Raw genomic sequence first — 115343 nt, 5'->3', positions numbered from 1 at the left:
GAAAATCCAAAATAGCGGTAATGTACTACATCGCCATTATTCCATCCTGTCACGGTCATTCCTTGAGAATTATAGGAAACTGGATTTTGGCTTGTGCCGACAGCTGTTGCAATTACTTTACCAGCAGAATAACTTACACTTCCGTCAGAAGTCAATGCCCATCTTACAAGATCGGTCTGCGCATTCAGTAAAAAATAAGATATTATAAATAATAAAGAAAGGTGTTTTTTTATCATCTCTGTATTAATAAATTTTCGGGATGCAAAATTAAAATTCTATTTTGTGTTATACAATTAACATTTGGTAAGAAATTTGATTCAAACTATCTTGATTTAATTTGATGAATCTAGCAGTTAGCACTAATCAAATACCATCAAAATAGTCTCAAATAATATTTTTTACAATTATTTATTTTCCAAATATTTTGCAATATTATTAATAATAACACAAGAAGAAACTATCCTATCAGTTAGTTTGTATTTAAAAAGAAAAAACTATCCTTTGGGATAGTCTTTGTATGGGCAATGTTGTAGGTATTTATACGGTACTCATTCAGTATTTATATGCTAACTTCTGATTTTCTTGAAAAGATCCTTCCTGTCTTTCAGCTCTAACAAGCTATAAATATTTTTAATATGATATTTTACCGTACTCTCTGTAATGAAAAGTTTTTCTGCAATTTCTTTATTCGACAATCCGTCAATCATCAATTTTAAAAGATCTTTTTGCCTCTCTGTTAGCTTTTTTACATCAATCGGAGACAAATATTGATCTATAGAATCGTCATTATAATCGGGATTATTCTGAGAATAATAATTTAGCTCCCGATTCACCAACTCCAGCTCTTTTTTGATCATGAATTTATCTTTCTTCAGATTCTTGGTTTTCCTGTAAAAAGCAAACACCAAAAATCCAGCTACCATAACCACAACAACAAGTACAACAATAACCCCAAAAAGATCAGACTCCTCATGCTTCAATTGCTCCTTCTCTACGTACGCTTTATCTATCATGTGCATTTCAGCAACTTTGGTCTCCAGATCGTCCATTTTTCTAAGTGTATCCAGCAAAGCCCCAATGGAATAAGCATCATCAAGACGTCCATTCAATTTGTATACCTTCTCCATTTCAGAAGCAGAATAAATCTTATACTTCAGTATATTACAACTTTCCGCAACTTTCATGCTTTCCGCATAAATATTCTCTGCTTTCCTTACATCCTTCTTCAAACCATATAATTCGATCATTTTTCCAAAAACCACAGGTGTATTACAAGTACTAACCCCTTTCATTATTTTCAAAGCCTCATTATACTTTAACTCTGCCTCTTCCAGTTTTTTATCCTTCAGAAATAAAAACCCTTCCTGCATCAGAATATAAGCATCGTCCTCCGGATGAGCATTAATATATTTCTGAGCTGCAATATGAGCCATGGCTTCTTTACATTTATCATATTGATTGAAATCAAAATAAACAAAAGCATATTCATAATCCAGCTTCATCCTCAACAAATTATCTTTCGGCAAAGTCTTTGCGATAGTTTCGGATCGATTGAGATAATCCAGACACATCATATGATCATTGACACTGCGATAGGTTGTGGCAATATAAAAAAGAATGTTAGCTTCTTCTTCCTTCGTCAAATTATCAGAAAGTAAATAATCTGCAAGCTTCTTCTGGGACAGCTTATGATTACCCTCTCTGTTATACCTAATGACCTCCTGTTCTATCCGCTCCAGGTCAAGTCCCTCAGCACCAAGGAATCCACAGAAGAAGAACGTTAAGAATATTAAAACAAAATAATGGACAGATCTATAATTCATTTGTGTAAATCGTGTTTTTTACTTAAAAACGAATTTTTTTAACGCTGGCAAAACCCTTAAAAATTCATCCACAAAAATAACTAATTATTAGTATAATATTCTTATACATATTATATTTTTATAATTTCTAACGTAATTTCAATCAAAAATAATTTAATTTAACAAATGTTTGTTAAAAATTCTTCTTTATAAACAACCTTGACCAAAGCAAAACATTGGGTTTCTTAATAAAACATCAGGTTTTTTATTAATTTTTCCAATTGAATTTTAATGTATATCATCGCTTTTTTTGGCTAAAAAAATTATATTTGTCCTTAAATCTAATTTATAATATAGTTTCATGAGTAAAATTTCGGATAGACTGAATAGACTGAGTTATTCTCAGACTTTCGTGATGAGCAACAAAGCACGCGATATGAAGGCGGCAGGAATCGATGTAATAAGTTTAACCTTGGGAGAACCAGATTTCGATGTCCCACAAAAGATAAAGCAAGCTGCTTTTGATGCTATTAATGAAAATTACAGCCACTATTCTCCTGTCCCTGGATTTTTAGAGCTCAGACAAGCTATTTCTGCAAAACTGAAAAGAGATAACGACCTCGACTATAAACCAACACAGATCTGTGTTTCAAATGGCGCAAAACAATCAATAATCAACGTTCTATTGGCAATTATCAATGATGGAGACGAAGTGATCCTTCCGGCACCTTATTGGGTAAGCTATGATGAGATGGTAAAAGTTGTTGGCGGGACTTCTGTTTTTATTGAAACTTCCATTGAAACTGAATTCAAAATTACAGCTGAGCAATTGGAAAAGGCAATTACACCAAAAACGAAGGCTTTGCTTTACAGCTCTCCCTGCAATCCTTCCGGAAGTTATTATACAAAAGAAGAGTTGGAAGCTATCGCAAACGTGATGGCAAAATATCCCGATATCACGATCATCTCTGATGAGATCTATGAATTCATCAATTATGGGGGAAAACACATTTCAATTGCAAGTTTTCCACAAGTTTATGAACAAACTGCGGTTATCAATGGAATGAGTAAAGCTTTCGCAATGACAGGTTGGAGAATTGGATATTCTGCTTGTCCAGCTTGGTTGGCAAGCGCTTGTGACAAAGTCCAGGGACAAATGACCAGCGGTGCCAACACAGTTGCCCAAAGAGCTTCTATCGCTGCTTTGCAAATGGATCCATCCGAATTGCAATATATGATCACCGAATTCCACAAAAGACGCGATCTGGTCTTCGAATTGATGAAAGACATCAAAGGCTTCAAATGTAATCTTCCAAAAAGTGCATTTTACTTCTTCCCTGATATTTCTTATTACTTAGGAAAAACTTTGAATGGGACTGAGATCAAAAATGCAGACGATTTTGCAATGTTCCTTTTGGAAAATGCCCACGTTGGTTGTGTAGGCGGTGTAAGCTTTGGAAGCCCGGAATGCATCCGTTTCTCTTATGCTGCTTCTGAGACAGAATTGAGAGAAGCAATGAGAAGAATCAAAAATTGTTTAGACCAATTTTGATTCTAATCAATTATAAAATCAAAGCATCACTTTTCAGTGATGTTTTTTTATTTTCAAAAATTTAAGTTTTCTGATTTTGCTCATTTTATTTGTTAATTTATTGTTTGAAATTTGAATAAAATCTTAAGTAATACTCGATTTAAAATAATCATTTGAGGCTTAATACCTTGATATAACACTGTTAATTTCAAGTCTTTTGTTTTGATAGATTTTATAAATCGATTTTTAATATTCAATTCACGAAATCTTTGTAATTTCGCTTCTGTTAATTTTAAACAATTTAAAACTTAAATATTATGTCATTAGTAGGTAAATTATTCCCAAGTGTTGCGATTGATGCAATGAGCGAAATGGGTGACGATCTTAAGATCAATGTGTTTGAAGAAGCTGTAAACAATGCACAGAAAGTAATTTTGTTCTGGTATCCAAAAGATTTCACTTTTGTCTGCCCTACAGAACTGCATGCTTTTCAGGAAGCTTTACCAGAATTTCAAAAAAGAAATACAGTTGTAATTGGTGCATCTTGTGACACCAACGAAGTTCACTTCGCATGGTTGAACACACCAAAAGACAATGGAGGAATCGAAGGTGTAACTTACCCGATCCTTGCAGATACACACAGACAATTGGCAAACATCCTTGGTATTGTAGATCAGGATCTGGATTATGATGAAGAAGGAAATGAAGTTTATACAGGTTCTAATGTAACTTACAGAGCAACATATTTGATAGACGAAACAGGAAAGATCTTCCACGAGTCTGTAAATGATATGCCACTTGGAAGAAATGTGAAAGAATATCTTAGATTGATCGATGCCTATTCTCACGTTCAGAAACATGGAGAAGTTTGTCCTGCAAACTGGGAAGAAGGTAAAGAGGCAATGAACGCCAACAGAACTGGTGTTGCAGAATACTTCAGCAAAAACTAAAATTTTTAATCTAACAATTTAGCAATGTATCAGTGTAACAATTTGTTCAATCAATTGTTACATTGCTACACTGTTACATTATAAAAATTGAAATTATGTACATAGAACTAACAGAAGATAACTTACAACAGATCGTAAGTGAAAATGACAAGGTAGTAGTTCAATATGGCGCAACTTGGTGCGGAAACTGCAGAATCATGAAACCAAAATTCAAGAAATTGGCTTCAGAAAATGATGCAATCCCTTTCTATTATGTTGATGCCGAAAAATTACCGGAAAGCAGAAAACTAGCTACAGTTGACAACTTGCCAACGTTTGCCGTGTTCCAGGGTGGAGCTTTGAAAAATCAGGTTCAGACCAATCAAGCGGAAAGCCTTAACAATCTTTTCAACGATATCAAATAATTGAATTGATATGAAATCGCCATTAATCAAAGTTATAAAAAAGACCAATGAAAATAAGGCGATAACATATGGCAATAAAAAACAATAGAAAAGACATATGAAGTTACCAATCATAAGACAGTTTTATCAAAACCAAACGCCAGAAAATCTAGAAGCAACTTTGGAAGTTTTGGAAAGTTTTTCAGAATTCCGAAATGTTTCTGAAGAAGACCTGAACGTTACCGGGGAACTGATCACAAACATTTGCGGAGCTTTGGAAGTCCACGCAAATGTAAATAACGGAATGAGCGAAAAAGACGCTTTGAATTCCTTCGCTCAAAAAGTAATGGGCTCAATAGACAAATAAACAGTTTATTTTTATTAAAAAGGCTTTGGAAGGAGATTTCTAAAGCCTTTTTTCTTTATTTTTGGATAAATCAAAAACTATGAAAGATTTTATTGCAGCACTTCCAAAAGCTGAATTACATTTACATATCGAGGGAAGTTTTGAACCAGAATTGATGTTCGAAATTGCCCAAAGAAACCAAATCGAGATTCCATATAAAACCATCGATGAAGTCAAGAAAGCTTATCAGTTCTCTTGTCTTCAAGATTTTTTGGACATCTATTATGCCGGAGCCGGCGTTTTGATTCAAGAGAAAGATTTCTATGATCTGGCAATGGCTTACTATCAGAAATGTTATGAAAATAATGTGATCCATACAGAGATAATGTTTGACCCACAAACCCATACGGAAAGAGGAATCGCTTTCGAAACCGTTATTAATGGATTACAAAAGGCAAGATTGGATGCGAAAGAAAAATGGGGAATCAATTCTCTTTTCATCATGAGCTATCTACGACATCTTTCCGAAGAATCAGCTTTTGAAACTTTGAAGCAATCACTTCCGTACAAAGACCTGATAACTTCTGTTGGTCTGGATTCTTCTGAAATGGGAAATCCTCCAGCAAAATTCAAAAATGTATTTGAGGCTTCTGTAAAAGAAGGCTACATTCCAGTGGCTCATGCCGGAGAAGAAGGTCCCGCTGAATACATTTGGGAAGCCATCGATATTCTTAAAGTTGCAAGAATTGACCATGGAAACAGATGTCTGGAAGATGAGAATCTGGTTCAGGAGATTGTGAAAAGAAATCTAGCATTAACAGTTTGCCCACTTTCTAATCTTGAGTTGAGAAATACAGATGTAATGACCAATCATCCATTGAAAAGACTCTTGGACAGAGACATCAAAGCAACGGTCAATTCTGATGACCCAGCCTATTTTGGAGGTTATATGAATGCTAACTTCCAAGCCGTTCAGGAAGCTCTGGATCTTTCTAAGGAAGATATTATCACATTGGTCAAAAACTCTTTCAACTACTCTTTTGCGACTGATGAACAGAAGAAATATTATCTTGAAAAAGTGTATGAAGCGGTTGCTGATTTTAATTAATCACTTTTAAGCGCAATATTTTCATTCCACAGGAATCTCAGTATATTTAATTTAACCTGAATTCGGGATAAGGAATTTATTTAAATAATTGTATATCAAATACAAATGCATTATCAATAGCCTCGGGCTTTAGCCCGATGTAAAGATTGTAATTCAAAACGGCTTCAGCCGAAATTTATGATAAGTTTTAGCTAAAGCTAATCTTCTTTTCAATCTTTAAAATGGGCTAAAGCCCATTTCTATTGATATTATAAAACTTCTCTTATCCCGAATTCAGGTTAATTTATAAGGAATGATAATTAATAAAACTAAACCCTAGCTATTAGAATATGAAACGGATGTTCTTTTTGTTTTTTGCAATAGCATCATTAATGGTTTTTTCTCAAAAGAAAACTAATGATACCGTTAACTGTAGTTTTAGAGAAAATAAAAGCTTAGTTTGTCCAATTTGTAAAAGTGATAAAAAGGTTTTACCTATATTTTATGGATTAACAACAGGAAGATTTATGAAGAAAAATAAAAAGAAATATTATTTCGGGGGTTGTGAACTTACTGGCTGTGACCCTAAATATTATTGTAAAACTGATAATTATAAATTTTAGTATTTTTTTAATTCTTAAGAATCATCAAACTCCTTTTATGATTTTGGAAACCATAATGCTCATAGAGTTTTTTAGCTTTGTCATTGTGATTTTCTATTTCCAGAAGCACAACTTTGTAGTTATTCTCCACCGAATAATCTTTCACAAATTCCAAAGCCTTTTTACCAAGAGATTTCCCTTGATATTCTGGTTTCACAAACAATTCGTCTAAAAATAAAATCTCTCCACCAAACTCAAAGCTAAAATATTTAGTAAGAATAATATAACCAGCAATTTGTTCCTCAAAAACAATTTTGAAGCATTCACCATAATTATCACTATTGATGAATCTCACAAAATTATCAGTCGTTATTTTTTCATCAAACGGATAAAGGTCAATCGCATAGAAATCTTTCATCATTTGACACAACTCCGGAATATCGGAGGTATTTGCCTTTAAAATTTCGTGATTCATTTTTTCTTTTTTTCTCGCCAAAGCCACGGTGCAATCGGATTTTTATCTTGCCAGAGTCCCACTCTATTTTTTCGGGCTTCGTTTTCCAGTTTTGCATAGTCGGCATCTTTGGAATATTTTACATAATGCCAGGCCATTCCTAGCTTCAGCATTTGTTTATTCACATTTTGACCTTTATCGTTTATGACAACTGCGATCAACCGTTTATATCGGTCGTATTTTTCCGCTTTTATCGTAACCATTTTTCCAAAACAAAGATCGGATAAAGCCTTTTTGGCGTTGTTACCAAAAGGTTGGGTTCCTCTTTTCTCAGGAGAATCGATGTGAGCGAGACGGATTTTGATTGGCATTTTCTTGTAAAGAATTTCCATCGTATCGCCGTCCGTTATCCCGATGACTTTAGCAGAAAATGTTTTATGACCGAGGTTTTCTTTTAATTGATTTTGTCCGAAACTGAAAATTGAAAAGAGAATTAATAATAAAAATCTATTCAAAATATTAGATCTCAAATTTTTTCTTCGCCAATTCTTTTCTTACTCGGCTCAGACTCTCTGGTGTGATCCCAAGATACGAAGCAACCATCCATTGCGGCGCGCGCAGCATCAGGTTGGGATATTTTTTAAGAAATTCCAAGTAGCGTTCTTCAGCAGTTGTACTGATCAGTGCATTCACACGATTTTGAAGATTCTTGATATGATTGAACATCAATCTTTGGTTCTTCTCAGCAACTTCTGGATATTCTTTAGCAAGATGTTCAAAAAAACCATCCCTTGTAATAACAATCGTACTCTCTTCAATTGCCTCGATATAAAATCTGGATTTTTCGTTCAGTAACTGGCTGGTCGTATCAGAAATGATCCAACCTTCTGGTGCGAATTGGATCACGTGCTCTTTTCCAGCCTTATCAATAGAATACATTCTCAATAGTCCTTTTTCAACAAAAAAAGTTGAATCAGAAACCTCTCCTTCCCTCAGTATAATTTCATTTTTTTTGACTTCTCTTACTTCATAAAAAGAAGAACAGAATTCAATACTATTAATAGGAACGCCTAATATTTGAGAGAGATGATTACTAAAGTTTTGATGAACCATAATAAAATAACGGAAAAATCTTTAAAAAATTAAATTAAACTGTTTCCAAATCGATGCTCTGATGAGACGCATTGTGAATCACTTTTCCCTTCTCCAGCACAATTAACTGCGGACTTTGATGAGTAACATCAAACCTAGATTCTATTTCATTGGAAATTGGTCGATTGGCTAACAAATCTAAGAAATAATAAGCATAATCTTTGTCAGAATCCTGCATTTGTTTCTCAAAATTCTTTAGTACGGTTTTACTGATGAAACAACGTGTAGAATGTTTGAAAATCAAGACTTTTTGCTGTGAAGATCTCTCAACAGCAGAGTCTAGGTCTTTTTCTGATTCCAATTTTTTCCAAAGACTTCTTCCCTGGTCCTGCTCTTCTTTTTTACCAAATAATTGATTTAAAAATCCCATAAAATCGATTTGAGTAAAATTATGATTTTCCTGTCGAACTAGAAAACAAATATTATTTTTTATTCACCACAAAAGTCATAAAATTACTTTTTTAATCTCTCACAGGTTTCACTAATCTAACTGATGATTGAAATTAAAATAAATTTCAGTGATATTTTCTTTTGTGTGTTTTTGTGGTTTCAAAATTCTATTGATGATGATGAAAAAGATGTCCACCTAAAGCCAATGCAATTCCACAAACAACAAGGATGATCTTTGTCCAATCCATCTTGTGATTCTTATTACTTTCGAAAATAATAACCGATGAGATATGAAGAAAAATTCCGCCAACAACAGCCAAGAAATAAATTTTCAAATTCTCATCAAAATATTTTCCAAGTAACATTCCCAAAGGCGAGGCCAAAGCAAAGACCAAAACAATCAGCCAGAATTTGGTAGAGAAATTTTTGCTGTGAGCCAGGAAACTTCCCAAAACAAATGAAATAGGAATGTTATGGAACAAAATTCCCAAAAGATAAGGTGACAAGGTCTCTTTCTCGTGTGACAAAGGAATTCCTTCTATAAAAGCGTGAACAAAAAGTCCAATGATCAAGGCAACAGGAATGATAGAATGTTCGTCTGAATGATGATGAAGATGTCCGTGTTCAAAGCCTTTTGTAAGACTTTCCAGCAACATCTGGATCAAAACACCCAGAATCACAAAGATCCCGATATTATGATCTTCTGAATGATAAACTTCCGGAAAAACTTCATTTAAGCAAATCGTTATCAGAAAACCGGCACTTAGAATGAGAAGATTTTTTGCGAATTGCTGTTTACTCCCAAAATATTTTCCGAGAAAAACACCAATCAAAACACTTAATATCAGTAGAAGTATGATCATTTTAAAACTTGATTCTTATTTCTTTCTAAACAAATTAATACATCTTTGGGAATTCTTTTCATCAAAATCATTCAGTTGATAATCGCCCCAACGCTTGATTAATTCAAAACCGAATTCTTTTGCAAAGTTCAGGATTTTCTCCGGAGAAGTCAGTTTTACACGCTCAAAAAAATGATGTTTTTTATCATCCGCCTCGAAATCTATTTCTTTCATAATATATTCGCCTTCAATATGTTTTTTGATACTGAAAACGATATTTTCCCTTTCGATAGACATTTGTGGCGTGATCACTTTTCTTACATATTCTGCATTCAGGAAGTCGAGAACAAAATAACCGTCGTCTTTCAAAACCTCGGAAACAGAACGGAAAACACTTTTGTCTTCTTCTTCTGTTTCGAAATATCCAAAGCTTGTGAAAAGATTGAAAACCGCATCGACAGCTTCATTCTCTATCTTATTTCTCATATCGTGAACTCGGAACTTCAACGATTCGGATTCGAATTGTTTATCAAAATTGATACTTTGTTCCGACAAGTCCAAACCGAGAACATCATAACCTAATTTGTTGAGATAAATCGAATGTCTGCCTTTTCCACAGGCCAGATCAATTATTTTGGAGTTTTTTTCTAGTTTCAGAAAATCAGTCAAGAGATTAAGAAAATCCTCGGCTTCCTTGTAATCGTGATTTTTGTAGAGAATATGATAATATGGTGTATCAAACCATTCTTCGAACCATTGCATCTTGCAAAAATAGTGATTTTTGGCTGACCGTTGATAGTTGTTTGTTGATGGTTTTTATAAGTTATGATAATTTCTATCAACTATAAACTAACAACCAATAACTAAAATCCATATTTTTGCGCTATGAATACAGATAATCTGCAAATACAAATCAAAACCTTCTTCGGACTAGAACAGGTTTTGGCTGAGGAAGTTAAGAAATTGGGAGGTAAAAATGTTGAAGCTAAAAACCGTGCGGTAACTTGCGAAGGCGACCTTGGTTTTCTTTATAAACTCAATTATTCCTGCAGAACAGCTCTTAAAATTTTGGTTCCGATAATGGAATTCAAAGCTTTTAACGAGAGTAAATTCTATGACAAACTATTCAAATTTGAGTGGGACCAGTTTTTGGAAAAACATCAGTCTTTCGCAATTGACGCGACTGTAAATTCCGAGAGGTTCAATCATTCTCAGTTTATGACCTTGAAAATGAAAGATGCAATTGTCGATTATTTTCAGGAAAAATATAAAATCAGACCGAGTGTAAATAAGGATAATCCGGACATCAAATTTCATCTTCATATTGACAGAGAATTAGTTTCGATTTCTCTTGACAGCTCCGGTGATGCACTTTTCAAACGTGGTTACAGAAAAGAACAAACGGTTGCACCAATTAACGAAGTTCTTGCAAGTGGAATGCTACAACTCGCCGGTTGGGACGGAAAAGGAAACTTCCTTGACCCCATGTGCGGTTCCGGAACATTATTGATTGAAGCGGCGATGATCGCAATGGATTTACCGGCTCAGACTTTTCGAAGAAATTTTGCTTTTCAGAATTGGAAAAATTATGATTCAGAATTATTCAAAACCATCAAAGAAGTACGCTTGAATCGTGTGAAAGAATTCACTGGGAAAATTGTTGGTTATGATATCAATTACGATGCTTTGGACGCTGCGAGAACTAACATCGAATCGGCTGAAATGGAAGATATCATCGAAGTAAAAAAACAAAACTTCTTCGATTCTGAAAAAGATATGTTTCCATTGTTAATGGTTTTCAATCCGCCTTATGATGAAAGGATTTCTATTAATGACGATGATTTCTACAAAAAGATCGGTGATACTTTCAAACAACATTATCCAAATACTTTAGCTTGGCTGATTTCTGCTGACTTAGATGCGCCTAAGAAAATTGGGCTCAGACCTTCAAGAAAAATCAAGTTATTCAACGGAAAATTGGAAACAAGATTCTTACAATATGAGATGTATGATGGTTCTAAGAAAGGGAAATATATAAATAAAGAAGAATGATCTGGGATTTGATCGAATTATTTTTTGATTTTTTAAGTCTCCTTTCTTCCGATGGAATTGGGAAAAAGGATAATGATAAAGAAGCTAGAAAGCATTTCAAAAGTTTAAAATGACAACAATATCCATCATCATCGCAATCTTCAACAGAAAAGACGAATTATTCGAACTTCTGAATTCACTATCACGTCAAACGGATAAGAATTTTGAAGTGATTGTCGTGGACGATGGTTCTATCATTAAGCTTCTCCCAACGGTTGAATTATTTCAAGAACAATTGGATATTCAGTTTTTCAGAAAAGACAATTCCGGACCCGGACTGAGTCGAAATTACGGAGCCAAACGGGCAAAAAATGATTGGCTTGTTTTTGTAGATTCTGATGTGATCGTAGAGACAGATTACATCGAAAATATCAAAAAAAGTCTCACGGAAAATCCAACAGATGCTTTTGGTGGAGCCGATAAAGCGCATAAAGGTTTCAATCTGATGCAGAAAGCAATCTCCTATTCTATGACCTCGGTTTTTACAACCGGCGGAATCCGTGGAAATAAAAATGCAGTTACGAAATTTCAGCCGAGAAGTTTCAATATGGGTGTCAATAAAGAAATTTTCCTGAAGGTCGGCGGTTTCTCTGAAATGAGAATTGGTGAAGACCCGGATTTATCGATGACGCTTTGGGAAAATGGCTACACCACAAAATTCTATGATAATATCGGTGTTTATCACAAACGAAGAACCGATTTTGGAAAATTCTCAAAACAGGTTTACCAATTCGGTTGTGCGCGACCAATTCTTAATCAAAGACATCCAAAATATGTAAAGCCGACATTTTGGTTTCCAAGCTTATTTTTGCTGGGATATTTGGTAGGAATTATTCATTATTTTGTTTGGGGGAATGGATTGATTCTCGCCTTGTATGGACTTTATACGTTTCTGGTACTCTTCCACGCTTTAATGGTTACGAGAAATATAAGCATTGCCGGAATGGCAATCATTTCTACTTATATCCAGATGTTCTCTTACGGCTACGGTTTTCTGAAGTCTTGGCTTCTTCTTAATATCTTGAAGCAAACCCCAAAAGAAGCATTTCCGAAGCATTTTCATTGATTTAATTAACATTTAATTATTAGTCGTAAAAACAATTGCTTGAAATATTTTTTGTAAATTTTGCTATCATTAAATTTATAATACCATGTCAAAAAATATTGCTGACCAATTTGTCGAAATCCTTGTTAAAACAGGAATAAAACGCATATATGCTGTCACTGGTGACAGCCTTAATTTTTTAAATGATGCTATAAAACGTGAAGGTTCTATCAGATGGATCCATGTAAGACACGAGGAAGTTGGTGCATTTGCGGCAGCTGCAGAGGCAGAGTTGGAAGGTCTTGCTGTTTGTGCAGGAAGTTCCGGTCCTGGTCACGTTCACCTCATCAACGGACTTTATGAAGCCAACAGAGGTAATGTTCCAGTTCTAGCGATTGCATCCACTTGCGAAAGTTCGGAATTTGGAACATCTTATTTTCAGGAAACCAATACGATCAAATTATTTGATGACTGTTCTGTTTATAATCAAATAGCAAATACGCCAGAACAAGCACCCAGAATGTTACAAGCCGCTTTACAACATGCCATTTCTCAAAAAGGCGTGGCAGTTTTAGGAATGCCCGGCGATCTTTTTGAAGCCAGGTCTGTGGAAAATATCAGTTCTGACCTCGTTTTTAAAACCAATCCAAGAATTATTCCCGCAGAAGAAGAGATCAATTGGATCGCTAATCATCTTAATTCAGGAAAAAAAGTGGCGATCTATTGTGGAATTGGCGCTTCCGAGGCTCATGAAGAAGTTATTGCCCTGGCAGAAAAACTGAAAGCGCCGATCGGATATTCTTTCCGGGGGAAGATGGGAATCCAGTACAATAATCCTTACGAAGTTGGGATGACTGGACTCCTAGGCTTACCTTCTGCTTTCAAAGCGATGCACGAGGCTGATATTATTTTATTACTCGGAACCGATTTTCCTTACGTGAAATTTATGCCTGTCGATAAAGTAATCATTCAAATCGATGAGAAACCTGAACGCTTGGGACGAAGAGCACAATTGACAAGAGGTTTTGCCGGAAAAATAAAAGATTCATTGACAAGTCTTTTGCCTCTAATTAAAATTAATGATGACAGACATTTTCTTGATAATCAATTAGAATTCTATCAAAAGGTAAAAAACAACCTTAGATCGTACGTTGACGATAAGGGCAAAGAGAATCATATTTCCCCAGAGTTTGTTGCAGAAACAGTAAATCTGAAGGCCGATAGAGATACGATATTTACAGTAGACACCGGAATGTGCTGCGTTTGGGGAGCAAGATATCTGGAAGCGACTGGCGAGAGAAAACTTCTTGGATCCTTTAGTCACGGAACAATGGCGAATGCTATGCCAATGGCTATTGGGGCACAATTATCCAATCCGGACAAACAAGTTATTGCGCTTTGTGGAGACGGTGGACTGTCTATGTTATTAGGTGATATTGCAACTATTAAACAATATGACCTTCCTATAAAAATAATTGTTTTCAACAACCGCTCTCTCGGAATGGTAAAACTGGAAATGGAAGTGAACGGAATTCCGGACAACGAAACCGATATGGTGAATCCAGATTTTGGATTATTGGCTCATGCTTTCGGAATCAAAGGAATCAATGTAACTGACCCGCAAAAAGTGGAAGAAGCGATTGATGAGGCTTTACAAACTAAAGGTTCTGTCCTCGTGAATATTTTCACAGATCCAAATGCATTGGCAATGCCGCCAAAAGTTGGTTGGGAACAGATGAAAGGAATGGGCATTGCGATGACCAGAATGATGCTGGACGGCAATTTCAAAGAAGTGGCAGATACAATCTCGAGCAACTACAAGCACATCAAAGAAGTATTATAAAGCAAAAAGCTCCATTTTTCTGATCGGGCTTTTGACTTTGCAAAATAAAAAAGCTTCACGTAATGTGAAGCTTTTAGAAAATAATATATATAACCTTAGTTTCGAGAAACTATTTTAGAGAAATCATTCTGCTGAAACTATCGCCATCTTTTTCAACGTTGATGATATAAGTTTCAGGATTTGCAGGATTCAAATCGAAAGTCAAATCGATCGATCCATTTTTTGCAACGTTATTTTTACTGTAATAAGTGTTGTTTGCTGTATCGAAGACAGAAACTTTCACATCGCCGATCACGTTGGACATTTGTAACTTAACTACGTTTTTGTTGATGATGTATTCTGGTTTAGAAATCGCAGAGACAGGAGATTTTTCCATGGTAACATTTTCACCATCAACTACAATTTTATATTTTTCAATTTTAGCCTCAGATTCTGCAACCAGGAAGTAAGTTCCGGAAGCAATTCCGCTCATATTGTAGGATTTCTCAACATTATCATTTTTAAGTGTTTCAGAAAAAATTTCGTTTCTGTCACTATTATAAACGTATAGGGAAACGTTTTTCGCATTCGAAACTTCGAAATGTAAAGTTTTCTGACTAACTTCACCAATAGCTACAGAAAAATCTTTATCCTTAGCCATCATACTTGTAGAGATGAATATACTTGCTACAAGAAAACCAAATTTTAATATACCTTTCATAATAATTTCTTTTTAATTGTTTTACTATGCAAATGTATAATGGATAAGTCTTAAATAATACAATACAATTTTCATTTATATGTGCTATATTAACATTAACTAAATATTAATTAATAAAATAAGGTAATTTAAAACATATTCAATAACTTTGTATTATGAAGCATTACAATCCTGTTCTAGAGTCCGTAAGTCCCGATATCGGTAGCAGTTTTACTTGTTTAAGATATTCTAGGAATGAAAATATCAAGACCAATTTCTGGCATTATCATCCCGAGATTGAATTGATATTTGTCTTTGGAGGTTCGGGCAAGAGGCAGATCGGGAGCAACATTTCTTACTTCACAGACGGTGATTTGATTCTCATCGGAAGCAATCTTCCGCATTGTGGGATGACGAATGAAAATACCAAAAACGAATATGAAGTTGTGATACAGTTTTCAATGGATTTTCTGGGTCCGCAATTTTGGAAAGCACCGGAAATGATACGAATTTCATCATTATTGGAAAAAGCAAAAAGCGGGATTGTCTATGGCGAGCGCGTGAAAAAAGCTTTGAAGTCAAGAATCGATGCTTTGACAGAAGCTTCATCCTTGACCAAATTGATGATCCTGGTTGAGATCCTTGACGAACTTTCTCAAACGCAAGACTATAAAATCATGAATGCTTCAAAATATTACCTGCAGACCCAAAAAGAAGACAATGACCGGATCAGCGTGATTTTCAATTATGTGAAAGACAACTTCAAGGAGCAGATCGCTTTGGAAACGGTTGCAGAATTATCCAATATGACAGTCCCTTCTTTTTGTAGATATTTCAAGAAAATCACGAATAAAACGTTCACTCAATTTGTGAATGAATATAGAATCACACATTCCTTAAAACTTTTGGCAGAACAACCGATGAGTATTACGGAAGTCTGTTTTGACAGTGGATTCAATAATTTTAGTTACTTCAATAAGACCTTTAAAGAATACACAAAAAAAAGCCCTTCCCAGTACAGAAAGGAATTCAGTAATGTGATTGCCTGATACCAATACAAAAGTCTATTGCATATGTTTTTTATCATTCTTCAGAAATTTTTATAAAAAAAACATATCAAAGTATCAAAAATATTCTCTAATTTTAATTCAATATTAATTATTTCTGAATGAAAACACTTTTACTCGTAAGACATTCCAAGAGTGATTGGCCAGAAGATATCGAAGACTTTGATCGTCCTTTGACTGATTTGGGTATAATAAATGCTACAAAAATGGGCAATTATTTAAAAGAAAGATCAGTAGATATCGAGTCATTTATATCGAGTCCTGCGAAACGTGCCCTTCATACTTGTGAATTATTTTCCAAAGTTTTTCAAAGATCCTATTCAACAGATGCAACATTATATAATCCAAGAGAAGCTAATTTCGAAAATTTAATATACGGTTTAGATGATTCCATCAATTCCGTTGCATTATTTTCGCATAATAACGGAATCTCAAATTTTGCAAACTCCCTAACAGACGAGATTGTGAATCTTCCAACATCCGGAGTGGTAGGCTACGAAATAGACTGCGATAGTTGGAGTGATTTCGAAATGGCAAAAAAACGGTTTCTCTTTTTTTATTCTCCGAAAAATTTTAATCAATAATTTCAAATAAAAAAACTCCCAAATATCTGGGAGTTTTGTTTTTATTATTTATTTTTATAATTCTAAAGCTTTCTGATAAGCATTTTCCAGACCATCAATATTTTTTCCTCCTGCTGTTGCGAAGCCCGGATTTCCGCCGCCACCGCCTTGGATTTCTCTAGCCAGATCTTTTACAATCGTTCCGGCCTGATAACTAGAAGCCAAATCATCGGAAACACCAACCGTAATCATTGGTTTTCCGTCATTGTCAGATAGGATGACCGTTACCGAAGTCGGGATCTCTCTTTTTAACTGGAATACAATGTCTTTTACAGAACCTGCGTCAAGAGAAGTTTTCTTCACTAAAAGTTGCTTGTCGCCTTTGTGCTTATAAGCGTTTTTCCAGTCGCCGATTTCACCTTTTGCTTTCTCTTTTTTGAACGCTTCCACTTCAGATTTCAGTGAAGTATTTTCTTCGATTAATTTCTCAATAGATTTTACAATATCTTTTGATTTCAACAGTTGGGAAAGTTCTGTAATCTGTTTTTCAAGATTTTTGAAATATTCAGCAGATTTATCTCCGGAAATTGCTTCGATCCTTCTGATTCCTGCTGCAGCAGAACTTTCGGAAACGATCTTGAAATGACCGATCTCACTGGTATTTTTTACATGGGTTCCACCACAAAGTTCCATTGACGTCCCAAACTGAATCATTCTCACATTGTCGCCGTACTTTTCGCCAAACAGAGCCATCGCTCCTCTATCAAGAGCTTCCTGGATCGGAATGCTTCTGAATTCCTGTAACGCAATACTTTCCTTGATTTTGGCATTCACTTTATCTTCAACCAGCTTCAATTCTTCATCTGTCATTTTACTGAAATGAGAGAAATCGAAACGAAGATAATCGGGACCAACGTAAGAACCTTTTTGCTCCACGTGAGTTCCCAAAACGTCTCTCAAAGCCTCGTGCAACAAATGTGTTACAGAGTGATTGGCTTGGGAATTTTTTCTGTCGGCTGCATTGACTTTAGCATAGAAAATAGCGCCTGCATCTTTCGGAAGTCCATTGATCAAAGAAATAATCAATCCGTTTTCTTTTTTAGTTTCTAAAACTTCAAAGCTTTCGGTTGCATTTTCAAGTGTTCCTTTATCACCTATTTGTCCACCACCTTCCGGATAGAAAGGAGATTCGCTCAACACGACCTGATAAAATTCGCCGTCTTTATTTTCTACTTTTCTGTATCTTGTAATGTAAGTTTCTGACTCGATTTTGTCGTATCCAACAAAGTTTTCCGGCTTTTCTTCCAAAGTTACCCAATCATAAACTTTCTGTGCAGAATCTGCTTTTGAACGTTGTTTTTGTTTATTTAAAGCCTGTTCAAATCCTGTTTCGTCAATAGTTAAACCTTTTTCTTCCGCAATAATCCTTGTTAAATCATCAGGAAAACCGTACGTATCGTACAATTCAAAAACTTCTTCTGTTGGCAATACTTTTTTACCTTCATAAATGGTCTGCTGAATTAATTTTTCAACTCTGATTAATCCTGTCTCAATGGTTCTAAGGAAAGATTCTTCCTCACTTTTAATTACTTCAGTAACCAAAGTTCCCTGTTTCTCCAATTCTGGGAAGAATTTCCCCATCTGTTCCTGAAGAACACCCACCAACTGATAAAGGAAAGGCTCTTTTCTGTCCAAAAATCTGTAAGCATAAGAGATTCCTCTTCTTAAAATTCTTCTGATAACGTAACCAGCTCCCCCGTTGGAAGGTAATTGTCCGTCAGCAATAGCAAAAGAAACAGCTCTGATGTGGTCCACCACTACACGTATTGCGATGTCTTTTTCATCTGTTAAAATTCCTGTATATTTTTTTCCTGAAAGTTCCTCAACTTTAGCAATTAAAGGCGTGAAAACATCTGTATCGTAATTGGATTCTTTCTGTTGTAAAGCCATACAAAGACGTTCAAATCCCATTCCGGTATCGATGTGTTTTGCAGGAAGATTTTCCAGAGTACCGTCTGCTTTTCTGTTGAACTGCATAAAAACAAGATTCCAGATTTCCACAACCTGAGGATGGTCATTATTCACTAATTCAAGTCCGGAAACTTTCGCTTTTTCTTCTTCACTTCTCAGGTCAACATGAATCTCGGAACAAGGTCCGCAAGGTCCGCTTGCGCCCATTTCCCAGAAATTGTCCTTCTTGTTTCCGTTGATGATTCTGTCTTCAGAAATGTATTCTTTCCAGTAGTTGTAAGCTTCGTTGTCCCTTTCCAGATTTTCTTTTTCGTCGCCTTCAAAAATAGTTACGTAAAGATTTTCTTTAGGAATTCCGTAAACTTCCGTCAACAATTCCCAAGCCCACGAGATCGCTTCTTTTTTGAAATAATCACCAAAAGACCAGTTACCCAACATCTCAAACATTGTATGATGATACGTATCACGCCCAACGTCGTCCAGATCATTATGCTTCCCGGAAACTCTCAAACATTTTTGAGTATCGGCAATTCTTGATGCTTTAGGTTCTTTGTATCCTAAAAAATAATCTTTGAACTGCGTCATTCCGGAGTTGGAAAACATCAGCGTCGGGTCATCTTTCAGAACAATTGGCGCAGAAGGAACAATCAAATGTTCTTTGCTTTTGAAAAAATCTAAAAATTGCTGTCTTATCTCTTGTGAAGTCATAATTTAATTTTGCTTGTTTGAAGCTTTTTGTGGTTGGCAAATTTAATGAAATTATGTGATTTTGAGAATGTTTTTCTATGTCTAAAATTGAAATTTATGGCAAATCCGCGGCCGGGATAGTAAGGGCGCGAGTGAAACGAGCGGTCTTGTCAGAAATTTTTAATTTTTGACAAGACGAAACCCCTGAATAGCCCAAGATGTCCGCTCGAAATATATTATTTATAATGTTGAAAAATCCCGAAATCCGAAGGTGTCCAAAGCGCCGCTTTTTGTCCTGCGACTTTCAAACCGTTATTTGCCCAAGTATTGCAAGTGTAAGTGAAATTGTAGCTGCCTTTTGCATCATAAAAAGCATCGTTATTCCCATAAACGGCATCCGTTTTTATCAGAATATATCTTCCGGAAGCATCTTTATCAAATCTATCATCTATGAATTTTATAAGATTCTGATATTGCTTTTCCGTCAGCATCATTTTTTTACAATCATCTCCTACTTTCATTTGTTTGTAATAAGTGCAGTGCATCGCAGAATCGCTTAGCCAAAAAGCAGCTTCGAAAGCCGTTGAAAATTTGAGGTCAGCCCAGGTTGGTGTGTCAAGATAGAAACCTTTATCACCCCAACCGAAAGAGATATAATTGAAATCCGTCTGTTTCCCTCTTATATTTTCGAATGGTAATTTCTCACTCCAATCAACATATTTTGTTTTGACAGGAAGCACCAAATCTGTGTGTACACCATTGGTCAAGATGAACAATTCTATTGTTTTTGGTTCGTTAGTTTTTTCAGCCTTTACAGGAATATAAGGAATCAATAATCCCAAAATGATATACAAAAAAACGACTCCAATAATGAAGCCGGTTATTTTTATGATTATTAGCAGCATTTTTTTCATTCGGTTGTTTTTACGAATCGTAGAGAACAATAAAGATAATAAAATTTTTGAAGCAAAATAGATATGTTAATTTTTTTTAATTTTTCTTGGATTTATGGAAATTTATTTTGAAATTTAATAACGAAAAATCATTAATATATGCCGAAAAAACGCCAATCCAACAAAAGATTAAAAATTAGAGTAAAAGTTGCACCGAAGAGAGTTCAAAAGAGAAAATAACTCGATAAACGGGATTTTATTCTGACAAGAAATCGAGATTCCGTTTTAGTCCTGCAAACTTTGTCCGTTTAACTGCGGATTTTTTGAAAACCGAGGAAAAAACTTCTTGGGTAATGTCTTTCCACTCTTGTTTTGTGAAATTTTTAAGTTGAGAATTCGGCTGAAATTTCTCTTCCAAAGTAGGAGTCGAAAAACGATTCCAAGGACAAACATCCTGGCAGACATCGCATCCGAACATCCAATCGTCCATTTTGTCTTTGAAAAAGTCAGGAATCTGGTCTTTCAGCTCGATGGTTGCATAAGAGATGCACTTGCTTCCGTCGATGATCTTATCAGAAATGATCGCTTGAGTCGGACACGCATCGATACATTTGGTACAGCTTCCGCAATGGTCTGTAACAGGAGAATCTTCGACCAGATCCAAATCACAGATAATCTCAGCCAGAAAATAAAAAGAACCGTATTTTTTGGTGATCAGATTAGAATTTTTCCCAACCCAGCCAATTCCGGATTTCTTAGCCCAAGCCTTTTCCAAAACCGGCGCCGAATCTACAAAAACACGGCATGAGAACTCTCCTATTTCTTCCTGAAGTTCTGCAACCAGCGTTCTCAGTTTTTCTTTGATAACATCATGATAATCTTCTCCGTAAGCATATTTTGCCAATTTGAAATTATCGTTCTGAAGTTTTTCCTCCGGAAAATAATTATAACTCAAAGAAATCACAGATCTAGAACCTTCAACAAGCAATCTCGGGTCAAGACGTTTATCGAAATGGTTTTCCATGTATTTCATCTCGCCGTGATGATTGTTTCTCAACCAATTTTCGAGATGGGAAGCTTCTTCCTCCAAAAAATCTGCCTTTGAAATCCCACACGACTGAAACCCAAATGCAGAAGCTTTGGTTTTGATAAGTTGCGTGTGTCTTTCTTTAGGATTCATAAATATTTTGCGAAATTAAGACATTTAATCAATTTCGTTCAGAATTCATTTCTAAGGCTAAGGATTTTGTATGGAAATTTGAAATTTATATTGTAGTTTTGTTATAATTAAAACAGTAAAAATTTAAATTTATGGCAATAGAAGACGTATTGAGAGCGGGAAATTATCATCTGATCGATGTTCGTGAACCTTTGGAGCTGGAAATGGATGGAAGTATCGCAGAAGCTAACAATATTCCTTTGGGCGATATCGAAGCTCACATCGATGAAATCAGAGCTTTGGATGGAAATGTAATATTCTTCTGCAGATCTGGGAACCGTTCCGGAAAAGCTACAGATTTTTACAGATCTCAAGGATTTGAAAACGTTTACAACGGTGGTGGTTATAATGACCTTAGTCAGACTTTGGAAAATCTTTAAGATTAACTTTATAAAAAAGCAAAAGCGGGAATTGTTCCCGCCTTTTTAGTTTTTACCCCTTGATAGAAGCCACATTACTAAACCGATAACACCGACTACGAGGATAATTCCCCACCACATTCCGGCTTTAAAGATAGTTTCCACTGCTTCGCAGCTTGTTAATAATCCTAACATTAGGAATAATGGAATAATATTGATATATTTTCTCATAATTTATTTATTTGTGCTGAAAATTCAAAACTTAAGCCAAATTGATATTTTTTTGACAAAAATTGAAATTCCGATTTTCTTTTTAAATAAATTATTAAAAAATGAAACCACTGAAATTCAGTGGTCATTGGATCATGCTTTTATCGTTTTCTTAACTTTATTTTTATTCGTCCTTTCTTCTATCTTGTTTACGATATATCCGATAACAAAAGGCGCAATCCAGGTCAATGCCATTCTTAACAATCTTGATTTCATATCTTTAAATTTTTAAGATAATTACAAGAAATGCGCCATTTTGATACTCTCCTATCTTTGACAATAATTACCTTGAAGAAATTTTAAACCTTAATATCACATCAAGTTTAGAACAGAACCAAAACCAATCACTTATCTTTGCCGTAAATTAGTTTTATGTCATTTGAATCGTTGGGATTATCACACAATATTATCCGCTCTGTTAAAAAATTGGGCTACTTAAAACCTTTCCCTATCCAGGAGCAGGCCGTTCCGGTTATTTTGAAGGGCAAAGACCTTATGGGAATTGCACAGACAGGTTCGGGAAAAACGGCTTGTTTTATAATGCCTATTTTAGAAAAACTACAAAACACGGAAGTTAAGAAGGACCGTAACGTACAGGTTTTGATATTGGTTCCTACAAGAGAATTGGCGATACAGATCGATGAAGTTTTCAGAGCATTTACAGATAATCTGAAGCGTGATATCCGTACAATGGCTGTTTATGGCGGTGTTTCTATCAATCCACAGATGAAAGGACTATTCGGTGTGGAAGTTCTTATTGCAACGCCCGGTCGTTTACTGGATCTGATCGACCATAATGCATTGAGCATTTCCGGAATTCAGCATTTGGTGATCGATGAAGCCGATAAAATGTTTCAGTTAGGTTTTGGTGAAGAAATGAATAATCTCTTTGCGATGATGCCCGTTGCAAAACAGACGACTTTATTTTCTGCGACTTTAAATGATAAAGTTACTGAGATGAAAGAACGTCTTTCCATCAATCCTACAATTATTGAGATCAAAAAAGAAGAGGTTGAAATCGATAATATCGAGCAATTGGCCTATCACGTTTCTCCCGAAAACAAAGGTCCGTTTCTAAGATACCTGATCAAAGAAAAGAAAGTTGAAAAAGCATTGATTTTCGTTTCTTCTACAAGGTCTGCAGATAATCTGGTTGAAAAGCTGAAGAAAAATAAAATAAAAGCAGTTGCCATTCACAGCCAGAAATCGCAGGGTGCACGAAGAAATAATCTGGAAGAATTTAAAGTCAACGGGGCACAAATTCTAGTGGCCACAGATCTGATCGGCCGTGGAATCCACATTGGATCCTTGCCCTGTGTCATCAATTACGAATTGCCTCGTTCGCCTTTGGATTACATCCACAGAATAGGAAGAACTGGCCGTGCAGGCGAAAAAGGAACTGCCATTTCGATTTTAACGGATGATGAACTTCAACATTTCCGGGTGATTCAAAAGAAAATGGGCAAAAAAGTGACATTACAAAGAACAGAGGATATTAATTTACATGGTTATTAATTTTCAGATTGATCAGAAGTATAATTTTCACTGGCCAGCTTCAGGCTTTTAGCAATTCTTTGTTTTAATTTTCTAGGGGTCAGAACTTTGATAAACTCTCCCATTCCAAGAATCATTCTCTCTAATTCGAAGTTCAGCTGAACACAGATTTTGAAAGTCGTTCCACTTTCATCTTCCTTGATGATCTCCTGGGAATGATGAAAAGGTTTGGTTTTCACATAAGGTGCATGTTTCTGTGCGATGAAAAAAATTACATTCTGCGGCCGTTGCGTTTCGGAAACTGTTGCGCCAATCACTTCACCAAAATATCTGTCCGCATTGAAATCTTTATCAATATATTCGATTTTATCTTCAATTGTGATTTCCTCCATTCTGTCTAAGGCGAGATTCATGATCTTATTTTTATGCCAACAAATCAAAAACCAACGGTTATTATATTCTTTCAATAATTGTGGATGAACGATGTACTGATTGGATTCTCTGGCTTTGAAACTTTTGTAAAGGATCTTCAGAACCTTTTTGTTCAGAATATTTTCGTAGAGAATATCAATATGTTCAAGACCTTTCAACTGTTCATTTTTATCAAGATGAATGATTGATTTTTGATTGGTCGATTGAATCGAATCTTCCAATTTCTGAATCACTCCATTCATTTCCTTGAACATCGAAAAATCCTTGAATTGTTTCAGAATCTGAACTGCGTTATTCATGGCCTTCAAATCATTTTCATTGACGGAAATATTATGAATACTGTAATCCGGGTCGCTGTAACGATAAAATCTTCTTTCGTAAACTTCAATTGGCGCTTCGTAACCAAACTTCTCACTTCGCATGTTCTGCAAATCCAACTGAATTGTCCTTTTGCTCACAAAAGATTCTTTGCCTTCAAATTCAAATAAAGCTTCGGAACATTCGTCAATCAAATCTTCGAGTGTATATTTTTTATACTTATTCTTCAGACATTTGTCAAGTGTTTTGTAGCGGATTAATGCGTTTTTATTTGATGACATTGTTGTTCGGTTTTAGTTATACACAAAGGCACATTTTGTCATTCCGTAGGAATCTCTACAAAATTCTCATTATTAATCGTTTAGATTCCTTCGGAATGAAAAAGCATATGGAAAGTCTATATATATTATTTTTTTATCAAAGCCTCTCCTTCAAACAAAATTCCATCCCAGCCAAACTCGATAAAGTTTCTGATATTCTGATGATCAACTCCTTCAGGATTTTTTAAAACATCTGTTCTATAAAAATCACCGAATAAAGCTAAAGTCTCATCTTTCGAAAGTTGATTCAATTTCGCAAAACTGAAAACTTTGCAAGAACCATTATTTTGATTAGCTTCATTAACTATATTTCCATTCGTGAATTTCGTTGGCGTGAAATCATAATTGTCATCAATAAAAGCAATCACGTCTTTAAAATCAATTGTTTCCTGAGAATTTTTCAGTTGTTCTAAAATCATTTTAATAAAATTTTATCAAAAATATTTAAAATAATTTTTCTACGCAAAAAGATTGCGTACTTATGTAATTACTTTGCATCAACAATTCGACGCAGTAGCTCAGTTGGTAGAGCAACAACTACTTTTCGCTTTGGGCAAAAAAAGTTCCTAAGCTGTGTGTCACAGGTTCGATTCCTGTCTGCGTCACCAATCGATAAAGAAAGTTCCTATACAATTTCTTTTAAAAATGATACTTTCCATCGATATTAAAGCAAACGAAGTTCCTATATTTGGTAAATTACTTCCCGCTTTTTTTTAACAAAACAATAGGTAAAAGGAGTTCCTATAAATTTCCAAATTACTCCTCACTTATATGTAAAAAATTATGAAAACACTACAATTATTCAATGCAGTTATTGCAAAAGAATCGAATGAAAAAGCATTTGTTTCCGATTTAGGAATCGTAATTGAGCCTAATGCAGTTTGGGCTAAAAACCAAATTTTAAATTTTTATGCTAAAGAAAAATTAAGTTCTGAAGCTCTGAATTCAACATTTCATAAATCGTGGTCAAAAATCAAAAAATCATCTCGGTTCGAATTACTTTTGGATCAGATTAAACATTATTTTTCTACTTATGGAAGTAATTTTCAAGATGAAATGTATATTCCGAATGAAGTGTTGGAAGTGCCTGAAAACAAACTGACATTTAAAATCATTAAAGCTTATTCTAAAGAAGAATTAACGAAAAAAGCCTTAGAATTATTACAATCAGGAATCGCTTTGAAAGAAGAAACAATTGATGATTTGTTATTTGTTTTAACCAAAGAATTAAATTATCAATTTATGGGAGATGAAACCGTTAAAAACAAAGAAGCAGTTGTGAAAATTGCAGATTTGTTTGAAATTTATCCAAAAAACCCAACTGAATTTTTGCGATATATTGTTTTCAAAGCGACTGACTCAACTTTATTAATTAAAAATAACGAAGTGTTAGAAGCTATAAAATCAACAAAATATAATCCTACAAAAGCTTTTGAGACATTCGGATTGGAAAAACTAGCAACTATTTTTAATCGTTTCAAACCTATATTTTTAGCTTTTAAGGACAAAAACCCAACGATAATCAACAAAATAAGCAAATTATCAAAAACACTTCATCAGCCATTGATAAGTAATCCGTTGAATGATGTTACCAATTCTCTCTTATCTGAAAATGAGAAACATTGGTTGGATAACGCTACACCTTTTGCATTGTTCAAAGCACTTTCAGCTTGTTATTCGAGAATGAATGGGCAAAACGCGTTTGTTTATAGAATACGAAATGGAAAGTCTTGGGTGAAAAAAAACAAAAGCAAAGATGAAGTTTGGAGCAATTATTATTTCATTTTAGAATATATGAAAACTCGTTTCAATCTTTCTGGAAAACGAATTTTCATTCCAAAAGATATTGACTATGCATTACCAACTTCCGAGAAAATGTTTGTTGGAAATATACCAACCGGAACCCGTTTTTATGCTAAAAAAATGGCAGTCGGAATTTATTGGGAAAACAAATGGGGAGCTAATGATTTGGATCTTTCAGGTTTAAATATAGGTGGAAAAATTGGATGGAATGCTCAGTATAACCAAAACGAAGGTAATTTGATGTATTCAGGCGATATTACTGATGCGCCAAATGGAGCCACCGAATATTTGTATGCCAACAGAGGCTTATCATTTCCAACATTAGTAATTTGTAATGTGTTTGGAGGTTCTTCAGAGGCTGGTTACAAAATAGTAATAGGAAAAGGTGATGAGATAGATTATAATTATATGATGAATCCGAATAATTTATTATTAGAAGCCAAATGCACTTCGGTTCAACGTCAAAATATTTTAGGAATTTTGATTCCAAATGACGCAACACAATGTTTTGTAATTTTGAATTTTGGAGCTGGTCATTCTCACGTTTCTGGAAATTCTGAAATTTCTACTTTGGCAACGCAGGCATTATATCAGCAATGGTCAAATCCGTTAATTTTTAATGAATTGATAGTTGAACTTGGAGCCGTTTTAGTAGATAAAAAAGAAGATTCTGACTTCGACTTTTCATTAAACAAATTAGAAAAAGATAGTTTCACAAAGATTTTTTATAAATAAATTCTAAAAATAATTTTAGTTAGGATTAAAGCTTAACACTTAAAATTAACTCCTCAAATAATTTTGAGGAGTTTTTTTCACCTATTTGTAACAAATCAAAAACAATCACAACAAATTAATTGATATATCAATAATTGATAAATCATTTTAAATTTAAACCTATGGAAAAATTAGATTCAATCATATTTTACAACATCGATAAAGCGATTAGAGCTTACAGAAATTACGCACAGAGACAACTCAAAGAAAACGGTTTCAACATCACGATTGACCAATGGCTCATCATAAAAGCGATTCTCGAAAATCCGGAAATCACACAAAACGAAATCGGAAATCTGGTTTTCAAAGACAATGCATCAGTCACGAGAATTATCGAATTATTAGTAAAATCAGAATTCATATCCCGAGAAGTTCACCCCAATGACCGTAGAAAAACCAATCTGAAAGTTAACAAATCAGGAAAAGAAATCATCGAAAAAGTTCAGAACCTCATCGAGAATAACAGAAGCGTAGCCTTAGAAAATGTTTCAAAAACCGAACTCGAAATAATGAACATCGCCCTACTCAAAATATCAGAAAACTGTATCAACACCAAAAAATAAAAGTTCAATCATAAAAAAATAACACAATGACCAGAATATTTTTAGCCATACTAATTTGGACAGTGTCTTTTTTCACAACATTGTTTGCACAGTCCAGCCAGAATTTTTCCTTGTCGGGAGCGATTGATTCCGGCAATGCGAATCAGATAGAAATCAATCTATTCAATTCAGAAAACAAATTGGTAAAAACAGAAGTTGCAGACCAAAACGGGAAATTCAGTTTTAATGATTTGATTTCAGGGAATTACAATCTCAAAATCAATAAAAGCGGAACAGAAGTTTATCAATCACAAGTTTCTGTCAATGGAGACATCACACTTCCTTCGATTTCACTCAATGAAAAAGCTATTGAAGCCGTGACAATTACCAAAGCAAAACCTTACATCGAGCGACAAGACGGAAAAATGATTCTGAATGTAGAAAACAGCATCGCCTCCACCGGAAATTCAGCCTTCGAAGTGTTGGAAAAAGCGCCAGGCGTGAATATCGACAGCAACGACAATATCAGTATGCGTGGCAAAGCAAATCTGCTCGTCCAAATTGACGGAAAAAACACACCGATGACAGGAACCGACCTCGCCAATTACCTCAGAGGAATCCCGTCTTCCTCGGTTGAAAAAATCGAATTCATTACCAATCCGTCTTCAAAATACGATGCATCCGGAACTTCTATCATCAACATCAGACTCAAAAAAGACCAGAGAAAAGGCACCAACGGCAGTCTTTCCACATCTCTCGGAACCGGAAAATATGTGAAGAACAACAACAGTTTCAGCATCAATCACCGGAACAAAAAAGTGAATCTTTTTGCCAACTACAGCTTTGCTTATAGAGAATTCTTCAACAAATTGACTTTGGACAGAAACTTCTACGAAAACGGAACGTTCCAAAACGCCTATGTCCAAAACAATTTCCTGAAAATGAATTTCCGTAATCACATCGCAAAAGTCGGAATGGATTATTACGCCAACGATAAGAATGTTTTAGGATTTTCAGTTGGTCTTGTGAGCAATAGATTCGACCCGACGAGCAATAATGACACTCAGATTCTGAATCAAAATTACCAGCCAGACGGAACTTTCAACACCAAAAGCAACAACCGCGACCATTGGAAAAATGCATCTTTGAACTTCAATCACAAATACAAAATCGATTCGCTGGGTTCAGAACTCACGACAGATTTGGATTATATCAATTATGCCAACACATCGCTTCAAAACTTCAATACAAGAAATTTTGATAATGATGGAAACCTTTCTCCGTCAAGTCCAGATAACCCAAATCCATACATTTTAAAAGGCGATTTGGACGGAAACCTCAATATTTATTCCTTAAAATCAGACCTTACCAAAGTCTTCAAAAAGAATTGGAAATTGGAAACAGGACTTAAAACGAGTTTTGTAAAAGCGGACAACGACCTTCAGTTTTTTGATGCCAGTTCCGGAACTTCCATCATTGATAATTCTAAGACCAACCATTTCATTTACGAGGAAAACATCAATGCCGTTTATGGAAACGTGATTAAGAATTGGGAAAAATTCAAGGTCAATTTTGGTCTCAGAATGGAAAACACCAACGTGACGGGAAATCAGCTCACAACCAACCAAATCAACAAAAAGAACTACACACAGTTATTTCCAAGTGCCGTTTTTTCTTATGATGTGGATGACAAAAACAGCGTAGAACTCAACTTCAGCAGAAGAATTACCAGACCGAATTACCGTCAGCTCAACCCTTTCAAATTCTATCTGGACCCGACAACCTACCAAGCCGGAAATCCCAATCTCGACCCGCAGACCACAATGAGTTATGAGTTCACGTACAGTTTGAGCAACAAGTATTTTGCGACCTTGAGCTACAGCAAAACCAACAAAAACATCACGGATGTCCTGATGCCGATTATCGAGGACGGAAAAACAGTGGTGGTACAAACCAACGAGAATCTCAGTTCCGCTTCTTATTACGGACTCAACCTGATTACGCCTGTAAAAGTGACCAAATGGTGGGAGATGAACAACAGTGCCAATTTCTATTACGGTAGTTACACCGGCAATATTTCCAACACCAATATCAAGAATCAAGGGAACTTCACATTTGACCTCAACAGCATCAATTCTTTCAAAATCGGAAATGGTTTTTCGGCAGAACTTTCAGGAAACTACAAAGCCAAAGAAGTTTACGCCTATATGTACCTGAAACCGATGTGGTCTGTAAACATCGGTGCTCAGAAGAAATTCAAGAACAATAGTACGCTCAAGTTCTCTTTCAACGACATCTTCTTCAAGAGCAATCCGGAAGCTAAAAACATCTATTCCGGCTATGTGGAAAACTTCATCGTGAGAAGAGACACCAGAGTGGCAACGCTTTCCTACACCTATAACTTCGGTTCAGGAAAATCCGGACAAGCGAGGAAAACTGGTGGGGCTGATGATTTGAAGCAGAGGGCTGGGAATGGGTAATTGCATTGCGAGGACTCCACACTGTCATTGCGAGCGTGAGCGAAGCAATCTCAACTTTGCACACATCCTCTTTGTCATTCCGGAGGAATCTAAACATAGTAGTTTACAGTTTCTATATAAATTTTTTGTGAAGAAATCATATATTTATAAAAAATTAAATAATCATGTGGGTTGCAAAAAATCAAAATTGGAATTTTTCACATACTGACTTATCGAAGTACTTTATAGAAAAAATTAAACAAAGAGTAGATCATCAGGAAGTAATATCAAAAAAACACAGAACAACAAATGGATATACACTGGTCTACGAGATTAGAGAAGTATCAAGACAATCAATAAAAAGAACAAAATCGATTAATCGATTAATTAGTCTTTTAAAAGAGGCAAAATCACCTGTAATTTCTTCTAGCATTGTTAATGATTATATTCTAAATAAATATTTTCCTGACATTGTTGAATTTTACAAAAAAATTCAAATTGATAAATTAAAAGATGATAGTTCTAGACTTTTTAGTCTATATAATCATGCTATTATTCAGTGCAAACAAATTGAAAATAGCTACTTTTTGAACATTTATGAAGAATTAAAATTAATAGATTTAAGTTCCAGCAAATTTAATAGGGTGTCTGACAAAATGGATATTCTAATTGATAGTTTGATTCCTCACATTTTAAATATAGGATATTCTACTACTAGTGTCAGTAACATATCATTCAAATATATATCAAAAAATAGAGGTGGCTTAAAAACACATTTGAGAATTGCAAACTTTTTCAATGGAAATAAACAGGATTATGTTTTCCTACTAATTTCAAAAAAAGAAAGCTTTGAAATTGAAACAATAAAAAAATATCTTGATGAAAATAGTATAGTCTATAAATCAACTTCTTCACAAGAATTAATTAATAGATTTTATTCTGACCGGAAAATTGAAGAGTATGAAGATGCACTAGAAATACATTGTAATACATTAGATCCTCATAATTATATCAGGAATTTGTATGAAATGTGTCTAAAATTCTATGTAATATCAAAAGATAGAATGGATCTCTCACCTCTCAATGATTTTTTTGATAGGATTTACTGGAGATTAAAGGGAGAATATAAATTTCAGATCTCAAATTTCATTTTAGATCCAATTAATGTTTCAAAGAGAAAAAGTTCATTACTCGAAACTTTAAATAAGATTTCTACATGTTACGGCTTAAATCTACCAGAAAATTCAAACCTACCTTACATTCCACAAATAAGTGATAGCTTATATTATTATAATCTTGCATTAGGATCCAAATCTATTGAAAATTCTCTCTCATTATTATGGACATCACTCGAAACCTTATTGCCATACAGGATGAAAGAAAATGATATTTCCAGTATTCAACATTTTGTCGCAAAATCTTTATCTACGGGATCAATTGGAAGAGAATTAACTGCATTTGCAATGAGATATGTTGAAGCAAACTGGAACAATAATAATCTTGATAGTTTGGGTATTTACACAAATGTCTTTAATATAAATTCTATTGGATTAAAAGATTATTTTGATTTTTTAGCTAAAAGATATGATCAAACTAACGACCCTTATAATGTTTTAAAAGCAAATTCAAATCTTTTATGTAAAAAATTTGTACAGTTAAATAATAAATTTAATTCGGAAGCTAGTGTCAAATTTTGGCTTGATAAAGTAGAAGCTTCATCTGAATCGATTTCTTACCAATTAGACCGAATATATCTGCACCGTAATCAGATTGTTCATAGTGGTAAATTCATTAGCGAATATTCTAATTTGTGGAGTCATTTAGAATGGTATGTAGGAAAATTACTTTCTTTTTGTGTTATTAATTATCTGTTATTGGAAGATAAAAGTAAATTTTCAAAAGAAGATATTTTTTATGATTTAGAAGCTAATTCAGAAAATATTATTAATATTTTAAAACTTAATTCTGATAAAAAAATTTCTGAAATGGATACTCATTTTAAAACAATATTTAAGCACTCTTGGCAATTTTTTTAAAATTTATATAGCATAATCCATGCTAGCGCAAGCGTCAGATTGTACTTACAACAAAATTGAACCCTAGCCTCCCGCTAGGGTTTCCCATTCCCTATTTAACATAATATTACACAATTCACAATTAATCACCAAATAAATTGTCATATTCATAATAAATAATATATTTGGAGAAATAATTATAAAACACAATACTATGTCTTCAACATCAGAAGTAGGACACGCTAAAAACGTAGCCAACCTACAAAAACTCACAGAGCAAGTTTCCGTTTACACACTTTACAACCCTCCAGTAGCAAGTTTGTCGGTCGCTAATCTCCAAACCCTCTACACCACTGCCGTTGCAAAACTCAGCGAAGTAGAAGAAAAACGAAACGCCAACAAAAACGCCATCGCCCTGCGTCAAACCGCTTTCGAAAACCTAAAACCAACATCCACAAGAATTATCAATCTCTTAGACATTTTAGGTCTGCCAGAAGGAACGCTCAATCAGGCAAAAACTTTAAACCGCACAATCCAAGGCACCAATAAGAAACCAAAAACTACACCCTCTCCTTTGGAGGGGGAAGGGGGAGGAATTTCCACTTCCCGTCAATCCTATACCCAGCAGGCAGAGAATTTCGGCATTCTTTTACAGTTATTGACAACCATTCCTGCTTACACACCTAATGAGGACGATTTAAAATTAAACAATCTCACTTCTTATCACGCATCACTGGTGAGCGCTACCCAACCAGTAAACCAGACCGAAGCAGAACTTAACGTTAAGTTGATTGAAAGAGACCAGATTTTCTACACAGATGGCACCGGACTCTACTCCATCGCCCTAAATGTCAAAAAATACGTCAAGGGCTTGTATGGTGCCACTTCACCAGAATATTTTAATGTTTCATCTATAGAGTTCGTCAACCGAAAATAAAATAGATTTTTAATAAAAGAACCTGAATTCGGGATAAGAGAAGTTTTATAATATCAATAGGAATGGGCTTTAGCCCATTTTAAAGATTGAAAAAGAAGATTAGCTTTAGCTAAAACTTATCATAAATTTCGGCTGAAGCCGATTTTGAATTACAATCTTTACATCGGGCTAAAGCCCGACGCTATTGATAGTGCATTTGTATTTGATATACAATTATTTAAATAAATCTCTTATCCCGAATTCACGTTAAAAGAATATTATAACAGGATGATTTAATATTCTTTCAATGTAAAGTTACATTCTCGCGATGTAACTTTATTTTTTTGCAATGTCATTTTATATTGGCACGATGTAAATTAATATTACAGCAATGTAGAATTAGAATCTTACGTTGTAAAAATATATTCTCGTATTGTAGAATCTAATTCTCCGGATGTAAAATCATCTTGTGGCGTGGTAAAACTATATTCTCACATCGTGACTGAATATTCTCACAATGTAAAACAATTTCTCAACACCCACGACCGCTCCATCGGAGCAACCTGTTAATAGAACCCGACCCAGCCAACAAAAACGTGCCGTAGGTACGCCACCACCCCGTCATCCTGCGGCTCTCGAAGGATAATAAATAAAAAATTCCATAAAAAAATCCCCCGAAAACTCGGGGGATTCAATATATATAAGAACTGATCTTAAGCTTCATTCAAAGGTTTATGTTCTCCTGGTTGGTCTTTTCCTTCAGGATTTACGTTTCCTTCCGGTCTCGCTGGTCTGTCAGGTCTGTTTTGCCCTTCCGGTCTTGGACCTCTTTGCTCACCTTCTTTCTTCTCTGGTCTTGGTGGTCTTGGCAACAAAACTTTTCTGGAAAGTTTCATTTTCTTACGGTCATCATAACCCATAAATTTCACCTCTACTTCGTCACCTTCTTTGTAAGGCACTTTATCAAGACGCGACCATTCGATCTCAGAAATGTGAAGTAATCCTTCAGTACCCTTAGCGATCGCTACGAAAGCTCCGAAATCCATAACCTTCACCACTTTACCTTTATAAACTTCACCTACAACCGGTACGAAAGTAATTTCGTTGATCTTCGCAATCGCTTCATTGATCTTCTCTCTGCTGACACCGGAAATCTCGATTCTTCCGATCTCTCCAACTTCTTCGATAGCAATAACCGTATCGGTATCTTTCTGCATCTGCTGAATGATCTTTCCACCAGGTCCGATTACAGCACCTATGAAATCTTTAGGGATTTCCATCATCACCATTTTCGGAGCATGTGGTTTCACATCAGCTCTTGGCTCGGCAATCGTTTCCGTGATTTTATTTAGGATATGAAGTCTTCCTTCTTTTGCCTGCAAAAGCGCTTTCTCCATAATATCCATAGAAAGTCCCTGGATTTTGATGTCCATCTGGCAAGCGGTGATCCCGTCTGCCGTTCCGGTCACTTTGAAGTCCATATCACCCAAGTGGTCTTCGTCTCCAAGAATGTCGGAAAGCACAGTATATTTCCCTGTTTTCACATCGGTCACCAATCCCATTGCAATCCCGGAAACCGGCTTGTGAATCTGAACACCAGCATCCATCAATGCCAAAGTTCCGGCACAAACAGTTGCCATAGAGGACGAACCATTTGATTCAAGAATATCAGAAACGATACGGATCGTGTAAGGGTTTTCTTCAGGTATCATATTGGCCAAAGCTCTTTGAGCTAAGTTACCGTGACCAACTTCTCTTCTTGAAGTTCCTCTCAAAGGACGAGCTTCACCGGTTGAGAATGGAGGGAAGTTATAATGTAAGAAAAATCTCTCGTCATAATTTACCATTACGCTATCCACCATGTTCGCATCTTTTACCGAACCAAGAGTTACGGCAGTCAAAGATTGAGTTTCACCCCTTGTGAAGATAGCAGAACCGTGTGCTCCCGGCAGATAATCGATTTCTGACCAGATCGGACGAATCGTTTGTGGGTCACGACCATCAAGTCGGATCTTATCATTCAGGATCATTTGACGCATCGCTTCTTTTTCCACATCGTGGTAATATACTTTTACGAAAGGAGTCACTCTCTCCAACTCTTCTGCATCATCAACATATTGAGCTAAAAATTCATCACGTACCGCTTTGAATTTCTCACCTCTTTCTTCTTTACTGGAAGGTGTTTTTGCAACTTCGTAAACTTTATCATAAGTTTCTTTCCACACTTTTTCACGGATGGCTTCATCGTGATTTTCGTGGTTGTATTCTCTTTTAGGAAAAGATCTTCCAACTTTAGCAGCCAATCTTTCCTGAGCCTCTACTTGTTTTTTGATTTCTTCGTGAGCAAAAGTGATCGCTTCAAGCATCTCTGCTTCAGTGATCTCTTTCATTTCTCCTTCCACCATTACGATAGAATCCTTAGTCGCTCCAACCATAATATCAAGGTCAGAATTTTTAAGATCGGCATAATTAGGATTGATAGATAATTTACCATCGATTCTTACGACTCTTACTTCAGACATTGGCCCGTTGAAGGGAATATCGGTAATTGCGATTGCCGAAGATGCCGCAAGACCTGCTAAATCATCCGGAATCGACTCTCCGTCATAAGAAATCAATGAGATCATCACCTGAACTTCCGCATGGAAATCTTCTGGGAACAAAGGTCTCAAAACTCTGTCTACCAAACGCATCGTTAAGATTTCTTGGTCTGAAGGACGAGCTTCTCTTCTGAAAAAGTTTCCGGGGATTTTACCGCCTGCATAGAATTTTTCTCTGTAATCTACCGTAAGTGGTAGAAAATCTACGCCAGGATTGGCTTCTTTGTTGGCTACAACCGTTGCTAAAAGCATTGTTCCGCCCATTTTTACTACAACAGATCCGTCAGCTTGTTTTGCCAGCTTCCCTGTTTCGATTGTGATTTCTCTGCCATCTGCAAGAGTAATCAGCTCTGTAATTGCTTGAGGTACACTCATAAAATTGTTTTGTTGCACTCCGTATTGAGTGCTTTTAATTAATGTATTTCGTCTAAAATTTGGTGCAAATTTAATGTATTTATTTGAATATCATTAATAGGTATCAAAACAAGTATTTTTAAACGGTGCGAAGTACGATTTGTATTACAAATTATCTCCTGGTAATTCTTAGTAAAAGAATGATAACAAGTACAACCGAAAACACAGATCCCAAAACAGCAACCAAAGACATTTCCCCAATCCTTGGGCCGGATTCTGAAACAAAAACAATTGCCGTTGCAATGATATTCGCTCCCAAGACCATCGCCAAGATCAGATTGACAATACTAGACCTGATCAGTTGATTGGTCTTTTCAATATTTTTGATCTCACTGGAAACAGTAAACTTATTATCGTCCAGTTTCTGTAAGACCGAACGCAATTCTTTTGGGATCTCATCGACGTTATCTGTGAAATTTATGATTTTGTCCATTCCATTTTTCAGTAGTTTCCTTGGACTTACTTTTCTTGTCAGGATCTTTTTCGTAAAAGGATGAAGACTTTTTACAATATCCAGATCAGGATTAATACTTCTTCCAACACCTTCTATCAAGCCAATTCCTTTGAAAAGAAGATAAAAATAATCGGGCATATAGATTCGATTATCCTTTAAAACATCTTTCATTTTATTGATGATGATATGCGGATCAATGTCCTTGAGTGAAGTATTGTGAACGAAATTCAAAACCTCTTCTACGTCATTTTCGAATTTTCTTTCATCCGGGATCTCATAACTGACCGCCATCTTTTTGAGAGACCTCACAATTTTATTAGAATTTTTCGCTACAAAAGCAACGATAAGACTTTCAAGGACCTCCTTATCATTTGGCTGAATTTTCCCGACCGCCCCAAAATCTATAAAGACCACTTTTCCATCTTTTCTCACCAAAATATTTCCCGCATGCGGATCGGCGTGGAAGAATCCGTAGTCCAAGATCTGGGAAACGAAAAGCCTTAAACCAACTTCAGAAATTTTGATTGGATCAATGTTATGTTTTAAAAGTTCGGTTTTGTCTGTGACTTTGATCCCGTCAATATACTCCATACAAAGGACATTATTATTGGAAAATTCGTCATAGACAATTGGAACATAGGTTTCCTTGTTATTTTTAAAATTCAAGGCAAACTGCTTGATATTATTTCTTTCGTTAACCAATGAAACTTCTTCCAGCAAAGACCTTTCGAAGGTAGCAATGGCTTGTTTCAAATTTAATTTAGAGGCGATCTCAGAATAGGTTGAGATCAATTTGACCAGATCTTTGATAAGCAATAGATCATCTTCGATAACACTCAGGACATCCGGTTTTTTAACTTTAAGAATAACATCTTCTCCGGTAACTAGCTTAGCTTTATAAACTTGTGCAATGGATGCGGTTGCCAAAGGTTTTGAAATGATCTCCGAAAAATGTTCCTTAACTGAAATATTGAATTCATTTTCAAGGATCTCCTCTACATCCATATCAACAACTTCTACACGATCCTGAAGTTTCTGAAGCTCCTGAATCAGTTCCGGCGGAAGCAGGTCCTCACGGTTGCTAAATGTCTGTCCAAGTTTCACAAAAGTTGGACCCAATTCTTCTAAAACCAATCGGATTCTTTCATAAACGGTTCCTTTTGAAATGATCTCGTCAGATGGTGTAGAATTTTCTTCCGGCTTTTTACCCATTCTGGCGATCATATCTCTGAATCCATATTTGCTTAGGACAGATATTAATTTGGCAGACCGTTTAAGTTTTCGCTGTTGTTTATCAAACATAGATCATAAAAATAAAGGCGTTACAAAGTAACTCCAAAAATTATTCCTACATATTTCAAATATTAGAATCTCTTCTTTTTAGGATTAAGGAAAGTAGGAAACACCATTACTTCCGGTCCGAATTTTTGCGCAATTCTTTCTTCAAGATTCACCAATTCACTTTCCATAAACTGGTCACGAACATCATCATTGTCAAATAACAGAAAGAGGTTGGTGTTCTTACCTTCATTCAGCATTTCAGAATGAACTTCTGACAGTATATATTTTTCTACATCAATGAGATTTTCCACCATTTGATGCAGATCATTTTCTACATAGATATCCCACTCTTCTATTCTATCTTCTGTCGTGTGGAATGTAACGCTAAGGATGCTCATATTTTTTATTTTTTTATGATTAATGTTGATAAATTCAGAATGCAAAAATCGGTTTTTTTTTGTAAATTAGCCCGTTATAAAAAACAGAAAAACTCAACAGGTCAGAATCTAATGTAGATTTCTGATTTACAATAAATTAAAAATATTTATGCATAAGGAAGGAGAAAGGTTAATACCAATCAACATTGTTGACGAAATGAGAACCTCCTATATCGATTATTCGATGTCGGTAATTGTATCAAGAGCTTTACCAGATGTAAGAGACGGACTGAAACCCGTACACAGACGTGTTCTTTACGGTATGTATGGCCTCAATGTATTTTCTAACAGAAAACATTTGAAATCCGCGAGAATCGTTGGAGACGTTTTAGGTAAATATCACCCACACGGCGACAGCTCGGTTTATGATGCAATGGTAAGGATGGCGCAACCATGGAGTTTGCGTTACGAACAAGTTGATGGACAGGGAAATTTTGGGTCAATGGATGGCGATCCGCCGGCAGCAATGCGTTACACGGAAGCAAGACTAAAAAAAATATCTGATGAGATCCTTGCCGACCTTGATAAAGATACCGTTGATTTTCAAAATAACTTTGACGACTCTTTGCAAGAACCTACCGTTCTGCCTACCAGAGTCCCAAACCTTTTGGTAAACGGAACCTCCGGAATTGCTGTTGGTATGGCGACCAATATGGCGCCCCATAATTTATCTGAAAGTATAGATGCAATATGCGCTTATATCGATGACAAAGAAATTACGATCGATGAATTGATGAAGCATATCATCGCGCCAGACTTCCCTACGGGCGGAATCATATATGGTTACGATGGTGTTCGTGATGCTTTCCATACAGGAAGAGGGCGTATTGTTCTAAGAGCAAAAGTTGGTTTCGAAGAAATTGGAAACAGAAATGCGATCATCGTAACAGAAGTTCCTTATCAAGTGAACAAGGCAGAAATGATCGCCAGAACTGCCGAATTGGTAAAAGACGAAAAACTTCCTGGAATCTATGAGATCCGTGACGAATCTGACAGAAACGGATTAAGAGTCGTTTATGAATTAAAGAATGATGCGATACCAAATGTCGTATTGAATCTTTTATATAAATATACCTCTCTACAAACTTCTTTTTCAGTGAATAACATTGCACTAGTCAAAGGAAGACCGGAGCAGTTGAACTTGAAGAACCTTATTCATCATTTCGTAGACCACCGTCACGAAGTGATCGTAAGAAGAACAGAATACGAACTAAGAAAAGCCAAAGAAAGAGCCCACATTCTCGAAGGCTTTATGAAAGTGATCGGAACGCAGGATTCTCTTGACAGAGCGATTGCAATCATCCGTCACAGTGAAAACCCTGCTGCTGCAAAAGAAGGATTAATTACGGAATTTGAACTTTCCGAGATCCAGGCCCAGGCAATTCTAGATCTTCGTTTGGCTCGTCTTACGGGAATGGAATTGGACAAGATCCGTGCGGAGTATGAAGAGATCATGGCCTTGATAAAAGACCTGGAAGATATTCTTACAAACGAACCAAGACGTTACCAGATCATCAAAGATGAACTTCTTGAGATCAAAGAAAAATATGGTGATGAGAGACGTTCAGAAATCGACTATTCTGGTGGAGAGTTCTCTATTGAGGATATCATCCCGGACGAAAAAGTAGTTCTTACGATTTCTCACGCAGGCTATATCAAAAGAACGCTTCTTTCAGAATATAAGGTACAATCCAGAGGTGGTGTAGGAAACAGAGCCGCAACTACAAGAGATGAAGATTTCTTAGAATATATCGTAACGGCAACCAACCACGAATACCTTTTATTCTTCACAGAAAAAGGAAAATGTTTCTGGCTGAGAGTTTTCGAAGTTCCGGAAGGTTCCAAAACAGCAAAAGGAAGAGCTGTTCAAAACCTGATCAACATCGAACCTGATGATAAGATCAAGGCTTACATCAGAACAAAAGACCTTAAAAATCAGGAATACATCAACCAGATGAATGTTGTGATGATCACCAAAAACGGGACCATCAAAAAAACTTCATTAGAAGCTTATTCAAGACCAAGAACAAACGGTGTCAATGCCATTGAGATTCGTGACAATGATGCATTATTAGGCGCAAGATTGACAGACGGAAATTCTGAGATCATGATAGCTACTAAAAATGGAAAATGTATCCGTTTCCCTGAGGAAAAGGCAAGAGCAGTTGGTAGAAGCTCAATTGGCGTAAGAGGTATTTCCCTTGAAGACAACGATGAAGTAATCGGAATGATTGTTGTTAACGATTTGGAAAATGATACTGTTCTAGTAGTTTCTGAAAGAGGTTATGGTAAGAGAACGGCGGTTGAAGACTACCGAGTGACAAACCGTGGAGGAAAAGGTGTGATTACGCTTAACATTACCGAAAAAACTGGAAACCTGATCGCTATTCAAAGCGTAACAGACGAAGATGGATTAATGATCATCAACAAATCCGGTGTTGCCATCCGAATGAATATGAACGAGATGCGTGTGATGGGTAGAAACACTCAGGGTGTGAAGGTCATCAACCTTAAAACTAAGGACGAAATCGCAGCTATCGCCAAAGTTGAAATGGATAGAGATGTAGAAGATGAAAATGAAGAAGGCCTTGAAAATGATGACAATAACACTGAAACAACAGTAGATCAATCTCAAGCAGAAGAAAATCCGGGAAATCCTGAAAATGAAAATACCGAAGAATCTTCTGATAATGATAACGAATAAAAAATAAAAATTAACATATGAAAAGATTAATTTTAAGTTTAGCAGTTTTATCTGTAGCATTAGTATCTGCCCAGAAAAAAGAAATCGCTAATGCTGTAAAAGCAGTTGATTCAGGTGATCTTTCAACTGCTAATTCAGAAATATCAAAAGCAGAAGGTATTTTTGGTGATAAAACCTATTTGTTGGAACCTTCCGTTCTTGAGCAATATTATTATGCAAAAGGATTTTCATTACTTAAATCCGGAAAAAACACAGAAGGAGCGGAATATCTTGCAAAAATTTCATCTTTAGGCAAGGAGCAAATTTTCACAGGAAAAGATGCCGAAAAGAATAAAGTTTATTTCATAGGAAAAGAATCTGCAGATAAATTCGGCGCCGGTCTCTCTTTGAAACAGGAAAAATACTCGCCTGCCCTGGGAGACAAATTAAGACAGGCTATCGATCCTCTTTTGAGAAAAGCGAATCAAACAGCAACAACAAGTTACAATGAGAAAAAATTTGATGTTGCCGGAGACAAATTTGCTGAAACTTATTACTTGTTCAAAGCTGCAGGTGAAGACAACAAAAATCTTTTGTATTATGCAGGAGTAGCTTATGCCCAAACTCCGGATAAAAAAGCACAATCTATAGAAATCCTTGAGTCTTTGATCAAATCAGGCTATACAGGTGTAGAAACTATTTATACTGCAAAGAACAAAGCTGGAGAGAAGGAAACTCTTGACAAAGCCGCATTTGATCTATATAAAAAGACACCGGATGGCGCTGGTTATTCTGATTTCAAAACAGAAACAACACCTAGCAAGCAAGAAGAACTTTATGATGTGACAGCATCATTATTATTTGAACAACAGAAATATGATGAGGCGGCAGCCATTGCAACTGAAGGTCTTAAAAAATTTCCTGCAAATAAAAGCCTTGCCCAAACGCAAAGCAATTCTTACTTCAAATCCGGGAAAACAGATCAGTTTGTAAGCAACCTAAAGGCTAAAATAGCTAGCAATCCAAATGATAAAGAGAGCCTTTACAACCTTGGAGTAATGCTTAGCAAGGATCCTAGCAAACAAGCAGAAACAGAATCCACTTTCAAGAAATTGATAGAAATAGATCCTAAATATCCGGATGCACTTAACAATCTTGTTTTTGCCATCATTGGAGAAGATGAAGCAGCAATCAACTCTTATAGAGATTTGAAAAAGGCTGGTAAAATCGATGAGGCAAACAAAGTTCTGGAGCAAAGAAGAGCAAGATTCCAAAAAGCACTTCCTTATGCAGAAAAGCTTTATGAACAAAATCCTAGCAACAAAGAAGTAGTAAGCCTTCTGAAAGGAATGTACATGACCACACAAAACACAGCTAAGTATAACGAATTCAAAGCTAAAGAAACAGCATTAAAATAAATTTCACAGAAGCCTTTGGGCTTCTTTTTTTATTTTTCCTATGCTAATTAAAATGATATATTTACAAATAATTTTATAAAATTCTATATATGAAATTTTTTATCGACACAGCCAATCTGGACCAGATCAGAGAAGCACAAGATCTTGGAATTCTAGACGGCGTTACTACCAATCCTTCCCTAATGGCAAAAGAAGGAATCTCAGGAAAAGAAGCTATCAATCAACATTATGTTGATATCTGTAATATTTCTGACGGCGATGTTTCTGCAGAGGTTCTTTCTACAACTTACGAGGAAATGATCAAAGAAGGCGATGAATTGGCAGCCCTTCACGAAAGAATCGTGGTAAAGATCCCAATGATCAAGGATGGTGTAAAAGCCCTTAAATATTTTTCTGACAAAGGAATCAAAACCAACTGCACGCTTATTTTCTCAGCAGGACAAGCATTGTTAGCGGCAAAAGCCGGCGCAACTTATGTTTCTCCGTTCCTAGGAAGATTGGATGATATTTCTGTTGATGGCCTTAATTTGATTGAAGAGATCAGAACCATTTACGACAATTATATGTTTGATACAGAAATTCTTGCCGCATCTATCAGAAGCCCTATGCACATCATCAATTGTGCTAAGATCGGAGCGGACGTGATCACATCCCCTCTCCCATCAATACTTAATCTACTTAAGCATCCACTTACAGACTCCGGGTTAGCCCAGTTTGTAGCAGATTCTAAAAAATTAGGATAAACGCTTAATATTATAAAAAACAAAAAACCGGACTTCAAAAATTCCGGTTTTTTGTTTTTTTATAATGTTTTTGAATTAAGCGAAAAGCGTTTCTTTCAGAAGATAGAGATTCAAAATGATAATAATCCCACTGATTGTCCAAGCCAAAACTTTGAGCCACATTTTATTGGCAAACTCACCCATTTTGACCCTGCTTCCAGTGAACATCACAAGTGGAACAACCGCAAAACTCAATTGCATGGACAGAATAACCTGACTGAAAACCAATAAATCCGCAGTTCCTTTTTCACCATAAAGGATTGAAATAATTAATGCTGGTATAATAGCAATTAGTCTAGTGATCAATCTTCGAACCCAAGGTTTTAGTCTGATATTCAGAAAGCCTTCCATTACGATCTGACCAGCCAAAGTTCCTGTCAAAGTAGAATTCTGTCCAGAAGCCAGCAATGCAATTCCAAAGAAAACACTCGCCAAAGTAGTTCCCAAAAGCGGTGTTAACAACATATAGGCATCGTTGATATCAGCGACATCTTTATTTCCAGAAGTATGGAAAGTGGCCGCAGAAATGATCAAAATCGCAGCATTAATGAAAAAGGCTAACATCAAAGAAAGACTACTGTCCCAACTTGCAAACTTCAAAGCTTCTTTTTTACCTTCTTTTGTTCTTGGATAATTTCGGGTCTGCACGATACTACTGTGCAGATAAAGATTATGAGGCATCACGGTAGCCCCCAAAATCCCTATTGCAATATAAAGCATTGATGGATTCGTTATGATCTCTTTCTTTGGAATCAATCCTTCCAAAAGTGGAAAAATATTCGGTTTGCTGAGAATGATCTCATAAAGGAAAGATGCAAAAATCACAAATATCAATCCTCCAACAATACTCTCTATATATCTAAAACCTCTGGATTGTAAGAATAGAATCAGAAAAACGTCTATTACCGTAATCACAACTCCAACGCTCAACGGAATCCCGAATAATAGATTAAGTGCAATTGCTGAACCAATAACCTCTGCCAGATCACAGGCTGCAATTGCAATCTCACAAAAGATCCAAAGAACAAAATTAATACTCGGGTGAAAATGATCTTTGCAAGCCTGCGCCAGATCCCGCTCGGCAACAACGCCCAATTTAACAGACAAATGCTGCAGAACAATCGCAAATAGATTCGATATTAAAATTACGGATAAAAGAGTATATCCAAACTGTGCTCCTCCAGCAATATCTGTCGCCCAGTTTCCGGGATCCATATAACCAACAGCAACTAGTAACCCTGGCCCTACATAAGCCATAAATTTTTTCCAAGAACTTGCATTTTCCGGAACATTGATACTGGAAAAAACTTCTTGAAGGGAGTTCGAACTTTTACCTTTTCTCCAGCCTTTATTGATATCAGAATTATTCAAATAAGTTTCATTGTTAGATTAGACTAACAAATTTAACAATACTTTTCTTAACCCGCAATAAGACAATAAAAAAACTGCCAAATATCGGCAGTTTATATTAATTCGAAATTATAATTTTCACTTTGTAAATCTTACAGCTGTTTTTCTGTCAGATTCTCTTTCTTTATCGGTTGCTTCAGCAGGAACTTTGGCAAATTTGGAACCATAGCCTTCCGCTTCCAAAACCTGTGGGGAATTAAGCGAAGACTTTACAACGTTAGCTCTTTCCCCTGACAATTTCAAATTTACAGTTTCGTCACCTTTTTTATCTGTATAAGCTCCTATTCTTATTTTAGCATCTGGAAACTCTGCAAGAATTAATTTAAGATTATCCAATTGAACTTGGGACTCTGGTGTCAAAACTGCTTTACCGAATTCGAAATTAAGATTATCAAAATTAAACCATTTTTCTTTAAGCTGAGCTTCTGTTGCATTTTTGTATTCATCAGATTTAAGGAAATTAACGATCTGGTCTTCTATTCCACCTTTGTAAGCCTGTAAAGTTTTTCCACTTGGCAACGTTACAACCAAAGTTTCCCTAGTCGTGCCCACCGTATTTCCAGCAGAATTGGTAGAATCAACTACAATTGTGGTAGAATCAACGGTTGTAGCAACTGGTGCAGGCTCTGCCTTTTTATTACATTGTTTCCAGAAAAACCATCCTAAAAGCAACAATAAAAGTAATGGCAATAACCATTTCCAGATACTTCCTCCAGAGTCATTATGAGAAACAATTTCGTGAGTTGTTCCACTTCTCGTTACATCAATTTTTGGAGTTTCTGTTACCACAGGCTCTTCCGTGATAGGTGTTACTGGATTTACATCAGCAATGGGTGTTTGTAAGGGTTCAGGAACTACATTTATTGCTTCTGCGTCCATTGTTCCAAACCAATTCCCCAAACCTAAAGATGCAAAACTAAATCCTGCTGGTAATATGGAAGATAAGAATCCTTTTTGCTCGCCCAACAGATTTCCGAAAGATGAAACATCCAGGTTGTGATCCACAGCATATTTCCCTAAAGTTCCAGCAGTTGCTCCAGTAACAAGATTTAATAGCGAATTTGTAGATTCATTTTTAATTCCAGCATAAGAAGAAACCGAATTTGTGATAGCAGCAAGCTTATCTCCATCTCCGAAAATCAAACTCAAGATCTTGGAAATCACAGAATCCGTTCCATTCAAATTCTGTAAAAGATTAGAAAGAACCCCAGAAGAGGATGCTTCCTTTACGGTGCTGAAAAGTTCTGATTGCGTATTGTTATTAGCAAAACCTCCAATGACGGCAGGCAATAAAGCTGAAATAGCTTTTGAAATCCCTGACTCACTTTCCCCAAGTTGAGTAGCTGTTTGGGAAACCGTTTCCGGTCCCAATTGACCTTTGATCAGGTCGACTAAGTTGATTGACATAATAGTTTATTTTTTGTGATTGATATTTGTAATATTACCAAATATTAATCCACATCATTTCATTATTAATAATTTTAATAAAACTTTAACAGAATGATATTTAACTTTCTATGACTATTTTAAATAAACATTATTAATAATAACGAAAAATCCGAAGAAAATCTCCGGATTTAAAGTATTAATAAAATTAAGTTTAATAAGCTTTTGCAAACACAACTCTTTGTTTGGATGGCTTTCCAGATATCAAAGATACACCATCTTCCAATTCATTATTCAAAGGAATACATCTGATAGTTGCCTTTGTTTCCTGCTTGATCTGCTCTTCTTCTTCCTCGGTTCCGTCCCAATGGGCAAGGATAAAACCTCCTTTTTCTTCCAAAACTTTTTTGAATTCCTCGTAAGAATCAACTTTCGTAATATTTTCTTCTCTGTAGGTCAAAGCTTTGGTATAAATATCTTTTTGGATCGTTTGAAGCAATTCTTCGATATAATTCTCCAACCCATCAATTGAAACAGACTCTTTTGTCAGATTATCGCGTCTTGCCAATTCAACTGTTCTATTTTCTAGATCTCTTGGTCCCATTGCAATTCTCAACGGAACACCCTTCAATTCATATTCGGCAAATTTCCAACCTGGCTTGTTCTGGGTATCATTATCAAATTTCACAGAAATTCCTTTTGCTCTCAATTTAGCTTGGATATCCAAAGCCACATCACTGATTTGAGCCAATTGCTCCTCTCCTTTGAAAATTGGAACGATCACAACCTGGATTGGTGCCAAAGTTGGCGGCAAAACCAAACCTAAATCATCTGAGTGGGTCATGATCAATGCTCCCATCAATCTTGTAGATGTTCCCCAAGATGTTCCCCAGGCATGCTCTATTTTACCTTCTTTTGTAGTAAATTTCACATCGAAAGCTTTTCCAAAATTCTGACCAAGGAAATGCGACGTTCCAGCCTGTAATGCTTTTCCGTCTTGCATCATAGCTTCTATACAGTATGTCTCATCCGCCCCGGCGAATCTTTCTGAAGGCGATTTGATGCCTCTGATAACCGGAATTGCCATGAAGTCTTCTGCAAATTTTGCATAAACTTCAATCATTTTTTCAGTTTCTTCTATTGCCTCATCTTTTGTAGCATGAGCAGTATGCCCTTCTTGCCAAAGGAATTCGGCAGTTCTAAGGAATAATCTTGTTCTCATTTCCCATCTTACAACATTCGCCCATTGATTGATCAAAATCGGCAGATCCCTATATGATTGGATCCAGTTTTTATAAGTATTCCAAATAATTGCTTCAGAAGTTGGGCGTACGATCAGCTCTTCTTCCAATTTTGCTTCAGGATCTACAATTAGCTTGCCCGGATTGTTTGGATCAGTTTTCAGTCTGTAATGTGTGACCACAGCACATTCTTTGGCAAAACCTTCTGCATTTTTTTCTTCAGCTTCAAACAGGCTTTTGGGAACAAAAAGAGGGAAATAAGCGTTCTGATGTCCAGTTTCTTTGAACTTTTTGTCCATTTCGTCACGCATTTTTTCCCAAATTGCGTAACCATAAGGTTTGATAACCATACATCCTCTCACGCCAGAATTCTCTGCTAAATCTGCTTTAACAACCAATTCATTATACCATTTGCTATAATCTTCTGCTCTTGATGTTAATTTTGCCATAAATTTTTTTGATATGATTTTAACTTTTTTAACTTTTCTTAATCTAAATAAAAAGCCTAATTTTACACGTATTTAAACAATTTAAATGGTATAAAATTTGGTTTCGTTTAAGAAATGCAAATATAGGAAACTTAATACTTCTCATAAAATGAAAAATATCAACAATACAAGCTTAATCAATTTCATCAAATCAAAAGGTTTGATATTGATTTCCAGCAGCTTTCTTTTGACTTCTTGTGTAATTTATACCGGGGGTTATTCAGAAACCGATGGTGTATATTATGACCCGAACAAAGATTCTCTTCCTGCGGGTTCATATTCTGGTAATTATGGTAACCAAGTTGATGATTATTATAACTATCAAGATACTTACCCAAGTCTTTATGACAACAATCAACAAAACATTCAGGAGCAACAAAATAGATATAGCCTAAGCAGCGATTCTGACTGGGGAACTTTCACAGGATCAGAAACCAACTATACCAGTTTTAATAATTGGGGCTGGGGCGGAGGTTTCGGCTGGGGTGGCTGGGGCTATCCTAACTATGGCTGGGGCTGGAACGGCGGCTTCAATTCTTTTGGCTGGGGCATGGGCTTCGGTTGGGGATGGGGAAGCTCATTCTATTCACCTTGGGGCTGGGGAGGTTTTTATGATCCATTCTGGGGATATGGCTATGGTGGCTGGGGAGGCTATTATGGCGGATTCTACGGTTATCCATATTATGGAAATGGCTATTATAGACCTGTATACCACAGATCTGGGGCTAATGGCAGCAGATTAAGTGGAATGATACCTCAAGGTAGAAATAACGGACTTAGAGGAATAAACAGTACCGGCGGATTAAGAACGCCTCAACGTATTGCGGGAATTAATAACGGAAGTATTAGAAATAACAACAATATTAGAATTCCTAATAATGCCGGAAGTGGAAGAAATCCAAATATTATCAACAATGGGGGCGTAAGACAATACCCAAACAATGGGGGAATAAGAAATTCTTATCCTAATAATGGCGGAACCAGAAATCCTTCCAATTACCCTAACAACAGCAACATAAGAACTCAACAAAACAACGGAGGTTTCAGAAATGATTCTTATAACGCACCTACAAGATCAGGAGGTAACTCAGGAGGCTTCAATTCTGGAGGTGGAATGAGATCTGGTGGTTCTTCTGGAGGCGGTGGAATGAGATCCGGTGGTGGCGGAAGAAGATAATCATTGATTTTAAAATATAATATTTCATATTAAAATGATAAAAAAGACTTTATTACTGTTAAGCATCCCTATTTCTGTTGTTTATTTCAAGGCTCAGGATGTATCGGTGATTACAAATACTGTTGATGTTTATTCGGGAAATCCAATTAATGGAACTGCCAAATATAATTCGATGGCAGGATCGATGGGAGCTTTAGGAGGTGATATTTCCTCGGCAAGCGTAAACCCTGCCGGCATTGGGGTTTTTATTGCTAGCGATGTCAATCTCACTCTTGGAATCAATAGTAATAAAAATAAGACAACTTTTGGTGGTAATTCATCAAATTATACGATCAACAAAACAGACCTTAACAATAGTGGTGGTGTATTAACAATAAATCTTGGTGATACAAACTCTAAGTGGAAATTTGTCAACATCGGAATCAATTATTCTACACAATCTATAGATAATTATGTAGAATCTCAAGGGAACCAGAATATTCAAATTGCAAGTACTCCAACTGAAACCATCAATTCTTCAAATTACACATTAGCAGGACATTGGTACGATAGATACGGTGATATTTCCAAAACCAGTTTTACTGTTGGTGCCAATTATGACAACAGATTATATTTTGGTGTAGGGCTTAATTTCCATAATTCTTATATCAATCAATACGATTCTGCCAACTTTGGAAATGGAAATAGTTCAATAAGATTTGATAAACAATTTACAGATTTCGAAGAAAAAGCCGATGGGTTTTCAGCCAATATTGGAGTTATTGCAAAACTAAGCAATCAGTTCAGAGTAGGTGCTGCGATAGAAACACCTACTTGGTGGAATATGGATAGATATTACAACGAATATTATCTTAATGATAACTATTATGACAGATTCTATGAAGATAGAAAACTATCCACACCTATGAAAGCAAGCATCAGTGCTGCTTTTGTTCCGAGTAAGAACTTTGCATTGAATGTAGACTTCATCCAGGGAATTACAAAACCAAAATATAAAGAATACGGAGATGCTGAAGCTGAGCTCAATGATTTCTTCAAAGAGACCTATAAGAGCTCATCAGAAGTCAGAGTTGGTGCAGAATACAGAATTATGGATTTTCGTCTAAGAGGTGGATATGCTTACCAGGGAAATAGTTTTGATAATATGTCAACGCTTAGCTATAATGATAATGGCAGTACTTCCAATCAATCCTATTCCAATCTTTTTGTTGGTAAAAGAAATATCATCGGTGCTGGTATCGGTTATGATTTCAAAGCTTTCTATATAGATGCTTCTTATCAGAATATAACATCAACATATTCTAGTCCATTTCTGTTTGGTAAACTAATAACTACACCTGAAGGAACATATTCTTCCGGCTATTATTCTCCAAATGGGACAGAATTGTTAAGTAACGCAGAAGCTGTCTCAAAAGTTAAAAGTACCAGAAGTAATTTCTTTGTTACACTGGGTTGGAAATTCTAACATCCCCAATATTTATAAAAAAATCCTACAAATTAACTTTTGTGGGATTTTTATTTTTGATTCATTTCTTCCGCCTCTTCCATCAGTTTGAGATAAGTAATATACCTGGTCTCTTCTATCTCTCCGGTTTCCAGACTTTCTATAACCGCACATTTTGGTTCGTTGATGTGCATACAATTATGATATTTGCAATCTCTGCCTTTTTGGAAAATCTCTGGAAAATAATGCTGAATCTCCTCTTTCTCAACATCTATCATCGCAAATTCCCTGACTCCCGGCGTATCGATAACCGAACCGCCAAAATCCCAAAAATGCATCTGAGCAAATGTTGTGGTATGCTTTCCCTTCAGTACAGATTCTGATATCTCACCTGTTCTGATATGTAAATCCGGTTGCAAAGCATTCACCAATGTTGATTTACCGCAGCCGGAATGTCCGAAGAAAACAGACGTTTTATCTTGAATTCTATCAATTAAAAAATTAAGATTGAGCTTTGTGTAAGAAGAAATGTTCAACGTATCGTAACCGATATTCTGATACATTGCTTCTATGTTTTCTACGATCTCCCTTTCTTCATCATTCAAAGTATCCATTTTATTGAATAATATCAAAGGTGAAATATTATATGCTTCACAGCAAGCCAAAAACCGATCAAGAAAACCTAAAGAAGTTTCAGGAAATTTCAAAGTATAGATGAAACAGGCAATATCTACATTAGAAGCGATGATATGCGCTTCCTTGGAAAGATTTACTGATTTTCTGATGAGATAATTTCTTCTCGGAAAAATCTTGGTAATCCAAGCAACATCATCTTGTTCCAAAGAAAATTCCACCTCGTCGCCTACTGCCAATGGGTTGGTAAGCCGCGTTTTTATTAATTTGAATTTTCCGCGGATCCTGGCCTCAAAAATTTGTTTTGTTTCAAATTCCAAAACCTGATACCAGCTTCCTGTGGATTTGATGATGATTCCTTTCAAACAGTAGAATTTTAGTGTTTGGCAAATTTAGAAATTTAAAATTAGCATCTACAAAAAAGAAGCTAATAATTAGCTTCTTTTTTCTCATTAGAAAGATCATTTATCAATCATAATATGATTTTGGACCTCGATACTTTCTTCATGGATCGCCTTGAAGACTTTTTCTATGAATTCTTGCGACATTCCTGTTTCAAAAGCTTTCTGAGTAGCATATTCTGTGATTATCTTCCAACGTTCCGGTTGAAAAATAGCAATGTTATTCTCTTTTTTAAGTTTTCCTATTTTTTCAGAAACCTTCATTCTTTGAGATAAAAGTTCAATCAACTGGAAATCCATATCACTGATCAGCGTTCTGTGTTTTCCCATCTCATCTTCGTATCCTGAAATATCAGAGTTACGAACTTGGAGATTATTAATCATTTCAGCCAAAACTTCAGGCGTGATCTGCTGGGCAGCATCACTCCAGGCGTTATCCGGATCACAGTGGCTTTCTATGATAGCACCTTGGTAACCAACATTAAATGCCTCCTGGGCAACGCCCGCCAAACCAGTTCTGTTTCCGCAAATATGTGAAGGATCAATGAATAATGGGATATTTGGAAATTGATTTTTAAAATCCAAAGCAATTTGCCAGTTCGGGATATTTCGGTATTTGGTTTTTTGATAAGTTGAGAAACCTCTGTGAATTGCGCCTATATTTTCCACACCTTGACCTAATAGCCTTTCCAAGGCACCAATCCAAAGTGCCAGATCTGGGTTCACTGGATTTTTAACCAAAACTGGCTTATTTGTACCTCTTAAAGCTTGGGCAATTTCCTGAACTGTAAATGGATTAACCGTAGAACGAGCACCTATCCAAAGAATATCAACATCCGCTTCCAATGCCGCAAAAACATGGTGTGCATTCGCAACTTCGGTTGCTGTTTTGAATCCGAATTCTTCTTTTACTTTTTTCAGCCAATTAAGGCCTATCACGCCTACTCCTTCGAAACCATTCGGTTTTGTTCTCGGTTTCCAGATTCCTGCGCGGAAAGCAGAGATCTCTGCATTACTTTCTTTCAGTCTTTTTGCCGTCTCCAACATTTGAGATTCACTTTCAGCGCTACAAGGTCCTGCGATAATCATTGGATTTGCAAAATCTTGGATCCAATCGTTCTTCAATTCATTAAGGTTCATATTTCTAATTTTATATATTTTAAATTAATTCAATAGTATATCTGTTATAAATCTTGATTTATAATTCTTTTCCAAAAAAATAACGTTTAAAGTTTTAAATGAGTCACGGAAAATTGAATATTTCCGTAGTTTTTTGAGAAAGAAATTTAGTTAGCCAAACCAATAAAATCGGTAATAGTTTCTGAAATTTCTGTGATAAGTTCCAAAAAAGCTAAACGATCCGTCCCAATAAAAGACAGATGCTGTAGTTGCGAAATATGGAAATTTGCTCGATTCCATTCTTGTAAATCCTTTACTAAAAGGATATTTAGCTTGTTTGATTAATATTAGTTCTCCTTTATCGGAGAAATCTTGAACAAATATATAAATTAATGTGAAACTACAAGTCATTAAATTTATAAATCTTTAAGATCAATTTTATAAAGCACTTAAAAAAACAAAAAAGCAGGGAAGTCCCCTGCTCTAATAAATTTAATTCAACATTTGCATCTTCTTAGAATCTGACTGTGTTTTAAGCTTATAAGAAAATAATTTAATATTAATTGGAGATTTTATAAATATAGACATTCACCTTGGCATTGGTCAAAACCCCTAAATTAGCTGGTAAAACTCCTGAAGTATTAACGGCAAATGTAATCGTATCTCCAACACCAAGCTGCACCAAAGAATTGAGAGAGGTTGATGTAACAGGAAGTGCAGCAAGTGTAAGAGTAAGAACTAAAGGCACATCTATAGCAACCCTTACCGCATCAAAAAGTTTCTCATCCCACACCACATTATTCTTTAATATTCCTAATTTCTTACCTCCCAATATTTCTATATCTACACCAGAAGCTAATTGGAATTCGTAGTTAATTGCATATATCCCTGCTTGGGGAGCCGTATATACGCCACTGTTGAACAAAGCCGTATTTCCTAATTTGGTATCGGTTGCTCCCGTTAAATTGATCTTATACCAAGAACCTCCGATTGCTAGATTCAAAAGTGACCAAGAGCCGCTTTTTGAAGCATAATACGCATTAGCATTACCGGTTACCAAAATATCAGAATTAATTTCTTTTATTTCATAGTCTCCGGTTGTAGTCGTCTTATCTCTTACCAAAAAAGTATGATTGCTACTTACTGAAGGTATATTGGTCACATCCCGAATTTTCAGATTTCCATTGATGTCCAATGTAGCTTTGGGATCACTTGTATTAATCCCTACTTGTGCAAATATGATATTCGATAATAATGAAATCACGAATATGCGAATTCTATTTTCCATGTCATATGAGTTAAAAAGTTATTTTAAAGGCAAAAAATAAAGTCTCTATAGTTGTTAAATCGGATCACAGAACTTAAATATTCCGGGACTCATTGGTTCTTTATTATAATTGGTATTTTTATCTGTTGATTTTTTAGTTATATCATAAAAATCATCAGATATGATTATAACTCGTTTTTACCATTGGTGCCCATTCTTAGGAGGTGGATCTCCAGGCAATGGCTGGTTTGCGAGATCCAAACTATCTGGTGCTTGTATACTATCATTAGTTCTTTGAAAAACAGAACTGTTTTCTGACATGTTGCTGTTTTCTGCTGGAAGGTCAACATCATTTTCTCTACAAGAGTGCATTGTGACCATAACTATTAAAATTGAAATTGTTGAGATAATCTTATTCATAATTTTAGATTTAAAGGTTATCCCGGCCGGTTTATATTAGAATTCTGACACCGAATTTAGGTGACAATATGCAAGCATAAAAACCATCGTTGTGCTTATTTAGGAATAAGCACGCATTAATTAATATGATTGACAATACTTAATCAATTGATTTATATGTAAATAAATACAGCAATTATTTTATTTTATTTAAAGAAATGAAAAACCTTTCTTCCGTTTTTTTAGCATAATTTTAGTTAGTTTAATACAGAAAATTAATCCCCATAAACACTCGACAAGATGAAAAAAGTTTGTTTTTTAATAACATGCTTCTTTTTTGGGATATACTATTCTCAAAAAGAAGAATTCAGTAATTACTACAATATCAAAAAGAATTATGAAAATTATCCGGAAAATGATGTTCGAGCTTTCAAATACCTCAATAATTACATATATCTTGCAAAAAAAGAAAACAACAATAAACAATTGGCACAAGGCTACGAAGATGCTGTATTTTATTCCTCTTCAGAAAAGCAGAAATTAATATATGCCGACAGCACGATCATGGCAAGTCTATTGACCAAGAACAATGATCTGATCAGTGATGCTTATCTTGGGAAGGGGGTCATCTATTATTTCAATTATAAAAAATACAAACCTGCACTTGAGGAATATCTAAAAGCTTATCAATACTCCAAAGACTCAAAGGATGATTATCTGAAAAATGAGATTCTCTATCATCTTGGAGTTGTGAAGAGCCATCTGGGATATTATGATTCTGCATTGGCACACTTTCAAAAAGCGAATAGTTTTTTCTTTAAAAAATTACAGGAAAAAGCTCACCCTAATATAATCTTTAACAACAAAAAAGGATATTACAACACCTTGCACAGAATAATAGTATGTCAAAGAAATCTGAAAAGATATAATTCTGTTGATTCCCTAATAATAACGGGTTTGCTGCGAACAAAGAATGACAGAGATTTTTCTCAGGAATATGGATATTTCTTAAAAGAAAAAGGAATTTCGGAATTTCGGAAGAAAGACTATCAAAGTGCATTGGCTTCATTAAAAAAATCCTTACCTCCAATTGTGAAGATCAATGATTTTGCATGGGCAACAGTAGATTATTTTTATATCGGCAAGTCATATTTAGCTATTAATAAACCTCAGAAAGCATTACTTTATTTTCAAAAAGTAGATTCTGTTTTCAACAAACATAATTTTATTCTTCCGGAATTAAGAGAGAACTACGAATTACTTATTTATCATTATAAAAATGAAAAAAATAACTCAAAAGAATTATATTACACCAAACAACTCCTGAGAGCAGACCAGCTTATTTCAAAAGATTTCGCATACCTTTCTTCAACTATCCACAAAGAGTATGACACAAAAACATTACTTGATGAAAAGGAAAAATTAGAAAAAGTGACCTCCTGGGGAATACAGATCATTGCAGGATTGATCATATTAGCAATTAGCCTTGTAACATGTATTATAATAAGACTCAAAAACGAGCAGAAAATCAAGTTGAACTATAAGATCCTAGAGGAAAAGATTATCAATTATTCATATCTGCCATCTACACGATCTATTACAAAAATAAAAGATGAGGACAAATCCGTATTAAATGAAACAATGGTAAACAACATCCTTAAAAAATTACAAAGTTTTGAGGAAAGGCACGGTTTTATTGAGTACGGGCTGACTATCAATAAACTAGCAAATAAATTAAATACCAATTCAACTTATCTTTCGCAAATAATCAATGAATATAAAGGTGTTAATTTCAACAGGTACCTCGGAGAACTTCGCATTAACTATATTACCAATAAGTTATATAATGACAAGGTTTTTCTCAACTACAAAATAGAAACTTTAGCCGAGAAATGTGGTATTGCTTCTAGAACCAATTTTTCTAATCTCTTTATGGAGATCAATGGAATAAGACCTACTGACTTTATTAAAAAAAGACAACAGGATATGAAAATAAATTGCAGGAATTTCCCAAAATTTAATAAGATTCAGCTTATGTCAAATCAAACCTCATCAAGTCGTCTAAATCTTTCAAAAGAGGATTGATCTCTACAAATTTTTCGAATATTTTCCGTTTGGTCATCACTTCTTTTTTAATAGACAGATCCGTTTGATATTCTATTTCAATCTTGAAGTTGTTGACCTTGTGTTTGAAATGGTTAAAGAATTCGGGGCTTAATCTGTCAAACTCTCCTTTTGCTGTTTCGGAAGAATATTTGACAGTGATCTGATGTTCGTCTGATTTTTCTAATTTAAAAGTATTGATTGCATTATACGCCAAAGTATTGGTTTTAGCAATATTCTTTAGAAAAATCCCCCATTCTCTATCAATGTCCGTTTGTGAAAAATGATTGGAAGGAAGATTCTCATCTTTAACTTCCGCAAATTTGTCCTTTTCTATCTCTTCTTTCTTTTCTAAAGCTGCTTTTATACTGAATTTGGAACCAGAATTAGTTTTAGCAATCGGCTCAGAAGCTTTTTGAATCACCTTCTTTGGTTCTTCAAAAATAGATTTTGCAGGCTCTGGTTTTGGCTCAGCCTGAACTTTTGTTTCGGTAGAAACAGGTTTATTATCGGAAATTAAATTAGCTTCAAGAAGCGGGGCTAATATTAAGAACTTTTTTTTTTAGCTTCCAAACCTGCAGTGAGACTTGATAATTGCATCAATGCAATCTCAACAGTCAATCTTGGATTTTTGGAATTTTTATAATTGATGTCAGCAAAATTACAAATCTCGATTCCGTCAATCAATTGTTGAGCTGACCATTTTTGAGATTGTTCAGCGAATTTGGATTTCGTTCTTTCACCAACTTCAATCAAGTTCAAAGTTTTAGGATTCTGGGCCATCATAAGGTCGCGGAAATGATTCCCTAATCCAGCAATGAAAATATGTGGGTCAAATCCTTTTTTAACAATTTCATCAAAAGTCGTTAAAACACCAGGAATATCGTTTTCTTTTGCTAAATCGACAATTTTCAGATATTGGTCATAATCCAAAATATTGAGAACTTCTGCAGCTTTTTCTAGAGTAATATTCTTTTGAGAAAATGTGCTCAACCTATCAAAAATTGATAAAGCATCTCTCAATGCGCCATCAGCTTTTTGGGCAATTAAGTACAACGCATCATCTTCGTAGGTGATACTTTCCTTTTCAGCAATTTTTCTAAGATGCTCCTGAATATCTTCTATCGTGATTCTTTTGAAATCATAGATTTGACATCTGGAAAGAATTGTTGGAATGATTTTGTGTTTCTCAGTCGTCGCAAGGATGAAGATTGCATGTGCCGGCGGTTCTTCCAAAGTTTTCAGGAAAGCATTGAAAGCAGCCTGAGACAACATATGAACCTCATCGATAATATAAACTTTATATTTTCCGACCTGAGGCGCAAACCTAACCTGGTCTATCAATTCTCTGATGTCATCCACAGAGTTGTTGGAAGCCGCATCTAATTCATAAATGTTAAATGCAAATCCATCATCATCCGCAGCGCCGGATTTTTCATTGATCTTTCTCGCTAAGATTCTGGCACAAGTGGTTTTACCCACACCTCTTGGTCCGCAGAAAAGCAATGCCTGGGCAAGTTGGCTTTCGTCGATAGCGTGTTCCAAAGTATCGGTAACGTGAGATTGTCCAACAACAGTGTCAAACTCTTGCGGACGGTACTTGCGTGCAGATACGATGAAATTTTCCATTGCTCAAAAGTAAGGATTAATTGTGAATTTTGGAAATGGTTTTTGTTTTTGTGAGAATATTTTTTGAACGCAAAGTCCGCAAAGATTTTATTAATTATTGAAAATATTTTAAAGTTCCCAAAGGCGTAAAACTCAACAAAGAATGTAAGAATTATTCATCTTCATCTAAAAAATCAAGTTCGTCATCACTCTGAATATGGTCTGGAGAAATTCCCACCGGATTAAACAAACCCCAATTGTCAACAGTGTAGTGTTTTGGATTAAATCCAGAAATCCAATCAATAAATAAAAGTCTGAATTCTTCAATTAAGTTTCTCACTAACCTATAATATTTCGAATCAGAAAAACCAAAATGTTCCAAAGTATTTCCTCCAACAAAAATATCTCTTGCTGCTTTTCTGATGATTGTAGCATTCTCCATTTTAATATCATAAAGCTTCACAGCTTCAGCTCCGCAAATTTTGGCTTGAATTAGCATAATATCTCCAAGTAAATTCCCTTTGATGCTCTGCAAATATTCATTATCTTCTGGAAACAAACTTGTAATAGTTTCAAGGACATTAAAAATTTCTTGAGATTTTTTATAAATCGGTAATTCAAAGCATTCCATAAAATTAAATTTTGAAATTAAATATAATAAAAAAGAGAGCAAAATTGCTCTCTTTAAATATCTTGATTGTAATCTCTTACAATTCTAAAGCTTTTCTTTCGTCTCCATCCATTAGGAATTCTACCGGATTGTCAATCGCTTCTTTCACAGCAACCAAGAAACCTACAGATTCTTTACCATCGATGATTCTGTGGTCATAAGACATTGCAACATACATCATTGGTCTGATAACAACTTGTCCGTCAACCGCAACTGGTCTTTGGATAATGTTGTGCATTCCCAAGATTGCAGATTGAGGAGGATTGATAATCGGCGTTGACATCATAGAACCGAAAGTTCCACCATTTGTAATAGTGAAAGTACCACCAGTCATTTCGTCAACAGTGATTTTTCCATCTCTAACTTTAGTTGCCAAATCTTTGATGTTAGCTTCAACACCTCTAAGAGTCATATTTTCTGCATTTCTAAGAACAGGAACCATCAAACCTTTTGGTCCGGAAACTGCGATAGAAATATCTGCAAAGTCGTAATTGATTTTGAAATCACCGTCGATAGAAGCATTTACGTCCGGATAAAGTTTCAATGCTCTCGTTACAGCTTTCGTAAAGAAAGACATAAATCCAAGTCCAATCCCGTGTTTTGCAGCGAATTCTTCTTTGTATTGTTTTCTGATTCTGAAGATTTCTGACATATCAACCTCGTTGAAAGTTGTCAACATCGCCGTTTCATTTTTAACAGAAACCAATCTTGCAGCAATCTTTCTTCTAAGAACTGAAAGTTTTGTAGTTGTTTGAGCTCTGTTTCCACCAGCTGGTGCACTTCCCATTGCAGGAACAGAAGCTGTTACAGCATCATCTTTTGTGATTCTGCCATCTCTACCTGTACCAGTTACCTGGCTTGGAGCAATTCCTTTCTCGTCGAGGATTTTTTTAGCAGCAGGAGAAGGTGTTTGAGCAGCATAAGTTTCAACTTTTGGAGTTTCTGCTTTTACCGGAGCAGGCTCTTCTTTTTTAACTTCCGTTTTTGGTTCTTCTTTTGGTGTTTCAGCTGGAGCAGCGCTTCCTGCAGGTTTTGCAGCATCCATATCGATAAGACAAACCACCTGACCAACTTGTACCACTTCTCCTTCTTCTGCTTTCAAAGTAATGATTCCACTTTGCTCAGCAGGAAGTTCCAAAGTTGCCTTATCAGAATCTACTTCTGCAATCGGCTGGTCTTTTTCTACGTAATCACCGTCTTGGACTAACCACGTTGCAATTTCAACTTCTGTGATTGATTCTCCCGGTGAAGGAACTTTCATTTCTAATATTGACATACTAATAATTGTTTTTAATTTCAGAACAGCCGAAACTGTTATTCTTAGTTTATTAATTTTATTAAGCCGTTACGGGTCTTTTTGCAGGTTCATCATTACACTGAAAAACCGAATTGATAATTTTGGTCTGGTTTTTCTCAAACATCTTGTGACTTCCTGGCGCTGGTGTTCCACTTGCAACCGGAGAAATAATCTGAATACCTGTATCTCTGAAGTTTCTGAGAATGAAGCTCCAGGCACCCATATTTTCAGGTTCTTCCTGAGCCCAGATCAATTCTTTCTTGTTTTTATATTTATCAAAGATTGAATTGATTTTTTCAAAATCCAATGGATAAACCTGCTCTAATCTTACCAAAGCTACTTTATCATCATTGATTTCTTCTTTTTTAGCTAATAGATCATAATATAATTTACCTGTACAAAGTACCACTCTTTCAACTTTTGCAGCATCAGCAGTCGGGTCATCCAAAACTGGCTGGAAGCTACCGTTTGCAAGGTCTTCCAATGGAGAAACTACTTTCGGATGTCTCAATAGAGATTTCGGTGTCATAATAACCAATGGTTTTCTGAATCCGAATTTCATCTGTCTTCTCAACAAGTGGAAATAGTTGGCAGGAGAAGTAATGTTTGCAACAATGATATTTTCATTAGCACAAAGTGTCAAGAACCTCTCAAGTCTAGCAGAAGAATGCTCTGCACCTTGCCCTTCCGAACCGTGAGGCAACATCATTACCAATCCGTTTTGGATCTTCCATTTTTCTTCGGCAGCAACCAAATATTGGTCAACAATGATTTGAGCTCCATTGGTAAAATCACCAAATTGAGCTTCCCAAATTGTCAATGTTTTAGGTGCAGCCATAGCATAACCATAGTCATAGCCTAAAACTCCATATTCTGACAAGTGAGAATTGTAAACATCAAATCTCTGCTCGTTAACGTGACGAAGCGGAATGTATTCTTCCTCTGTATCTTCTGTTTTCACAACAGCGTGACGGTGAGAGAATGTTCCTCTTTCTACATCTTCTCCGGAAATTCTTACATTGTAACCTTCGGTCAAAAGTGTTGCATAAGCTAACAACTCTCCTACTGCCCAATCCAAAGAATTATTTTCTACCATCTTGACTCTATTCTCGAAAAGACGGGTAATTTTATTAATGAATTTCTTATCTCCGGGAAGCGTAGAAATCTTGATTGCTAATTCTTTTAATTTTTCTAAATCGTATTTCGTATCAACATCAGATTGTGCAACGGCACCTTTACCTCCAATTGGGAAATCTGTCCAGTCATCTTTCATAAAGATGTCCATCGTATTCCTTTCGATTTCTTTGGAAGCATCAAAGTTTTCATCAAGCAGAGCTTTGAACTCCTGCTCCATTTTCTTCAAAACCTCATCAGAAACTACATTTTCCTTGATTAAAAGGTCTTTATAGATCTCTCTTGGATTCGGGTGTTTTGAAATTAATTTATAAAGATTTGGTTGTGTAAATCTTGGCTCATCACCTTCGTTGTGACCATATTTTCTATAACCTAAAAGGTCGATATATACATCCTTACCAAATTTAGCACGGAAATCTGCGGCAAATCTAATCGCATGAACCACAGCTTCTACATCATCTGCATTAATGTGCATCACCGGAGAATCCGTTACTTTTGCAATATCTGTACAATAAACAGAAGACCTAGCATCCATATAATTGGTTGTGAAAGAAACCTGATTGTTTACAACAATGTGAACTGTTCCACCTGTTCTGTAACCTTCAAGATTCATCATCTGAGCAATCTCATAAACGATACCTTGCCCAGCAATTGCACCATCACCGTGAATCACAATTGGCAAAACTTTGGAATAATCGTCTCTGTAAGTATTGTCAACTTTTGCTCTGCAGATTCCTTCTACAAGCGCTGCAACAGTTTCTAAGTGTGATGGATTCGGAGTTAAATTAATTCTTACTTCTTCTCCGTTTGCAGTTGTGATTTTCTTGGAAGAACCCAAGTGATATTTAACATCTCCAGAGAAAACATCCTCTTCGAATTCTTTCCCTTCAAATTCTGAGAAAATCTGTTTGTAAGACTTCTGGAAAATATTGGTCAGAACATTCAGACGTCCTCTGTGAGCCATACCAAGAACAACCTCATCAACACCTAATTGTGAAGAACGGGTAATCAATTGGTCTAGTGCAGGAATCAAAGATTCTCCACCTTCCAGCGAGAAACGTTTTTGACCAACAAATTTTGTATGAAGGTAATTTTCAAAGGCAACTGCCTGATTCAGTTTGAAAAGGATTTCTGTTTTTTCCTGAGCAGAAAGATTTGGATGGTTTTCGTTGACGTTCACCCATTCCATGATCCATTTTTTCTCTTCTACATTCTGGATATGCATATACTCCACACCGATAGAATCACAATAAATGTTCTGAAGATGTGTAATGATCTCTTGCAAAGTTGCAGGACCTGGCATCCCGGTTTGTGTCGCAGAATTGAATTTTTTATTAAGATCGTCCTTAGACAATCCGAAATTTTCTATATCAAGTGTTGGAAAGTAATGTCTTCTTTCTCTTACAGGATTGGTTTTTGTAAAAAGGTGTCCTCTCGAGCGATAAGCTTCAATCAGATTTACAACTTTGAATTCTTTTGTGATATCTTCTGAAACCGCGTTGTTTGTAACAGCTTGCTGAGCATATTGAACAGGTGCAGAACCAGTAGATGCTGCTGTAACCTCTGTATCTTCGCTATAATTTTCTAAAGCGAAATCGAAACCTTGAAAAAATGCTTTCCAAGAAGGTTCGAGAGCATCCGGGTATTTTTTGTACTGCTCGTACATATCATCAATTAACTGAGCATGTACGGCATTTAGAAATGAAAATTTATCCATTATTACAGATTATCTGTTAAAATTTTAATTTTAAATAATTGCCAACAAAATTACTAAATTTTTGTTGATCAGCATTAAATGTAATGATTTATTGCGATAAATATACGTGATATTTATCAGATTCATCTATCGGAAAACTGGCAAGGATAGTTTAAGCTTTACGTCTTGATTTTCAGTTGGATCTTCAAGAAACTCTTCTATAAGAAGCCCGTTTCTCAAGGTGTCTTTTTTTGCCTGTTTTAACAGTTGCTGTATATTTTTGACCCTATTGTTATAATTTCCTTGGTAATACATCACATAGACCTTGGAAGCATTCACGGTTTGAAAATTGAAATTATTATCGCTTACGGCAACTCTTTTTGGCAATGGGACACCATAGAAGTAGGAAACCTCCTTATCTTTTAGATTGGAAGGATTTATAAGCAATACGGGCGCACCGAATTCATCATCTTTTTTACCAAGATCAGACCGCACAAAATTCAGAACCTTACCATGATTCATAATGACGTTTTTGAAAAGTATATCTTTTGTGTTCCTTGTACTCACATTAACGCCTAATAGCAATCCCCCTTCTCTATTTTCGATCATCAGGCTATCATACTTCACAGATGCCAGCTTCTGATCTTTATCTACTTTGTTCCCTAATAACTGATAAAGATTTTTCATGCTTTTATCAATATTCTCAACAAAAAAATCTTCGGCAACTAAGTTCAGAGACCTTTCAAGATAGCTTCTTTTGGGAGTTTGCACATTCCAAAGCATTCTGGTCTTATTACCTGTCGCTGTAAATTTGACGTCTATCAAATAAGGATTATCATTCTCCCCATCGAAAAGCTGATAACGAAGCGTACGATTGGGGTTGGAATAACGAATAAAAAAATCGCCAAATTCTCCATTATCCTTGTCAGAATATTTCATTGCACTTCCAATTCCTTCATAAGGTGTAAAATAGGTAAAATTCAGATCTTTCTTTCCTGTGAAATAATCATTCCACGTGGTAAAATTCTGAAGATTGTTGAACTGAGGAAAAACTTTATCCACAGGATAATCTATCTCTGATTGATGGGTGAAATTTTTACTCTCATCCACAAAATTCATAGAAATAGAATAGATACCGAACAGACAAAAGGATATAATGATTATAAATTTGAAAAGACGCATTGTAAAATATTGGATTTAGAAAGGATAGCCAATCGCAAAGTTAACGGTAGGCTGCAACGGTTTTATTTTATTGATCACCCACCGGCTTCCTTCCGGTTTATTAGGATCATGCACTTTATAAGCCATGTCCAATCTAAGATTAACATAGGCAATATTGATTCTCAATCCAAAACCACTCCCGATTCCCATTTGACTAATAAATTTTCTGAACTTGAACTGATCGCCAAATCCATTATCCTTAAGTCCCCAAATATTACCTGCATCTGTAAAAACTGCTGCTTCGAACATATCAGTAAGTGGAAGGCGATACTCTATACTGGTTGTGAGTTTCACATTGTCCATAGCATAAGAACGTACTCTTTCATCCAATTGGGAATCGGCAGGCCCCAATCCTCCGAAAGCAACCCAAGCCCTGATATCATAAGCACCACCATTGAAATATGACCTGACAAAAGGCATGGAAGAAGAATTCCCATATGGAATCCCAATCCCTACAAACTGACGAAATGCCAATGTGTGAGGCTTAGCTCTATCATTAAAGAAGCTGAAATATTTTTTGAAATCAAGGTCAAATTTTATAAACTGCGAAAACGGGATCTTGAAAATTGTTTTAGAATTACCCGAAACCACTCCATCCTCGTGTTCCCTACGAGAAAGAAGGTTAAGCGTATTTCCCGCAAATTCTACTTTTCCACTAAAAAACATCGGATTTGTGTAGTCTTTTTTCCCTATTTCGTTATATGTAAAATTATAGATGATTGAAGAAATGATAACATCCTGAGTTTGTCTGTCCTTATTGATCAATGATTGTCTGAAAGCATTGATTATATCTTGATTCTCTGAAGAAATAGATGACAAAAATGCCTGGTCATTAATGATCATTTTAGAGATCTGGTCATAAGAATAGTTATTTGTATTTACATCTGGATGGACATCTTCATACCAACCAAAAACAGCCTGCCTGATAACATCTTCCGCAGGGAAATAATCATAATATTTATCTTTGTTCTGTGTCAAACTCAGCTGTGTATTGAAAAGTGTCAATTTATGCTGAATCCTTCCATTATCCACATTGGCAAAGTAATTAAGCCCTGCATTGAAGTTGATCCTGCCCAATCCGATATTATTTTGCACAGAGGCTCCCAGATTTACACTCGTTATCGGGGAATATTTTTTTGGGACCCATTTATAATATTTCCTGAATGGAACCAACAATCTCGGAAACTGAAGAGATGTTTGAGCAGATAATTCGTAGGCATTGAAAAACGCATCCGGGTTTTTAGGATCTTTTGTTGTTCCTATGATACCGGAAAAACTTGTCGTCAGGTTTTCCGCCCCACCAAATATATTCCTGGATGTAAGATCGACAGATGGTGAAAAACCGAAATTCAGGATTTGAGAATAATGCAGATCAGTGGCAATATTGAACTCATATTTTCGTAATGGACTTAAAACATATTCCACATCTATAATACTATCTGACCCTTTTCTAAAATCGTCGGAAGCTTTCAGTATAGTAAAATTATTCATTGCAATGAGATTCTTTCTGGTAAGATCCAAATTGGTCTGTTTATAGACCTCGCCAGGTTTTAAAATAATTGGCAACCATAGAGAATTCACAGAATACGCTGTATCTTTCCTCAAAATATTGATCCCTCTCAAACTATCCTTCAAAGGAAGCTTGTTGACATCATTGATATTCCTTGCCACTGCAACTGTAATTTTACCAATTGTCGATTTTCTGTAGGGTGTATTAAGAGAATCTCTAATGATATTCATCACAACCGGAACATTTTTTCTACCATGCAAAGAATCTGCAACAAAATAGATATCCTGATTATCATTGTTGAATTTATAGTACCCCTCCTCTTTCATTTGATTATTGATTCTGGTGATCTCCTTTTCAAGAACACTTTCATCCAGGATCTGTCCTTTTTTAACGAAACTTTTATGGAATTGGAATTCATACAGACCTCTGATATTCTGATCTGGTATATTATAAAAATAATCCTTGATATAAGTAGGATCTTTATGAGTAATGATATAGCTGACCTCCGCTTTTTTACCTGCAGAATCTTTTTTCACATTGGTTTTAACTTCCGCATCCCAATATCCTTTGTTGATCAGCTTATTATTAATACTCTTAGCACTTTGTTTTGTTTTAGCATCGCTATATATAACGGGAGCCTCTCCAACCGTATGAAAAAATCGATTCCAAAAAAGGTTTCGTCCCACAAATTCCGGATGTTCGTATTTTCTGAAAAGAGAATCTCTGAGTTTCTGATTTCTCATCTCACTCGGATAGGTCATATATTCTTTCAGGATGGTATCATACTTAGGATTAGCCTTATTATAGAGAATCAATCCCAGAGGTACGGCAAACAGAGTTTTTTTATTGGGTTTTTGGGCAACTAGATCCGGGATCTCATCCGAAAGTAATTGTCCATCGGTATATTCGAATTTGTTCTTTGTAAGCAGATACTCTCCATCGGGTACTTTTTTTGTCACATTACAGGCATACAAAAACACACTTAAAATTGTGGAATAATAAAATATATGATACTTTTGAAAATATTTGTTGATATGCTTACGGCTCATACTATAAAGACTATACAATCTCTGGACAAAAAGAAATACAGGCAAAAATACAATTTGTTTTTAGTTGAAGGTAATAAAATCATAAAAGAACTACCAGATTCTGATTATGAAATTGAAAATCTGTACTCCGTAAATCCTGAAAATTTATCTTTTAAAACGGAAGAAATCGAAAAAATCTTGCCCAACGAGCTAAAAAAAATAAGTTTTCTTCAACATCCGAAAGATTCTGTCGCGGTTTGTAAGATCCCAGAGAATAAAATATTAAAAGACGTTTCCATTCAATTGATATTAGACGGCATTCAGGACCCGGGAAATCTTGGAACGATCATAAGGCTGGCGGACTGGTTCGGGATAGAACAGATCATTTGCAGCAACGATACAGTAGATGTTTATAACCCAAAAGTCATACAAGCAACGATGGGATCCTTTCTAAGGGTAAATGTTTGCTACACAGATCTGGAAGAATATCTATCAACATATCAATATCCGACCCTGGGGACGGATATGAATGGGGAAAACATATATAAAATCGAATTTCCGGAAAAATTCTCATTGATATTTGGGAATGAAGGAAACGGACTGCGAGCTTCTACAGAAAATCTTATTTCAAAAATGATCACAATCCCAAGATTCGGGAAAAATCAATCCACGGAAAGTTTGAACGTATCCATGTCCGCCGGAATCATCCTAGGAGAGATTTTTTCTAAAAAATAAACTGCCCTCTGCTCTACATTAATAAATTTCAGATCAGTTTCTCGAGGCTAGAGGCTGTTTTATTCTTTTGATAGTCATCTAGCTTTTTTCTGATAAATCGCAGGGCATAGGGTGCAACATATACCAATGCCAAACCAATTACTTTTCTTTTCCAATTTTTATTCATCACACTTTTTTTCGCAAAATTACCTACCAAAGATACAACACCCATTTTTATTGTATTCTCCAGCAATCCTGATTGTAAACTATCATTGGCCAAACCAAGAATATTTTTTTTAGAAGCAGATTCTTTGATCCCGGAAGATATTTCCCTCATAATATTCTGAGTATCGAGAGCGAGAGAAGTATCACCATCCTCATCTTTTGTTTCTTTCAAGAACTTGTCTGTAAAACCATGGGTCAAAACTCCCAGACTTTCTTTCTTACTTTTGAAAGTAATAATATCTTCGAGTTCTCCGATCTCGTGTTTCAGGAGTTTTTTCTGATTTCTAAGCTCTTCCAGATTATTGTAGTTGGTTGCCATAATTTTAATGTTTTAAAAATTCTATTACCTGATTTGCTATAGATGTCACAATTTTTTTCTTCAAGAAAATAACGATCAACATCAATAGAAAATAAAATCCGGCAACAATCAAAAATCCATACGCAACATTACCTAAAGACTGCCCAATAAGAAACGCAATTCCAAAATTGAAAAGAATGATAAAGAACGAAAATGCGATCAATACAATAGAAAGAAATGCGATGATGCCAGCAGACAATGAAGATTTCTCTGTAAACTGCAACTTGAGAAGGTCCAATCGCTTGGTTGTATAATCTTTTATAATATCAATCATAAGACTCTTGTTAAATATAAAATTACACTTTTATTTACAAAAAAAGGAACTTAGAAACTAAATTCCTTTTTTTATAGCTATTTGATAAGTTATTATTTCAAACCATCCAATTCGGTCTCTACATCTTTTACAACATCAGAAGTTTTTGAAACGATCTGATCTTTGTACTTATCATAACTGTCTTTCACGGTTGAAGCTACATTTTGAGCCGTTTCTTTGAAAGTTGAAGATAAAGATTGGTACTTGTCCTTTACATTGTGGGAAACTTCCGAGTATTTATCTTTTACTTTTTCAGATTTTTTGCCATATTCGTCTACAGCTTTATCTTTTAGGTCATTTGCCTTATCTCTGATTTTTTTTCTGGTTTCCTTACCTTCTTCTGGCGCATAAAGCAATCCTAGAACTACGCCTGTAGCTGCTCCTGCTAGCAATGCAGCTAATATTGCTGCTGAATTTGATTTTTTTGACATTATTTATAATTTTTAGTTAATTTAAAATTTCGATTTGATAATTCTAAATTTACAACTAAAATGCCAAAGAAAAAATAAACTTCTTAAAATTTTGTTAAAACTTTTTGATATAGGACAAAATCAGCTCTATCGTTTCTTCTCTATTGATATTTGTATTGTCTATAAGAATGGCATCATCAGCCTGTTTAAGGGGAGAGACCTCTCTTTCACTGTCAATTTTGTCTCTTGAGATGAGATTTTTCTTTACTGTTTCAATATCGGTTTTTTCGCCTGCCAATTCCAATTCCAGAAAACGTCTTCTGGCACGTTCATCCTGACTTGCTGTCATAAAAAATTTGTAATCGGCATTTGGAAGGACAACTGTACCGATATCTCTTCCATCCATGATTACACCACCTTTTTTAGCAATGTCCCGTTGGGTTTTCAGTAGAAAATTTCTCACAGCAGCCTCTTTTGCTACCTGGCTTACATTGTCCGAAACCTGTGGGAATCTGATCTCCTTATTAATATTCTTCCCATTAAGGAACAATTGGAGTTCGCCATCAACGTTCTGAAATTCAAGGTTGATCTTTGGAAGACTGGCAATCAATCTTTCCATATCTACATTTTTATTTTCATCTGTACAATTCTGAATAGCAAAATAGGTCACACCTCTATAAAGTGCACCTGTATCCATATGAATAAGACCCAATTTTTTTGCAATGATCTTAGAAATAGAACTTTTCCCTGTAGATGAAAATCCGTCTATTGCGATTACCGGCTTTTTTGTCATGCTGCAAAATTAAAAAATTTTGACATCTCGACATTAAAGAATTTGTTTGACCTAGAAATTTAATTCTTTAAATACTGACCCTCAATACTTTCTCTAGAATCTTTCTTTATCTCCTATTTCCTCCAAGTTCTACAAGATCCATCGTAAGACCAAGCATATTGACATTAGAAGCATTGTGATAACGCATATGAGAATAGTCGAACCTGAAAGAAGAGATCTTGATGCTGAATCCAGCAGATAATCCTGTAAAATTTCTCTGGTCCAGAACAGCCAAATCCCCTCCTCTTTTCACATTGTAACCGACCCTAATATTAAAAGCCTGACCAGGAAACAACTCTGCTCCCAAAGACAAATGGTCTAAAACTTTTCTACCGAATTTTGTAGGCTGTCCATTGATATCGGTATCCGGAGAAATATTGAACTCCTGCAGATCGTGGGCTGTAATGGTAAAAGCAGCAGGAAACTCATTCAAGATCTTAGTATAACCAAGGTCTACACGGAAAGGTAGCCTTTCTCTTACACCATTATAAGGCCTGATCTGATAACCGAAATTACGAAAAACCAGGGCCAGTGTTTCATTTGTCTTATCAAAATAATAGGTAACTCCGGCATTAGCTGTAATGGCAGAAGATGAATAAGTATCGATCTTGGAGGTCACATAATTTACATTCATCCCGATTGTCCAATCATCTTCAAATTGATAAGCATAACCCAATCCTACAGATGCATCCATTGCAGAGAAATCACCATTGATATTAGAACTTTCATCGGTCCTGGGCATAGAACCATAATCCATATATCTTGCATTGAATGAGACCAAATGGCCATATTCCAAATCACGGACATAGCTAATGCTCCCAATCTTTGTATCTGCGAGATAAGAAGCATAGTTTACAGATAACATTTTATCCATTTCCAGGTTCATCAAAGCTGGATTGGCAGCTGTAAAGTTCACATCATAATCCCGAACAGATATAGCATCTCCCAAAACGGCTTGTCTCGGAGAAATCGGAATATTAAGGAACTGGTAAACGGTGGTTCCTGTCTGGGAAAAAACCACTTTGAAAATTATGAGAAAAAAAATGGAGTAAAACTTCTTCAACACTATGTCTTGGCTTTGCAAAAATAATCTATTTTGATACTAATCAAAATTTTTACACTACTATCTTTTTCATTAACGTAATTCTTTTGCTTTCATTATATTTGCACAGTCAAAATTTAAAATAAATTTGAATTTGCCTGATAAGAGGCATTCGACCTGATAAACTAAGAAAAGTAACAACAAAATAATGAAATATAAAAGAATCCTTCTGAAACTAAGTGGTGAAGCACTTATGGGAGAACGCCAATATGGTATTGACAATGATAGACTGAAAGAATATGCAGTAGAGATCAAAAAAGTAGTCGATAAGGGTTGCGAAGTTGCAATCGTAATTGGAGGCGGTAATATTTTCAGAGGATTGGCCGGTGCTGCAAAAGGCATGGACAGAGTCCAGGGAGATTATATGGGAATGCTTGCAACAGTGATCAACGGAATGGCGCTACAAGGTGCTTTGGAAGATGCCGGGATCATTACAAGATTGCAATCTGCCATAGAAATGGACAAAGTTGCCGAACCTTTCATCAAAAGAAAAGCGGTCCGCCATCTTGAAAAAGGAAGGGTCGTGATCTTTGGAGCAGGAACAGGTAATCCATATTTCACTACAGATACAGCGGCCACCCTTAGAGCAATCGAAATAGATGCAGATGTTATCCTAAAAGGAACAAGAGTGGACGGGATCTATGACAGTGATCCTGAGAAAAATGCAGATGCGGTGAAATTCAACAGCTTGTCATTTGATGAAGTGTTTGAGAAAAACCTTAAAGTAATGGATATGACAGCCTTTACCTTAAGTCATGAAAACAAGTTGCCAATTATCGTCTTTGATATGAACAAAGAAGGTAATCTGGAAAAACTTGTGGACGGCGAAATTATCGGAACACTTGTCAATGTATAAAAAGTCAGAGGTCAGAAGTCAGAAGTCGGAAATATTCCAAATTTGAATTTTAAATCTCGAACTTTGAACTAAATAAATGTGTCAATTATCAAATTTTAAATATACAATGGAAGAATTAGAACTCATTGTAGCATCGGTAAAGCAAGAGATGGATGCTGCAATCAAGCATTTGGAACACGCTTTTCAAAAGATCAGGGCCGGACGTGCCTCCACATCTATGGTTCAGGATGTAATGGTAGAATATTACGGGGCTCCGACTCCACTTAGTCAGGTTGCGAACGTGTCTGTAGTAGATGCAATGACGCTTTCTATCCAACCTTGGGACAGAACAGCTCTTGGTGCCATCGGAAAAGGAATAGTGAACTCAAACCTTGGATTTGCACCGTCTAACAATGGTGATGTGATCATCATTAATGTTCCTCCTTTGACGGAAGAAAGAAGACGTGAATTGGCAAGACAAGCAAAAGGCGAAACCGACCAGACAAAGGTGACCATCAGAAACGCAAGGCAGGAAGGTAACAAAGAACTAAAAAGACTGGATGGCGTAGCAGAAGACCTTATAAAAGGGGTTGAAAAAGATATCCAAGACCTTACAGATGCTTATGTGAAAAAAGCTGACGAACATCTGAAAGTAAAAGAAGCTGAGATCTTAAAGGTTTAATTCTATAGATTTTACATTAAAAAGTATAGGCCTCCAATTTAAAATTGTGAGGTCTCTTTTTGGGTAGAAAAAAAATTATTACAAACTAAAAAGGATGAGCAAACGCCCATCCTTTTGTTTTTTTTTAAAATTGATTATCATTTAGTTTCCACTACAGAGCTTTTCAGCCAATTGCTATGGAACTTACAGTCTTTATATTTGTTATCAATGGAAATAAAAATGGAAGGTATCTTATTATTCACCCATTTTTCCACAATTTCATTTTTCTTCTTGTTTAGAGCCATATCCTTGATTCTTTCGTAGTCAGTAGATAACTCTAATTGGTGTGCATCTATGATATCATTTACCTGAATGATAGTGATCATTTTTCTTTTCTGAGAATCTTCTTGCTGGAATGGATCTGTAATATCACCTTTTTTAAGGCCAGCGATCTGATAAGAGATCGTAGGGTCTAATCCTAATTTTTCCAATTTATCCGATCCATCGCTATTATTAGCGATAACACCTGCACTGAATTTGTTGCTCTTATCATCTGAGAATTTATAAGCTGCATCTTTGAAGCTGATTTTTTTATCCATGATCAATGTCCTGATGCTATCTAATTCTTTTTTAGCAGCCGTAAGTTCTTCTGCATTCGGTGTACTTTTTATCAGAATATGTCTGGCATCATACTTTTTACCATTTCTCTTTACCAATTGAATCAAGTGATAACCAAACTCAGACTCTACAGGATCTGATAAATCGCCTTCCTGAAGATTAAGGGCAGCAGCTTCGAACGGCTTTACCATCTGGCCTGTATTGATATTCTTATAAAGGCCTCCAACAGCGGCAGAACCTTCATCCTCAGAATAAATTCTTGCCATATTCTCAAAGGTCTCTCCACCTTTTATATCCTGCTTGATCTTATTCAGTTTGTCAATGATCTCTTTTTTATGGGCATCAGTTAATTTCGGATAGATACTGATCTTAGAAAGTGATACCTCATCCTTCACATTCGGAAGTTGGAATTTGAATTGATTATAAAAATCTGTCACTTCATTAGGCGTCACATCCGCTTTATCCGTAATACGTCCGTACTTTGCCTGCCCGTAATAATTATCTGCATCGATCTTCTCGATCGCGTTTTTCATCTCATAGCTGGTTCTGAATTTATACGCCGCCAGCATTGCTTTCTCATCTGGGAACTGTCCCAAGATCTGGGTATACTTATTACCTGCCATTTCTTTTATAGCAGCAGACCTGTTTTCTATAAGCGTATCCTTTTTTGCTTCATAGATCAGCAATTTGTTATTCAGGATACTTTCCATAAAATCACATTTATCCCCGACATTGGCGCCTTGCTGTTTAGCATAGTTCGCTTGATCCTCTATGTCAGATTCCAGAACGATCTCGTCACCAATTACGGCTGCGATACCATCTATAAGCTGACCTTTTTGTAATTGTGCAGACAATTTTCCACTAAAAAGGAAAACAAATACCGACAATAAAAAAAGACATTTAGTGTATTTTGACATTATTATTGTTTATTAAGGTGCAAAATTAGAATTATCAGCCAATTTTGCTCTATTTTTAATTATAATTATTTCTTAAAATTTTTATTCAGTTCTTGCATAAAAGCAGGCTGAATTTCAACTTTTGTTTTTTTACGTTGATCCGCGATGGTTTTTTGGAGTAATTTTTCAGTAACAGCATCATCCATTTCCGGCTCTGCTTCTGCTTGGGTCATCTGTTGCTCCGGCAAAAGCTCATCGATGGTAACAATTACATCCCTCTCTCCAATTTTGGTAAGGAATGTCCCTTTTTTGAATGGTACATTATGTTTTTTGAAAATATCAGCTGATTCTTGGACTTTTCCCTCCTCAAAATGAACCAAGACCTGATTTTTATCGTTTACCAGATCTTTATATTTTGTTTTGAGTGCTTCCCATTTTTTAGGATCCTTTAGCTCTTTCTCTACATCCTTTACCAGTTTGGGATCAGAAACAACCGCTACTCTGGAAACAGCTCTCTTTTCCCAAACAAACTTGGATTTGTTCTCATTATAATACTGGGTATAAAGTTGAGGATTATTCTTGACCTCATTCTTAAGGTATTCTGAGAAGATATATTCTGAGTAAAGATTTTTCTTCAGTTCATCCAATTCAGGTTTTATCTCTGGTAGATCTTCAAAACTTCTGGCATAATTCCCTAGCACATACTGCATGGCCTGGTAGCTTACAAGGTCCGACCATTGATTGCTTGGCATCTGTTCAAGGTTCTTGTACTGGGAATCTATTGCTTTTTTCAGGTCCTCATAGGTTACTTTGTTTTTTCCGTAAGTGAAAAGAACTTCTTTTGGGTCTTTTGGATTCAAATAGTTCTGGTAGGATTTTTTGATCTCCGCAAGATTTGCTGTTTCTGTATATTTATTCTGAGTTTTTAGCCAGTCTGTCAATTTTTCTGTCATCTCCTCCCCATAACTGGTCGATAGCATTTCTTTCTGGAAGAAAGACCTATTTGCATCAGTAAGCACATAAGGCTCAAGGTTATAAATATTGAAAATGAAATATTTGTCGTTGAACAAAATCGGCACTTTGGTATAATAATCTTTTTTCTGGCCTTTCAAAGCATTATAAACATCATCCGGTAAAATCGGAGATCCCATTACAGCGCCTCCAGATTTCTTCTCATCTTCAGTTGCTCCAAATTCTTTTACGACCTCCTGAAATTTCTTCCCAGATTCTAATTCTTTATAGATCTTGGCTTTTGTCGTTTCATAATTTGCATCATTTGGAATTGTCAAAACACCAAAGATCATATACCCGAGACTTGGTCTTGTATTCACAACTTTTGCAAAAGCCACGACATTCGGTTTATCGATAAATGTAGTGTAAGAATTAACTGGTGTATTCTTTACTTGTTGGTAGAGTTCGTAATCCAGCATTCCCGGTTTTACATAAAATGCTTTACCAGCTTCCGGATTGGCGTTTTTTGCCAAAAAGTCCTCCATCTTCATTTTCCCGCTCTTCACTTCATTATAAAGCGCTTTGTAATCCGTTTTATCGTCCGCTTTTTTCTCCTTTATGAAAAGTAAAACCTGGATCTCATTGTTGCTGGATCTCACAAAATCCTGTAACAACGGATCGATCAAATTCTTTGGATAGAATTTTTGCTCTCTTAGTTCTGATAATTTCTGATTTACAGTGTTCACAAAAAAATTAAGCGTATCGGCTTTCTTTTCTTTTGCCAACTGTTGCAATAGCAAAAATTCTACTGTAGAGTTCACAGATTTGTCCGGGCCAGAATTCTCCAGTCCATATTTATTCTCTCTCATGTAATCTTTTACGGAGATACTATCATTACCCACGATAAGATATTGGGAAAAGACCATTTGTGAAGCTAGGACAACAGGAAAAAAAATCTTCTTCATTTTGTATATTTTAATTTATAACACCTTTTTGAGTGATAAATTTTGATTAAGTTAAATTATATTACGGACTCGAAAGAAGTCAGTTCTTTAAATTGATGAATTCTTTCGCTCAATTCTTCTTTTGTAACCGCCTGGATTCTTTCTGTCCCGAATTTCTCAACCGTGAAAGAGGCCATTGCGCTACCAACAATAATAGCGGTTTTCATACTCTCGAAACTGAAATCGCCTTTCTTGGTAAGATATGAAGCAAATCCTCCGGCAAAAGTATCACCAGCTCCGGTCGGATCAAAAACTTCCTCAAGTGGCAAAGCAGGAATTGCAAACACTTTTCCTTCGTGGAAAAGCAATGCGCCATGTTCCCCTTTTTTGATGATCACATATTTTGGTCCCAATTCGTGGATCTTCTTAGCTGCTTTCATAAGAGAATATTCTCCTGAAAGTTGTCTTGCTTCTTCATCGTTGATTGTAATCACATCAGTCTTGGCAATTACTTTCATTAGATTATCCCAAGCAATATCCATCCAGAAGTTCATAGTATCAAGAATTACTAATTTCGGCTGTGTTTTCATTCTCTCCAGAACTGAAAGCTGTACAACAGGATCCAGATTCCCTAACAAAAGAACCTCTGCCTCTGAAGAATGCTCTGGAACTTTTGGGTCAAAATCCGCCAAAACATTGAGCTCCGTAACCAATGTATCTCTGGAATTAAGGTCATTATGATATTTCCCGCTCCAGAAGAAAGTTTTGCCATCTTTTACAACCTCTACTCCATCAACATTGATATTCTTGGATGTCAACATATCAAGATATTCCTGAGGGAAATCGCCTCCGATCACAGAGACCAGGCTCACTTCTGTATCCAAAGCAGAAGCCGCCAAACCAATAAAAGTGGCTGCTCCTCCAAGGATTTTATCTGTTTTCCCAAAAGGTGTTTCGATGGCATCAAATGCTACAGTTCCTACTGCTAGTAATTTCATATTTTAAGTTTTTATGTCCGATGTCCGATGATGGACGCCCGAAGTTTTTGTTTTATTATTTTATATTTTGTCAGAAACCAGAAGACCGATGTCCGAGGTTTTTATTTTTTAATTTTATTTTTTTCGAATTGAAAAATCTTCCAACTCCAAACTATTTTTTCCATTCAAAGGAATCTATCATGTGGAGAAGGTCTCTTTTGACATAATCGATGGCCGGCCCCAATGAGTCTGGTCTTGGGCGGGAGTTGAAATACAGATTTCCTGTTACGAAATGCCTTGTACTGTCCGTCACAAAAAATTGGACATTGGATGCCGTTTGACCTTTCAAAACATAAAAATTCCCATATACTTTTTTCTCCGGATATTGGAAAAATTTGGTATCGATAGAGCTTGCTTTTATGGTATGTTCATAAACCATCTTTTCTACTTCTTTCACATGAAGTGGAAAATCATTTTTGATAGGAAAGTAAGTGAGGAAAATCTTCGCCTTCATCTTTGGATAGTTGACATAATACCAGCAATTTTCCTTGGCATTCTCTACTCGCGAAAAATCCGAATAGTCGAAAGAATAATTGCAAGGCGAATCAAATCTCAAATATTTGGGATCAGGATATTCCAGGCGAAGGTCTCCTTTTGGCTTCGGAATGGGTTCTTTGCCACAGGAAAACAAGGTGAGTCCAATAAAAAGTCTGAACAGATTTTTTAACATCCGGCAAAAATAACAATTAGAATTGATACTGAGAATTTTGATTCCCAAAATTTTGTTAAGAATGATTGATTTACAGAGAAATGGGATTAATTGTGAATTGGATTGGTTAAAATGATGTATTGTTCCAAAGTTCACAGCAGATTGAGAAAACGTTTTACAAACGCTGAATTGCAAATGCGTGAGGGCGAAGGGCATTGTTGAAGCTCTCCCTATGGGAAACTTTGCAAAGTTTTCCATAGGGAAGCGACTGCCCGCAGACCGACCCGTTTTTGGTATTGGGAAAAGCATTGGGAAAAACGGGGCACGCCCAAATTGTATTAATATGTTTTAAAAAGCGTTAAAATCTAATATAAATATGAAAAAAGGAAAATTTTTGTAACCTTTTGCAAGTTATGATCGTATAATATAATGCAACCTAATAGAATGAGGTTTTTATAATGAGACAATTAAAGATTACAAAACAGGTTACCAACAGGGAAACCGCATCACTAGACAAGTATCTGCAAGAGATCGGAAAAGTTGAATTGATCACCGCTGACGAAGAGGTAGATCTGGCCCAGAGAATCCGTGCCGGTGACAGAGCTGCTCTTGAAAAACTGATCAAAGCTAACTTACGTTTCGTGGTTTCGGTTTCTAAACAGTATCAGAATCAAGGTCTTTCTCTTCCGGATCTCATCAACGAAGGAAATCTTGGTCTGATGAAAGCGGCAAAAAGATATGATGAAACGAGAGGTTTCAAATTCATCTCTTATGCTGTTTGGTGGATTCGTCAGTCGATCTTGCAAGCACTGGCTGAACAGTCGAGAATTGTAAGATTACCTTTGAATAAGATTGGTTCTATCAACAAGATCAACAAGGCTTACGCTCACCTGGAGCAAGAGAACGAAAGGCCGCCTTCTCCGGAAGAGCTGGCAGAAGTTCTGGATATGAGCGAGGAGGACATCAAGGAATCTATGAAAAACAGCGGTCGTCACTTATCTATGGATGCGCCACTTGTGGAAGGTGAAGATTCTAACCTATATGACGTTTTGCGTTCCGGTGAATCTCCAAGTCCTGATAAAGACCTAATGCTGGAATCTCTACAGATCGAGATAGAAAGAGCACTTCAAACTTTGACACCAAGAGAAGCTGATCTTGTAAGATTATATTTCGGATTGAACGGAAAACACCCGATGACTTTGGAAGAGATCGGTGAAACTTTTGACCTTACGAGAGAAAGAGTTCGCCAGATCAAAGAAAAAGCAATCAAAAGATTGAAACATAACACAAGAAGTAAGATCTTGAAATCTTACCTTGGTAAATAAGATTTTCATTCATCGAATGATTTTAAAAGCAAGACTTTTTTGGTCTTGCTTTTTTGTATCTATAATTGATGGAATAAATTAACTTTGTCTAAAATCTAAAAGCGCTATGAAAAGAATACTTTTGATTTTTTCTTTTTCTTGTAATGGTAATAACGAATACAACTTGCTTTTAACTAAATTTATTCCTCTTCTTTTTTTAGACTTTCTATCAAACCTTCCAGTTCTTTGATCTTGTCTTTCAGGTTTTTGATGTCGTTTTTGTTATTGGTAACCTTACTTTTCAACATTACGGTCCTGGCGCGTTCGCTGTGGTCTTCGTTGTCCTCGTCCTCGCTGATCTCCTCAACATCTTCCTGAATCTCCTCTACGTCTTCTTGGATCTCTTCAATATCTTCCTGGATCTCATCAATATCTTCCTGGATCTCATCAATATCTTCTTGGATCTCATTCACATCTTCTTTCAGATCCTCGATATGTTCAGAACTTTTGTTCACTGACATTTGAATGAAAATAGCCAAATAAATAGCTTCTAAAGAGACAACTGTAGTAAGTACCAGCAACATATGCTCGAACTCTACAATATTGAAAATAGGCAATGCAAAACAGACAATAAAAAAGATCGTATGGAAAACCAATGACTGGATAGAACCTACCCACCAAATGATTCCGTTCGCAATCTTTTCTAAAACAGAAAGCTTTTCCTGGTTTTCTTCTGTAAGTTTCATTGATGATTTTTTTAACTATTTGATTTTTTTCTCTCAAAACTTTTCTTGAAGCTACAATAATTAAAATAAAGTTGATAAAATCAAATAATATCCAATTTTAATTCGGTCTATAGTTTCCAGAACTCCACAAAAATAGAGTAAAATAGCCGAAATAACCAACAAATCAAATTAATTAAAGAATATCAGATAATGCGGAATCCAGATGACTATATTTGAATTTGAAGCCTAGGTCTTCAATTTTTCTGGAAGAAATACGGCTTCCTTCCAAAGCTAAAACTGACATTTCGCCCAAAATTGCTTTTATTAAAAATTTTGGAATGTTAGGCAACCATATCCTTTTATGAAGATGAGAAGCTAATTTTTTAGTTAAGATCTCGTTAGTTATAAAATCCGGTGCTGAAGCGTTGTATGAACCATTCATAGCAACATCTTCCACAGCTTTGAAATAGATATCTACGAGGTCATCGATATGGATCCAGGGAACGTACTGTTGACCTGTTCCCAATACTGAGCCAAAATTAAAATCAATCGGTTTTCTGAAGACTTCCAATGCACCTCCTTTTTCAGATAAAACGGTTGCAGTTCTAACTCGCACAACTCTGCTTCCCAAATTCTGAAATTGCAAAGCTTTCTGCTCCCAATCATTACAAACTTTTCCTAAGAAATCTTCTGCCGGCAGATCTTCTTCCGAGAAAATATGTCCTGATGTGACCTGCCCATAAAACCCAACAGCAGAAGACGAAATAACTGCTTCGGGGTGGATATTTTGTTCCTGCATCTGTTCGTAAATAAACTGTGCAGAATTTATCCTACTTGTGTAGATCTTTTTTTTGTAAGATCCCGTCCAACGATTGCTGATCGGTGCTCCTGCCAAATGAATGAAAATATATGTATTATCCAACGCGCCCTCTTCCAGAAACCCATTCTCATAATCCCAAATGTATGATTTGAAGTCGGGTTTCCTCGATTTGGAACGAACCAGAGTTTCAACTTGATAACCTCGTTCGTATAATTTTCGGGAGAGTTTTTTGCCAACAAGTCCTGTTGCACCACTTATGAGAATTTTTTTCATTAGCTTTTATTTCGTCTTTTTAAACAAAAACGATTCCAATGAAAAACAATTATATAAAATAAGTTTCGGAAATCTGATAATTGACACGGTGAATTACAACAATCTGATCTTATCCTCCAAAATTTCGATCACTTTATCTTTATAAAGACTTCCTATCGCTTTTTTGAAGTTCTTTTTGCTCATTCCGAGCTCATCTTTGATCTCGTCCGGCGTAGATTTGTCTGAAAGATAAAGAAGTCCGTAGTTATCGTTGAGCTTGTCTATGACTTTTTGTTTGAATTCGTCTACGTTTTCAAAGCCTTGTGGCTGAAGCGTAACATCTATTTTACCATCTTCGCGGATCGTTTTGATATAACCAGTCTCTTCAGATAAAGGATATAATTTTTTGAAAACATCGGAAGCATAGATCAATCCGATGTATTGTTTATTGATAACGACATTCCATCCCAATTCAGACTCGTTCATCATGATAAGATCTACTTTGTCTCCATTCTTAAGAGGTAGATCCTCATATTGTGGATTACGTTTGAATTTGGTTGTCCCGGTAATTAATCCTGTTGCCTCATCAATGTAAACATATACTAAGTAACGTTTACCTTCTATTATTTTTGATTTTTGTTGCTTGTAGGGGATAAAAAGATCCTTGATGATTCCCCAATCCATAAAAGCTCCTGTCGGCAGACTTTGTACGCAGGTCATTACAGCAAATTCGCCTATCTCTGCGTTGGCTTTTTCTGTTGTTGCCTTCAGATTACCTTCTTCCTGATAAACAAAAACTTCCACTTCTCTGCCCACTTCCCAAGAATCGTCGGCAAAGACCTTTTGAATAAAGGCTTTTTCGCCATTGTCATCTCGCAGAATGTATCCTGAAGATATTTTTTCAGATATCGTAAGAGTTTGAGTTTGTCCGGGCTTCATAAAATTGAATTTCCTGCAAAAATACAGATACTTTTTCTAATCTGACTTTTAAGAATCATTTTTTGTTAGACATCTTGCATCTGCACCCCATTGTCAACAAATCCAAAAAAAGAAAGCCCGGAAAAAATCAGTTATTTTCGTAGTCCGGTCTTTTTCGGAATATCTCTTCGCCAAAAAACATTTTCAAAACAAACAAAATGATGGCAACTAATTTTACTACTATTAAGTTATTGAATTTTGACATAATGATTATCTTATTTTATAAATTGAAATCTCTGTAGAAATATCTCCTAAAACCGAAAGATCCATACCACCTGTTACAACGCCGAAATTAAGTTTTTCACCCGTTTTCAGATTATAAATATGATCAATACGACCTTCTGTTAAAGAAACTTTGGTTGCGATGACAGGAATTGTACCATTTGCTAATAAAACATGATCTAATAATGTAGGTACCTTCCCGGCATCTGAAGTTCTGGAAATCGCCAGACCAGGCTTTGCAGAAGCTGGAACATCTTTGGTCAGTCCATCTCCGAATCTAAGAGAATAGTTAATGGCATAAAGTCCAGTTTCTGGAACTACATATTGGTTATCTTTTACGAATTCCTGCCCCATCTCTTGTTCCAACTGGGCATTGAATTGAAGAATCTTAAAATCAGAACCCAAAAATTCCGTCCCCGAACTTACCAATGATAATCCAGACACTCCCTTTGCGGCAAAAGCACTAGGATCGCTGAACATTTTTTTCCAAAGCCCTTTCGTATTTTTATCTGCATGCGTATAATGTGCATCATAGATATAGTAACCAGAACTTGTCATATTCTGAGTTTTGGGGGACGCAGGTGAAGCTAGTGGGGCAACAATATGGATAAATGCACCGTTTTGGGGTGGACCATAGAGCTGATCTTTCATTTTAAGTGAGTCTGCTGTAGTTCTCGGCGGTATAATACCGTCTGGAATTGTGAGCAGTGAAGATTTATGTACCTCTAGATTAGCTAAAGGTTTCTGTGTATTTATTCCAATCTGTGACTTGATATTGATAAATAACAAACCAAAAATTAAGAAATATATCGTTTTCATAAAATTAGTTTTTTCAGAACGTGAAGCTTATACTGTTTCTCGATCTTATTTTATGTTCGTTACCAGTACAATACTGAATCGAATGAACCTTATTTTATAGTCTGCCCCAATTCTCAAAAGAAATGAGGCAGATATAAAATGCAAATAATGAATGTTTCTATTAATTATAAAAGGTTGTCGCCAGACTACCATCTAGTTCCATCTCTCACTGGTGGATCCGGATCTAATTCTGGTGCAGCAGCTGCAGAAGTTGTAGCATTAGTAGCCGTGCCTACCTGCGCAGAATCGCCTGTTTTTCTAAGATTTATATTTTGTTGTGTAACATTCTCTTGTATGTCAGCGGTCTCGTCTTCTTGTCGGCAAGAAATGAAGCTTGTAGTAATAACAGCAATCGCTAAAATGGAAATAAATTTTTTCATGATATAAATGATGTTTAATGTTTATTAAAATGAGTCGGTTTAAAAAATATTTCATTTGAAATACATGGCAAAAGTATGCGCAAAAGGCCGTTTATAAAAATATATATGGTCTCGATTTGGAAATCTTGACGTCCTAATTCATAAATAAGGACATATTTAAATTATTGATTTACAATTAATTAAATTCACTATTAACAGTTTACTTATCATAACGTTTTTTTATTAAAAATTTCTCAAACATATTTCATATTTCCGTATTTTTGAGGACACAAATGATTGAGATAATTATTATAATGAAGAATTTTTTCTTGATCATATTTCTGCTATTTTCCAGCTATGTTTTTTCAGAAGACACTAGCCCCAAAAACTATGAGATATTAAGAAAAAAATACAGCATTTTTCCTGAAGATGATGGTCGTGCTTTTCAATACTTAAATTCCTATATCAAAAATGCAAAAGCAGAAAAAAGAGACCTAGAACTTTTCCAGGGTTATCGTGATGCTGTTTACTATTCCAAGTCTTTGGATAAAAAATTGAAATATGCAGACAGCTGTCTAGATGCCGCATATAAATCTTCAAATGATAACAGGATCGCAACGGCCTATGTCTTGAAAGGGAGTGTATACTACGCCAATTACAGAAAATACAAACCTGCATTGGATGAATATCTGATGGCATACAAATATTCTAAAGACACCCGAGACCTCTACTTAAAAAACAAAGTTTCTTACCATCTTGGTGTTGTCAAAAATTATTTAGGTTACCATGAGGAAGCTTTAGAGCTTTTCAAAAATTGCGTGTCCTATTTTGAGGCAGAATCCAACGACAAAACATCACACGAATCTCAAAGATTCAATAATAAAAAGGGGTATATCAATAGCTTACATCAGATGGTGATTTGCTACATGAATCTAAAGGATACAAAAAAAACAGACTCACTTATAGATATTGGCCTTTTAAAAACCTTTAATGATAAAGACTTTTTATTGGAAAGAAGTTATTTTTTAAAGAGCAAAGGCCTTTCTGAATATAATAATAATAAATACACCTCTGCAATTGATTATCTGAACGAATCCTTGGGTTTGATCAAGGATGATTTCGCATGGATATCTTTGGATTATTTTTATATTGGTAAAAGCTATCTCGCTCTTAAAGATGAAGAAAAAGCAATCTCTTATTTTAAAAAGACCGATTCCATTTTTACAAAACATGATTTTATACTTCCCGAACTGAGAGAAAATTATGAATTGCTCATCAATCATTATAAAATAAATAAAGACCATGAAAAGCAACTTTTCTATACAACACAGTTATTGAAAGCAGACAGTATTATTTCCAGAGACTTTGCCTATCTTTCTTTGAAGATCCACCGCGAATACGACACAAATACACTCATAGAAGAAAAAGGAAGGCTAGAAACTGCAAATACCTGGGGAGGATTCCTGATTGCCGCTTTATTTATTTCAGGAGGTATCATCGTCTTTATTCTAAACAAAAAATACAAAAAGGAAAAAGATACACTTAGCAAATATCTTCTTTTGGAAGATAAGATGAAGAATAACAGCTATGTAAGTTCAGAAAACACGACCACAAGAACTTCGCCTGTCGCCATTCTAGCCTCTGACTCTTTGGATGAGAAAAAAACTCAAATTGCGGCAGCCATAAAAAGAGACCTGTTAAGAAAACTGCAATCCTTCGAAGAGAAAAAACAATTTACCCAAAAAGGTCTTACAATACAAAAGCTTGCCATTCAAATGGATACGAATACAAATTATCTATCCAACGTCATCAATGAGCAAAAAGGAATGAACTTCAATAAGTATCTGGGTGACTTAAGAATCAGATACATTACGAGACTTATGTTTGAGAAGAGCATCTATCTCAATTACACCATAGATACCTTGGCAAAGGAATGTGGCATCGCGTCTCGACAAAATTTTTCAGATCTTTTTTATGAGATCAATGGTATCCGTCCTACAGACTTCATTCGAAAAAGGAAAAAAGAGCTCGAAAATAATAACGGCGGTAACTTTTCTCCTTTAGAAAGACTTCACGGATTGTTATAATAATAAATTTTATTTTAAAAATTCTTCTATTTTCAAAGACCTTTGCTCACCGGAAACAAGATCTTTGACCGTGACAGTTTGGTCTTTTATTTCTTGTTCACCTAAAAAAACAAGGTTTTCAATTCCTTTTTTTTCAGCATAAGCAAACTGCTTTTTCAATTTAGAGGCTTCAGGATAAAGTTCGGCAGAAATATTTTTATCTCTAAGTTCAGAAATCAATTTCAAAGCTTCGATAGATTCTTTTTCACCATAATTGGCAAAAAGATATTTTACTCTGACTTCCGAATCTTCTGGGAAAATCCCTAATTCCTCCATCACAAGATAGATCCTGTCCAGCCCGAAAGAAATGCCAATTCCGGGAACATCTTTCACACCGAAAACTTCCGTCAAATTATCATAACGTCCACCTCCACCTATGGAACCCATTGCAACTTCATCAGCTTTCACTTCGAAGATGGCACCTGTATAATAATCCAATCCTCTTGCTAGAGTAATATCAAAAACGAGGTTTTGGGAATCTATGCCGAGAGATAATGCATTACTGATCACAAACTCCAGTTCTTCTACTCCTCTCAGCCCGGTTTCGTTTCCAGCAAATTTTTCTTTTAAGTTTAATAGATTCTCAAGTGCATCATTGGTCTGATCAAAAAGGAAATCTAATTTTGAAATCGCTTCTTCCGAGATTCCTTTTTCCAGCATTTCTTTTGTCACGCCATCTTTTCCAATTTTATCCAGTTTGTCAAGTGCTACTGTAAAATCAATCAATTGGTCAGCAATTCCTGCATATTCTGCAATTCCTGAAAGGATTTTTCTGTTATTGATATGAACAGAAACAGACAATTTCAAATCTTTGAATGATTTGAAATACAATTGAAGCAATTCCACTTCCTGCCAAAGGCTTGTACTTCCAACGACATCCGCATCGCATTGATAAAATTCTCTGAATCTCCCTTTCTGCGGCCGATCTGCACGCCAAACCGGTTGGATCTGATAACGTTTGAAAGGGAAAGCCAATTGTCCTTGGTTCATTGCGACGAATCTCGCAAAAGGTACGGTTAGATCGTAACGAAGTGCCTTTTCAGAGATATATTTTGTTAATAAGTCTGAATCAGATGGAACTGTTATAGAATTGTTTGATACTCCAAATTCTAAAGCAATATTGTTTAACAATTGATTTTTATCAACAAAATTATTTTCATCCAAGAAAATTCTTTTACTTAATCCAGACTCCACAAATTTCATCATTCCTTTGGACAATCGGATTCCAGCCTTATTGACTCCATCTAAAATCGTATTAAACCCAAATTTTTCTTTCTCCAAATTATCGATTGAAATTTCATTCTTAACTAATTTTTCATATATATTAAAAAAATATTCATTTATCAAATCTCTGTAATCTTGATAAAGTAAATTTTTAGAATTTTTCAGATAATTACCAGAATTAAGGATTTTAAAAATCAATCTATCACCTTCCTCTCCATACTTCCCTGTCAACGTAGAAAGGTTTTCGAAACTTGGTGTTTCCAAAGGCTGAAATCCAAACAATTCGAAATTATTCTGTAAGATATTGATGATATATTTTCTCCTGGAAACTTCTTTCGCAGTAAAATCTCTTGTCCCTTTTGCTAAGCTCGGCTTCATTTGATATTTGATAAATGAGGTTTGATAAATAATAATCGCGTGCAAAAATACGGATTATAGCTAAGACTCTAAAAAAGGAAAGGCTAAACTTCTCCAATTTCAATGTAAAATTGTAAATTAGTCACCAAACCGATCCAAATGAAAAGCATCAAATCTTTGTTTTTTTTATTAATAAGTTTCTTTCTGATCGCCTGCTGCAAATCTTCTTGTGAAAAAAACACAGAGAATGAGCAGTTGGTACAGCAATATTTCGAATTGTTCAATGCTCACAAATGGAAAGAGCTTTCAGAACTATATATTGAAAATGCAGAATTCAAAGACCCAAGCTTAGGAACTGGAATAGTGAAACAGAGCAGGCAAGATTTTATTAAAAAATATTCTGAACTGAATCAGATTTTCCCAGACCTGAAAGATGAAATAAAACAAATTTACGTTTCCGGAGATAAGAATATGATTGTAGAATTCGTTTCAACTGGAACAGCCCCTGACAATTCAAAATTTGAACTTCCGATTTGTACGATTTTTACCATCAAGAATGGGAAAATAACCAAAGACCTTACTTACTACGATAATTTTGACGAAACCAAATAATGAGCCTTTTTGACGACCAGTTTGAAATCATTGAAAATATTCTGCCTTACGACGGAACAACTTCCTACTATGGAAAAATTTTTTCCGAAGAAGAAGCAAATAATTATTTCAAAAAACTAATGACCGAAATCGAATGGAAAAGTGATGAAGCTGTTATCTTCGGAAAACTAATTGAAACCAAAAGAAAAGTTGCCTGGTATGGGCATGAAGAATTCAGTTATACTTATTCCGGAAGGACAAAAACAGCTTTGCACTGGAACAAAACACTCCTTGAAATCAAAGAAAAAATTGAGAATGTAAGCGGAGAAAGTTTCAATTCCTGCTTACTGAATCTCTATCATGACGGTTCCGAAGGAATGGCCTATCATAGCGATGGCGAAAAGGATCTGAAAGATAATGGTGCCATAAGTTCTGTGAGTTTTGGAGCTGAGAGAAAATTCAACTTCAAGCATAAAACGACAAAAGAATTGATTTCTCTTATTCTTGAACACGGAAGTCTTTTGATGATGAAAGATACCACTCAGAAATTCTGGCTTCACAGATTACCAACGACAACTAGAATCATTAAGCCAAGAATCAGTCTGACTTTCAGAACTATTGATAAATCTAAATAACAGGTTTGTATTTCTTGATAAAAGCAAGGCAAAGCAAGAATCCAAGTCCGGCCAAACCTGCGCCAACCAAAGAAGGATAATTATAGGACAACCCAAACTCCAACGGAAATCCACCAAAAAGTGCCCCTACAGAATTCCCTATATTGAAAGCGGCCTGCATAAAAGCAGCTGCCATCATTTCAGAGTTTTTTGCAGAACGCAGCATCATAATATTCACAGGTGTTCCCACCGACATTGATAATACACCACAAATGAATGTCAAGATCAAGGAAATGGTTTGATTTTCTGAGAAAAAGAAAACACCAAGCAAAGCCAAAATCATTGCGCTTAGAAGTATTGCAGCAGCCAAAGCCGGACGCATCTTATCTGCTAATATTCCGCCAAGAAAATTACCGACAACCATCCCAGCACCTGCCAAAATCATAATATAGGCGATGAAATCTGTTGAGAATTTTGAAACATTCGTCATCAAAGGTGTGATATAACTGAACCAAGCGAACAACCCTCCAAATCCTACAGCCGTAATTGCGATGATATGCCAAGCCTTAGCGGTTTTGAAGAATTCCAGTTCTTTCTTCAAAGTTGTTGTTCGTAAACTGTTCATTGCAGGAAGTAGAAATTTAAGTCCCAGAATTGTAATTGATCCAATAATAGCAACAACCCCGAAAGCATACCTCCAAGTTAATTGATGACCCAACCAGGTAACAAAAGGAACCATGGCCAAATTTGCCAAAGTCAGTCCTGTAAACATCATTGCAATACTTTGCGCTTGTTTCCCGGGTTTCGCCAAACGTGTAGCAACCACAGTTCCTACTCCGAAAAATGCACCGTGAGGAAGTCCTGCCAAGAATCTGATGGCCATCATTGAGTAATAATCATTGGAGAAAGCAGAAAGTGCGTTGAACAATGTGAAAGCGATCATCAAGAAAATAAGGATTTTCTTTGGTGGATATTTGGCTGCGTAACCGATCAAAATAGGAGCACCAACGACAACCCCAAATGCATAAGAAGAAATCAAATGTCCCGCCTGTGGTATTGATATTTTAAGAGATTCTGCCACGTCCGGCAAAAGTCCCATTATCACAAATTCTGTTGTTCCTAACCCCAAGCCGCCCAATGCTAGCGGAAGTATTCTCTTATCCATTTTGCAAAAATCAAGATTTTATCAATTAAATTCAAATTTTAATATTACAAAATCTATAATTGTATCATTGATTTAAACAATAGTTTAAATTTGATTAACATTAAAACAATTCAATTAATCTTCATCAAGCCCGCTCTGATAAAAAGAGAAGCAAATGGAGCTAACTTAAAAATAACAACTGTTATTGTTGGTTAAATTTGATTTGCATTATGTTTTTTCTATTATTTTTGCATTAGTAAAAATCAAAATGCTAAACAGGATTCTCACTTTTCCAATTGTGGTCTTGATAAAATTTTATCAACTTGCTATCTCGCCTTGGCTGGGAAAGAATTGCAGATATGATCCTACCTGTTCACATTATACTTTGGAAGCTTTGAAAGTCCATGGGCTTTTAAAAGGAAGCTGGCTGGCAATGAAAAGAATAGCGAGCTGCCATCCTTGGGGAGGCGAAGGTTATGATCCCGTGCCGCCAAAACAACACTAAAATCAATTATCAATGAACCATATTTTTCTTAGATTTTATCTAATTCTTTTCGCAGGAATTTTCCAACTGTTTTCTTCACAAAATGTTTCCAGTGCGTTTTCAGACGGAACATTGAAGATCAATAACAAGGAAACTGTTGCAGTGAAAATCTTCGCTACCCAAAGAACAGATTCTTTAATTAATCAAGTTTCCAAAAACGTTAATAATGAGTTGATCATTCTAAATGAAGATAATATTACCCCAGAATCTGCAGAACATCTTAGCAGTATCCAGAATATTTTAGAATCTTTCAAGAGTAATAAATTTCAATTTTTGGATAAGGATCTCAAGCCTGTTGATGCGACATTGGAACAGAAAAATATTGAAAATTTCAAATATCTTTTGAAATCGAATACGGTTTTGAAACCAACTGACCAAGTAGAACTGGAAACGAGTTTCAAGATCTGGGATCCAGTAAAAGGAATCAAATTAGGCCCAGTAATGCTTCATTTTTATAGTTTAATGTTCATTTTTGCTTTTGGATTGGGGTATTTTATAATGGCAAAAATCTTCAAGATCGATGGTGTAGATGAGAAATATCTAGAGCCATTTTTCACTTGGACATTGGTAGGAACTATTCTTGGCGCAAGACTGGGACATGTCATTTTCTATCAGCCAGAATTGTTCAAAGAAGATTTCTTAAGTGTTTTCTTACCAATCAGTACAAAAGGCGGTCTGCATTTCACAGGATTTTCCGGTTTGGCAAGTCACGGTGCCGCGATTATGGTGATTGCAACTACTTTATATTACAGTTTGAAAATTATCAAGAAAAATCCACTTTGGGTCTATGACAGAATAGGAATCGTAGTTGCTTCCGGTGGTGCCTTTGTGAGAATGGGAAATTTTTTCAATTCTGAGATCCTAGGAAAACCGGTTGACCCGAATTCTCCTTTCGCCATCCTTTTCCCTCAGCAAAGTTCTGAATATGGCGTAACTATTCCACGTTATCCTACACAGCTTTTTGAAGCATTTGGTTATGTTTGTCTTTTTTTCTTGCTTTGGTTTTTGTATAAAAAAACAGACAAAAAATATCAGCAAGGCTGGTTATTTGGGTTATTCTTCATTATTCTCTGGGCCATCCGTTTCTTTGTAGAATTCCTGAAAGAGCCACAAGGCGACGAGATCATTCATTTTGCAGGACTTAATACAGGTCAGGTTTTGAGTATCCCGTTTATGGTTGCCGGATTAATTATAATGATCTATTCTAAAAAGTTCAAACTTCCGAAAGAAGGAACAACTGTATAAAAATTAAACTCCCAGATTTGGGAGTTTTTTTATTTAAATCTTATTAATTTTCTTCTGCATTCTGAATTGAAAAATAGAGCCTATCAAAAACAGAACAAAAAGTGCCAGCAGCGTCTGTCCAACAATTGGATCTGTAGGAGCTTTTGCTAAAGGATGACCAATTGGAACTCGGGTAAAGGTTTCGTTCACAGTAGGAATTAGTGATAAGAAAAAGCTGAAGGAAAGAAGGAAATTCTCAAAAAAACGCGCCCTTTTGCTTTCCTGTTTTTTATAATATAAAAAGTAAGCTGCCAAAATCAGAAGTACTATGAAAAGTGCGAAGACATGCCCCGGATTGAATCCCCCGTGTTTTGATAATCCCAAAGCTGTCAACGATGTGACGAGTGTAAAATAAAAATAGACTTTCCCTGTAATTTGAGCAAGGTCTATTTTGCCATTTCTTGTAAATCCTATAATTGCTGCAACAATTGCGACAAGACCTATAAATGTGTGAAAAATTCCCAGAATTGATAATCCCATAATCTAATTTTAAAATTGAATGTCACTATTGACATTGCAAAATTGCGATTCAAAAAACAGAATGGCTTTGGAAATAAGGTCAATTATTTGGAAATTCGGGTCAGGCGAAAGTTTGTCGGCGTAATACCATATTTGTGATGAAAGCTTTTGGTGAAATTGGCCAAATCATTGAATCCACAATCAAAAGCGATACTTGTAATACGCTCATTGGATATCGACAGTAACTCGGCCGCCCTTTCTAACCTCTTATTTTTGATATAATTGGCTGGAGAATCTTTATATATTTTTTTAAATTCCCGCTTAAAGGAAGAAAGACTCAAATTGGCCTTGTTTGCCAATTCCTCGATTCCAATTTGTGAAAACAAATTAGCCTCTATGATTTGTTTGAAGAAATAGGTAATCGGTGAGAAAAGTTGGGATAATATGACTTGTACGGTTTCGGCATTTTGTGTTTGGGATAGCAAAAGGATGATCTCTTTTAGTTTTAAGATCAAAATCTCATCATTTACCAAAGAGGGATTATCAAAATAAAACAACAGTCCCTCGATATATTTTTGAATCAAAAAATCATTATTTATTTTTTCGCTTGATTGATTGCTTACTTTATTATTTGATTGAAATATGGGCGGAAGCTCCTTGTCATAAATTCTTTTCAAAATATCCGGATGAAAAGTAACGATCACAATTTCACCTTTTTCAATAGATCTTGTTTCGTGGATCTCTTTTCCGGAGTTTATACAGTTCAGCAACAAAGAATGCTTCGTAGGAATATCAACATGATGGTCATTCGATTGATATTGCATTTCCCCTTCCAACATATACAAAAAACAAGCTTGCTCCGCAACCGGGAAAGTAAAATCAAAAGGCGGTAGCAGTACTACCTTTTGGATAAATTGTTTTCCGAACAAGTCAATTTTTTTATAATCGATGACCATCTGTATTAAAAATTATAATAATGATACTTCACCAATGAATTCTTCCACAACCTCATCAGAAGTGGCCCAGGATGTGATCAGTCGGATTGCAGAATTCTCTTCATCGATCTTTTTCCATATATAGAAATCAAAGTTTTCTGACAGTTTTTCGATTTGCGAATTATTCAAGATCGGGAAGATCTGGTTGGTAAATGTATCAGACAGAAACTGAAAGCCTTTGTTCTGAAAAGCAGATTTGATCTTCATTGCCTGAACGTTGGAATGCTTTGCTAAATCGAAATAGAGATCATTCTTCATCAATTCCAGAAACTGAATGCCCAACAATCTTCCTTTTGCCAACATTGCACCTTTTTGCTTGATATGAAATCCGAATTCTTCTTTCAGTTTATCATTGGTTATGATAATGGCTTCTCCCAACAAAGCGCCATTTTTTGTTCCTCCCAAATAAAAAACGTCGGTTAAGCTGGCAATATCTTCCAATGTCAAGTCATTGATCTCAGAAGTCAAAGCTTGTCCCAATCTTGCTCCATCCATAAAAAGATATAGATCATTGGCTTTGCAAAATGCGGACAATTCCTGTAATTCTTTCTTAATATAAATCGTTCCGACTTCTGTAGAGTTAGAAACATAAACGAGTTTTTGTTTGACCTGATGAGGCTTATTCGTATGCGTATCTAAAACCGATTGAATATGTTCCGGTGTTAGTTTTCCGTCTTCCGTAACAAGTCCGTGAACCTTGTGTCCAGTTGCTTCTATCGCTCCGGTTTCATTGGTGAAAATATGTCCGGTTTCTGCAGAGACAACACTCTCGTGAGGACGAAGAATTGAAGAAATAACTAAAAGATTAGCCTGAGTTCCGCCACTTATAAAATGAATATCAGCATTTTGATGATTCATTTTTTGTTTGATCAATTCTCTGGCTTGATCGGAATATTCGTCATAACCGTAACCGTTTTGCTGAACAAGATTTGTTTTGATCAATGCTTCTAAAATATTGGGATGACAACCTTCCGAATAATCGTTCTTGAAAGAATATTTCTTCATTATTTCTACTTCTTTTTTAAAGAATCAAAGTTATTGAATTATCGATCAAGATAAAATTAAACACAAGATTAAATTGTTAGATTCAAGTTTAGTATTATCTAACTTTTTATTAATTTTGACATATGAATTCTTTAACTGAGGAAAATTATCTAAAAGCTCTTTATCATCTTGTGAATGAGAATGATGAAGTTTCCGTGAATGATCTGAGCCGTCAACTCAATATCAAGATGCCGTCTGTAAACAGTATGGTCAAGAAGTTTGCAGATAAAAATTGGGTAAAATATGAATCTTATAAGCCAATCAAACTTACGGAATCCGGAAAAAAAGAAGCATCACTTATTGTAAGGAAACACCGATTAACAGAAATGTTTTTGGTAGAAAAAATGGGATTCGGTTGGGAAAATGTCCACGAGATCGCAGAACAATTGGAACACATCCATTCCGATGTTTTTTTTGACAAAATGGACGAAATCCTGAATTACCCAAAAGTGGACCCACACGGCGAACCAATCCCGGACAAAGATGGGAATGTTATCCAACCTGAACTTAAAAAACTCAGTAAATGCAAAGAGAATGAAACAGTTGAATTAGCTTCCGTAACAACTTCTTCTGAAGAATTCCTGAATTTTCTCAACAAAAGAAATCTTAGTCTAGGAACTATTATCAAGGTTTTACAAAAAGAAGATTTTGACCAATCGATGAAAGTTTTTTATAACAATCAGGAAGAGAATTTTAGTAAGACGGTTTGTGATAGATTGCTTGTAAAATAAAAAAAGAGACTTAAAATTTTAAGTCTCTTTCATTTATACTTAGTTGAACATATCTTTTACTTTGTCAAAGAATGTCTTTTCTTTCCCGGTTGGTTCGGCGTTCATATCACCGTTTTCCATTTGGCTTTTGAAAAATTCTTTTTGTTCTTTCGTCAGCTTTTGAGGTGTCCATACATTGATGTGAACAAACATATCGCCTTTTCCGCCATAACCTTCGATGTTTGGAAGACCTTTTCCGGCCAATCTCAGGATTTTCCCGGATTGCGTTCCTTCATCCACTTTGATCTTCACCTTTCCACCAACTACGTTAATTTCCTTAGTTGTTCCCAAAGCCGCTTCTGCAAAAGATATATATAATTCCTGATGAAGATTGTCGCCTTCACGCTTGATAGTCTTATCCGCCTCTTCCTCAACCACCACAAGCAGATCGCCTGGCGTTCCACCAAGTGGCGCATCGTTTCCTTTTCCTCTTACATTCAGTTGGATCCCGTCTCTAGCTCCAGCAGGTATGTTGATGGTTATTTCTTCCTCTTCTTTGATAAGACCTTGAGCATTAGCTCCGGACGGAATTTTATCTGCAACTTTACCAACACCCTGGCAAGTTCCACAAGTCGTCTGCGTCTGCATCTGGCCGAACATGGTATTCATGACCTTGACCTGAACACCACTACCGTGACAAGTTGGGCAAGTCTTTGAGGTCACACCTGCAGCCAACTTCATTTTCTTGACTTTAACAGTTTTTTGAGTTCCGTTGATCATCTCTTCGAGATTCAGTTTGATACGGATTCTCAGATTAGAACCACGAGATTGCTGTTGTCTTTGGCCACCTCCGCCACCAAATCCACCTCCGAAGATATCGCCGAACTGGCTGAAGATATCCTCCATATTCATTCCGCCACCAAATCCGCCGAAACCTCCGCCTCCGGCTGCACCGCCTACACCAGCGTGCCCGTATTGGTCATATCTCGCTTTTTTGTTATCATCACTCAGAACTTCATAGGCTTCTGCGGCTTCTTTAAATTTCTCCTCAGCTTCTTTATCACCTGGGTTTTTGTCCGGGTGATATTTGATAGCCATTTTTCTGTAGGCTTTCTTTATTTCGTCAGCGCTTGCTGATTTGGATATTTCTAAAACTTCGTAATAATCTCGCTTACTCATAATTGATGATTGATATATCTTGATTGACCCGCAATCTATTATCTAATATCTTTTCTAAATTTCTAAATTAATTTCCGGTCACAACTTTAGCAAATCTGATCACTTTGTCATGAAGCTGATATCCTGTTTCTATCACATCTACGATTTTCCCTTTCAGTTCCGGTGTAGGTGAAGGAATCTGCGTGATAGCTTCGTGGAAATCTACATTGAAAACATCTCCAGCATTCACTTCGATTGGTTTAAGACCTTTCTCAACCAATTTATTTCTGAATTTTTGATAGATCAATTCAACGCCTTTCAAATCATCCTCATTACCATTTTTGGAGATTTCTTTAATTGCTCTCTCGAAGTCATCCAAAACACCTAACATAGATGTCATAAGATCTTTTGATGCATAAAGATAGAACTCATTCTTTTCTTTCAAAGTTCTTTTCTTATAGTTTTCAAATTCTGCATAAAGACGGATATATCTGTCTTTTTCTTCTGCCAAAAGTTCTTCTGGAGTCGGCTGTTGTGACACATTTTCCTGATTTTCTGTTTCTGTCGTTTCAGGTTGTTGTGTTTCGGTATTCAGGTTTTCTTCGTGTATATCTTTGTTTTCGTCCATTATCTAATATTTTACAGGATAGTTTTTTCAATTCCTTTGCCAATTCTGCTTTTTTGACAATTAGGCAGAGTTTGGGTTGGAGATTGACTGAATTTGAGAGATATGGTTTTTATTTGAAGTCTGTATTCTCGAGTGAGAAAGAAGATCATCCAGAGCAATAAGATAATTATTTTGAATTACTATCATTTTTTGTAATCTGGTCTAATGTTTTAAGGATATTCGGGATTCTAAAACCGCCATACATATCAAGTATCTTTTGGCTGACAATAGATAAATCTATCCCAATCGCAGAAATATACAAAGGATTATTACTTTTGCCCCTTTTTATTTCTGTTATGGTTTCATTATTATAGAATGTAGTTTTCGCAACACCGATAATCGGGGTCTTATTTTCTAAAACTTCATAGAGCCTACCTCCAAGTCCATAATTACGATCATTATCCACATAAATATGACCATCCACAATAATAGCTTCAAGTTGACCAATATCCAATTTCTCTATGATTTTCATTAGACAGGGCAACTCTCTTTTGTAGAATTGACCGGGAATATACTCTTCAACATCATCAATATATTCTATTATGACATCCTGTGGAACTGCATCTTCCCAATGAAATAATACACCAACCACTTTCGCTTCTTCTTCTCGGTAGTGTACGTCTAAAGCTAATAGCATTAATAGTTTTTTACATGTTAAATCACTTTGCTTTCCCTACAATAGAATTTCGGAAAGCTATATCATCTAAAACCCATTTCATCATCTTATCTTCTTCGCAGCCAGACAGATCGCCAAAGTTGGGCTCCACCTCTATATTAGGCATCACACCTCTATTATTATTATCGAATTCGATATTCGGGCGGATAAGGAAAAGCCCTATGGGAAGAGCAAGTTTGGAATGGGGCAAGGTTACAGTATTGTTCACTCCAGCTACAGTTCCATCATTCGCGCCGCCTGTTTCTTCACCGATGATCAGTGCTCTTTTTTCATACTTCAACTTGGCAGAAATGATGGACGATGCCGAGAAACTTCCACCATTGACCAAAACGTAGATCTTGCCTCGGAATGCATCTTTTTTAGGTTTCGTAGGCTTGGATGCGAATTCACGGAAGTAATACCGACCTTCTTTTTTGGAAGACAAAAGGTAGTTCCCTGCCAGGAAAAACGGATAACCTACCGCACTGAAAATGGAAGAAAGCACATTCTGTCCTCGAAAATAATTCTGATGAAGACCTGATGTCCTGGAGGTCATCTCGGGGGATTTGATCAGTGTAAATTCTTTATCTGTAAGGTAGGAGTACAAGGTATTGATCTCAGAAAGCGACCCGCCCAGATTATCCCGAATATCCAAGATCAGATAATCTGACTTCGCATCCTTGATCTCCGCAAAAGTCTCTTTATAGAATTTCTTAGCAAGTGTTGCCGAAAAGGTTTTCACTTTGATATATGCTATGCTGCTATCTGTCTTTAGGAATTTTAGATCTCTGTTGTAGGTCTTTGAGCTGGCATCATAATCCTGCACTTTTTGGACAGTGGTTATTTTCGGTTTTACCTTATCTATATCTACTTGCTGATCTGTTTTCTTTTGTCTTTTAATAAAAACATCAGAAATGACATTATCGTATCTCGTCTGCAAGTTAACGCTGTCCAGATAACCTTTTTCCAAGGTGTAATAATTGAAAAAAGAAAGATTCATAAAATACTTTTGAAAGGTCTGGTTCTTCCCGTCCGAGCTATAAAGCTTTCTGTATTTCCTGATCAGGTCAGATACATTTTCATCATTGATCTTCAGGATTTCTGTCCCTACTTTGATATTCTTAACATTTTCCCTATTCTCTTTCACAAACATCTTGTCACCAACAACCTGGTAATCCATCAATGCAAATAATGGCCTTTTGGTCTTGAACGCCTTTTGCTCTGCTTTGGTATATTTCCTGGGAATAGCTTTCAGCCTAAGATGCCCCTCATTGATGCTTGCAATGACCGGAGAGAACTGAAAATAAAACTCATTGGGCGTCAATGGTTTTGTGAAACTCGTTTTCAAACTGTCAAACTTATGGTCCAGATCAGTCTTTGATATATACCAGTAAAGCTCCGGATGGAATCTCTTAAGTTTATCATAAGTAAAATCGACATCTCTCTTAAGTTGTGACACAGGTATCTTTTTTTCTAAAAACAGATTATTCTTCTTGACAGATTGACAAGACATTAGAATGATAAATAGAAACAGATATTGAGCCTTTCTCATAATTAATAAAATTAAATTTAAGGTTTTTACATTATAAAGAGACGGACGTACTCCAACTTTAACATATTCTAACATAAAGTGGTTTTGATTTTGTTATTGAGACATAAATCGAAAAAATTATGAAACATACAATTGTAGCTGCGTCTGTATTTCTGTTGTCTCAGTTGTCATTCGCCCAAACCAAAGATGTAGGTGCTTTTACCTCGTTGAAGGTATTTGATAAAATACCTGTAGAGCTAGTTTCCTCCTCTTCTTACAAAGCGGAACTAAGTGGCTCCAAATCAGATGATATAGAATTTGTAAACTCCGGAAACGAGCTGAAGGTAAGAATGAAAACACTGAAACTTCTGCAAGGTGACGATGTAAAAGTGGTTCTATATTATAAAAACATCAACAATATCCAGGCAAGCCAAGGAGCTGTTATTAATTCTAACGATGCTTTGAAAGCCTCTAAACTCCAGGTAACCTCTAATGAAGGTTCACAGATCAATCTGAATGTAGATGCAAGTGTAGTTGAAGGAAAAGTCAATACCGGAGGTTCATTGAAACTATCTGGTGAAGCAGATTCCCAATCTGTAGTTGTAAATACGGGTGGACAATATGACGGACAAAACCTGAAAACAAATATCACAAGTATCACAACCAACGCAGGCGGTCAAGCTTCTGTTTATGCCTCCGAATCTGTTACAGCCACAACCAGGGCCGGCGGCGTGATTGATGTTTATGGAGATCCAAAAACCAAAAACGATAAAAAAGTGGTTGGGGGAAAAATCAATTACAAATAATTGTCTCTAATAAAAAGTTAAAATAAAAACTCCCAAAATTGGGAGTTTTTATTTTTTTCTGCTAGATGATTGTCTAATATGGAGCGTTGGTGAAAGCACCAGTTTCTTCTCGATGCTGATCCCTGATGAGTTATCTTTTATCCTTTCCAGAAAAACATTTCCGGCTATCTTCCCCATCACAACCGGCGTTTGGTCCACAGAACTGATTGACAATTCCATAAATTGGGTAAATGGCTCATTACTAAAACCGATCACACCAATATCTTCAGGAATCTTAACCTTAAGATTCTTAAATTCCTTACAAGCTCCAAGCGCCGTAAAATCTGAAGCAGAGAAAATAGCATCAGGTTTTATCTTACGTTTCCAGAGGTTTTTCACTGCACTTATTCCTTCTTCAATGGAACTTCCTGTATTAATGATATTTTCTTTGACGACAGGTAGGTCATTAGCTTTAAGCGCATCGATATAACCATTAAGACGGTTCTGATAGATCTCCAGATTCTGATCTCCCGAAAAATGACAAATATTTTTATAACCTTGATTTATAAGATGTTCCGTCGCCATAAAAGCACCCTTGTGGTCATCAATCGTAATTGTACTGATTCCCGGAATATCTTTCTTTCTATCGAAGAATATGATCGGTGTGTTTGTAGTTGCCAGAATTTTCTTGATATACTCCATATCAGAAGTATTTCTGGAAATTGAAATAAAAATACCGTCAACTTGCGTATTCAGCAAAGTATTGAGCTGTTTCTTTTCTATCGCAGCATCTTCATGACTTTGGCATATGATCACATGATACCCGTGTGGAGACAGTTCTTCTTCCAAACCTCTGATGACAGATGAGAAGAAATTGGTATTAATGTAAGGAACAATGACACCTACGGTTTTTGTCTCACCACTTTTGAGCGCTTTTGCAAGATTATTCTGTTTATAATTCATTTCCCTGGCAGCAGCCATTACCAGCTCTTTGGTTTCCTGACTGATTCTTGGATGATTGTTTAGCGCTCTGGAAACAGTCGCCACACTCACATTCAGTTTTTTGGAAATGTCATATATCGTCGTGTTTTTTTTCGTCATATATCCTTTGATGAATATTTGGTCGTTGTAAATATATAAATAATACCTGTCACAACTGCTTTTGGAATCAAAATCTTTTGATATCTTTTTTTCAGTGTCCGCATTTCATATTTTCTATAAAAAAGCCGCTTCACCGAAATGAAAACGGCTCCTGTATTATGAAAATTTAAATCGTTCTAGTTTTTGATCAGTTTTCCGTTTGTCTGCTCAGTGTCATTTTTCAAAGTATAGAAATAAACACCTGATTTCAAATCAGTTGTAGGAATCACTAATTCTTTCTGTCCTGATTTTTCATTCGATTTCTTGATGTTTTTCACAATTCTTCCATTGACATCGTAGATCATAACTGTAATATCCGAATTCGATTTCAAATCATAAGCAATCGTCACTTGGTCAGAGAAAGGATTTGGGTAAACCAAGGTTTTGTTTCCTTTGATATTGTTTACCGCTAAAGTCTCAAAATCGATATTAATAGAAGATTCCGGCATCCAATCGAATAAAAATGACGGGTCTGTATCTTTTTTGAAAACATTTGAAATCGTATAAGGCAAAGATTCCGCTTGCGACAAGACCACTCCTCCATTCGCTCTCTGAGCCAATCTCTCTGGCGTTGCTCCGTCCCCCGTATTTCCGTATTCTACAAAAGTCACAGGAATCACTCCATTGATCGGTGTTGTCCAACCCGTTGGATTGAGCATAGAAGGCGTTTCACATCTGATGAAAGCAGATTTTGGTGTATTCTGCCAAGCTCTTCCAAAATGGAAATTACTGATCGTTGCACCGTTAAAGTCAGCTGTTCCAGCGGCAGGAACTGTCAAATTACAATCCAGGAAAACAAACCCGAATTTCGTCGTCGATTCTGTTGATGGCGCTGTTACAACACTATTATTACGATTGATATAGGTTGTACAATGGTCGAAAACCACAGTCTGTCTTCCGAAAATGAAATCCACATTACCTTCTATATAAGAGTTTTTGAAATAGGCCCTACCAATACTGTTTCCTAAATACGTATCCTGATAACCTAGGACCCTGCAATCGTAGAAAGCCTGGCGGTCACCTTGCGTTTTAAGCGCAACAGCTTGTGTCTGGGAATTGACCTGTGTATTAGCTGTTGAGTTCACAAAAGTATTGGCAATGGTAATTTTTGAAGCTGTAAAATCACTTCCGAAAATCGCCATTGTCTGCGAAAGCGATGTTCCGTAGGCCAAACCTGTATCGGGATTGATGTCGCCTGCAGAGATATTATTGGTAATAATTGTTGTGGCAGCATCATCCCCAATTAAGAATACGTTTGATTTTGCAGCCAAAAGTGTCGGCCTTTCTGTATAAGTTCCTGGTTTGATATGAATGATCCATCTGCCCGTATAATTATCCGGAACTGCATCAAAAGCCGCCTGAACCGTTGTATAATCCCCCGACCCATCTTTGGCAATAGTTCTGATGACGTCTGGGTCAGTTGCTTTTGTTGTAACCGTTGCTGTACTGCCGTAAGATGTTCCTGCTGAATTGGTCGCAAATGTTCTTACATAATAAAGAGTTGAAGGACTAACACCATAAACGTAAGAAGAAAAAGTCCCCAAGCCAGAACCTGTCGATACTTTGGTTGCATTATCCAGGCTTGGCGCTGTTTCCGTTTTTGACCAGACAATGCCTCTGTCTGTAACATCTGCTCCGCCCCAATCAGTAACATTCCCCGAAACCACAAAAGATTTGTTGGTAACCTGGGATTGCGACGTTGTTGTAACTGCTGGCGCAACAATACTTGCCAAAGTCGTAAAACTTACCTGAGAACCGTAGGATGTTCCTGCTGAATTGGTTGCATAAGCTCGAACGTAATATGTCGTATTTGGCAATAAACTGGTTAAAGAACTTATATAAGGGCCGGAAGTTGCATTCTCGGTAGTTTTCAAATCTGCAATTGTTGGATTCTGATTCGTGCTCCAAACCACTCCACTTTCCGATATTGCTCCACCACCGTTGCTGGAAATAGTTCCGCCGGTTTTAGCTGTTGTTGTTGAGATAGATGAAACTGCAGTAGTAGAAACCGTTGCCGGATTGGCAACATCACCTTCCATAATTCCGGAGATCTTCACATTCCTAAGTGCAAATTGTTTTCCGGTAGTAGCAGATGCCAGATAAGGATAAAATCTGAGGTAGAATTTCTGGCTTCCCGAAATCACTACAGAGGTTGCAAGCGTCACATCCAATGTTTGTGCTTTGCCGCTCGGCGTTAACTGCGTCGCACTTTTGATCTGGACCCTGTCTGAGAAATCTGCATTCAAACTGTAAAATGCCTGATAATACATATTACTTGTTCCAGCACCTCCCACCAAAGCTTCTACTCTGTTAATCGTAAAGGTTCCGCCATTAGTTGCATTGACATCAAACTGTACGTATTTGGTTTCATCGATGACAGTTGTACTTCCTGTTCCAGTCCAGCTATTGCTGGTTCCACTATATTGATAGAAATCGATATTGCTATCAACTATTCCGTCGCCGGTGAAATCAACTTTTGAGTTGACTTCGGTTTTCAATACAGCTGTTGGATAGACCAGACCAGACTCCAGATTACCCTCCAAAGATTTGGTCGTAACATCAGCAATCAATGGCCAATTAACAGAAGCCGGCGTTGCTTCAAAAGGTTTTGAATATTTTTTTGAGAATTCATTTGTCTTTTTGATCTCATTGGTTGATGAAAAGGACGTTACTGGATTCCCATTCGATGAATCTGAAAAAAAAGAAATTCCTTTTCCGATTCCGAAAATCATCACGGCACTGCAAAGTGCGATTGGTAAAATTAGATTTTTTTTCATTAGTAAGTTATTAATTAGTAGTCAGTGAAATAGTTCTATTTGATGATCACTTTTTGAACATAAGAACCATCATCGGTCTTAACTTCAAAAAGCTTCACACCTTTGCCTAGTTTTTTTATTGGAATAGAATTAATGGTATTATTACCCTTCGTTAAAGCTCCTTTGTAAATCACACCTTCCGACTTGCCTGAAAGATCAGTGACGTTAATTGTTACAGGTTTGTTATCAGAATCAGAAAAGACTTTGAAAGAAATATTCTCAGAAGCTGGATTTGGAAAAAAAGAAGCATTAGAAATACTTTTTGAAACTGCTTCGTTAGTTCCTAAAAAAAAACAGTCCGTGGATTGTAAAAGTACAGCTCCCGCCCCTGACATTACAGTTTGTTTCACATCCTGAGAAGCAATTTTAGTTAATGAATAAGGTGGTGTAAATGCCGTTCCGGAACCAACCGCCGTCCCGGTCGTCCCAACAAATGTATTATCAACGGATTGAGCCGCTGTGAAATTCCCGGTTTCTAACCTGATCGGGTTTTTCACACCATCGAAATAATTGCCCTCAATCAACAAATCTGCTTTGTAACCCGCATAGATGCAGTAATTGCTGACAGAGCTATTGAAGTAATTGTTTACCAAATGCACTTTTCCATACCTCACTCTCGGCATTCTTTCTCTCACGCCGTTTGCCCACCAGCAATATTGCATCGTGACCCTCAGCTTTCCATCGTCCTGTGTATCACTGTCAGATGACCCGAAAAGGTTTGAGAATCTATGATCGTTGCTTCCTCCGGAGCCTCCTGCAATTGGCGGTTTCAGATATTCGAATTTTGTCCACGTTATCGATATCAGATCAGAAGCATTTTTGATATCAAGATTGCCATCCAATGCATCCTGAAAAGTGCAATGGTCTACCCAGACATTGGTGCAATTATCTATCGTCATATTATCGTTACCATCTACATCATAGGCACCAGGCCCTTCAAATGTGATGTTTTTGATAAGAATATTAGAACTGTTTTTCAAGGTTAAAATCCCTGAGCCCCCGGCTGTAAGATCAGTTGATATCAATCTAGCCCCGGCCAATCCTATAATAGATTTGTTCGTTTGATTATTAAGCGTCAATCTTCCCGTACTAGGAAAAGTAATTTGTCCGGAAACATGGATCACCTTTACCGATGTGCTATTGACAGCTGTTCTTAGTTCAGCATACGTTGTAACAACAGTTGGCGTAGCTGTTCCGCCTCCTGTAACGCCATTGGTTGAAGCCCATCCGGAAACAGGACATTGTGCTTTGATCTCAAGGCTTGTAACAATAGCCAAGAAAGCTAATAAAAGTATTTTTTTCATTACGTCGTAATCATAAGTTGTGTTGAAAATTTATATTAGAAGAATCATTAAATAAAACATAACAAATTGATCAATAGATAGATAAATATTATGTTAAATTTTTAAATTGGGTAAAAAAAAGGCTTAATGAAAGCAAGTTTCATCAAACCTTGATTAATGAAAAATTTATTATCTATAAATTTTATTGATATTAGATTCCTCTTTCGATTCTCGAATTATTTAATTAAAACCTTTGTAGATTTCACACCCGCATCAGATTTCAGGTTTACGAAATAAACACCTTTGTTATTGATTTCAAAGTTTGTATCTACAGAAGAGCTTGCTGATTTAACCAAAGACCCATTAGCATTAAAAACACTGATTTGAGTATTTTTTGATTCCAGATTAGAAACATAAACTTTGTTCCCGCTAGAGAAAATGTTCGCTTTCATTTCTTTTTTAACATCACTTACGCCAAGAACTGTTGTTCCTACATTGGTTGCTCTGATTTTATAAATATTGATGGCCTGATCACCATAGATATATAGATCTGTAGCACCACCAACATACTGATAATCTAGCACCAAAGGATCTGTAGAGTTTGAAGCAGTTTTAGAAGTAAAAACTGTAGATCCGTTTCCAAGATATAAAGTTCGGTCTCCGCCACCACCATTTTTATACCAGATTTTTACTGCGGAATTACCCGTAACTTTGAAAACAATGTATCTTTTTGTTGGTACAGCATTACTCATACCTGTATCAAAACCACCACCACCAAACTTGAAACGTTTTGTGGCATTAAATCCTTCCGCATCAGGATTACTTGCAAAGTTTGCAGTATTACCTTCCACTACACCAAAGGTTGTAACGTTTTCACCTGGTACCAGCCCAAGATTATTCTTAACAACTGGTGCCGTTACAGCTGCTATATTATCCCATGTTCCGAAATCCCAATTGGTTTGTGCTTTAAAATCGCTCACAGCCGCAACAACAGAAAAAGCTAAAAGAAGTAATGTTTTTTTCATGATAAAGTAATTTATTAATTGTTTGTTTAAATTTTAATGCAATCGATTACACAATTTTGTGTAACTATTCCATGGTTCTAATATAAAATTATTATTTAATTCCAAGATATTTTTTTTTAATTTAATGTTAATTTATTTTATTATTAATAAAATATCCTTTATTAATAATGGTTTATAAAATATTAAATTATTGATTTTCGAAATAAATCAAGTGATGAAAATCAATTTTAGAAAAAAAAATCAATGCAATCGATTGTTCCGAATTTACCAAATTCATGACCAATCTGCCTCAAAAATGGATTTTCAAAAAAATATTATTATAAAATAAAGCCTCCTTGACCACCAACACTTTAACGCTTCAAGCAGAAACAATAATATTACACTGTCAGACTCCACCAATGTGCAATTAAAACAAAAAAAAAGCCCGACAAAACTATTGCTCGGGCTTATTCAAAAAAAATAATATGAAAAAAGTTACTACTTGCTTTCTATCTTAGCAGTACCTTAATTGATCTTTCTCCAGCATCAGACCTCAGATTAATGAAATAAACACCTCTCCCATTAACCTCAAAATCTGTATCAGCAGAAGTTTTGAAGGATTTAACAAGCAAACCATTGGCAGAATAAACATTGACCATGGTATTTTTTGAAGCAAGATCTTTTATATAAACCTTATTGCCAATGGAAAAAGCATTAGCTTTTATCTCTGACCTTGTTTCTCCCACCGCCAGGGTAGAATTGTCCGTATATTCTATTTTATACAAACTATTATCCCCACCTCCCGTAGATACTATTATATTTCCAGCAGTACCCGTATATGCATATGAAATAATGGCAATATCCGAAGTTCCATTGCCTGCAAAAGTTGTTGAACTTAAAACCTTTCCAGTGCCATCAGAAATTAAAATAGACCTGCCGGCACCCCCTCCTCTTGCCCAAAGTTTAATCATAGCATTTCCAGCCACAGCAAATTGCGTATATCTCCTCGTAGGCATGGAAGTTGTCCCAACAGCCGGATTAGTAGAACCACCGTAGCTATTGCCTCCAAACTGTAAACGTTGAGCCGGAGCATATCCGTCATCGAACGTTGCAAGGCTATTTGTAGCTATCGTAAGATTACTTCCACCTGTCACAAATGACAATCCGTCTATTGTGGTATCTGTTGAAATTGCACCTGCAGCAAATTTCGCAGTATCGCTAAAATCCCAAGTCTTTGACTGTGCACTAAGATTTGCTACAGAAATGCCTGCAAATATTAAAGAAAATAATAGTTTTTTCATGATAAGTAATTTATTAATTGTTTGTTTAATTCATTTGCGCAATCGATTACACTATTTCCTGTAATTAATCGACGGTTCTAATATAAAATTATTTATATCCTGCACAATATTTTTACGAAAAAATTCTATCCTAAATATTAATTTTAATTAACATTCTATTAAGTTTTTCTTTATTTAAAGTTAATTACAGCTAAATAGCTGTTTAATTAAATTTTGAATTTCTTAGAAAAATAAATATCAAAAACATGATTTTATTTCAAAAAGAACAAGTAATCGATTGCATAAAAACTCCCAAAATTTACGTTAAAAGCAAAATATTGGGAATTTTAGAAATTATAATTTGTGCAACAATTTCTTATGGAATCCAATTATCAGACTTTTTGAAAATCTTTTCAACCGTATAATTTTTCAATTCTTTTTTGGAAAGTTGATGAGACCACTCTACTCTTTTGCTAGAATTTGCTCCATTTCCTTTGTTTCCAAATTCTGCATAAAAAGTCGTTTTTTCTTTATCTGGAAACATTTTATCACCTTCCCAGGGATTCCAGCCTTCCGGTAAAATATGGCTTTCCATAGTTGTATTGATGAAAACCGTCTTTGCAAATGGTCGCCAAGGTCGCCCGAGATAAACTTTGGTAATGTCTTCTTTTGCAGTCAAATGACAATCGATAAAAACAAAACCAAATTGATTGTCTTTACTTGTTGCCGCAGCAGTAATGTAAGAATTCGCCAAGCTTTTGATTTCACAATTTTTGAAAACCACAGTCGCCTGACCGAAAATAAAATCCGTAGTTCCTTCTATATAACAGTTTTCATAATATTGCCGGCTGTGGTCTGTCGCTGCGTAAAGTGTATCCTGACAACCCAAAATTTTAGAATTTTTCATTACAAACCGGTCACCTTCCACGTGAAGCGCAACGGCTTGTCCTTGATTACATGAAGAATTTCGAATCGTTAAATTCGAAACCTTAATATTATCTCCAGCAACTAAAAATGTGTAAGAATTAAAAGTATTGAGCTTATCATTAGTTAAAGGATTCAGTTTTCCGGAAAAATCATCATTTGTAATGATTGTATTTTCTTTGTCTTCGCCTTCAATTGTAATCAAATGTTTTGAAGAAGGAATCACAATTTTTTCATTATAAATCCCTGATTTAATCTTAATAAAAGCTTCAGCAGGACCTAAATCCCGAATAGAATTAATCGCACTCTGGATCGTTGCAAAATCTCCAGAACCATCCTTAGCAACAGTAATACTGATATAAGGTGACTGCGCAAAAGACAAAATAATGAACGAAAAATTGAGAAAAGAGAATAGCTTTTTCATTAGATTAATTTTTCAAAACTTTATCCAGAAAATCAACAGTATATTTCAATGTCTCGTCAAACCAAGGCTGAACTAGCCAAAACGAATGTGGAGAATCTTTGATTTCGTGAAATTCCGTCGGGATATTATAATTTTTTAATAGCTTCATCATATCATCTCTTCCAGCGTGAAATCTCGACTGAGAGCTGTTGATAAACAATGTTGGCGGCGTACGTTTCCCAACATATTCCAAAGGTGAAGCTTCTTTCCAGAGTTTGAAATTTTGGGCTTTTGTCACTCCAAACCAATAAGCTGCGTAAGCGCCTTCTTCAGATTCGGGATGAGTAAAAGACACGATTCCGTCGATATTGACAATCGCCTGAACTTTATTTTTCACACCGACCAAAGTTGCTAATTGTGCTCCGGCCGAGTTTCCGCCAAGTGCAATTTTCTTTTTATTAAAATAAAATTCTTTGTGATGTTTCTTCAAAAATTTCAAAGCATCTTCGATATCTTCAACTGCTCCAGGATATTTTGCATCGTCGCTTAAACTATAATTGATTGCCATCGCAACATAACCTTTTGAAGCTAATTCCTGAGCAAGAAATCGTTCATTTTCTTTACTTCCGGAAATCCATCCACCACCGTGAACCAGAATAATCGCGGGATATTTCTGAGCCGAATCTTTAGGATAATAAATATCTGCTAAAAGTGATTTTCCGTTTCTGGTTTTATATACAACATCTTTTTTAAGCTGAATATTTTTTGGAAATTCCAGATTTAAAAGCTGGATGAAAGGATATTTCTTTTTCAGTTTGTCGTAAGTTGCTTCAATAGTATAAGGTTGCGCTTTTGGTCTTTCGATTTCCTGAGAATACATCTTTGAAAGCGAAATCAAAACAATAGAAAAACGGATGAAAATCTTCCGCAGATGACTATTGTGATTCAAGTTAACTTTGGCTGGTTTCATCCGTTTTAAGAAAAAAATATAAGAAAAATTATTTTACAGCATTCTTCGGAACATCTTTGGAAATAGACAATTTATCTCCCGTAATTCCTTTTGGCAATTTGATAGCTTTGGTTTTACTTCCGATAACTTTAATCAAAGGTGTTTTAGAAGATTCCAAAGTTAATCCGGATACATCAACATTCTTACTGTTATAGATTGTTGCACCGGTTCCGTCGGTATATTTTATTTTAACATTTTTCAATATAATTCCGTCTGCATCTACGATTGTCAAAGCTTTTTTGGTATCGAAGTAAGAATCTTCAACAATAATATTTTTAAGGTTCATTTCAGATAAACCGTTTAGCGAAAGCGCTTCGTAAGAATTGGAAGCTGTAATATTCTTGAAGAACACATTTCTGAAAACAGGAGTTTCATCCGTCACAGGAATATCTTTTACCACTCTTTTTTCATCGTCCGCACTCTGGTCTTCTTCTATAATTGGCGAATTGCCTTCGTAGAACATATTGAAACCTATGACTTGAGCCGGAATTCCCGTCATATCAACATTGCTAATCCAAATATTCTCAACAACACCACCTCTTCCTCTCGTCGTTTTGAAACGAAGTCCGATGTCCGTTCCTATAAACGTACAATCTGAAGCGTGGAGATTTCTCACACCGCCAGACATCTCACTTCCAATCACAATGCCGCCGTGCGCGTGATAAACCGTATTATTTTTGATGATGACATTTTCCGTCGGAATGCCTCTATCACGCCCGTCTTTGTCTTTTCCGGATTTGATACAAATTGCATCATCGCCAACATCAAATGTATTATTGTAAACCAAAACATTCTTACAAGATTCCAAATCCAGACCGTCGCCATTCTGAGAATACCAAGGATTTCTAACTGTTAGATTTCTTAAAATCAAATTACTTGACATCAATGGATGAAGATTCCAAGCCGGGGAATTTTGGAACGTTGGTCCATCCAAAAGAACTTTGTCACAACCGACTAAACTTACCATAACCGGACGAAGAAAATCTTTCACAGTTTCCAATTGCTCTCTTGTCGTTAACTTTTCAGGAATATTGAAATTTCCTGTGCTTGTAAATCCTCTTTTAGAACTTTCGCTTGGGAACCAAGTTTTTTTATCATCAGACAAAACTCCACCTTTTGACAATAATTCTTTCCATTGTCCATCCGTCATTTTCCCTTTTTTCACATATCGCCACGCGTCGCCGTTTCCGTCAATCACACCTTTTCCTGTAATTGCAATATTGGTAGCACCTTTTGCAGAAATCGGAGACTGACAACGGGTTGTATTCAAACCTTCGAAACTTACATCAACCAAAGGATAATCCGCAAAATCTCGACTGAACATCACCAAAGCGCCGTCTTCCAAATGCAAATTGATGTTGTTTTTCAGAACAATTGGTCCCGTTAACCAGATTCCTCTTGGAACGATAACCGTTCCACCACCTTTCTGAGAAGTTTCATCAATGGCTTTTTTGAAAGCTTCGGTATTTTTCACTATTCCACCGGAAACAGCACCAAAATTTTTAATATTGACAGAAGTTGTGGGAAAAGACGTTTCTGCAACCGTCGGCATTTTGAATTCTACATTTTTATAAATATCAGAAATACTCTGTCCAAAAGCGTTTCCTGAAAGTAATGTTGCTAAGCTTAAAGCTAAAATTTTAATCGTTTTCTTCATTCTCAATATTTTGATTTTAACGCAAAGAGCGCAAAGTCTTATTAAATTATATTTTGTTTTAAAGTCGCAAAGTTTTTGACTCTATTCTCAATGTTTGAAATCCCTACGGAATGACAAACTTTGAGTTTATTTTTTGCTTACTATTTTTTTGAACTCATTATAAACCAACTGAGCGACTGCTTTTGCCCCTTCTGGTTGGAAATGTGTATCATCCTTTTGTCCATTCGGATAAGCTGTGAATTTGCCTTCAGGAAGATTCATAAAGTAAGTTGTGCTCACGAAATCTTTTCCTCTTTGTGTGAAAAATTCTCTGGAAAGCTTATTCAAATCAATCACATCCACTTTTTGCTCCTGCCCGATTTCTATCATCGCTTTCGCATAATCTACGTGACTGTCGCCCAAAACACCGTCTTTCCAAGGATAATTTCTGGAAACAGGCGTGACCAAAACCGGCGTCGCACCTTTTTCACGAACCTGATGAATGTACAATCTCAAATATTCCTTATAACCAGGAACATCCACATAACGGTCAATTTTTTTCTCAGATTCATCATTATGACCAAACTGAATCAAAACCCAATCTTTCGGTTTCAGATTTTCAAAAATATAACGCCATCTGCCTTCCTGAAAAAAAGTTCTTGTGCTTCTTCCGCCTTTGGCTTTATCAACTACTAAAACATTTTTTGCTAATGGAGATTTGAAAGTCTTGAGACTATCTGTTAGAAAAAACTCTTGAAAAACACCGCCCCAACCTTGCTGTGGATAACGTTTTTCCTGATAATTGCTTTCCAAAGTATAATCTGTCAACGTAGAATCGCCAGCCAGAAAAATATTGGTCGTATTTTTATCTGTTGCAGGTTTTACAATTCTTTCTTTTTGATTATCCTGTTCTGTCTGAGCAAAAGTCATTACAGAAGCTGTGATAAAAAATGCTGTTGAGATGTTTTTGATTCTTTTCATTTTTCTTTAACGCAAAGGCGCTAATAATTTATTTTAAACTTCATTCTTCAAGTCGCAAAAGTTTGCGCCTTAATATTTATCTTATTTTAATTGAACTTTCCGCCTTTGACTCCGTCGAATCTTCGATTTGCAATAAATCTAATTTTTTGTAATTCTGAAAAAATCAAAATCGGCATAACCTCCTCTTGAAACTTTGGAATCGCTGACAGAATAAATTCCGATTTTTGCCCCAATCCATTTTCCGGGTTTTGCCTGAAATGTCTCGCCAATATTTTCAAATTTTTTCCCATTTTCGCCGTAACTGAATGTACAGATTCCGTTTGGTTCGTTGACATTAACTTTTAGATAAACTTCGTTTGATTTTAGTTTGATTTCGTTCAGTATTTTTTCTTCGCCACCTTTATCCGCTTTTTGAGCTTTCCTCAGTTGAAGATAAAATCCGTCAGGTTTGTTTGTGATAACTAATGACTGGTAATCCATTCCCATTACCAAAAGTCCGGCAGTTTTTCCTTCTTTTGTATCTTCCGGGAATAATTTGACTTTGGTGGTTGCTACGAAATTTGGAGCAGGAAATTTCTGAGTTAGAAGATTCGGAACATTCCATAGATTTTTTTCACCGTCTGGAATTTTGATTGAGAATAATCTGAGATAATCTTTACTAGGAAGTTTGGCTGACCAAACGATATTTTCATTCGCACTCCACTGCCATTGCAATCCAATCTTATCATCATTGAACTCATCCGATTCTGCAGGTGTTTCTATTGGGTATGATTTTCCGACATTCGGTTTTCTGAATGTCAGAACTGGTTCTCCAATTCCATTTTTATTAGTATCAATTCCAATAACTGGCCAGTCTTTTTCCCACTTCATCGGTTGAAGATGGACGATTCTTCCACCTGCATCGACATCCTGAAAATGGTAAAACCAATCTTCGCCATTCTGCGTATCCACCCACGCACCTTGATGTGGACCATTGATTTTAGTTGAACCTTTTTCTAAGACAATTTTCTCTTCATAAGGTCCGTATATATTTTTTGAACGCAAAGCCAATTGCCAACCTGTTGCGACGCCTCCAGCGGGAGCAAAAATGTAATAATAACCATTTCGTTTATACATCTTCGGACCTTCAACGGTTGGATGCGCATCGTGTCCGTCGAAAACGTGAATGCCTTTGTCCAGAACTTTCGTTCCTTCCGGATTCATTTTATTGATGGTTAAAATACTTTTAACGCCTGCTCTACTTCCTGCCCAACCGTGAACGAGATAAGCCTGACCATCTTCATCCCAAAACGGACAAGAATCAATAAGACCTTTTCCTTCCATTACGAGAATTGGTTCTTCCCATTTTCCAAAAGGGTCTTTGGTTTTGACCATATAAATCCCGAAATCCGGGTCACCCCAATAGATGTAATATTCATTGTTGTGAAAACGGATACTTGGTGCCCAAACGCCATCACCACGTTTTGGTTTTTCAAAATGTTCTTTTGGAATTAAATCGGTAACTGCATAATTCACCAGCTTCCAATTGATCATATCTTTGGAATGAAGAATTGGTAAACCTGGTATTTCGTTGAAGCTGGAAGCCGTCATAAAATAATCGTCTCCGACACGAATCACATCCGGATCGGAATAATCCGAATACAAAACCGGATTTTTATACATTCCGTTTCCTAAATCCGGAACCCAGACTTCTGAGACATAAGGTTTCGCCTTCTGTGCTGCAACATGGTTGATTGCTAATGCAAAAAAAAGGATGATATGGATTTTTAGTACTGTCATTTTTTAACTCAAAGTCCGCAAAGATTTTTTGAACTTATTGAAAATATTTTAAGGTTCACAAAGCCGTAAAACTCATCAAAGAAAAACTATAGACTATTTAATATTAATTGATTATTTATTTTTCTAATTCCAGGCTGGCGAGGATGAATGGTCCGGTTCCTTTTGGGTCGTTGGAACGGATTTCTTCATTCACGTAATAGTCATAGGTTCCGCTTCTGTAAGGTGTTCCGCCTAATCCAGCAACCGCGCAATTCTGATTCAGATTTACGGTTCCATCTTTTTCAACTGTAATGAGATTTTTGATAATTCCGTCATAACCTTTTTTTGCAATTGCTTTGTAAGAATCTGGTAAATAACCTTTTCTGGCAGCTTTCGCAAAGGTATAGACAAACATTGATGATGCCGAAGCTTCCAGATAATTTCCTTTCTGTCCGCCTTTATCCAAAACCTGGTACCAAAGTCCGGTTTTTGTGTCCTGAACTTTCAGTAAAGCTTCTGAATAAGATTTCAAATAACCAATCAATTTTGTTCTTCCTGGATGATTTTCTGGTAGATAATCCAAAACATCCACCATTGCCATTCCGTACCAACCCATTGCTCTCCCCCAGAAATTAGGAGAAAGTCCGGTTTGTTTGTCTGCCCATTGCTGCTCTTTGCTCTCGTCCCATCCGTGATATAACAATCCTGTTCTAGAATCGACCATATGTTTTTGAATCACATCAAACTGATTGGCAATATCATCATAAGCTTTTGCTGCTTCTGCTCCGGTCGAAAATAACTTTGTATAATTCGCATAAAATGGTTCCGCCATATATAATCCGTCCAGCCACATTTGATTTGGATAGATCTTCTTGTGCCAGAAACCACCTTCGGAAGTCCGAGGTTGATTATCAATTTGTGACCTTAATAATTGTATAGCTTTGAGATATTTCTCCTGTTTATCAACCGAATAGAGATAAAGTAGGACATTCCCGGAGTTCAGCATATCAAGATTATACTTTTTGATGTCATAGGTCTTGATTGTTCCGTCTTCATTCACCAATTCATCTGTGTAGCCTTTGATATAATCGTAATATTCTTTTTTTCCAGTCTTCTTGAACAACAGTTCCGCACATTTCAAAACCAAACCATTTGGATAGCTCCATTTAGGTGTCTTGAAGAAATCCAGTTGCCAAGCTTGGGGAAAACGTTTCATCTCTGATCGCATCATTCTCTCAGACCACGGCAATTTTGTAGAAATATTTTCGATGTTGATTTTTTCTGTTGACTGAGAAGATGTTTGCAATGGTTTTTGCGCACATGAAAAAATAACACGCAATGCGATTGCCAATAGAGTAAATATTTTAAAACTTTTCATTTTTCTTATTTTTTATTTGGGCACAATGAACACAAAGTTATTTTGTTTAATTCCATGTTTTAAGTTCACAAAGCCACTTCGCCTAGATAAGCTTTTAGTTTAATCAGTACATTTTGACTCTGCTCAGTATGACATTTTCATACTAAATTTTATTTCATTTTAAAACCCAGTTGTCTTTTCCTGAGAGAATATTTTTGATCTGATATTCTTTTGATTGTTCTTTTGTCAGTTGATGAGACCAGGAAACCCGTTTTTCTGCGTTTGCACCAATTCCTTTAGAATTATATTCTGCGTAGAATGATGTTTTCTCAGCTTCTGTTTTTTTCCAATTGTGCCAACCTTCCGGTTTGATTGTGTTATCGATTGCACAATTAATAAAAACTGTTTTTGCAAATGGCCGCCAAGGTCTTCCGAGATAGACAGATTCCGGCCTGGCTTCACCCTTGATTTTACAATTCATAAAAACAAAACCGAATTTGGCATTTTCCGGTGTTGAAGCCGCTGTAAGATAGGTTGCACTTTCTTTGGCAAAGATCGTACAATCTTCGAAAACAGCAGTCGCTGCACCGAAAATAAAATCGGTTGTTCCTTCGATATAACAGTTTTTGAAATAATGCCGGGTCTCTCTTTTAGGAGTTGGAACATCTTGTTCGCCTTTCAGATAGAGTGTATCTTGAAATCCAAGGAATCTGCAGTTTTCAAAAATAGCTTTATCACCTGTGATCAATACTGCAACAGCCTGTCCGACTTTACCCGCATCATTTTGAAAAGTGATTTTCTTTGCTGAGAAATTATCCGGGAAAATGAAAATCGTGGAAGAACCTGTAGTTCCCATTTCTTTTCCCGCTGAATTTTTCTTCGATGCAAAATCATCATTAACAATAATTGTTTCCGTCAAACTTTCACCTTCTAAATAAATAGCTCCTTTTGTAGCCGGAATTGTGATCTTCTCTCTGTAAGTTCCTTTTTTAATAAAGATCTTAGTCTTTATATTAAGTTCATCTCCCACTGCATTAACTGCGTCCTGAACTGTTTTGAAATCTCCTTTTCCGTCTTGAGAAACCGTATAAACTTTTTCAGAATCAATATGATCAATGTTGAAAGAATTGATACAGATCAAAACCAGAATAAAAGAAAAAAGCAATAAAAGACTTTTAGTTTTTAACCTCTCCATTTTTAT

At 35.9% G+C, this 115343-nt stretch carries 101 protein-coding genes and 1 tRNA gene (1 of these 102 cut by a window edge); 35 read left to right on the top strand and 67 right to left on the bottom strand.

The window, feature by feature from the left end:
* Nucleotides 1–236: the 5' end (the start) of an Ig-like domain-containing protein gene (locus tag BLT30_RS16095; RefSeq protein ID WP_089874588.1), read on the bottom strand. The gene continues 3877 nt to the left of window position 1, outside the view; only the first 236 of its 4113 coding nucleotides appear in the window; its start codon is at nucleotides 234–236; the stop codon falls past the left edge of the window.
* Between the two features lie 330 nt (nucleotides 237–566).
* Nucleotides 567–1823: a LuxR C-terminal-related transcriptional regulator gene (locus tag BLT30_RS18300; RefSeq protein WP_245707196.1), complete on the bottom strand. Its 1257-nt coding sequence runs from the start codon at nucleotides 1821–1823 to the stop codon at nucleotides 567–569.
* 340 nt (nucleotides 1824–2163) lie between these two features.
* Here BLT30_RS18300 and BLT30_RS16085 point away from each other — a divergent pair, with 340 nt between their 5' ends.
* The 5 genes from BLT30_RS16085 (at nucleotide 2164) to BLT30_RS16065 (ending at nucleotide 6120) form a co-directional block, all read left to right on the top strand.
* Nucleotides 2164–3354 carry a pyridoxal phosphate-dependent aminotransferase gene (locus tag BLT30_RS16085; protein WP_089874587.1) on the top strand — a complete coding sequence of 397 codons (1191 nt, stop codon included), beginning with the start codon at nucleotides 2164–2166 and terminating at the stop codon, nucleotides 3352–3354.
* Nucleotides 3355–3650: 296 nt separating this feature from the next.
* A complete protein-coding gene (locus BLT30_RS16080) occupies nucleotides 3651–4283 on the top strand; it encodes a peroxiredoxin (RefSeq protein ID WP_089874586.1) in 633 nt (210 codons plus the stop codon).
* 95 nt (nucleotides 4284–4378) lie between these two features.
* Nucleotides 4379–4687, top strand: a complete 309-nt coding sequence (locus BLT30_RS16075) for a thioredoxin family protein (protein ID WP_089874585.1) — start codon at nucleotides 4379–4381, stop codon at nucleotides 4685–4687.
* 97 nt (nucleotides 4688–4784) lie between these two features.
* The gene (locus tag BLT30_RS16070; RefSeq protein WP_027381819.1) at nucleotides 4785–5033 is read left to right on the top strand and encodes a DUF6952 family protein; all 249 of its coding nucleotides are present in this window, start codon (nucleotides 4785–4787) and stop codon (nucleotides 5031–5033) included.
* 79 nt (nucleotides 5034–5112) lie between these two features.
* On the top strand, nucleotides 5113–6120 hold the full coding sequence (locus BLT30_RS16065; protein ID WP_089874584.1) for an adenosine deaminase: 1008 nt from the start codon (nucleotides 5113–5115) through the stop codon (nucleotides 6118–6120).
* Nucleotides 6121–6729: 609 nt separating this feature from the next.
* Here BLT30_RS16065 and BLT30_RS16055 read toward each other — a convergent pair.
* From BLT30_RS16055 to BLT30_RS16030, 6 genes are all read right to left on the bottom strand, one after another.
* Complete coding sequence (locus BLT30_RS16055) at nucleotides 6730–7176, bottom strand: GNAT family N-acetyltransferase (protein WP_089874704.1); 447 nt, start codon at nucleotides 7174–7176, stop codon at nucleotides 6730–6732.
* Entirely contained in the window at nucleotides 7173–7670 is a 498-nt protein-coding gene (locus BLT30_RS16050; protein WP_089874702.1) for a thermonuclease family protein, read from the bottom strand. The genes BLT30_RS16055 and BLT30_RS16050 overlap by 4 nt, the downstream gene beginning before the upstream one ends.
* A gap of 4 nt (nucleotides 7671–7674) precedes the next feature.
* Entirely contained in the window at nucleotides 7675–8268 is a 594-nt protein-coding gene (locus BLT30_RS16045) for a Crp/Fnr family transcriptional regulator (RefSeq protein WP_089874582.1), read from the bottom strand.
* A 34-nt stretch (nucleotides 8269–8302) separates the two neighbouring features.
* A complete protein-coding gene (ytxJ, locus tag BLT30_RS16040; RefSeq protein ID WP_089874581.1) occupies nucleotides 8303–8677 on the bottom strand; it encodes a bacillithiol system redox-active protein YtxJ in 375 nt (124 codons plus the stop codon).
* 187 nt (nucleotides 8678–8864) lie between these two features.
* On the bottom strand, nucleotides 8865–9560 hold the full coding sequence (locus tag BLT30_RS16035; RefSeq protein WP_089874580.1) for a ZIP family metal transporter: 696 nt from the start codon (nucleotides 9558–9560) through the stop codon (nucleotides 8865–8867).
* A gap of 15 nt (nucleotides 9561–9575) precedes the next feature.
* Nucleotides 9576–10301: a class I SAM-dependent methyltransferase gene (locus BLT30_RS16030; RefSeq protein WP_089874579.1), complete on the bottom strand. Its 726-nt coding sequence runs from the start codon at nucleotides 10299–10301 to the stop codon at nucleotides 9576–9578.
* Between the two features lie 123 nt (nucleotides 10302–10424).
* Here BLT30_RS16030 and BLT30_RS16025 point away from each other — a divergent pair, with 123 nt between their 5' ends.
* The 3 genes from BLT30_RS16025 (at nucleotide 10425) to BLT30_RS16015 (ending at nucleotide 14518) form a co-directional block, all read left to right on the top strand.
* Nucleotides 10425–11591: a THUMP domain-containing class I SAM-dependent RNA methyltransferase gene (locus BLT30_RS16025; protein WP_089874578.1), complete on the top strand. Its 1167-nt coding sequence runs from the start codon at nucleotides 10425–10427 to the stop codon at nucleotides 11589–11591.
* A gap of 109 nt (nucleotides 11592–11700) precedes the next feature.
* Nucleotides 11701–12696 (top strand): glycosyltransferase family 2 protein, encoded by a 996-nt coding sequence (locus tag BLT30_RS16020; RefSeq protein WP_089874577.1) that lies wholly within the window; start codon nucleotides 11701–11703, stop codon nucleotides 12694–12696.
* 85 nt (nucleotides 12697–12781) lie between these two features.
* Nucleotides 12782–14518: a thiamine pyrophosphate-dependent enzyme gene (locus tag BLT30_RS16015; RefSeq protein ID WP_089874576.1), complete on the top strand. Its 1737-nt coding sequence runs from the start codon at nucleotides 12782–12784 to the stop codon at nucleotides 14516–14518.
* A gap of 109 nt (nucleotides 14519–14627) precedes the next feature.
* Here BLT30_RS16015 and BLT30_RS16010 read toward each other — a convergent pair whose 3' ends face one another.
* Nucleotides 14628–15218 carry a T9SS type A sorting domain-containing protein gene (locus tag BLT30_RS16010; RefSeq protein ID WP_089874575.1) on the bottom strand — a complete coding sequence of 197 codons (591 nt, stop codon included), beginning with the start codon at nucleotides 15216–15218 and terminating at the stop codon, nucleotides 14628–14630.
* Nucleotides 15219–15373: 155 nt separating this feature from the next.
* On the opposite strand from BLT30_RS16010, the gene BLT30_RS16005 reads away from it, so the two are divergent.
* Both BLT30_RS16005 and BLT30_RS16000 read left to right on the top strand, forming a co-directional pair.
* Complete coding sequence (locus tag BLT30_RS16005) at nucleotides 15374–16246, top strand: AraC family transcriptional regulator (protein WP_089874574.1); 873 nt, start codon at nucleotides 15374–15376, stop codon at nucleotides 16244–16246.
* A gap of 119 nt (nucleotides 16247–16365) precedes the next feature.
* Nucleotides 16366–16848, top strand: a complete 483-nt coding sequence (locus BLT30_RS16000; protein WP_089874573.1) for a SixA phosphatase family protein — start codon at nucleotides 16366–16368, stop codon at nucleotides 16846–16848.
* Nucleotides 16849–16902: 54 nt separating this feature from the next.
* On the opposite strand, the gene alaS is transcribed toward BLT30_RS16000, so the two are convergent.
* The 3 genes from alaS to queG all read right to left on the bottom strand — a co-directional run bounded on the left by alaS (nucleotide 16903) and on the right by queG (nucleotide 21558).
* Nucleotides 16903–19506, bottom strand: a complete 2604-nt coding sequence (alaS, locus tag BLT30_RS15995; protein ID WP_089874572.1) for an alanine--tRNA ligase — start codon at nucleotides 19504–19506, stop codon at nucleotides 16903–16905.
* Nucleotides 19507–19721: 215 nt separating this feature from the next.
* The gene (locus BLT30_RS15990; RefSeq protein WP_089874571.1) at nucleotides 19722–20399 is read right to left on the bottom strand and encodes a TIGR02117 family protein; all 678 of its coding nucleotides are present in this window, start codon (nucleotides 20397–20399) and stop codon (nucleotides 19722–19724) included.
* Between the two features lie 235 nt (nucleotides 20400–20634).
* Complete coding sequence (queG, locus tag BLT30_RS15985; protein ID WP_089874570.1) at nucleotides 20635–21558, bottom strand: tRNA epoxyqueuosine(34) reductase QueG; 924 nt, start codon at nucleotides 21556–21558, stop codon at nucleotides 20635–20637.
* 131 nt (nucleotides 21559–21689) lie between these two features.
* On the opposite strand from queG, the gene BLT30_RS15980 reads away from it, so the two are divergent.
* The gene (locus BLT30_RS15980; protein ID WP_089874569.1) at nucleotides 21690–21977 is read left to right on the top strand and encodes a rhodanese-like domain-containing protein; all 288 of its coding nucleotides are present in this window, start codon (nucleotides 21690–21692) and stop codon (nucleotides 21975–21977) included.
* A 342-nt stretch (nucleotides 21978–22319) separates the two neighbouring features.
* Here BLT30_RS15980 and BLT30_RS18415 read toward each other — a convergent pair whose 3' ends face one another.
* Nucleotides 22320–22442 (bottom strand): hypothetical protein, encoded by a 123-nt coding sequence (locus BLT30_RS18415; protein WP_262488092.1) that lies wholly within the window; start codon nucleotides 22440–22442, stop codon nucleotides 22320–22322.
* Between the two features lie 156 nt (nucleotides 22443–22598).
* Between BLT30_RS18415 and BLT30_RS15965 the strand changes: the two genes are divergently transcribed.
* Nucleotides 22599–23741 carry a DEAD/DEAH box helicase gene (locus BLT30_RS15965; protein ID WP_089874566.1) on the top strand — a complete coding sequence of 381 codons (1143 nt, stop codon included), beginning with the start codon at nucleotides 22599–22601 and terminating at the stop codon, nucleotides 23739–23741.
* Here the strand turns inward: BLT30_RS15965 and BLT30_RS15960 are convergent.
* The gene (locus BLT30_RS15960) at nucleotides 23738–24751 is read right to left on the bottom strand and encodes a helix-turn-helix transcriptional regulator (protein ID WP_089874565.1); all 1014 of its coding nucleotides are present in this window, start codon (nucleotides 24749–24751) and stop codon (nucleotides 23738–23740) included. The two genes, BLT30_RS15965 and BLT30_RS15960, sit on opposite strands and share 4 nt — an antisense overlap.
* Before the next feature lie 125 nt (nucleotides 24752–24876).
* A complete protein-coding gene (locus BLT30_RS15955; protein ID WP_089874564.1) occupies nucleotides 24877–25209 on the bottom strand; it encodes a HopJ type III effector protein in 333 nt (110 codons plus the stop codon).
* Nucleotides 25210–25297: 88 nt separating this feature from the next.
* On the opposite strand from BLT30_RS15955, the gene BLT30_RS15950 reads away from it, so the two are divergent.
* The 6 genes from BLT30_RS15950 to BLT30_RS15925 all read left to right on the top strand — a co-directional run bounded on the left by BLT30_RS15950 (nucleotide 25298) and on the right by BLT30_RS15925 (nucleotide 33320).
* A tRNA-OTHER gene (locus tag BLT30_RS15950) sits at nucleotides 25298–25398 on the top strand.
* 175 nt (nucleotides 25399–25573) lie between these two features.
* Nucleotides 25574–27328 carry a hypothetical protein gene (locus tag BLT30_RS15945; protein WP_089874563.1) on the top strand — a complete coding sequence of 585 codons (1755 nt, stop codon included), beginning with the start codon at nucleotides 25574–25576 and terminating at the stop codon, nucleotides 27326–27328.
* 161 nt (nucleotides 27329–27489) lie between these two features.
* On the top strand, nucleotides 27490–27930 hold the full coding sequence (locus BLT30_RS15940; protein WP_089874562.1) for a MarR family winged helix-turn-helix transcriptional regulator: 441 nt from the start codon (nucleotides 27490–27492) through the stop codon (nucleotides 27928–27930).
* A gap of 26 nt (nucleotides 27931–27956) precedes the next feature.
* Entirely contained in the window at nucleotides 27957–30389 is a 2433-nt protein-coding gene (locus tag BLT30_RS15935) for a TonB-dependent receptor (protein ID WP_089874561.1), read from the top strand.
* 164 nt (nucleotides 30390–30553) lie between these two features.
* Nucleotides 30554–32404, top strand: coding sequence for a hypothetical protein (locus tag BLT30_RS15930; protein WP_089874560.1), 1851 nt, complete (start codon nucleotides 30554–30556; stop codon nucleotides 32402–32404).
* A 193-nt stretch (nucleotides 32405–32597) separates the two neighbouring features.
* Nucleotides 32598–33320, top strand: a complete 723-nt coding sequence (locus BLT30_RS15925) for a hypothetical protein (protein WP_089874559.1) — start codon at nucleotides 32598–32600, stop codon at nucleotides 33318–33320.
* A 692-nt stretch (nucleotides 33321–34012) separates the two neighbouring features.
* On the opposite strand, the gene BLT30_RS15920 is transcribed toward BLT30_RS15925, so the two are convergent.
* The 3 genes from BLT30_RS15920 to BLT30_RS15910 all read right to left on the bottom strand — a co-directional run bounded on the left by BLT30_RS15920 (nucleotide 34013) and on the right by BLT30_RS15910 (nucleotide 38446).
* Nucleotides 34013–36274, bottom strand: a complete 2262-nt coding sequence (locus BLT30_RS15920; protein WP_089874558.1) for a polyribonucleotide nucleotidyltransferase — start codon at nucleotides 36272–36274, stop codon at nucleotides 34013–34015.
* 151 nt (nucleotides 36275–36425) lie between these two features.
* Entirely contained in the window at nucleotides 36426–38069 is a 1644-nt protein-coding gene (locus tag BLT30_RS15915) for an ABC1 kinase family protein (RefSeq protein WP_089874557.1), read from the bottom strand.
* Nucleotides 38070–38131: 62 nt separating this feature from the next.
* Nucleotides 38132–38446: a DUF4286 family protein gene (locus BLT30_RS15910; protein WP_089874700.1), complete on the bottom strand. Its 315-nt coding sequence runs from the start codon at nucleotides 38444–38446 to the stop codon at nucleotides 38132–38134.
* A 148-nt stretch (nucleotides 38447–38594) separates the two neighbouring features.
* Between BLT30_RS15910 and gyrA the strand changes: the two genes are divergently transcribed.
* The 3 genes from gyrA to fsa all read left to right on the top strand — a co-directional run bounded on the left by gyrA (nucleotide 38595) and on the right by fsa (nucleotide 43329).
* A complete protein-coding gene (gene gyrA, locus BLT30_RS15905) occupies nucleotides 38595–41189 on the top strand; it encodes a DNA gyrase subunit A (RefSeq protein ID WP_245707195.1) in 2595 nt (864 codons plus the stop codon).
* A 17-nt stretch (nucleotides 41190–41206) separates the two neighbouring features.
* Complete coding sequence (locus tag BLT30_RS15900) at nucleotides 41207–42586, top strand: tetratricopeptide repeat protein (protein ID WP_089874556.1); 1380 nt, start codon at nucleotides 41207–41209, stop codon at nucleotides 42584–42586.
* Nucleotides 42587–42675: 89 nt separating this feature from the next.
* A complete protein-coding gene (fsa, locus tag BLT30_RS15895; RefSeq protein WP_089874555.1) occupies nucleotides 42676–43329 on the top strand; it encodes a fructose-6-phosphate aldolase in 654 nt (217 codons plus the stop codon).
* Between the two features lie 75 nt (nucleotides 43330–43404).
* Here fsa and BLT30_RS15890 read toward each other — a convergent pair whose 3' ends face one another.
* From BLT30_RS15890 to proS, 3 genes are all read right to left on the bottom strand, one after another.
* Entirely contained in the window at nucleotides 43405–44739 is a 1335-nt protein-coding gene (locus tag BLT30_RS15890) for an Nramp family divalent metal transporter (RefSeq protein ID WP_089874554.1), read from the bottom strand.
* Between the two features lie 117 nt (nucleotides 44740–44856).
* On the bottom strand, nucleotides 44857–46185 hold the full coding sequence (locus BLT30_RS15885) for an OmpA family protein (protein WP_089874553.1): 1329 nt from the start codon (nucleotides 46183–46185) through the stop codon (nucleotides 44857–44859).
* Between the two features lie 193 nt (nucleotides 46186–46378).
* Nucleotides 46379–47854: a proline--tRNA ligase gene (gene proS / locus BLT30_RS15880; RefSeq protein ID WP_089874552.1), complete on the bottom strand. Its 1476-nt coding sequence runs from the start codon at nucleotides 47852–47854 to the stop codon at nucleotides 46379–46381.
* Nucleotides 47855–48002: 148 nt separating this feature from the next.
* Between proS and BLT30_RS15875 the strand changes: the two genes are divergently transcribed.
* On the top strand, nucleotides 48003–49070 hold the full coding sequence (locus BLT30_RS15875; RefSeq protein WP_089874551.1) for a hypothetical protein: 1068 nt from the start codon (nucleotides 48003–48005) through the stop codon (nucleotides 49068–49070).
* Nucleotides 49071–49104: 34 nt separating this feature from the next.
* Nucleotides 49105–50535 (top strand): OmpP1/FadL family transporter, encoded by a 1431-nt coding sequence (locus BLT30_RS15870; RefSeq protein ID WP_089874550.1) that lies wholly within the window; start codon nucleotides 49105–49107, stop codon nucleotides 50533–50535.
* Between the two features lie 50 nt (nucleotides 50536–50585).
* Here the strand turns inward: BLT30_RS15870 and rsgA are convergent, their stop codons facing one another.
* The 4 genes from rsgA to BLT30_RS15845 all read right to left on the bottom strand — a co-directional run bounded on the left by rsgA (nucleotide 50586) and on the right by BLT30_RS15845 (nucleotide 54315).
* Nucleotides 50586–51512, bottom strand: a complete 927-nt coding sequence (gene rsgA / locus BLT30_RS15865; protein ID WP_089874549.1) for a ribosome small subunit-dependent GTPase A — start codon at nucleotides 51510–51512, stop codon at nucleotides 50586–50588.
* A gap of 96 nt (nucleotides 51513–51608) precedes the next feature.
* Nucleotides 51609–52688, bottom strand: a complete 1080-nt coding sequence (locus BLT30_RS15860) for a chorismate mutase (RefSeq protein ID WP_089874548.1) — start codon at nucleotides 52686–52688, stop codon at nucleotides 51609–51611.
* Nucleotides 52689–53226: 538 nt separating this feature from the next.
* Nucleotides 53227–53955 (bottom strand): hypothetical protein, encoded by a 729-nt coding sequence (locus BLT30_RS15850; RefSeq protein ID WP_089874546.1) that lies wholly within the window; start codon nucleotides 53953–53955, stop codon nucleotides 53227–53229.
* A 177-nt stretch (nucleotides 53956–54132) separates the two neighbouring features.
* Nucleotides 54133–54315 carry a hypothetical protein gene (locus BLT30_RS15845; protein ID WP_139166692.1) on the bottom strand — a complete coding sequence of 61 codons (183 nt, stop codon included), beginning with the start codon at nucleotides 54313–54315 and terminating at the stop codon, nucleotides 54133–54135.
* Nucleotides 54316–54633: 318 nt separating this feature from the next.
* Between BLT30_RS15845 and BLT30_RS15840 the strand changes: the two genes are divergently transcribed.
* Nucleotides 54634–56418, top strand: a complete 1785-nt coding sequence (locus tag BLT30_RS15840; RefSeq protein WP_089874544.1) for a helix-turn-helix domain-containing protein — start codon at nucleotides 54634–54636, stop codon at nucleotides 56416–56418.
* On the opposite strand, the gene BLT30_RS15835 is transcribed toward BLT30_RS15840, so the two are convergent.
* The 7 genes from BLT30_RS15835 to tamL form a co-directional block, all read right to left on the bottom strand.
* Nucleotides 56366–56860: a hypothetical protein gene (locus tag BLT30_RS15835; RefSeq protein ID WP_089874543.1), complete on the bottom strand. Its 495-nt coding sequence runs from the start codon at nucleotides 56858–56860 to the stop codon at nucleotides 56366–56368. The two genes, BLT30_RS15840 and BLT30_RS15835, sit on opposite strands and share 53 nt — an antisense overlap.
* A gap of 122 nt (nucleotides 56861–56982) precedes the next feature.
* Nucleotides 56983–58065, bottom strand: a complete 1083-nt coding sequence (gene dnaX, locus BLT30_RS15830; protein WP_089874542.1) for a DNA polymerase III subunit gamma/tau — start codon at nucleotides 58063–58065, stop codon at nucleotides 56983–56985.
* 151 nt (nucleotides 58066–58216) lie between these two features.
* Nucleotides 58217–58675 (bottom strand): hypothetical protein, encoded by a 459-nt coding sequence (locus BLT30_RS15825; RefSeq protein WP_175487216.1) that lies wholly within the window; start codon nucleotides 58673–58675, stop codon nucleotides 58217–58219.
* Between the two features lie 76 nt (nucleotides 58676–58751).
* Nucleotides 58752–59990: a 2-oxoglutarate dehydrogenase complex dihydrolipoyllysine-residue succinyltransferase gene (gene odhB / locus BLT30_RS15820; RefSeq protein ID WP_089874541.1), complete on the bottom strand. Its 1239-nt coding sequence runs from the start codon at nucleotides 59988–59990 to the stop codon at nucleotides 58752–58754.
* A gap of 61 nt (nucleotides 59991–60051) precedes the next feature.
* Entirely contained in the window at nucleotides 60052–62862 is a 2811-nt protein-coding gene (locus BLT30_RS15815) for a 2-oxoglutarate dehydrogenase E1 component (RefSeq protein ID WP_089874540.1), read from the bottom strand.
* Nucleotides 62863–62988: 126 nt separating this feature from the next.
* Nucleotides 62989–64023 (bottom strand): SRPBCC family protein, encoded by a 1035-nt coding sequence (locus BLT30_RS15810; RefSeq protein ID WP_089874539.1) that lies wholly within the window; start codon nucleotides 64021–64023, stop codon nucleotides 62989–62991.
* A 15-nt stretch (nucleotides 64024–64038) separates the two neighbouring features.
* Nucleotides 64039–66621, bottom strand: coding sequence for a translocation and assembly module lipoprotein TamL (tamL, locus tag BLT30_RS15805; RefSeq protein WP_089874538.1), 2583 nt, complete (start codon nucleotides 66619–66621; stop codon nucleotides 64039–64041).
* Here tamL and BLT30_RS15800 point away from each other — a divergent pair.
* Nucleotides 66607–67335, top strand: coding sequence for a TrmH family RNA methyltransferase (locus tag BLT30_RS15800; protein WP_089874537.1), 729 nt, complete (start codon nucleotides 66607–66609; stop codon nucleotides 67333–67335). The two genes, tamL and BLT30_RS15800, sit on opposite strands and share 15 nt — an antisense overlap.
* A gap of 28 nt (nucleotides 67336–67363) precedes the next feature.
* On the opposite strand, the gene BLT30_RS15795 is transcribed toward BLT30_RS15800, so the two are convergent.
* From BLT30_RS15795 to porQ, 5 genes are all read right to left on the bottom strand, one after another.
* A complete protein-coding gene (locus tag BLT30_RS15795; protein ID WP_089874536.1) occupies nucleotides 67364–67858 on the bottom strand; it encodes a phosphoribosyl-ATP pyrophosphatase in 495 nt (164 codons plus the stop codon).
* Between the two features lie 4 nt (nucleotides 67859–67862).
* A complete protein-coding gene (locus BLT30_RS15790; protein ID WP_089874535.1) occupies nucleotides 67863–68171 on the bottom strand; it encodes a hypothetical protein in 309 nt (102 codons plus the stop codon).
* Nucleotides 68172–68263: 92 nt separating this feature from the next.
* Nucleotides 68264–68641, bottom strand: coding sequence for a YtxH domain-containing protein (locus tag BLT30_RS15785; protein ID WP_089874534.1), 378 nt, complete (start codon nucleotides 68639–68641; stop codon nucleotides 68264–68266).
* 94 nt (nucleotides 68642–68735) lie between these two features.
* The gene (gene cmk / locus BLT30_RS15780; protein ID WP_089874533.1) at nucleotides 68736–69413 is read right to left on the bottom strand and encodes a (d)CMP kinase; all 678 of its coding nucleotides are present in this window, start codon (nucleotides 69411–69413) and stop codon (nucleotides 68736–68738) included.
* Between the two features lie 106 nt (nucleotides 69414–69519).
* Nucleotides 69520–70518 (bottom strand): type IX secretion system protein PorQ, encoded by a 999-nt coding sequence (gene porQ, locus BLT30_RS15775; RefSeq protein ID WP_262488096.1) that lies wholly within the window; start codon nucleotides 70516–70518, stop codon nucleotides 69520–69522.
* A 184-nt stretch (nucleotides 70519–70702) separates the two neighbouring features.
* Between porQ and pyrH the strand changes: the two genes are divergently transcribed.
* Both pyrH and frr read left to right on the top strand, forming a co-directional pair.
* On the top strand, nucleotides 70703–71410 hold the full coding sequence (gene pyrH / locus BLT30_RS15770; protein ID WP_089874532.1) for a UMP kinase: 708 nt from the start codon (nucleotides 70703–70705) through the stop codon (nucleotides 71408–71410).
* Nucleotides 71411–71516: 106 nt separating this feature from the next.
* Nucleotides 71517–72071 (top strand): ribosome recycling factor, encoded by a 555-nt coding sequence (gene frr / locus BLT30_RS15765; RefSeq protein ID WP_089874693.1) that lies wholly within the window; start codon nucleotides 71517–71519, stop codon nucleotides 72069–72071.
* A 137-nt stretch (nucleotides 72072–72208) separates the two neighbouring features.
* On the opposite strand, the gene BLT30_RS15760 is transcribed toward frr, so the two are convergent.
* The 4 genes from BLT30_RS15760 to gldD all read right to left on the bottom strand — a co-directional run bounded on the left by BLT30_RS15760 (nucleotide 72209) and on the right by gldD (nucleotide 77166).
* Entirely contained in the window at nucleotides 72209–73585 is a 1377-nt protein-coding gene (locus tag BLT30_RS15760; RefSeq protein ID WP_089874531.1) for a peptidylprolyl isomerase, read from the bottom strand.
* 65 nt (nucleotides 73586–73650) lie between these two features.
* Nucleotides 73651–75480 carry a hypothetical protein gene (locus tag BLT30_RS15755; RefSeq protein ID WP_089874530.1) on the bottom strand — a complete coding sequence of 610 codons (1830 nt, stop codon included), beginning with the start codon at nucleotides 75478–75480 and terminating at the stop codon, nucleotides 73651–73653.
* A 56-nt stretch (nucleotides 75481–75536) separates the two neighbouring features.
* Entirely contained in the window at nucleotides 75537–76457 is a 921-nt protein-coding gene (locus BLT30_RS15750; RefSeq protein WP_089874529.1) for a PfkB family carbohydrate kinase, read from the bottom strand.
* A 151-nt stretch (nucleotides 76458–76608) separates the two neighbouring features.
* Entirely contained in the window at nucleotides 76609–77166 is a 558-nt protein-coding gene (gene gldD, locus BLT30_RS15745) for a gliding motility lipoprotein GldD (protein ID WP_089874691.1), read from the bottom strand.
* A 437-nt stretch (nucleotides 77167–77603) separates the two neighbouring features.
* On the opposite strand from gldD, the gene BLT30_RS15740 reads away from it, so the two are divergent.
* Nucleotides 77604–78470 (top strand): sigma-70 family RNA polymerase sigma factor, encoded by an 867-nt coding sequence (locus BLT30_RS15740; RefSeq protein ID WP_027383822.1) that lies wholly within the window; start codon nucleotides 77604–77606, stop codon nucleotides 78468–78470.
* A gap of 179 nt (nucleotides 78471–78649) precedes the next feature.
* Here BLT30_RS15740 and BLT30_RS15735 read toward each other — a convergent pair whose 3' ends face one another.
* From BLT30_RS15735 to BLT30_RS15715, 5 genes are all read right to left on the bottom strand, one after another.
* Nucleotides 78650–79195 carry a DUF1003 domain-containing protein gene (locus BLT30_RS15735; RefSeq protein ID WP_089874528.1) on the bottom strand — a complete coding sequence of 182 codons (546 nt, stop codon included), beginning with the start codon at nucleotides 79193–79195 and terminating at the stop codon, nucleotides 78650–78652.
* 172 nt (nucleotides 79196–79367) lie between these two features.
* On the bottom strand, nucleotides 79368–80267 hold the full coding sequence (locus BLT30_RS15730; protein WP_089874527.1) for a TIGR01777 family oxidoreductase: 900 nt from the start codon (nucleotides 80265–80267) through the stop codon (nucleotides 79368–79370).
* A gap of 93 nt (nucleotides 80268–80360) precedes the next feature.
* The gene (locus BLT30_RS15725) at nucleotides 80361–81185 is read right to left on the bottom strand and encodes a CvfB family protein (RefSeq protein ID WP_089874526.1); all 825 of its coding nucleotides are present in this window, start codon (nucleotides 81183–81185) and stop codon (nucleotides 80361–80363) included.
* A gap of 249 nt (nucleotides 81186–81434) precedes the next feature.
* The gene (locus BLT30_RS15720; RefSeq protein ID WP_089874525.1) at nucleotides 81435–82265 is read right to left on the bottom strand and encodes a hypothetical protein; all 831 of its coding nucleotides are present in this window, start codon (nucleotides 82263–82265) and stop codon (nucleotides 81435–81437) included.
* A 185-nt stretch (nucleotides 82266–82450) separates the two neighbouring features.
* A complete protein-coding gene (locus BLT30_RS15715) occupies nucleotides 82451–82684 on the bottom strand; it encodes a hypothetical protein (protein ID WP_089874524.1) in 234 nt (77 codons plus the stop codon).
* Between the two features lie 293 nt (nucleotides 82685–82977).
* On the opposite strand from BLT30_RS15715, the gene BLT30_RS15710 reads away from it, so the two are divergent.
* On the top strand, nucleotides 82978–84750 hold the full coding sequence (locus tag BLT30_RS15710; protein ID WP_089874523.1) for a helix-turn-helix domain-containing protein: 1773 nt from the start codon (nucleotides 82978–82980) through the stop codon (nucleotides 84748–84750).
* A 9-nt stretch (nucleotides 84751–84759) separates the two neighbouring features.
* Here BLT30_RS15710 and hisS read toward each other — a convergent pair whose 3' ends face one another.
* Nucleotides 84760–86391 (bottom strand): histidine--tRNA ligase, encoded by a 1632-nt coding sequence (hisS, locus tag BLT30_RS15705; RefSeq protein WP_089874522.1) that lies wholly within the window; start codon nucleotides 86389–86391, stop codon nucleotides 84760–84762.
* A gap of 138 nt (nucleotides 86392–86529) precedes the next feature.
* On the opposite strand from hisS, the gene BLT30_RS15700 reads away from it, so the two are divergent.
* Both BLT30_RS15700 and BLT30_RS15695 read left to right on the top strand, forming a co-directional pair.
* On the top strand, nucleotides 86530–86982 hold the full coding sequence (locus BLT30_RS15700) for a nuclear transport factor 2 family protein (RefSeq protein ID WP_089874521.1): 453 nt from the start codon (nucleotides 86530–86532) through the stop codon (nucleotides 86980–86982).
* The gene (locus BLT30_RS15695) at nucleotides 86982–87596 is read left to right on the top strand and encodes an alpha-ketoglutarate-dependent dioxygenase AlkB family protein (RefSeq protein ID WP_089874520.1); all 615 of its coding nucleotides are present in this window, start codon (nucleotides 86982–86984) and stop codon (nucleotides 87594–87596) included. Before BLT30_RS15700 ends, BLT30_RS15695 begins: the two co-directional genes overlap by 1 nt.
* Here BLT30_RS15695 and BLT30_RS15690 read toward each other — a convergent pair.
* On the bottom strand, nucleotides 87589–88740 hold the full coding sequence (locus BLT30_RS15690) for an MFS transporter (protein WP_089874519.1): 1152 nt from the start codon (nucleotides 88738–88740) through the stop codon (nucleotides 87589–87591). The genes BLT30_RS15695 and BLT30_RS15690 overlap by 8 nt on opposite strands.
* A 247-nt stretch (nucleotides 88741–88987) precedes the next feature.
* Here BLT30_RS15690 and yidD point away from each other — a divergent pair, with 247 nt between their 5' ends.
* The gene (gene yidD / locus BLT30_RS15685; protein ID WP_089874518.1) at nucleotides 88988–89224 is read left to right on the top strand and encodes a membrane protein insertion efficiency factor YidD; all 237 of its coding nucleotides are present in this window, start codon (nucleotides 88988–88990) and stop codon (nucleotides 89222–89224) included.
* 423 nt (nucleotides 89225–89647) lie between these two features.
* Nucleotides 89648–90508, top strand: coding sequence for a prolipoprotein diacylglyceryl transferase (gene lgt / locus BLT30_RS18385; protein WP_394332211.1), 861 nt, complete (start codon nucleotides 89648–89650; stop codon nucleotides 90506–90508).
* 33 nt (nucleotides 90509–90541) lie between these two features.
* On the opposite strand, the gene BLT30_RS15675 is transcribed toward lgt, so the two are convergent.
* The 3 genes from BLT30_RS15675 to BLT30_RS15665 form a co-directional block, all read right to left on the bottom strand.
* Nucleotides 90542–91027 carry a hypothetical protein gene (locus tag BLT30_RS15675; RefSeq protein ID WP_089874516.1) on the bottom strand — a complete coding sequence of 162 codons (486 nt, stop codon included), beginning with the start codon at nucleotides 91025–91027 and terminating at the stop codon, nucleotides 90542–90544.
* 83 nt (nucleotides 91028–91110) lie between these two features.
* Nucleotides 91111–91962 carry a helix-turn-helix domain-containing protein gene (locus BLT30_RS15670; RefSeq protein WP_089874515.1) on the bottom strand — a complete coding sequence of 284 codons (852 nt, stop codon included), beginning with the start codon at nucleotides 91960–91962 and terminating at the stop codon, nucleotides 91111–91113.
* 12 nt (nucleotides 91963–91974) lie between these two features.
* On the bottom strand, nucleotides 91975–93006 hold the full coding sequence (locus BLT30_RS15665) for a threonine aldolase family protein (RefSeq protein ID WP_089874514.1): 1032 nt from the start codon (nucleotides 93004–93006) through the stop codon (nucleotides 91975–91977).
* 122 nt (nucleotides 93007–93128) lie between these two features.
* Between BLT30_RS15665 and BLT30_RS15660 the strand changes: the two genes are divergently transcribed.
* Nucleotides 93129–93776, top strand: a complete 648-nt coding sequence (locus tag BLT30_RS15660; protein ID WP_089874513.1) for a metal-dependent transcriptional regulator — start codon at nucleotides 93129–93131, stop codon at nucleotides 93774–93776.
* Nucleotides 93777–93815: 39 nt separating this feature from the next.
* Here the strand turns inward: BLT30_RS15660 and dnaJ are convergent, their stop codons facing one another.
* The 4 genes from dnaJ to BLT30_RS15640 form a co-directional block, all read right to left on the bottom strand.
* A complete protein-coding gene (gene dnaJ, locus BLT30_RS15655) occupies nucleotides 93816–94934 on the bottom strand; it encodes a molecular chaperone DnaJ (protein ID WP_089874512.1) in 1119 nt (372 codons plus the stop codon).
* Nucleotides 94935–95001: 67 nt separating this feature from the next.
* Complete coding sequence (locus BLT30_RS15650; protein WP_089874511.1) at nucleotides 95002–95541, bottom strand: nucleotide exchange factor GrpE; 540 nt, start codon at nucleotides 95539–95541, stop codon at nucleotides 95002–95004.
* A gap of 166 nt (nucleotides 95542–95707) precedes the next feature.
* Entirely contained in the window at nucleotides 95708–96217 is a 510-nt protein-coding gene (locus BLT30_RS15645) for an endonuclease V (protein WP_089874510.1), read from the bottom strand.
* A 22-nt stretch (nucleotides 96218–96239) separates the two neighbouring features.
* Complete coding sequence (locus BLT30_RS15640) at nucleotides 96240–97694, bottom strand: S41 family peptidase (protein ID WP_175487215.1); 1455 nt, start codon at nucleotides 97692–97694, stop codon at nucleotides 96240–96242.
* 212 nt (nucleotides 97695–97906) lie between these two features.
* Here BLT30_RS15640 and BLT30_RS15635 point away from each other — a divergent pair, with 212 nt between their 5' ends.
* Nucleotides 97907–98572: a head GIN domain-containing protein gene (locus BLT30_RS15635; RefSeq protein WP_089874508.1), complete on the top strand. Its 666-nt coding sequence runs from the start codon at nucleotides 97907–97909 to the stop codon at nucleotides 98570–98572.
* Nucleotides 98573–98620: 48 nt separating this feature from the next.
* Here the strand turns inward: BLT30_RS15635 and BLT30_RS15630 are convergent, their stop codons facing one another.
* The 12 genes from BLT30_RS15630 to BLT30_RS15575 form a co-directional block, all read right to left on the bottom strand.
* Nucleotides 98621–99652 carry a LacI family DNA-binding transcriptional regulator gene (locus BLT30_RS15630; RefSeq protein ID WP_089874507.1) on the bottom strand — a complete coding sequence of 344 codons (1032 nt, stop codon included), beginning with the start codon at nucleotides 99650–99652 and terminating at the stop codon, nucleotides 98621–98623.
* Nucleotides 99653–99828: 176 nt separating this feature from the next.
* Entirely contained in the window at nucleotides 99829–102468 is a 2640-nt protein-coding gene (locus tag BLT30_RS15625; protein ID WP_089874506.1) for a pectinesterase family protein, read from the bottom strand.
* Nucleotides 102469–102503: 35 nt separating this feature from the next.
* Nucleotides 102504–103811: a pectate lyase family protein gene (locus BLT30_RS15620; protein ID WP_089874505.1), complete on the bottom strand. Its 1308-nt coding sequence runs from the start codon at nucleotides 103809–103811 to the stop codon at nucleotides 102504–102506.
* Nucleotides 103812–104026: 215 nt separating this feature from the next.
* Nucleotides 104027–104815 (bottom strand): T9SS type A sorting domain-containing protein, encoded by a 789-nt coding sequence (locus BLT30_RS15615; protein WP_089874504.1) that lies wholly within the window; start codon nucleotides 104813–104815, stop codon nucleotides 104027–104029.
* A gap of 488 nt (nucleotides 104816–105303) precedes the next feature.
* On the bottom strand, nucleotides 105304–106095 hold the full coding sequence (locus BLT30_RS15610; RefSeq protein WP_089874503.1) for a T9SS type A sorting domain-containing protein: 792 nt from the start codon (nucleotides 106093–106095) through the stop codon (nucleotides 105304–105306).
* 355 nt (nucleotides 106096–106450) lie between these two features.
* Nucleotides 106451–107422: a pectinesterase family protein gene (locus tag BLT30_RS15605; protein WP_089874502.1), complete on the bottom strand. Its 972-nt coding sequence runs from the start codon at nucleotides 107420–107422 to the stop codon at nucleotides 106451–106453.
* 4 nt (nucleotides 107423–107426) lie between these two features.
* A complete protein-coding gene (locus BLT30_RS15600) occupies nucleotides 107427–108371 on the bottom strand; it encodes an alpha/beta hydrolase (RefSeq protein ID WP_089874501.1) in 945 nt (314 codons plus the stop codon).
* A gap of 28 nt (nucleotides 108372–108399) precedes the next feature.
* Nucleotides 108400–110067 carry a glycoside hydrolase family 28 protein gene (locus BLT30_RS15595; RefSeq protein ID WP_089874500.1) on the bottom strand — a complete coding sequence of 556 codons (1668 nt, stop codon included), beginning with the start codon at nucleotides 110065–110067 and terminating at the stop codon, nucleotides 108400–108402.
* Nucleotides 110068–110193: 126 nt separating this feature from the next.
* Nucleotides 110194–111027 (bottom strand): rhamnogalacturonan acetylesterase, encoded by an 834-nt coding sequence (locus BLT30_RS15590; RefSeq protein WP_245707193.1) that lies wholly within the window; start codon nucleotides 111025–111027, stop codon nucleotides 110194–110196.
* A 138-nt stretch (nucleotides 111028–111165) separates the two neighbouring features.
* Nucleotides 111166–112806, bottom strand: coding sequence for a glycoside hydrolase family 43 protein (locus tag BLT30_RS15585; RefSeq protein WP_089874499.1), 1641 nt, complete (start codon nucleotides 112804–112806; stop codon nucleotides 111166–111168).
* A 115-nt stretch (nucleotides 112807–112921) separates the two neighbouring features.
* On the bottom strand, nucleotides 112922–114163 hold the full coding sequence (locus tag BLT30_RS15580) for a glycoside hydrolase family 88/105 protein (protein ID WP_089874498.1): 1242 nt from the start codon (nucleotides 114161–114163) through the stop codon (nucleotides 112922–112924).
* A gap of 154 nt (nucleotides 114164–114317) precedes the next feature.
* Nucleotides 114318–115337, bottom strand: a complete 1020-nt coding sequence (locus tag BLT30_RS15575; protein WP_089874497.1) for a pectinesterase family protein — start codon at nucleotides 115335–115337, stop codon at nucleotides 114318–114320.
* Nucleotides 115338–115343 lie beyond the last annotated feature (6 nt).

It is taken from the genome of Epilithonimonas hungarica (assembly GCF_900102265.1).
Lineage (GTDB): Bacteria > Bacteroidota > Bacteroidia > Flavobacteriales > Weeksellaceae > Epilithonimonas > Epilithonimonas hungarica.
Note: the sequence above shows the minus strand (reverse complement) of the source record. Positions and strands in the feature narration are given on the sequence as shown.

What these genes read in the sequence shown, in the direction of transcription:
- BLT30_RS18300 (WP_245707196.1), bottom strand. Translation starts at nt 1,823, where the DNA reads ATGAATTATAGATCTGTCCATTATTTTGTTTTAATATTCTTAACGTTC.
- BLT30_RS16085 (WP_089874587.1), top strand. Translation starts at nt 2,164, where the DNA reads ATGAGTAAAATTTCGGATAGACTGAATAGACTGAGTTATTCTCAGACT.
- BLT30_RS16080 (WP_089874586.1), top strand. Translation starts at nt 3,651, where the DNA reads ATGTCATTAGTAGGTAAATTATTCCCAAGTGTTGCGATTGATGCAATG.
- BLT30_RS16075 (WP_089874585.1), top strand. Translation starts at nt 4,379, where the DNA reads ATGTACATAGAACTAACAGAAGATAACTTACAACAGATCGTAAGTGAA.
- BLT30_RS16070 (WP_027381819.1), top strand. Translation starts at nt 4,785, where the DNA reads ATGAAGTTACCAATCATAAGACAGTTTTATCAAAACCAAACGCCAGAA.
- BLT30_RS16065 (WP_089874584.1), top strand. Translation starts at nt 5,113, where the DNA reads ATGAAAGATTTTATTGCAGCACTTCCAAAAGCTGAATTACATTTACAT.
- BLT30_RS16055 (WP_089874704.1), bottom strand. Translation starts at nt 7,176, where the DNA reads ATGAATCACGAAATTTTAAAGGCAAATACCTCCGATATTCCGGAGTTG.
- BLT30_RS16045 (WP_089874582.1), bottom strand. Translation starts at nt 8,268, where the DNA reads ATGGTTCATCAAAACTTTAGTAATCATCTCTCTCAAATATTAGGCGTT.
- ytxJ (WP_089874581.1), bottom strand. Translation starts at nt 8,677, where the DNA reads ATGGGATTTTTAAATCAATTATTTGGTAAAAAAGAAGAGCAGGACCAG.
- BLT30_RS16035 (WP_089874580.1), bottom strand. Translation starts at nt 9,560, where the DNA reads ATGATCATACTTCTACTGATATTAAGTGTTTTGATTGGTGTTTTTCTC.
- BLT30_RS16030 (WP_089874579.1), bottom strand. Translation starts at nt 10,301, where the DNA reads ATGCAATGGTTCGAAGAATGGTTTGATACACCATATTATCATATTCTC.
- BLT30_RS16025 (WP_089874578.1), top strand. Translation starts at nt 10,425, where the DNA reads ATGAATACAGATAATCTGCAAATACAAATCAAAACCTTCTTCGGACTA.
- BLT30_RS16020 (WP_089874577.1), top strand. Translation starts at nt 11,701, where the DNA reads ATGACAACAATATCCATCATCATCGCAATCTTCAACAGAAAAGACGAA.
- BLT30_RS16015 (WP_089874576.1), top strand. Translation starts at nt 12,782, where the DNA reads ATGTCAAAAAATATTGCTGACCAATTTGTCGAAATCCTTGTTAAAACA.
- BLT30_RS16010 (WP_089874575.1), bottom strand. Translation starts at nt 15,218, where the DNA reads ATGAAAGGTATATTAAAATTTGGTTTTCTTGTAGCAAGTATATTCATC.
- BLT30_RS16005 (WP_089874574.1), top strand. Translation starts at nt 15,374, where the DNA reads ATGAAGCATTACAATCCTGTTCTAGAGTCCGTAAGTCCCGATATCGGT.
- BLT30_RS16000 (WP_089874573.1), top strand. Translation starts at nt 16,366, where the DNA reads ATGAAAACACTTTTACTCGTAAGACATTCCAAGAGTGATTGGCCAGAA.
- alaS (WP_089874572.1), bottom strand. Translation starts at nt 19,506, where the DNA reads ATGACTTCACAAGAGATAAGACAGCAATTTTTAGATTTTTTCAAAAGC.
- BLT30_RS15990 (WP_089874571.1), bottom strand. Translation starts at nt 20,399, where the DNA reads ATGAAAAAAATGCTGCTAATAATCATAAAAATAACCGGCTTCATTATT.
- queG (WP_089874570.1), bottom strand. Translation starts at nt 21,558, where the DNA reads ATGAATCCTAAAGAAAGACACACGCAACTTATCAAAACCAAAGCTTCT.
- BLT30_RS15980 (WP_089874569.1), top strand. Translation starts at nt 21,690, where the DNA reads ATGGCAATAGAAGACGTATTGAGAGCGGGAAATTATCATCTGATCGAT.
- BLT30_RS18415 (WP_262488092.1), bottom strand. Translation starts at nt 22,442, where the DNA reads ATGAAATCAAGATTGTTAAGAATGGCATTGACCTGGATTGCGCCTTTT.
- BLT30_RS15965 (WP_089874566.1), top strand. Translation starts at nt 22,599, where the DNA reads ATGTCATTTGAATCGTTGGGATTATCACACAATATTATCCGCTCTGTT.
- BLT30_RS15960 (WP_089874565.1), bottom strand. Translation starts at nt 24,751, where the DNA reads ATGTCATCAAATAAAAACGCATTAATCCGCTACAAAACACTTGACAAA.
- BLT30_RS15955 (WP_089874564.1), bottom strand. Translation starts at nt 25,209, where the DNA reads ATGATTTTAGAACAACTGAAAAATTCTCAGGAAACAATTGATTTTAAA.
- BLT30_RS15945 (WP_089874563.1), top strand. Translation starts at nt 25,574, where the DNA reads ATGAAAACACTACAATTATTCAATGCAGTTATTGCAAAAGAATCGAAT.
- BLT30_RS15940 (WP_089874562.1), top strand. Translation starts at nt 27,490, where the DNA reads ATGGAAAAATTAGATTCAATCATATTTTACAACATCGATAAAGCGATT.
- BLT30_RS15935 (WP_089874561.1), top strand. Translation starts at nt 27,957, where the DNA reads ATGACCAGAATATTTTTAGCCATACTAATTTGGACAGTGTCTTTTTTC.
- BLT30_RS15930 (WP_089874560.1), top strand. Translation starts at nt 30,554, where the DNA reads ATGTGGGTTGCAAAAAATCAAAATTGGAATTTTTCACATACTGACTTA.
- BLT30_RS15925 (WP_089874559.1), top strand. Translation starts at nt 32,598, where the DNA reads ATGTCTTCAACATCAGAAGTAGGACACGCTAAAAACGTAGCCAACCTA.
- BLT30_RS15920 (WP_089874558.1), bottom strand. Translation starts at nt 36,274, where the DNA reads ATGAGTGTACCTCAAGCAATTACAGAGCTGATTACTCTTGCAGATGGC.
- BLT30_RS15915 (WP_089874557.1), bottom strand. Translation starts at nt 38,069, where the DNA reads ATGTTTGATAAACAACAGCGAAAACTTAAACGGTCTGCCAAATTAATA.
- BLT30_RS15910 (WP_089874700.1), bottom strand. Translation starts at nt 38,446, where the DNA reads ATGAGCATCCTTAGCGTTACATTCCACACGACAGAAGATAGAATAGAA.
- gyrA (WP_245707195.1), top strand. Translation starts at nt 38,595, where the DNA reads ATGCATAAGGAAGGAGAAAGGTTAATACCAATCAACATTGTTGACGAA.
- BLT30_RS15900 (WP_089874556.1), top strand. Translation starts at nt 41,207, where the DNA reads ATGAAAAGATTAATTTTAAGTTTAGCAGTTTTATCTGTAGCATTAGTA.
- fsa (WP_089874555.1), top strand. Translation starts at nt 42,676, where the DNA reads ATGAAATTTTTTATCGACACAGCCAATCTGGACCAGATCAGAGAAGCA.
- BLT30_RS15885 (WP_089874553.1), bottom strand. Translation starts at nt 46,185, where the DNA reads ATGTCAATCAACTTAGTCGACCTGATCAAAGGTCAATTGGGACCGGAA.
- proS (WP_089874552.1), bottom strand. Translation starts at nt 47,854, where the DNA reads ATGGCAAAATTAACATCAAGAGCAGAAGATTATAGCAAATGGTATAAT.
- BLT30_RS15875 (WP_089874551.1), top strand. Translation starts at nt 48,003, where the DNA reads ATGAAAAATATCAACAATACAAGCTTAATCAATTTCATCAAATCAAAA.
- BLT30_RS15870 (WP_089874550.1), top strand. Translation starts at nt 49,105, where the DNA reads ATGATAAAAAAGACTTTATTACTGTTAAGCATCCCTATTTCTGTTGTT.
- BLT30_RS15860 (WP_089874548.1), bottom strand. Translation starts at nt 52,688, where the DNA reads ATGAACCTTAATGAATTGAAGAACGATTGGATCCAAGATTTTGCAAAT.
- BLT30_RS15850 (WP_089874546.1), bottom strand. Translation starts at nt 53,955, where the DNA reads ATGGAAAATAGAATTCGCATATTCGTGATTTCATTATTATCGAATATC.
- BLT30_RS15845 (WP_139166692.1), bottom strand. Translation starts at nt 54,315, where the DNA reads ATGGTCACAATGCACTCTTGTAGAGAAAATGATGTTGACCTTCCAGCA.
- BLT30_RS15840 (WP_089874544.1), top strand. Translation starts at nt 54,634, where the DNA reads ATGAAAAAAGTTTGTTTTTTAATAACATGCTTCTTTTTTGGGATATAC.
- dnaX (WP_089874542.1), bottom strand. Translation starts at nt 58,065, where the DNA reads ATGGAAAATTTCATCGTATCTGCACGCAAGTACCGTCCGCAAGAGTTT.
- BLT30_RS15825 (WP_175487216.1), bottom strand. Translation starts at nt 58,675, where the DNA reads ATGGAATGCTTTGAATTACCGATTTATAAAAAATCTCAAGAAATTTTT.
- odhB (WP_089874541.1), bottom strand. Translation starts at nt 59,990, where the DNA reads ATGTCAATATTAGAAATGAAAGTTCCTTCACCGGGAGAATCAATCACA.
- BLT30_RS15815 (WP_089874540.1), bottom strand. Translation starts at nt 62,862, where the DNA reads ATGGATAAATTTTCATTTCTAAATGCCGTACATGCTCAGTTAATTGAT.
- BLT30_RS15810 (WP_089874539.1), bottom strand. Translation starts at nt 64,023, where the DNA reads ATGCGTCTTTTCAAATTTATAATCATTATATCCTTTTGTCTGTTCGGT.
- BLT30_RS15800 (WP_089874537.1), top strand. Translation starts at nt 66,607, where the DNA reads ATGCTTACGGCTCATACTATAAAGACTATACAATCTCTGGACAAAAAG.
- tamL (WP_089874538.1), bottom strand. Translation starts at nt 66,621, where the DNA reads ATGAGCCGTAAGCATATCAACAAATATTTTCAAAAGTATCATATATTT.
- BLT30_RS15795 (WP_089874536.1), bottom strand. Translation starts at nt 67,858, where the DNA reads ATGGCAACCAACTACAATAATCTGGAAGAGCTTAGAAATCAGAAAAAA.
- BLT30_RS15790 (WP_089874535.1), bottom strand. Translation starts at nt 68,171, where the DNA reads ATGATTGATATTATAAAAGATTATACAACCAAGCGATTGGACCTTCTC.
- BLT30_RS15785 (WP_089874534.1), bottom strand. Translation starts at nt 68,641, where the DNA reads ATGTCAAAAAAATCAAATTCAGCAGCAATATTAGCTGCATTGCTAGCA.
- cmk (WP_089874533.1), bottom strand. Translation starts at nt 69,413, where the DNA reads ATGACAAAAAAGCCGGTAATCGCAATAGACGGATTTTCATCTACAGGG.
- pyrH (WP_089874532.1), top strand. Translation starts at nt 70,703, where the DNA reads ATGAAATATAAAAGAATCCTTCTGAAACTAAGTGGTGAAGCACTTATG.
- frr (WP_089874693.1), top strand. Translation starts at nt 71,517, where the DNA reads ATGGAAGAATTAGAACTCATTGTAGCATCGGTAAAGCAAGAGATGGAT.
- BLT30_RS15760 (WP_089874531.1), bottom strand. Translation starts at nt 73,585, where the DNA reads ATGTCAAAATACACTAAATGTCTTTTTTTATTGTCGGTATTTGTTTTC.
- BLT30_RS15755 (WP_089874530.1), bottom strand. Translation starts at nt 75,480, where the DNA reads ATGAAGAAGATTTTTTTTCCTGTTGTCCTAGCTTCACAAATGGTCTTT.
- BLT30_RS15750 (WP_089874529.1), bottom strand. Translation starts at nt 76,457, where the DNA reads ATGAAATTACTAGCAGTAGGAACTGTAGCATTTGATGCCATCGAAACA.
- gldD (WP_089874691.1), bottom strand. Translation starts at nt 77,166, where the DNA reads ATGTTAAAAAATCTGTTCAGACTTTTTATTGGACTCACCTTGTTTTCC.
- BLT30_RS15740 (WP_027383822.1), top strand. Translation starts at nt 77,604, where the DNA reads ATGAGACAATTAAAGATTACAAAACAGGTTACCAACAGGGAAACCGCA.
- BLT30_RS15735 (WP_089874528.1), bottom strand. Translation starts at nt 79,195, where the DNA reads ATGAAACTTACAGAAGAAAACCAGGAAAAGCTTTCTGTTTTAGAAAAG.
- BLT30_RS15730 (WP_089874527.1), bottom strand. Translation starts at nt 80,267, where the DNA reads ATGAAAAAAATTCTCATAAGTGGTGCAACAGGACTTGTTGGCAAAAAA.
- BLT30_RS15725 (WP_089874526.1), bottom strand. Translation starts at nt 81,185, where the DNA reads ATGAAGCCCGGACAAACTCAAACTCTTACGATATCTGAAAAAATATCT.
- BLT30_RS15720 (WP_089874525.1), bottom strand. Translation starts at nt 82,265, where the DNA reads ATGAAAACGATATATTTCTTAATTTTTGGTTTGTTATTTATCAATATC.
- BLT30_RS15715 (WP_089874524.1), bottom strand. Translation starts at nt 82,684, where the DNA reads ATGAAAAAATTTATTTCCATTTTAGCGATTGCTGTTATTACTACAAGC.
- BLT30_RS15710 (WP_089874523.1), top strand. Translation starts at nt 82,978, where the DNA reads ATGAAGAATTTTTTCTTGATCATATTTCTGCTATTTTCCAGCTATGTT.
- hisS (WP_089874522.1), bottom strand. Translation starts at nt 86,391, where the DNA reads ATGAAGCCGAGCTTAGCAAAAGGGACAAGAGATTTTACTGCGAAAGAA.
- BLT30_RS15700 (WP_089874521.1), top strand. Translation starts at nt 86,530, where the DNA reads ATGAAAAGCATCAAATCTTTGTTTTTTTTATTAATAAGTTTCTTTCTG.
- BLT30_RS15695 (WP_089874520.1), top strand. Translation starts at nt 86,982, where the DNA reads ATGAGCCTTTTTGACGACCAGTTTGAAATCATTGAAAATATTCTGCCT.
- BLT30_RS15690 (WP_089874519.1), bottom strand. Translation starts at nt 88,740, where the DNA reads ATGGATAAGAGAATACTTCCGCTAGCATTGGGCGGCTTGGGGTTAGGA.
- yidD (WP_089874518.1), top strand. Translation starts at nt 88,988, where the DNA reads ATGCTAAACAGGATTCTCACTTTTCCAATTGTGGTCTTGATAAAATTT.
- BLT30_RS15675 (WP_089874516.1), bottom strand. Translation starts at nt 91,027, where the DNA reads ATGGGATTATCAATTCTGGGAATTTTTCACACATTTATAGGTCTTGTC.
- BLT30_RS15670 (WP_089874515.1), bottom strand. Translation starts at nt 91,962, where the DNA reads ATGGTCATCGATTATAAAAAAATTGACTTGTTCGGAAAACAATTTATC.
- BLT30_RS15665 (WP_089874514.1), bottom strand. Translation starts at nt 93,006, where the DNA reads ATGAAGAAATATTCTTTCAAGAACGATTATTCGGAAGGTTGTCATCCC.
- BLT30_RS15660 (WP_089874513.1), top strand. Translation starts at nt 93,129, where the DNA reads ATGAATTCTTTAACTGAGGAAAATTATCTAAAAGCTCTTTATCATCTT.
- dnaJ (WP_089874512.1), bottom strand. Translation starts at nt 94,934, where the DNA reads ATGAGTAAGCGAGATTATTACGAAGTTTTAGAAATATCCAAATCAGCA.
- BLT30_RS15650 (WP_089874511.1), bottom strand. Translation starts at nt 95,541, where the DNA reads ATGGACGAAAACAAAGATATACACGAAGAAAACCTGAATACCGAAACA.
- BLT30_RS15645 (WP_089874510.1), bottom strand. Translation starts at nt 96,217, where the DNA reads ATGCTATTAGCTTTAGACGTACACTACCGAGAAGAAGAAGCGAAAGTG.
- BLT30_RS15635 (WP_089874508.1), top strand. Translation starts at nt 97,907, where the DNA reads ATGAAACATACAATTGTAGCTGCGTCTGTATTTCTGTTGTCTCAGTTG.
- BLT30_RS15630 (WP_089874507.1), bottom strand. Translation starts at nt 99,652, where the DNA reads ATGACGAAAAAAAACACGACGATATATGACATTTCCAAAAAACTGAAT.
- BLT30_RS15625 (WP_089874506.1), bottom strand. Translation starts at nt 102,468, where the DNA reads ATGAAAAAAAATCTAATTTTACCAATCGCACTTTGCAGTGCCGTGATG.
- BLT30_RS15620 (WP_089874505.1), bottom strand. Translation starts at nt 103,811, where the DNA reads ATGAAAAAAATACTTTTATTAGCTTTCTTGGCTATTGTTACAAGCCTT.
- BLT30_RS15615 (WP_089874504.1), bottom strand. Translation starts at nt 104,815, where the DNA reads ATGAAAAAAACATTACTTCTTTTAGCTTTTTCTGTTGTTGCGGCTGTG.
- BLT30_RS15610 (WP_089874503.1), bottom strand. Translation starts at nt 106,095, where the DNA reads ATGAAAAAACTATTATTTTCTTTAATATTTGCAGGCATTTCTGTAGCA.
- BLT30_RS15605 (WP_089874502.1), bottom strand. Translation starts at nt 107,422, where the DNA reads ATGAAAAAGCTATTCTCTTTTCTCAATTTTTCGTTCATTATTTTGTCT.
- BLT30_RS15600 (WP_089874501.1), bottom strand. Translation starts at nt 108,371, where the DNA reads ATGAAACCAGCCAAAGTTAACTTGAATCACAATAGTCATCTGCGGAAG.
- BLT30_RS15595 (WP_089874500.1), bottom strand. Translation starts at nt 110,067, where the DNA reads ATGAAGAAAACGATTAAAATTTTAGCTTTAAGCTTAGCAACATTACTT.
- BLT30_RS15590 (WP_245707193.1), bottom strand. Translation starts at nt 111,027, where the DNA reads ATGAAAAGAATCAAAAACATCTCAACAGCATTTTTTATCACAGCTTCT.
- BLT30_RS15585 (WP_089874499.1), bottom strand. Translation starts at nt 112,806, where the DNA reads ATGACAGTACTAAAAATCCATATCATCCTTTTTTTTGCATTAGCAATC.
- BLT30_RS15580 (WP_089874498.1), bottom strand. Translation starts at nt 114,163, where the DNA reads ATGAAAAGTTTTAAAATATTTACTCTATTGGCAATCGCATTGCGTGTT.
- BLT30_RS15575 (WP_089874497.1), bottom strand. Translation starts at nt 115,337, where the DNA reads ATGGAGAGGTTAAAAACTAAAAGTCTTTTATTGCTTTTTTCTTTTATT.